The 113,070-nt window shown below is 68.8% G+C and carries 106 protein-coding genes, 2 tRNA genes and 2 pseudogenes (1 of these 110 running past the window's edge); 72 read left to right on the forward strand and 38 right to left on the reverse strand.

Features of this window, described 5'->3' with window-relative positions:
• From FOB47_RS03615 to FOB47_RS03630, 4 genes are all read left to right on the forward strand, one after another.
• On the forward strand, positions 1-533 hold the 3' end of the coding sequence (locus tag FOB47_RS03615) for an FAD-binding oxidoreductase (RefSeq protein ID WP_174779978.1). The gene continues 895 nt to the left of window position 1, outside the view; 533 of the gene's 1,428 nt are visible here — the last part of the coding sequence; its start codon lies off the left edge, out of view; it ends in the stop codon at positions 531-533.
• A 34-nt stretch (positions 534-567) separates the two neighbouring features.
• Complete coding sequence (locus tag FOB47_RS03620; protein WP_390884802.1) at positions 568-1,770, forward strand: aminotransferase-like domain-containing protein; 1,203 nt, start codon at positions 568-570, stop codon at positions 1,768-1,770.
• Between the two features lie 97 nt (positions 1,771-1,867).
• Entirely contained in the window at positions 1,868-2,617 is a 750-nt protein-coding gene (locus FOB47_RS03625; RefSeq protein ID WP_174779980.1) for a sulfite exporter TauE/SafE family protein, read from the forward strand.
• 70 nt (positions 2,618-2,687) lie between these two features.
• Positions 2,688-2,840, forward strand: coding sequence for a hypothetical protein (locus FOB47_RS03630; RefSeq protein ID WP_158507294.1), 153 nt, complete (start codon positions 2,688-2,690; stop codon positions 2,838-2,840).
• 53 nt (positions 2,841-2,893) lie between these two features.
• Here FOB47_RS03630 and sucD read toward each other — a convergent pair whose 3' ends face one another.
• Positions 2,894-3,769 carry a succinate--CoA ligase subunit alpha gene (gene sucD, locus FOB47_RS03635; protein ID WP_174779981.1) on the reverse strand — a complete coding sequence of 292 codons (876 nt, stop codon included), beginning with the start codon at positions 3,767-3,769 and terminating at the stop codon, positions 2,894-2,896.
• Position 3,770: 1 nt separating this feature from the next.
• A complete protein-coding gene (sucC, locus tag FOB47_RS03640; protein WP_053824167.1) occupies positions 3,771-4,979 on the reverse strand; it encodes an ADP-forming succinate--CoA ligase subunit beta in 1,209 nt (402 codons plus the stop codon).
• Between the two features lie 426 nt (positions 4,980-5,405).
• Between sucC and FOB47_RS03645 the strand changes: the two genes are divergently transcribed.
• From FOB47_RS03645 to FOB47_RS03665, 5 genes are all read left to right on the forward strand, one after another.
• Positions 5,406-7,160, forward strand: a complete 1,755-nt coding sequence (locus FOB47_RS03645; protein ID WP_174779982.1) for a thiamine pyrophosphate-binding protein — start codon at positions 5,406-5,408, stop codon at positions 7,158-7,160.
• Positions 7,161-7,340: 180 nt separating this feature from the next.
• A complete protein-coding gene (gene frc / locus FOB47_RS03650; protein WP_174779983.1) occupies positions 7,341-8,570 on the forward strand; it encodes a formyl-CoA transferase in 1,230 nt (409 codons plus the stop codon).
• A gap of 80 nt (positions 8,571-8,650) precedes the next feature.
• Positions 8,651-10,780, forward strand: coding sequence for an acetate--CoA ligase family protein (locus FOB47_RS03655; protein ID WP_151021914.1), 2,130 nt, complete (start codon positions 8,651-8,653; stop codon positions 10,778-10,780).
• Between the two features lie 221 nt (positions 10,781-11,001).
• Positions 11,002-11,775 carry a fumarylacetoacetate hydrolase family protein gene (locus tag FOB47_RS03660; protein WP_053824165.1) on the forward strand — a complete coding sequence of 258 codons (774 nt, stop codon included), beginning with the start codon at positions 11,002-11,004 and terminating at the stop codon, positions 11,773-11,775.
• 63 nt (positions 11,776-11,838) lie between these two features.
• A complete protein-coding gene (locus tag FOB47_RS03665; RefSeq protein WP_053824164.1) occupies positions 11,839-12,105 on the forward strand; it encodes a hypothetical protein in 267 nt (88 codons plus the stop codon).
• Positions 12,106-12,254: 149 nt separating this feature from the next.
• On the opposite strand, the gene FOB47_RS03670 is transcribed toward FOB47_RS03665, so the two are convergent.
• Both FOB47_RS03670 and FOB47_RS03675 read right to left on the reverse strand, forming a co-directional pair.
• Positions 12,255-12,563 carry a hypothetical protein gene (locus tag FOB47_RS03670; RefSeq protein WP_053824163.1) on the reverse strand — a complete coding sequence of 103 codons (309 nt, stop codon included), beginning with the start codon at positions 12,561-12,563 and terminating at the stop codon, positions 12,255-12,257.
• A 137-nt stretch (positions 12,564-12,700) separates the two neighbouring features.
• Positions 12,701-13,660, reverse strand: a complete 960-nt coding sequence (locus FOB47_RS03675; protein ID WP_174779984.1) for a LysR family transcriptional regulator — start codon at positions 13,658-13,660, stop codon at positions 12,701-12,703.
• A 306-nt stretch (positions 13,661-13,966) separates the two neighbouring features.
• On the opposite strand from FOB47_RS03675, the gene FOB47_RS03680 reads away from it, so the two are divergent.
• The 4 genes from FOB47_RS03680 (at position 13,967) to fdhF (ending at position 20,275) form a co-directional block, all read left to right on the forward strand.
• Positions 13,967-14,875, forward strand: coding sequence for a LysR family transcriptional regulator (locus FOB47_RS03680; protein ID WP_174779985.1), 909 nt, complete (start codon positions 13,967-13,969; stop codon positions 14,873-14,875).
• Positions 14,876-15,004: 129 nt separating this feature from the next.
• Entirely contained in the window at positions 15,005-15,217 is a 213-nt protein-coding gene (locus tag FOB47_RS03685) for a hypothetical protein (RefSeq protein WP_053824160.1), read from the forward strand.
• A 457-nt stretch (positions 15,218-15,674) separates the two neighbouring features.
• Positions 15,675-17,384 (forward strand): NADH-ubiquinone oxidoreductase-F iron-sulfur binding region domain-containing protein, encoded by a 1,710-nt coding sequence (locus tag FOB47_RS03690; RefSeq protein ID WP_174779986.1) that lies wholly within the window; start codon positions 15,675-15,677, stop codon positions 17,382-17,384.
• 68 nt (positions 17,385-17,452) lie between these two features.
• Entirely contained in the window at positions 17,453-20,275 is a 2,823-nt protein-coding gene (gene fdhF, locus FOB47_RS03695) for a formate dehydrogenase subunit alpha (protein ID WP_174779987.1), read from the forward strand.
• A 48-nt stretch (positions 20,276-20,323) separates the two neighbouring features.
• On the opposite strand, the gene FOB47_RS03700 is transcribed toward fdhF, so the two are convergent.
• Both FOB47_RS03700 and FOB47_RS03705 read right to left on the reverse strand, forming a co-directional pair.
• The gene (locus FOB47_RS03700) at positions 20,324-21,349 is read right to left on the reverse strand and encodes an alpha/beta fold hydrolase (RefSeq protein WP_390884801.1); all 1,026 of its coding nucleotides are present in this window, start codon (positions 21,347-21,349) and stop codon (positions 20,324-20,326) included.
• A gap of 183 nt (positions 21,350-21,532) precedes the next feature.
• Positions 21,533-22,129: a TetR/AcrR family transcriptional regulator gene (locus FOB47_RS03705; protein ID WP_053824158.1), complete on the reverse strand. Its 597-nt coding sequence runs from the start codon at positions 22,127-22,129 to the stop codon at positions 21,533-21,535.
• A 249-nt stretch (positions 22,130-22,378) separates the two neighbouring features.
• On the opposite strand from FOB47_RS03705, the gene FOB47_RS03710 reads away from it, so the two are divergent.
• From FOB47_RS03710 to fahA, 5 genes are all read left to right on the forward strand, one after another.
• A complete protein-coding gene (locus tag FOB47_RS03710) occupies positions 22,379-22,780 on the forward strand; it encodes a helix-turn-helix domain-containing protein (protein ID WP_023264128.1) in 402 nt (133 codons plus the stop codon).
• A gap of 418 nt (positions 22,781-23,198) precedes the next feature.
• Complete coding sequence (locus FOB47_RS03715) at positions 23,199-24,158, forward strand: MBL fold metallo-hydrolase (protein ID WP_174779988.1); 960 nt, start codon at positions 23,199-23,201, stop codon at positions 24,156-24,158.
• A 64-nt stretch (positions 24,159-24,222) separates the two neighbouring features.
• Positions 24,223-26,235 carry an FAD-dependent monooxygenase gene (locus FOB47_RS03720; protein WP_217488904.1) on the forward strand — a complete coding sequence of 671 codons (2,013 nt, stop codon included), beginning with the start codon at positions 24,223-24,225 and terminating at the stop codon, positions 26,233-26,235.
• Between the two features lie 61 nt (positions 26,236-26,296).
• Positions 26,297-27,625 (forward strand): homogentisate 1,2-dioxygenase, encoded by a 1,329-nt coding sequence (gene hmgA / locus FOB47_RS03730; RefSeq protein ID WP_174779989.1) that lies wholly within the window; start codon positions 26,297-26,299, stop codon positions 27,623-27,625.
• A 112-nt stretch (positions 27,626-27,737) separates the two neighbouring features.
• Entirely contained in the window at positions 27,738-29,018 is a 1,281-nt protein-coding gene (gene fahA, locus FOB47_RS03735) for a fumarylacetoacetase (protein ID WP_174779990.1), read from the forward strand.
• A 163-nt stretch (positions 29,019-29,181) separates the two neighbouring features.
• Here fahA and FOB47_RS03740 read toward each other — a convergent pair whose 3' ends face one another.
• The 9 genes and pseudogenes from FOB47_RS03740 to FOB47_RS03780 form a co-directional block, all read right to left on the reverse strand.
• A complete protein-coding gene (locus FOB47_RS03740; RefSeq protein ID WP_390884800.1) occupies positions 29,182-29,673 on the reverse strand; it encodes a hotdog family protein in 492 nt (163 codons plus the stop codon).
• A complete protein-coding gene (locus FOB47_RS03745; protein WP_174779991.1) occupies positions 29,664-30,467 on the reverse strand; it encodes a beta-ketoacyl synthase chain length factor in 804 nt (267 codons plus the stop codon). Before FOB47_RS03745 ends, FOB47_RS03740 begins: the two co-directional genes overlap by 10 nt.
• The gene (locus tag FOB47_RS03750) at positions 30,464-31,711 is read right to left on the reverse strand and encodes a beta-ketoacyl-[acyl-carrier-protein] synthase family protein (protein WP_174780864.1); all 1,248 of its coding nucleotides are present in this window, start codon (positions 31,709-31,711) and stop codon (positions 30,464-30,466) included. The genes FOB47_RS03745 and FOB47_RS03750 overlap by 4 nt, the downstream gene beginning before the upstream one ends.
• A gap of 125 nt (positions 31,712-31,836) precedes the next feature.
• The gene (locus FOB47_RS03755) at positions 31,837-32,661 is read right to left on the reverse strand and encodes a class I SAM-dependent methyltransferase (protein WP_174779992.1); all 825 of its coding nucleotides are present in this window, start codon (positions 32,659-32,661) and stop codon (positions 31,837-31,839) included.
• Positions 32,658-33,512 (reverse strand): polysaccharide deacetylase family protein, encoded by an 855-nt coding sequence (locus tag FOB47_RS03760; protein WP_174780865.1) that lies wholly within the window; start codon positions 33,510-33,512, stop codon positions 32,658-32,660. The genes FOB47_RS03755 and FOB47_RS03760 overlap by 4 nt, the downstream gene beginning before the upstream one ends.
• 5 nt (positions 33,513-33,517) lie before the next feature.
• The gene (locus FOB47_RS03765; RefSeq protein WP_174779993.1) at positions 33,518-36,313 is read right to left on the reverse strand and encodes an MMPL family transporter; all 2,796 of its coding nucleotides are present in this window, start codon (positions 36,311-36,313) and stop codon (positions 33,518-33,520) included.
• Positions 36,310-36,951, reverse strand: a complete 642-nt coding sequence (locus tag FOB47_RS03770; RefSeq protein WP_315904284.1) for a LolA-related protein — start codon at positions 36,949-36,951, stop codon at positions 36,310-36,312. The genes FOB47_RS03765 and FOB47_RS03770 overlap by 4 nt, the downstream gene beginning before the upstream one ends.
• Before the next feature lie 32 nt (positions 36,952-36,983).
• Positions 36,984-37,937 carry an LpxL/LpxP family acyltransferase gene (locus tag FOB47_RS03775; protein ID WP_174779994.1) on the reverse strand — a complete coding sequence of 318 codons (954 nt, stop codon included), beginning with the start codon at positions 37,935-37,937 and terminating at the stop codon, positions 36,984-36,986.
• Positions 37,934-39,882, reverse strand: a pseudogene (locus FOB47_RS03780) (AMP-binding protein). The gene FOB47_RS03775 and the pseudogene FOB47_RS03780 overlap by 4 nt, the downstream one beginning before the upstream one ends.
• 300 nt (positions 39,883-40,182) lie before the next feature.
• On the opposite strand from FOB47_RS03780, the gene FOB47_RS03785 reads away from it, so the two are divergent.
• From FOB47_RS03785 to FOB47_RS03795, 3 genes are all read left to right on the forward strand, one after another.
• The gene (locus tag FOB47_RS03785) at positions 40,183-40,443 is read left to right on the forward strand and encodes a phosphopantetheine-binding protein (protein ID WP_053824151.1); all 261 of its coding nucleotides are present in this window, start codon (positions 40,183-40,185) and stop codon (positions 40,441-40,443) included.
• 20 nt (positions 40,444-40,463) lie between these two features.
• On the forward strand, positions 40,464-41,204 hold the full coding sequence (gene fabG / locus FOB47_RS03790; protein WP_244959282.1) for a 3-oxoacyl-ACP reductase FabG: 741 nt from the start codon (positions 40,464-40,466) through the stop codon (positions 41,202-41,204).
• A gap of 144 nt (positions 41,205-41,348) precedes the next feature.
• Positions 41,349-42,137, forward strand: a complete 789-nt coding sequence (locus tag FOB47_RS03795; protein ID WP_006577306.1) for a glycosyltransferase family 2 protein — start codon at positions 41,349-41,351, stop codon at positions 42,135-42,137.
• Between the two features lie 217 nt (positions 42,138-42,354).
• On the opposite strand, the gene FOB47_RS03800 is transcribed toward FOB47_RS03795, so the two are convergent.
• The 3 genes from FOB47_RS03800 to FOB47_RS03810 all read right to left on the reverse strand — a co-directional run bounded on the left by FOB47_RS03800 (position 42,355) and on the right by FOB47_RS03810 (position 45,965).
• Positions 42,355-42,513 carry a DUF3309 domain-containing protein gene (locus FOB47_RS03800; RefSeq protein WP_006577307.1) on the reverse strand — a complete coding sequence of 53 codons (159 nt, stop codon included), beginning with the start codon at positions 42,511-42,513 and terminating at the stop codon, positions 42,355-42,357.
• A 236-nt stretch (positions 42,514-42,749) separates the two neighbouring features.
• Positions 42,750-43,613 carry an NAD(P)-dependent oxidoreductase gene (locus FOB47_RS03805; protein ID WP_053824149.1) on the reverse strand — a complete coding sequence of 288 codons (864 nt, stop codon included), beginning with the start codon at positions 43,611-43,613 and terminating at the stop codon, positions 42,750-42,752.
• Positions 43,614-43,763: 150 nt separating this feature from the next.
• On the reverse strand, positions 43,764-45,965 hold the full coding sequence (locus FOB47_RS03810; RefSeq protein ID WP_174779996.1) for a cation:proton antiporter: 2,202 nt from the start codon (positions 45,963-45,965) through the stop codon (positions 43,764-43,766).
• A gap of 267 nt (positions 45,966-46,232) precedes the next feature.
• Here FOB47_RS03810 and FOB47_RS03815 point away from each other — a divergent pair, with 267 nt between their 5' ends.
• A complete protein-coding gene (locus tag FOB47_RS03815) occupies positions 46,233-46,583 on the forward strand; it encodes an H-NS family nucleoid-associated regulatory protein (RefSeq protein ID WP_174779997.1) in 351 nt (116 codons plus the stop codon).
• A gap of 42 nt (positions 46,584-46,625) precedes the next feature.
• Here FOB47_RS03815 and FOB47_RS03820 read toward each other — a convergent pair whose 3' ends face one another.
• Positions 46,626-47,030 carry a hypothetical protein gene (locus tag FOB47_RS03820; RefSeq protein ID WP_174779998.1) on the reverse strand — a complete coding sequence of 135 codons (405 nt, stop codon included), beginning with the start codon at positions 47,028-47,030 and terminating at the stop codon, positions 46,626-46,628.
• Between the two features lie 396 nt (positions 47,031-47,426).
• Here FOB47_RS03820 and FOB47_RS03825 point away from each other — a divergent pair, with 396 nt between their 5' ends.
• On the forward strand, positions 47,427-47,858 hold the full coding sequence (locus FOB47_RS03825) for a VOC family protein (RefSeq protein WP_053824146.1): 432 nt from the start codon (positions 47,427-47,429) through the stop codon (positions 47,856-47,858).
• Positions 47,859-48,016: 158 nt separating this feature from the next.
• Positions 48,017-50,557: a heavy metal translocating P-type ATPase gene (locus FOB47_RS03830; RefSeq protein ID WP_390884799.1), complete on the forward strand. Its 2,541-nt coding sequence runs from the start codon at positions 48,017-48,019 to the stop codon at positions 50,555-50,557.
• A gap of 101 nt (positions 50,558-50,658) precedes the next feature.
• Here the strand turns inward: FOB47_RS03830 and FOB47_RS03835 are convergent, their stop codons facing one another.
• The 9 genes from FOB47_RS03835 to FOB47_RS03875 form a co-directional block, all read right to left on the reverse strand.
• On the reverse strand, positions 50,659-51,549 hold the full coding sequence (locus FOB47_RS03835) for a polysaccharide deacetylase family protein (protein WP_174779999.1): 891 nt from the start codon (positions 51,547-51,549) through the stop codon (positions 50,659-50,661).
• Between the two features lie 20 nt (positions 51,550-51,569).
• On the reverse strand, positions 51,570-52,622 hold the full coding sequence (locus FOB47_RS03840; protein ID WP_174780000.1) for a bifunctional UDP-4-keto-pentose/UDP-xylose synthase: 1,053 nt from the start codon (positions 52,620-52,622) through the stop codon (positions 51,570-51,572).
• Between the two features lie 13 nt (positions 52,623-52,635).
• Entirely contained in the window at positions 52,636-53,580 is a 945-nt protein-coding gene (locus FOB47_RS03845; RefSeq protein ID WP_174780001.1) for a formyltransferase, read from the reverse strand.
• The gene (locus FOB47_RS03850; RefSeq protein WP_244959283.1) at positions 53,568-54,767 is read right to left on the reverse strand and encodes a glycosyltransferase; all 1,200 of its coding nucleotides are present in this window, start codon (positions 54,765-54,767) and stop codon (positions 53,568-53,570) included. The genes FOB47_RS03845 and FOB47_RS03850 overlap by 13 nt, the downstream gene beginning before the upstream one ends.
• Positions 54,746-55,915, reverse strand: a complete 1,170-nt coding sequence (locus tag FOB47_RS03855) for a DegT/DnrJ/EryC1/StrS family aminotransferase (protein ID WP_174780002.1) — start codon at positions 55,913-55,915, stop codon at positions 54,746-54,748. Before FOB47_RS03855 ends, FOB47_RS03850 begins: the two co-directional genes overlap by 22 nt.
• Positions 55,916-55,965: 50 nt before the next feature.
• Complete coding sequence (locus FOB47_RS03860) at positions 55,966-56,337, reverse strand: DMT family transporter (RefSeq protein ID WP_006578534.1); 372 nt, start codon at positions 56,335-56,337, stop codon at positions 55,966-55,968.
• Positions 56,334-58,064, reverse strand: a complete 1,731-nt coding sequence (locus tag FOB47_RS03865) for a glycosyltransferase family 39 protein (protein ID WP_174780003.1) — start codon at positions 58,062-58,064, stop codon at positions 56,334-56,336. The genes FOB47_RS03860 and FOB47_RS03865 overlap by 4 nt, the downstream gene beginning before the upstream one ends.
• A 326-nt stretch (positions 58,065-58,390) precedes the next feature.
• On the reverse strand, positions 58,391-58,684 hold the full coding sequence (locus FOB47_RS03870) for a hypothetical protein (protein WP_053824145.1): 294 nt from the start codon (positions 58,682-58,684) through the stop codon (positions 58,391-58,393).
• A gap of 182 nt (positions 58,685-58,866) precedes the next feature.
• Positions 58,867-59,799, reverse strand: a complete 933-nt coding sequence (locus FOB47_RS03875; protein WP_174780004.1) for an amino acid ABC transporter substrate-binding protein — start codon at positions 59,797-59,799, stop codon at positions 58,867-58,869.
• Positions 59,800-60,047: 248 nt separating this feature from the next.
• Between FOB47_RS03875 and FOB47_RS03880 the strand changes: the two genes are divergently transcribed.
• The 10 genes and pseudogenes from FOB47_RS03880 (at position 60,048) to ampC (ending at position 70,109) form a co-directional block, all read left to right on the forward strand.
• Positions 60,048-61,127, forward strand: a complete 1,080-nt coding sequence (locus tag FOB47_RS03880; protein WP_174780868.1) for an acyltransferase family protein — start codon at positions 60,048-60,050, stop codon at positions 61,125-61,127.
• Between the two features lie 190 nt (positions 61,128-61,317).
• A complete protein-coding gene (locus FOB47_RS03885) occupies positions 61,318-62,556 on the forward strand; it encodes a GTP cyclohydrolase II (RefSeq protein ID WP_174780005.1) in 1,239 nt (412 codons plus the stop codon).
• 23 nt (positions 62,557-62,579) lie between these two features.
• The gene (locus FOB47_RS03890; RefSeq protein WP_174780869.1) at positions 62,580-63,863 is read left to right on the forward strand and encodes a URC4/urg3 family protein; all 1,284 of its coding nucleotides are present in this window, start codon (positions 62,580-62,582) and stop codon (positions 63,861-63,863) included.
• 170 nt (positions 63,864-64,033) lie between these two features.
• Positions 64,034-64,684 carry a uracil phosphoribosyltransferase gene (gene upp / locus FOB47_RS03895; RefSeq protein ID WP_053824665.1) on the forward strand — a complete coding sequence of 217 codons (651 nt, stop codon included), beginning with the start codon at positions 64,034-64,036 and terminating at the stop codon, positions 64,682-64,684.
• A gap of 69 nt (positions 64,685-64,753) precedes the next feature.
• Positions 64,754-65,422, forward strand: a pseudogene (locus tag FOB47_RS03900) (TetR family transcriptional regulator C-terminal domain-containing protein); the annotation flags it as partial.
• Positions 65,423-65,678: 256 nt separating this feature from the next.
• Complete coding sequence (locus FOB47_RS03905; RefSeq protein ID WP_174780007.1) at positions 65,679-66,983, forward strand: amidohydrolase family protein; 1,305 nt, start codon at positions 65,679-65,681, stop codon at positions 66,981-66,983.
• A gap of 104 nt (positions 66,984-67,087) precedes the next feature.
• Positions 67,088-67,174: transfer RNA gene (locus tag FOB47_RS03910), tRNA-Leu, on the forward strand.
• Positions 67,175-67,649: 475 nt separating this feature from the next.
• The gene (locus FOB47_RS03915) at positions 67,650-68,507 is read left to right on the forward strand and encodes a hypothetical protein (protein ID WP_174780008.1); all 858 of its coding nucleotides are present in this window, start codon (positions 67,650-67,652) and stop codon (positions 68,505-68,507) included.
• Positions 68,508-68,581: 74 nt separating this feature from the next.
• Positions 68,582-68,658: transfer RNA gene (locus FOB47_RS03920), tRNA-Arg, on the forward strand.
• Between the two features lie 248 nt (positions 68,659-68,906).
• Complete coding sequence (ampC, locus tag FOB47_RS03925) at positions 68,907-70,109, forward strand: class C beta-lactamase (protein ID WP_174780009.1); 1,203 nt, start codon at positions 68,907-68,909, stop codon at positions 70,107-70,109.
• A gap of 24 nt (positions 70,110-70,133) precedes the next feature.
• Here the strand turns inward: ampC and FOB47_RS03930 are convergent, their stop codons facing one another.
• Together FOB47_RS03930 and FOB47_RS03935 are read right to left on the reverse strand one after the other, a co-directional pair.
• Positions 70,134-71,525, reverse strand: a complete 1,392-nt coding sequence (locus tag FOB47_RS03930) for a sensor histidine kinase (protein WP_174780010.1) — start codon at positions 71,523-71,525, stop codon at positions 70,134-70,136.
• A 38-nt stretch (positions 71,526-71,563) separates the two neighbouring features.
• Positions 71,564-72,346, reverse strand: coding sequence for a response regulator transcription factor (locus tag FOB47_RS03935; RefSeq protein WP_174780011.1), 783 nt, complete (start codon positions 72,344-72,346; stop codon positions 71,564-71,566).
• A gap of 745 nt (positions 72,347-73,091) precedes the next feature.
• Here FOB47_RS03935 and FOB47_RS03940 point away from each other — a divergent pair.
• From FOB47_RS03940 to FOB47_RS04090, 31 genes are all read left to right on the forward strand, one after another.
• Positions 73,092-73,799, forward strand: coding sequence for a helix-turn-helix transcriptional regulator (locus FOB47_RS03940; protein ID WP_174780012.1), 708 nt, complete (start codon positions 73,092-73,094; stop codon positions 73,797-73,799).
• 6 nt (positions 73,800-73,805) lie between these two features.
• A complete protein-coding gene (locus FOB47_RS03945) occupies positions 73,806-74,024 on the forward strand; it encodes an EscF/YscF/HrpA family type III secretion system needle major subunit (RefSeq protein WP_082371780.1) in 219 nt (72 codons plus the stop codon).
• Between the two features lie 2 nt (positions 74,025-74,026).
• Complete coding sequence (locus tag FOB47_RS03950) at positions 74,027-74,335, forward strand: DUF1039 domain-containing protein (protein WP_174780013.1); 309 nt, start codon at positions 74,027-74,029, stop codon at positions 74,333-74,335.
• A gap of 36 nt (positions 74,336-74,371) precedes the next feature.
• Positions 74,372-74,698: a type III secretion system inner rod subunit SctI gene (gene sctI / locus FOB47_RS03955; RefSeq protein WP_174780014.1), complete on the forward strand. Its 327-nt coding sequence runs from the start codon at positions 74,372-74,374 to the stop codon at positions 74,696-74,698.
• Positions 74,695-75,435, forward strand: coding sequence for a type III secretion system inner membrane ring lipoprotein SctJ (sctJ, locus tag FOB47_RS03960; protein ID WP_174780015.1), 741 nt, complete (start codon positions 74,695-74,697; stop codon positions 75,433-75,435). Before sctI ends, sctJ begins: the two co-directional genes overlap by 4 nt.
• On the forward strand, positions 75,428-76,048 hold the full coding sequence (locus FOB47_RS03965; RefSeq protein WP_174780016.1) for a type III secretion system domain-containing protein: 621 nt from the start codon (positions 75,428-75,430) through the stop codon (positions 76,046-76,048). Before sctJ ends, FOB47_RS03965 begins: the two co-directional genes overlap by 8 nt.
• A gap of 44 nt (positions 76,049-76,092) precedes the next feature.
• Positions 76,093-76,878, forward strand: a complete 786-nt coding sequence (locus tag FOB47_RS03970; RefSeq protein WP_174780017.1) for a hypothetical protein — start codon at positions 76,093-76,095, stop codon at positions 76,876-76,878.
• A complete protein-coding gene (locus FOB47_RS03975) occupies positions 76,875-77,966 on the forward strand; it encodes a TyeA family type III secretion system gatekeeper subunit (protein WP_174780018.1) in 1,092 nt (363 codons plus the stop codon). Before FOB47_RS03970 ends, FOB47_RS03975 begins: the two co-directional genes overlap by 4 nt.
• Positions 77,967-78,092: 126 nt before the next feature.
• Positions 78,093-78,461: a hypothetical protein gene (locus tag FOB47_RS03980; RefSeq protein ID WP_174780019.1), complete on the forward strand. Its 369-nt coding sequence runs from the start codon at positions 78,093-78,095 to the stop codon at positions 78,459-78,461.
• A complete protein-coding gene (locus FOB47_RS03985) occupies positions 78,458-78,652 on the forward strand; it encodes a hypothetical protein (RefSeq protein ID WP_053824130.1) in 195 nt (64 codons plus the stop codon). Before FOB47_RS03980 ends, FOB47_RS03985 begins: the two co-directional genes overlap by 4 nt.
• Entirely contained in the window at positions 78,649-80,709 is a 2,061-nt protein-coding gene (locus tag FOB47_RS03990; protein ID WP_276512680.1) for an EscV/YscV/HrcV family type III secretion system export apparatus protein, read from the forward strand. Before FOB47_RS03985 ends, FOB47_RS03990 begins: the two co-directional genes overlap by 4 nt.
• Positions 80,696-82,018 carry a type III secretion system ATPase SctN gene (gene sctN, locus FOB47_RS03995; RefSeq protein ID WP_244959284.1) on the forward strand — a complete coding sequence of 441 codons (1,323 nt, stop codon included), beginning with the start codon at positions 80,696-80,698 and terminating at the stop codon, positions 82,016-82,018. Before FOB47_RS03990 ends, sctN begins: the two co-directional genes overlap by 14 nt.
• Positions 82,018-82,413 carry a hypothetical protein gene (locus tag FOB47_RS04000; RefSeq protein ID WP_174780020.1) on the forward strand — a complete coding sequence of 132 codons (396 nt, stop codon included), beginning with the start codon at positions 82,018-82,020 and terminating at the stop codon, positions 82,411-82,413. Before sctN ends, FOB47_RS04000 begins: the two co-directional genes overlap by 1 nt.
• The gene (locus FOB47_RS04005; RefSeq protein ID WP_174780021.1) at positions 82,410-82,946 is read left to right on the forward strand and encodes a hypothetical protein; all 537 of its coding nucleotides are present in this window, start codon (positions 82,410-82,412) and stop codon (positions 82,944-82,946) included. The genes FOB47_RS04000 and FOB47_RS04005 overlap by 4 nt, the downstream gene beginning before the upstream one ends.
• Positions 82,933-83,868, forward strand: coding sequence for a hypothetical protein (locus FOB47_RS04010; RefSeq protein WP_174780022.1), 936 nt, complete (start codon positions 82,933-82,935; stop codon positions 83,866-83,868). Before FOB47_RS04005 ends, FOB47_RS04010 begins: the two co-directional genes overlap by 14 nt.
• A 33-nt stretch (positions 83,869-83,901) precedes the next feature.
• Positions 83,902-84,150, forward strand: a complete 249-nt coding sequence (locus tag FOB47_RS04015; protein ID WP_174780023.1) for a FliM/FliN family flagellar motor switch protein — start codon at positions 83,902-83,904, stop codon at positions 84,148-84,150.
• An 81-nt stretch (positions 84,151-84,231) separates the two neighbouring features.
• A complete protein-coding gene (gene sctR / locus FOB47_RS04020) occupies positions 84,232-84,882 on the forward strand; it encodes a type III secretion system export apparatus subunit SctR (RefSeq protein WP_053824663.1) in 651 nt (216 codons plus the stop codon).
• Positions 84,879-85,148 (forward strand): type III secretion system export apparatus subunit SctS, encoded by a 270-nt coding sequence (gene sctS / locus FOB47_RS04025; protein WP_006579921.1) that lies wholly within the window; start codon positions 84,879-84,881, stop codon positions 85,146-85,148. Before sctR ends, sctS begins: the two co-directional genes overlap by 4 nt.
• On the forward strand, positions 85,149-85,940 hold the full coding sequence (gene sctT / locus FOB47_RS04030) for a type III secretion system export apparatus subunit SctT (protein ID WP_151021927.1): 792 nt from the start codon (positions 85,149-85,151) through the stop codon (positions 85,938-85,940).
• Positions 85,937-87,190, forward strand: coding sequence for an EscU/YscU/HrcU family type III secretion system export apparatus switch protein (locus tag FOB47_RS04035; protein ID WP_174780024.1), 1,254 nt, complete (start codon positions 85,937-85,939; stop codon positions 87,188-87,190). The genes sctT and FOB47_RS04035 overlap by 4 nt, the downstream gene beginning before the upstream one ends.
• Before the next feature lie 26 nt (positions 87,191-87,216).
• Positions 87,217-88,656, forward strand: coding sequence for a lytic transglycosylase domain-containing protein (locus FOB47_RS26360; protein WP_420839241.1), 1,440 nt, complete (start codon positions 87,217-87,219; stop codon positions 88,654-88,656).
• A gap of 119 nt (positions 88,657-88,775) precedes the next feature.
• Positions 88,776-89,207 carry a hypothetical protein gene (locus FOB47_RS04045; RefSeq protein WP_174780025.1) on the forward strand — a complete coding sequence of 144 codons (432 nt, stop codon included), beginning with the start codon at positions 88,776-88,778 and terminating at the stop codon, positions 89,205-89,207.
• Positions 89,204-90,709, forward strand: a complete 1,506-nt coding sequence (locus tag FOB47_RS04050; RefSeq protein ID WP_174780026.1) for an EscC/YscC/HrcC family type III secretion system outer membrane ring protein — start codon at positions 89,204-89,206, stop codon at positions 90,707-90,709. Before FOB47_RS04045 ends, FOB47_RS04050 begins: the two co-directional genes overlap by 4 nt.
• 7 nt (positions 90,710-90,716) lie before the next feature.
• A complete protein-coding gene (sctD, locus tag FOB47_RS04055) occupies positions 90,717-91,940 on the forward strand; it encodes a type III secretion system inner membrane ring subunit SctD (RefSeq protein WP_174780027.1) in 1,224 nt (407 codons plus the stop codon).
• Positions 91,940-92,197: an EscE/YscE/SsaE family type III secretion system needle protein co-chaperone gene (locus FOB47_RS04060; protein ID WP_174780028.1), complete on the forward strand. Its 258-nt coding sequence runs from the start codon at positions 91,940-91,942 to the stop codon at positions 92,195-92,197. The genes sctD and FOB47_RS04060 overlap by 1 nt, the downstream gene beginning before the upstream one ends.
• Before the next feature lie 218 nt (positions 92,198-92,415).
• On the forward strand, positions 92,416-92,817 hold the full coding sequence (locus tag FOB47_RS04065; RefSeq protein ID WP_174780029.1) for a hypothetical protein: 402 nt from the start codon (positions 92,416-92,418) through the stop codon (positions 92,815-92,817).
• A 47-nt stretch (positions 92,818-92,864) separates the two neighbouring features.
• Complete coding sequence (locus FOB47_RS04070) at positions 92,865-93,488, forward strand: hypothetical protein (protein WP_174780030.1); 624 nt, start codon at positions 92,865-92,867, stop codon at positions 93,486-93,488.
• Positions 93,489-93,512: 24 nt separating this feature from the next.
• Entirely contained in the window at positions 93,513-94,187 is a 675-nt protein-coding gene (locus FOB47_RS04075; RefSeq protein WP_174780031.1) for a SycD/LcrH family type III secretion system chaperone, read from the forward strand.
• A gap of 287 nt (positions 94,188-94,474) precedes the next feature.
• Positions 94,475-95,776: a type III secretion system translocon subunit SseC family protein gene (gene sctE, locus FOB47_RS04080; protein ID WP_174780032.1), complete on the forward strand. Its 1,302-nt coding sequence runs from the start codon at positions 94,475-94,477 to the stop codon at positions 95,774-95,776.
• Positions 95,777-95,885: 109 nt separating this feature from the next.
• Positions 95,886-96,503, forward strand: a complete 618-nt coding sequence (locus tag FOB47_RS04085; RefSeq protein WP_174780033.1) for a hypothetical protein — start codon at positions 95,886-95,888, stop codon at positions 96,501-96,503.
• 57 nt (positions 96,504-96,560) lie between these two features.
• Positions 96,561-97,094, forward strand: coding sequence for a hypothetical protein (locus tag FOB47_RS04090; RefSeq protein ID WP_174780034.1), 534 nt, complete (start codon positions 96,561-96,563; stop codon positions 97,092-97,094).
• A 74-nt stretch (positions 97,095-97,168) separates the two neighbouring features.
• On the opposite strand, the gene FOB47_RS04095 is transcribed toward FOB47_RS04090, so the two are convergent.
• Positions 97,169-97,909 carry a response regulator gene (locus tag FOB47_RS04095; RefSeq protein WP_226994959.1) on the reverse strand — a complete coding sequence of 247 codons (741 nt, stop codon included), beginning with the start codon at positions 97,907-97,909 and terminating at the stop codon, positions 97,169-97,171.
• Positions 97,910-98,133: 224 nt separating this feature from the next.
• Between FOB47_RS04095 and FOB47_RS04100 the strand changes: the two genes are divergently transcribed.
• Together FOB47_RS04100 and FOB47_RS04105 are read left to right on the forward strand one after the other, a co-directional pair.
• Positions 98,134-98,772 carry a type III secretion system chaperone gene (locus FOB47_RS04100; protein WP_174780035.1) on the forward strand — a complete coding sequence of 213 codons (639 nt, stop codon included), beginning with the start codon at positions 98,134-98,136 and terminating at the stop codon, positions 98,770-98,772.
• A gap of 310 nt (positions 98,773-99,082) precedes the next feature.
• Positions 99,083-100,528 (forward strand): DUF1254 domain-containing protein, encoded by a 1,446-nt coding sequence (locus FOB47_RS04105; RefSeq protein ID WP_174780036.1) that lies wholly within the window; start codon positions 99,083-99,085, stop codon positions 100,526-100,528.
• A gap of 160 nt (positions 100,529-100,688) precedes the next feature.
• On the opposite strand, the gene metE is transcribed toward FOB47_RS04105, so the two are convergent.
• Positions 100,689-103,046, reverse strand: a complete 2,358-nt coding sequence (metE, locus tag FOB47_RS04110) for a 5-methyltetrahydropteroyltriglutamate--homocysteine S-methyltransferase (RefSeq protein WP_174780037.1) — start codon at positions 103,044-103,046, stop codon at positions 100,689-100,691.
• Between the two features lie 186 nt (positions 103,047-103,232).
• On the opposite strand from metE, the gene FOB47_RS04115 reads away from it, so the two are divergent.
• Positions 103,233-104,207 carry a LysR family transcriptional regulator gene (locus FOB47_RS04115; protein ID WP_174780038.1) on the forward strand — a complete coding sequence of 325 codons (975 nt, stop codon included), beginning with the start codon at positions 103,233-103,235 and terminating at the stop codon, positions 104,205-104,207.
• Positions 104,208-104,243: 36 nt separating this feature from the next.
• Here FOB47_RS04115 and FOB47_RS04120 read toward each other — a convergent pair whose 3' ends face one another.
• Positions 104,244-106,622 carry a cytochrome P450/oxidoreductase gene (locus FOB47_RS04120; RefSeq protein ID WP_174780039.1) on the reverse strand — a complete coding sequence of 793 codons (2,379 nt, stop codon included), beginning with the start codon at positions 106,620-106,622 and terminating at the stop codon, positions 104,244-104,246.
• A gap of 63 nt (positions 106,623-106,685) precedes the next feature.
• A complete protein-coding gene (locus FOB47_RS04125) occupies positions 106,686-107,666 on the reverse strand; it encodes a Bug family tripartite tricarboxylate transporter substrate binding protein (RefSeq protein WP_174780040.1) in 981 nt (326 codons plus the stop codon).
• Between the two features lie 214 nt (positions 107,667-107,880).
• On the opposite strand from FOB47_RS04125, the gene FOB47_RS04130 reads away from it, so the two are divergent.
• Positions 107,881-108,714, forward strand: a complete 834-nt coding sequence (locus FOB47_RS04130; protein WP_174780041.1) for an IclR family transcriptional regulator — start codon at positions 107,881-107,883, stop codon at positions 108,712-108,714.
• Between the two features lie 34 nt (positions 108,715-108,748).
• Here the strand turns inward: FOB47_RS04130 and FOB47_RS04135 are convergent, their stop codons facing one another.
• On the reverse strand, positions 108,749-109,099 hold the full coding sequence (locus FOB47_RS04135) for a hypothetical protein (RefSeq protein WP_174780042.1): 351 nt from the start codon (positions 109,097-109,099) through the stop codon (positions 108,749-108,751).
• Between the two features lie 169 nt (positions 109,100-109,268).
• Between FOB47_RS04135 and FOB47_RS04140 the strand changes: the two genes are divergently transcribed.
• Positions 109,269-109,790: an Lrp/AsnC family transcriptional regulator gene (locus tag FOB47_RS04140; RefSeq protein WP_174780043.1), complete on the forward strand. Its 522-nt coding sequence runs from the start codon at positions 109,269-109,271 to the stop codon at positions 109,788-109,790.
• 47 nt (positions 109,791-109,837) lie between these two features.
• On the opposite strand, the gene FOB47_RS04145 is transcribed toward FOB47_RS04140, so the two are convergent.
• Positions 109,838-110,110 carry a hypothetical protein gene (locus FOB47_RS04145; RefSeq protein ID WP_053824104.1) on the reverse strand — a complete coding sequence of 91 codons (273 nt, stop codon included), beginning with the start codon at positions 110,108-110,110 and terminating at the stop codon, positions 109,838-109,840.
• 274 nt (positions 110,111-110,384) lie between these two features.
• Positions 110,385-110,828 (reverse strand): hypothetical protein, encoded by a 444-nt coding sequence (locus tag FOB47_RS04150; protein WP_053824103.1) that lies wholly within the window; start codon positions 110,826-110,828, stop codon positions 110,385-110,387.
• A 256-nt stretch (positions 110,829-111,084) separates the two neighbouring features.
• Between FOB47_RS04150 and FOB47_RS04155 the strand changes: the two genes are divergently transcribed.
• Together FOB47_RS04155 and FOB47_RS04160 are read left to right on the forward strand one after the other, a co-directional pair.
• On the forward strand, positions 111,085-111,531 hold the full coding sequence (locus tag FOB47_RS04155; protein WP_053824102.1) for a VOC family protein: 447 nt from the start codon (positions 111,085-111,087) through the stop codon (positions 111,529-111,531).
• A 48-nt stretch (positions 111,532-111,579) separates the two neighbouring features.
• Positions 111,580-111,987, forward strand: a complete 408-nt coding sequence (locus FOB47_RS04160) for a VOC family protein (protein WP_053824101.1) — start codon at positions 111,580-111,582, stop codon at positions 111,985-111,987.
• Positions 111,988-112,038: 51 nt separating this feature from the next.
• Here the strand turns inward: FOB47_RS04160 and FOB47_RS04165 are convergent, their stop codons facing one another.
• Complete coding sequence (locus tag FOB47_RS04165) at positions 112,039-112,995, reverse strand: LysR family transcriptional regulator (RefSeq protein WP_226994957.1); 957 nt, start codon at positions 112,993-112,995, stop codon at positions 112,039-112,041.
• Positions 112,996-113,070 lie beyond the last annotated feature (75 nt).

A 113,070-nucleotide genomic window follows, 5' to 3' on the forward strand; every position in this document is an offset into this window, starting at 1 on the left:
GGCTCGATCTCGAGGCGCTGCTGATGGACTTCCTGGAGCGCCACTACGGCACGCTGATCGGCAACGCGGTGGTCGGCAAGCCCGAGGCGCTCTGGCGCCTGCGCCATTCGATCACCGAGTCGATCCGCCACGAAGGCAAGATCATCGCGCTGGACCTGTCGGTGCCGCGCTCGCGTTTCCCCGCGTTCCGCGCCGAGGCGCGCGCATTGATCGCCGCGCGCTGGCCGTGGCTGCGGATCTACGACTTCGGCCACCTCGGCGACGGCGGCGTGCACCTGAACATGGTCTGGCCGCTGCAGGATGCGCCGGCCTTCGACGAGGCGGTGGCGGCCGAGGTCCGGGCCGAGCTGTACCGGCTGACCGTCGAGCGCTTCGACGGCAGCTTCAGCGCGGAACACGGCATCGGTCCGTACAACGAACGCTTCTATCGCGATTTCACCGCGGACGCCGTGCTCGACCACGTCGGCGCGATGCAGTCGCGGCTCGATCCGCGCCGCACGCTGAGCCGCCTGTGGCTCGGCAACGGCGAATGACGAGCCAGGTCGAATGACAAGCCAGGACACATCCATGTTCCCCTTTGCCTCGGCTTTCCAGCAGCCGGCCGGCTCGCCGATCCGCGAACTGTTCCAGTACCTGTCCCGCCCCGGCATGATTTCGTTCGCCGGCGGCTACCCGGCGGCCTCGACTTTCGATACCGCGGCGATCGGGCAATGCATGGCAGAGGCGCTGGCCGGCCATCCCGCCGAATGCCTGCAATACGGCGCTACCGAGGGCGTGCCGGCACTGCGCGAGGCGCTGAGCCGGCAGATGGGGCAGGCCGGTGCGCCGACGCCCGCCGAACGGATATTGGTGACCTCGGGCTCGCAGCAAGGCTTCGACTTCCTGGTCCGCGCCTTCGTCGAGCCCGGTGTGCCGGTGATCGTCGAGGCGCCGACCTATCCGGCGGCGATCCAGGCGCTGCGCCTCGCCGGTGCGCGGCTGGTGCCGGTGCCGGCCGATGCGGACGGGATCGATACGGACGCGCTGGAGCAATGCCTGCGCGACTGCGCGCCCGCCGAGCGGCCACGGCTGATCTATCTGGTGCCGACCTTCGCCAATCCGACCGGCGCGACCTTGTCGGTGCGGCGGCGCGAGGCGGTGCTGCGGCTGGCGGCGCAATACGAGCTGCTGGTGATCGAGGACGACCCCTACGGCTGTCTCGCGTTCGACGGCGCGCCGCCCGCCACGCTGCTGGCGATGGCCAATGGCGAACCCGCGCTGCGCGATCGCATCGTCTATCTGGGCAGCCTGTCGAAGACGGTGGCGCCGGGCCTGCGGATCGGCTGGATGGCCGCGCATCCCGACGTGGTGCGGCGCGCGGTGCTGGCCAAGCAGGCCTCGGACCTGTGCACGCCGCCATGGATCCAGCGCGCGATGGCGGCCTATCTGGACGCCGGCCATCTGCGCGGACAGGTCGCCCGCATCATCGAGGTCTACCGGGACAAGCGCGATGCCATGGTGTCGGCGCTCGAGCGCGAGCTCGGCGGCCGCATCGACTATATGCGGCCAGGTGGCGGCATGTTCGTCTGGGCCTCGCTGCCGGACGGCACCGACTCCGCCGAACTGCTGCGCGAAGCGATCGAGGAAAACGTGCTGTTCGTTCCTGGCAAGGCCTTCCACGCGGCAACGGGACAGCCGTCGCCCGCGCTGCGGCTGTCGTTCGCGATGCCGTCGGTGGCGGAGATCGGCGAGGGCGTCCGGCGCCTCGCGCGCGCATTGGGGAAGCGCTGATCGACCCGGGCGTCGGCATTCCCCGGTAAGATCGCGGGGCTTCGCGTGGGCCTGAGCGCCTGTCGTCCGTTTCCTTTCCGCCTTCCCGATCCCTTCGATGGAATATCTGACCATTGCCGTTGGTGCCGCCCTCGCCGGCTTCGTGCAGGGCCTGTCCGGGTTTGCCTTCGGCATGGTCGCGATGTCGCTGTGGGCGTGGACGCTGGAGCCGCACATGGCCGCGGCGCTGACGGTGTTCGGCTCGCTGACCGGACAGATCATCGCGGCGGTGCGCGTGCGGCGCGGCTTCGATGTCGCCGCGCTGCTGCCCTTCATCGCCGGCGGGCTGGCCGGCATTCCGCTCGGCATGCTGCTGCTGCCGTATCTCGACATGGCATCGTTCAAGACCGCGATCGGTGCCTTCCTGGTGCTGTGGTGCCCGGCCATGCTGATGGCGCGGCGGCTGCCGCCGCTGCGCTGGGGCGGCAGGAGCGGCGATGCCGGTGCCGGCTTGGTCGGCGGCGTGATGAGCGCGATCGGCGGCTTCAGCGGTACCGTGCCGACGCTGTGGTGCACGTTGCGCGGCTATCAGAAGGATCGGCAGCGCGCCATCATCCAGAACTTCAACCTGACCATCCTGATGGTGACGATGCTGGTCTACCTGATCGCGGGCAACGTCACCGCCGAGATGCTGCCGCGGTTTGCCGTGGTCGCGCCGGCGATGCTGATTCCGACGCTGATCGGCGCGCGCGTCTATCACCGTATCGACGAGGCGCGCTTCCGCGCGATCGTACTGACCTTGCTGACGGCGTCGGGCGTGATGATGCTGTCGTCGGGCCTGCCGACAGTGCTCGGCCGCATCGGCTAGCGGCCGCGACGATCCCGCGGTACGTCTCTCAGGCCGGCTCGCTGCCACGCACGCGCATCATGCCAACCGCATGTTCGCGCTGGTCCGTACGAGCCACGAGGGCCGGCGCCAGCACGGCATCAGCTTGCTGCCCGAGTATCTGAACAGCAGGGCGTACACGATCTTCGGCGGCGCTGCCGAGGTACAGCTGGGCATCATTGCCAGGAGCGTGGTGGGGCTGTAGTGCGCCGCCGCCGCTGCCATCCACAACGGCGGCGGTTCCGCACGAAGATCGCGCTATACGCCCAACGCCTTCGCCATCGTCTGCCCCAGCTCGGCCGGCGAGCGCGACACGTGGATGCCGGCCGCGCGCATTGCCTCGATCTTGGCATCGGCGGTACCGCTGCCGCCCGAGATGATGGCGCCGGCATGGCCCATGCGCCGGCCCGGCGGCGCGGTGGTGCCGGCGATGAAGCCGACCACCGGCTTGTCGCTGCCGGAATCGCGCAGGAACTGCGCGGCTTCCTCTTCGGCCGAGCCGCCGATTTCGCCGATCATGATGATGCCTTCGGTGTCGTCGTCCTCGAGGAACAGCTTCAGGCAATCGATGAAGTTGGTGCCGTTGACCGGATCGCCGCCGATGCCGATGCAGGTCGACTGTCCGAGCCCGGCCGCGCTGGTCTGCGCGACCGCTTCATAGGTCAGCGTGCCGGAGCGCGACACCACGCCGATCCTGCCGGGCCGATGGATATGGCCGGGCATGATGCCGATCTTGCATTGGCCCGGCGTGATCGCGCCCGGGCAATTGGGACCGACCAGCCGGGTGCGCGAGCCGGACAGCGCGCGCTTGACCCGCACCATGTCGAGCACCGGAATGCCCTCGGTGATGCAGACGACCAGCTCGAGGCCGGCGTCGACCGCTTCGAGGATCGCGTCGGCCGCGAACGGCGGCGGCACGTAGATCACGGAGGCCTGGGCGCCGGTGCGCTGGGCCGCCTCGGCGACGGTATCGAACACCGGCAGGCCGAGGTGGGTCTCGCCGCCCTTGCCGGGCGTCACGCCGCCGACCATCTGCGTGCCATACGCCAGCGCCTGTTCGGTGTGGAAGCTGCCCTGCGCGCCGGTCAGGCCCTGGCACAGCACCCTGGTGTGGTTGTCGATCAGCACGGCCATCTCAATGTCCTCCCCGCTTGGTGTTGCGCGTGGCCGCGACGACCTTGGTCGCCGCATCGGCGAGGTCGTCGGCCGACACGATCGGCAATCCGGAATCGCGCAGGATCGCCTTGCCCAGTTCGACGTTGGTGCCTTCGAGCCGCACCACCAGCGGCACGGTCAGATCGACCTCGCGCGCGGCCGCGACCACGCCCTCGGCGATCACGTCGCAGCGCATGATGCCGCCGAAGATATTGACCAGGATGCCTTCGACATTGCGGTCGGCCAGGATCAGCCGGAATGCCGTCGCCACGCGCTCGCGCGTCGCGCCGCCGCCGACATCGAGGAAATTGGCCGGCTTGCCGCCATGCAGCTGGATGATGTCCATCGTGGCCATCGCCAGGCCGGCGCCATTGACCATGCAGCCGATATTGCCGTCGAGCTTGACGTAGTTCAGCGCATGGCGCGCGGCCTCCGTCTCGGCCGGGTCCTCCTCGGCCTCGTCCCGCATCGCCTCGATATCGGGGTGGCGGAACAGCGCGTTGTCGTCGAAGTTGAACTTGGCGTCCAGCGCCATCACGTGGCCGCTGTGCGTGACGACCAGCGGATTGATCTCGACGATCGACGCGTCGAGCTCGGTGAAGGCGCGATAGGCCGCCAGGAACAGCCGCGTGGCCTCGCCGACCTGCTTGCCGCGCAGGCCGAGCCCGAAGGCCAGGCGCCGCGCGTGGAAGGGCTGGATGCCGGTGGCCGGATCGATCGCCAGCTTCAGGATCTTCTCCGGCGTGTGCGCGGCGACTTCCTCGATGTCCATGCCGCCTTCGGTCGATGCCATCAGCGTGATCCGCGATGTCGCGCGGTCGATCAGCATGCCGAAATAGAGTTCGCGCGCGATGTCGCAGCCTTCCTCGATATAGAGGCGCCGCACCTCCCGCCCCGCAGCGCCGGTCTGCTTCGTGACCAGCACCGCGCCGAGCATCTTGCCGGCTTCCTCGCGCACCGCCTCGAGCGAACGCGCCACGCGCACCCCGCCCTTGCCGCCGGGATCGTTCTGGAAGCGCCCGGCGCCGCGGCCCCCGGCATGGATCTGCGATTTGACGACCCACAGCGGGCCCCCGAGCGTGCGCGCCGCGTTGGCTGCCTCGTCCGGCGTGAACGCAACCGCGCCTCGCGGCACGGCGACGTCGTAGCGCCGCAGCAGCTCCTTGGCCTGATATTCGTGAATGTTCACTGTCTCCTCACTGGGTCTGGTACGTCGTTGTGGTGGCTGACAGGATGGGGCGGCATTGCGCCGAGTGCCTGCTTGCATATGGTATGTAATATATCAATGCACAACAAGGCGAATTATCTGCCGTGCGGTACACGGATGCCAACGGAACCGACATTGATGCGGACCGGCACTAAGCGACAGTGTTTATAGAAGTTGGGCGAATTTATCGGCAAGAAAAAGACTGTTTTGCTGCGTTGCGTCGTCGAAATTCGCCGCCTTTCCCACATTTTCTCCTTGCCGACCTTTGATATATCACATACGGTATGTCATCAAGATCGCCCGAAACGATCGATTCGCGTCGCAAGCCGGCAGCCCTGCCGAGAAGAAGGTGAAGCGGTGCGTGCCCACACAACGGGGCCGCCCGGAGTCCAACGAGGAGACCAACACATGTCTGCAGTCGTATCGCTGCGGCCGGAATCGACGACGGCCGATGACACCTTGAAGCAAAAGAGCCGGGATGCCGGCATCGTGTCGGGCGGCCATCTGGTCGCGCGGGCGCTGAAGAACGAAGGGGTCGACACCATCTTCACGCTGTGCGGCGGCCACATCATCGATATCTACGATGGCTGCGTCGACGAAGGGATCCGCATCATCGACGTGCGTCACGAACAGGTCGCGGCGCACGCGGCCGACGGCTATGCGCGCCAGACCGGCAAGCTCGGCTGCGTGGTGACGACGGCCGGCCCGGGCTCCACCAACGCGGTCACCGGCATCGCCACGGCCTTCCGCTCGGAAAGCCCGGTGCTGCATATCGGCGGGCAGGGCGCGCTGACGCAGCACAAGATGGGCTCTCTGCAGGACCTGCCGCACGTCGACATGATGGCGCCGATCACCAAGTTCGCCGCGACCATCCCGAGCACCGAGCGCGTTGCCGACATGATCTCGATGGCCGCGCGCGAATGCTTCAACGGCGCGCCAGGGCCCGCCTATCTGGAGATTCCGCGCGACGTGCTCGACCGCGAAGTCGACGTCGCGCGCGCCGTGGTACCGCGCCCCGGCCACTATCGCGCCTCGACCAGGTCGATCGGCGATCCGCGCGACATCGAGAAGCTCGCCGACATCCTGGTCAATGCCGAGCGTCCGGCCATCCTGTTCGGCCAGCAGGTCTGGACCGCGCGCGGCCACGAGGAAGCGATCGCGCTGCTGCGCGGCCTCGATATCCCGGGTTACTTCAATGGCGCCAGCCGCGGGCTGCTGCCGCCGGGCGATCCGCATCATTTCGACCGTACCCGCTCGCAGGCCTTCGCCAACGCCGACGTGCTGGTGATCGTCGGCACGCCGTTCGACTTCCGCATGGGCTACGGCAAGCGCATCAGCAAGGAGCTGACGCTGGTGCAGATCGACATGGATTACCGCACCGTCGGCAAGAACCGCGAGATCGACCTGGGCCTGGTCGGCGATCCGGGCGCGATCCTGGGCGCGGTGCTGCAGGCCGCCAGCGGCCGCATCAAGCAGGACAAGCGCCAGGCGCGCCAGAAGTGGATGGGCCAGCTGACCGAGGCCGAAGGCGTCGCCACCGAGAAGCTGATGCCGCTGTTCCTGTCGGAGAACACGCCGATCCATCCGTACCGCGTCGCCTACGAGCTGAACAATTTCCTCGGCGAGGACACGATCTATATCGGCGACGGCGGCGATGTGGTGACGATCTCCGCGCAGGCGGTGCGGCCGCGCAAGCCCGGCCAGTGGATGGACCCGGGCGCGCTGGGCTCGCTCGGCGTCGGCACCGGCTTTGCGATCGCGGCGGGCCTGGCCAATCCGGGCAAGGAGGTGCTGTGCTACTACGGCGACGGCTCCTTCGGCATGACGGCCTTCGACATGGAGACCGCCAACCGCTTCGGCGTGCCGTATCTGGCCGTGATCGGCAACAACTCGGCGATGAACCAGATCCGCTACGGGCAGCTGGCCAAGTACGGCGAGTCGCGCGGCAACGTCGGCAACCTGCTGTCGGACGTGCCGTTCAGCCAGTTCGCGCAGATGCTGGGCGGCTATGGCGAGGAGGTGCGTGACCCGGCCCAGATCGCCGGCGCGCTGCAGCGCGGACGCGAGTCGATCGCGCGCACCGGCAAGTCCGCGGTGATCAATATCTGGGTCGATCCGCGCGAATACGCCCCGGGTACCAAGAACCAGACCATGTACAAGTAGCCGGCCGCCGGCCCCCGGGCCGACAGCGCGATCGCGGCGAGCGACACCGGATGCGCGGGTTTGCACAAGGCCCACGCATCCGGCGGGCGGCGCACGCCCTTGCAAGCCCTCGCGCGCGGGCCGTGCCGACCCGCTGCCGTGCAACCCACGATCCCACCATAGAGGCGAGGAGACGACGCCATGAGCAAGGCATTGGAAGGAGTACGCATCCTGGACATGACGCACGTGCAGGCGGGGCCGTCGGCCACGCAGCTGATGGCATGGCTGGGGGCGGATGTGATCAAGGTCGAGCTGCCCGGCCGGGGCGACATCACGCGCAGCCAGCTGCGCGATGTGCCGAACGCCGACAGCCTCTATTTCACGATGCTGAACTCCAACAAGCGCAGCCTGACGCTGAACATGAAGACGCCGGAGGGCAAGGCGCTGCTGGAGGACCTGGTCGAGCGCTGCGACGTGCTGGTCGAGAACTTCGGCCCCGGCGTGCTCGACCGCGCGGGCTTCGACTGGGACCGGCTGCGCGCGCTCAATCCGCGGCTGATCTACGCGTCGATCAAGGGCTTCGGCCCCGGGCCGTACGCCGACTGCAAGGCCTACGAGAACGTCGCGCAATGCATGGGCGGCTCCGCCTCGACCACTGGCTTCGAGGAAGGGCCGCCGACGGTGACCGGCGCGCAGATCGGCGATTCGGGTACCGGCGTGCATTGCGTGATCGGCATCCTGGCCGCGCTGCTGCAACGCGAGCAGACCGGCAAGGGCCAGCGCGTCGAGGTCGCGATGCAGGATGCGGTGCTGAACCTGTGCCGCGTCAAGCTGCGCGACCAGCAGCGCCTGGCGGCCGGCGCGCTGCGCGAATACCCGAACAAGGAGTTCGGCGATTACGTCCCGCGCGCCGGCAATGCCTCGGGCGGCGGACAGCCGGGCGCGGCGCTGCGCTGCGCGCCGGGCGGGGCCAACGACTATGTCTACGTGATCGTGCAACCGCAGGGGTGGGAACCGCTGATGCGGCTGTGCGGACGCGAGGACCTGATCGCGCATCCGCAGTTCGCCACGCCGGAAGCGCGCCTCAAATGCCTGCCCGAATGCTTCTCGATCATCGAGAAGTGGACGCGCACGCGCACCAAGTTCGAGGTCATGCAGGCGCTCAACGAGGTCGACGTGCCGTGCGGCCCGATCCTGTCGATGAAGGACCTGATCGAGGACCGCTCGCTGTACGAGCGCGGCTATCTGGTAGAGGTCGATCATCCGCAGCGCGGCCGCTACGTGCAGCTGGGCTGCCCGATCAACCTGTCGGAATCGCCGGTCCAGGTCGAACGCTCGCCGCTGCTGGGCGAGCACACCACCGAGATCCTCGAATGGCTGGGCCGCACGCCCGCGCAGATCGAGGCGCTGCGCGCGGCCGGCGCGGTTTGACGCCGCCTTGCCCCGGGGCGGCCCGGCGCCGCCCTTCGTTCGCAAACTCCGCTGCAACCATGACCCGATGGAGGTCTGACATGGCGTATGACAAGGACGCGGTGCGCAATATTCTCGCCACCGCCAAGGAACAGGGACGCACCGCGCTGACCGCGCCCGAAGGCAAGCTGGTCTGCGATGCCTATGGCATTGCGGTGCCGGGCGAAGGGCTGGCGACGTCGCCGGCCGAAGCCGTTGAACTGGCCGGCCGCATCGGCTTTCCGGTGGTGATGAAGATCGTGTCGCCCGACATCCTGCACAAGACCGAGGCCGGCGGCGTGCTGGTCGGCCTGGAGGACGCGCAGAAGGTCGAGCAGGGCTATCAGACCATCCTGGACAACGCGAAGCGCTACAACGCCAAGGCGGAGATCGTCGGCGTGCAGGTGCAGAAGATGATCGGCGGCGGCCAGGAGGTCATCATCGGCGCGGTCACCGATCCGTCGTTCGGCAAGCTGGTGGCCTTCGGCCTCGGCGGCGTGCTGGTCGAGGTGCTCAAGGACATCACGTTCCGCATGGCGCCCGCGAGCGAGCAGGACGCGCTCGGCATGCTCGACGGCATTGCGGCCGCGCAGGTGCTCAAGGGCGTGCGCGGCGCCGAGCCGGTCGACCGCGCGGCGCTCGCCAGCATGATCCAGCGCGTGTCGCAGCTGGTGACCGACTTCCCCGAGATCGCCGAGCTGGACCTGAACCCGGTGTTCGCGAGCCCGAGCGGCGCGATCGCGGCCGACGTGCGCATCGTGCTGGACCACGCGCCGCAGCCGCAGCGCTATCGCCCGACGCAGGAACAGATCGTCGCGCAGATGAACCGCATCATGCGGCCCGACACCGTGGCGGTGATCGGTGCGTCGTCCGAGGACGGCAAGATCGGCAACTCGGTGATGAAGAACCTGATCAACGGCGGCTACCAGGGCAAGATCTATCCGATCCACCCGAAGGCCGAAGAGATCATGGGCATGACCGCTTACAAGAGCGTGCTCGACGTGCCCGGCGAGATCGACGTGGCGGTGTTCGCGATCCCCGCCAAGCTGGTGGCGCAGGCGCTGGAGGAGGTCGGCAGGAAGGGCATTCCCGGCGCCGTGCTGATTCCGTCCGGCTTTGCCGAGACCGGCAATGTCGAGGGACAGGAGGAGATCGTCGCGATCGCCCGCAAGCACAACATCCGGCTGATGGGGCCGAACATCTACGGCTTCTACTACACGCCGAAGAATCTGTGCGCGACGTTTTGCACGCCTTATGACGTCAAGGGCAAGGCCGCGCTGTCGTCTCAGTCGGGCGGCATCGGCATGGCCATCATCGGCTTCTCGCGGTCGGCCAGGATGGGCGTATCGGCCATCGTTGGCCTGGGCAACAAGTCCGACATCGACGAAGACGATCTGCTGACGTTCTTCGAGCAGGACGACGAGACCGAGATCATCGCGCAGCATTGCGAGGACCTGAAGGATGGCCGCGCGTTCGCGGAGGCGGCGCGCCGCGTGTCGAAGGTCAAGCCGGTGGTGGTGCTCAAGGCCGGCCGCACCAGCCTGGGGGCGCGCGCCGCCAGCTCGCACACCGGCGCGCTGGCCGGCGACGACCGCATCTACGAGGACGTCTTCAAGCAATGCGGCGTGATCCGCGCCCGCTCGCTGCGCGACCTGCTCGAGTTCGCGCGCGGCATTCCGAAGCTGCCGACGCCGAAGGGCGAGAACGTGGTGATCATCACCGGCGCCGGCGGCTCGGGCGTGCTGCTGTCCGATGCCTGCGTCGACAACGGGCTGTCGCTGATGACGATGCCGGAGGACCTGGACGCGGCCTTCCGCAAGTTCATCCCGCCGTTCGGCGCGGCCGGCAATCCGGTCGACATCACCGGTGGCGAGCCGCCGAGCACCTATCGCAACACGATCAAGCTGGGGCTGGAGGATCCGCGCATCCACGCGATCATCCTGGGCTACTGGCACACGATCATCACGCCGCCGATGGTGTTCGCCAAGCTGGTGGTCGAGGTCAAGGAGGAGATGGCGGCCAGGGGCATCGAGAAGCCGATCGTCGCCTCGCTGGCCGGCGACGTGCAGGTCGAGGAAGCCGCCGAATACCTGTATCAGCATGGCGTGCCGGCCTACGCGTACTCGACCGAGATCCCGGTCGCGGTGCTCGGCGCGAAGTACAAGTGGGCGCGCGGCGCGGGCAAGATCTGACTCTGCGGCGAAGGGGAGATCGGCGGCGTTGGGAGGCGCCGCTTGCCCTCTCCCCCGGCCCCTCTCCCGCATTGGCGGGAGAGGGGAGAGCGTCAGGCGAGCGCCGACGGCATTTCCCAATCCCCTCGGTTTTCTCCCCTCTCTCGCGCGGGAGAGGGGCGGGGGAGAGGGTAGCGCCCCGACACCGCCCATGAAAAAACCACCCGCCACAGGAGACCCCCATGCAAACCTGGATTCGCTTCGACGCCGGCGATGGCCGGCCACGGATGGGCCGGCTCGATGGCGAGCGGGTGTTCGAATACGACGGCCCCGGCTACGCATCGCCGAATCCCACCGGCGTGTCGTTCCCGCGCAACGAGGTGAGCCTGCTCGCGCCATGCGAGCCGTCCAAGATCGTCGCGCTGTGGAACAACTTCCGCGCGCTGGCGCAGAAACTGGGCAAGCCCGAGCCCGCGCATCCGCTGTTCCTGATCAAGCCGGCGACCTCGTTGGCCGGTCCGGGCGACACCATCGCGCGGCCGGTCGGCTATGCCGGCAAGATCGTGTTCGAGGGCGAGCTCGGCATCGTGATCGGACGCGTGTGCCGCGATGTGCCGGCCGCCGATGCCGCCTCGCATATCTTCGGCTATACGGTCGTCAACGATGTCACCGCGGCGGACCTGATCGCCGAGGATCCGAATTTCGCGCAATGGTGCCGCGCCAAGGGCTTCGATACCTTCGGCTGCCTGGGCCCGGCCATCGTCACGGGCTTCGACTGGCGCGACGCCAGCGTGGTCACGCGGCTCGACGGCGCCGAGCGCCAGCGCTATCCGCTGTCGGACATGATCTTCACGCCCGAGCAGATCGTCAGCCGTCTGTCGCGCGACATGACGTTGATGCCGGGCGACGTGATCGCCTGCGGTACCTCGCTCGGCGTGGGCTCGATGAAGGCCGGCGCGGTCGTCGAAGTGCGCATCGACGGCATCGGTGCGCTGATCAATCCGGTCGGCGGCTAGCCCGCGCGGCAACGCGCCGCTGGCTGTTTCCGATGGTCGCGCCGGTCGCGATGGAGGCCTGCCATGACGGATCCCGAAGAACTGGCTTATCTGCTCGCCTGCGCGTCGATGGTGGCCGGCCTGGCCGGCTACCGTCACGCCGGGGCCGCCGCGCTGCATGCAGGTTGCCTCGGCGGCATCGTGCTGGCCATCTCGGCCGCCTGGTTGTCCGGCGGCAATGGCCCGATGGTGGTGGTGGCGGGATTGGCGCTGGCCACGGTCGCGGCAGCGGCGATTGCGATCGGCGCGCGAGCTGGCGTGCGCGGCGCGCGGTCTTCCGAAGCGAAGTAGTTCGACGAAGTCGATCGATCGAAGTCGTTCGTCGAAGTCGTTCGATACAAGCACGTCGTCCCCGCGCAGGCGGGGACCCGTGGCATTCATTCAACGACGCTCGGTCCCTGCGTGCGCGGGAACGAGGCGGTAGTTCGAGAAGCGGCGATTCAGCTGACGCGCCGGCCCATCGCCTCCAGATACCCGTTCTTCTTCTCGAGGATCAGCTGACTCAGAAACGGCGCCTCATAGGCCGTCAGCAGATGCGCGTGATAGGTCTCGATATAGTGCGCGATCTGGGTGCGCTCGCAATCGACCACGCCGCACAGCCAGCGATACATCGCCTCGTCCCAATGGAAGGGCAGTTCCAGTTCGACAAAGGCCGAGTTGTAGGCGGCAAGTTGCGCCTGTACCGGAATCTGGGGGTCCGCGGCCGCGGTAGTGACGTCGTTCTGCCGTTCGATCTGCGCTTGTTCCATGTCGCTCTCCTTGTGCCGGTGCGGTGGGACATGCAGGCAGCATAGGGCGCGCGAACGATTAACAACAATTGAAGTTGATCGGCAAAACCATAAGCCATCGTTTATGGATGGAAGGCGGGCGAGACCAGGCCAATGCGCTACGAGCGCGCTGCGACGGCGCCCTTGCCGCGGATCAGGCCTGCCACCGCGGTGATCCGGTCGATCTGCGCCGCGCCTTCGCTGAGCAGGAAATGCTTGAAGGCCAGCGCGACCGGCGGCAGCCGCTTGTTCTTGCGATGGACCACGTACCAGTTCAGCATCACCGGGAAGCCTTCGACGTCCAGCACCGCCAGATGGCCGGTGCGCAGTTCCAGCGCAACCGTGTGGGCCGACAGGAACGCGATGCCCATATTGGCGATCACGGCCTGCTTGATCGTCTCGGTGCTCTTGATCTCCATCGTGATGCGCAGGTTCTGCAGCCGCGCGGCGAACCCTTCCTGCATCGAGTTCCAGGTGTCCGAACCCTTCTCGCGGCAGATGAAGGCTTCGTCGGCCAGCGCGGACAGCGGCACGTTGCGCTTGCCCACCAGCGGATGGTCCGGCGCGGCGACGATCACGTAAGGGTGGGGCGCGAATGATTCGTTGACGGTGTCCATGCCGGCCGGCGGCCGCACCATCACGGCCAGATCGGTCAGGTTGCCGGCCAGCTGATGCAGCAGTTCCTCGCGGTTGTGCACCGCCAGGTTCAGCGTGACGCCGGGGTGTCGCCGCATGAATTCGGCGATCACGCGCGGGAAGAAGTAATCGCCGGCGCTGATCACCGCGATGTTGAGCCGGCCGCCCGCGATGCCGCTGAGCTGCGCCATCGCATCCTCGGCCTCGCGGAACTGCTGGATGATGCTGCGGCTGTAGTGCAGCATCTCGGTGCCCGCGGGCGTCAGATAGATCTTCTTGCCCAGCTGCTCGAACAGCCGCAGGCCGACATGGTTCTCCAGCTGCCGCACCTGCGTCGACACCGCGGGCTGCGTCAGATGCAGCTCCTCGGCCGCGCGCGAAAAGCTCAAATGACGGGCCACCGTTTCGAAGACCTTGAGCTGGCGCAGCGTGGCGTTTTTCATGGCGGCCTCTTCGGTCGACGCGGCGCTTGCTGCGGCGCGTGATCGGGATCGTTTCGCTGCGGTGCACGCTTCGTGCATTGCGACAGCGCCGCCGATCCATAGACGGTCGTCAATGATCTTAATAAAAAAGTTAAGGCGTCGTGGATAGTCGTTTGCACTAGCATCGAAGGACCCATCGGCGCCCGCGCACCCCTGCCGGATGACCGTGGCGACATAAGAAAGAACAGCGCTGCCCCGCCGGCCCACGCCGGCGGCAACCGCAGCGGCCGCGCGCCCACGAGGCAGGCGGTGCCAGAGGAGACCACGATGAATGTCTCGCTTCCGCAGTTGAAGGCGTTCGCCGCCGTCGCGCGGCATCGCAGTTTCACCCGTGCCGCCGCCGAACTGGGACTGACGCAGTCCGCCGTCAGCCGCAGCGTGCGCGAGCTGGAAGAGGAAATCGACCTGCGCCTGTTCGACCGCACCACGCGCCAGGTCGAGCTGACCGAGGCCGGCACGCTGCTGTCCGAACGCATCTGCCATCTGATCGACGAGGTCGAACAGACGCTGCACGAAACGCACTCGAGCGCGCGGCCAGCGCACGGGCGCGTGCAGCTGGCGGTGGCCCCGATGCTGTCGTCGATGCTGGCGCCGGCCTGGCTGCATGCCTGCCAGAGCGCCTGGCCGGACATCGATATCGTGCTGCGCGATGTCGGGCCGGAGGCGGCGCTGCATGCGGTGCGCGGCGGCGAGGTCGATTTCGCGGTGGTCAGCGACCCGGAGCCTTGCGCCGAACTGCAGTTCGACCCGCTATACGAGGAGACCTTCCACGCGGTGCTGCCGACCGGCCATCCGCTGGCGTCGCGCGAGGCGCTGGGCTGGGGAGATCTGAACGATGCGCAGCTGTTCGGGCTGGACCGCCAGTCGGGCATGCTGGCCGCGATCGAGCGCGCCATGGCCGCTTACCACGTGCGGCCGCGCGTCTATCGGCCCCTGAGCCATTTCTGCGCGGTGCTCGGCATGGTGGCGCGGCGGCAGGGGCTCGGCGTGGTGCCATCGCGCGCCCGCGCGGCCGGCGTTCCGCCTGGCGTGGTGCTGTTGCCGTTGCGGCCGCATGCCGCCATGCAGGTCGTGCTGGTGCGCCGCAAGGGACGGTCGCTGAAGCCGAATGCCGCCGCCATCTGGCGCGTGATTACCGAGCAGGAGGGCCCGGATGTGGCGTTGAAGACAGGTTGAACGCCGGCCTGTGGCACGGGAACGACAGAACAGGCCTTTCGTTGATATATCACATACAGAATATTTACTTCTGGTGCGTTGCACCATATACTGGGCATTCCTTGATCGTTGTCTTATCGGAGTGTCCTGATGCAAACCACCCTGTTGACCCTGCTGTCGCTTGGCCTGTTCTCGCTTGGCGTGTCGGCCACCGTGCTGCTCGCGACCTCGCTGCCTGCCCCGGCGCCGCTTCGCGCCCTGGCGCACGGCCGCCTCGCGGGATTCGGTAGCGCGCCCCGCGAGGACGACGCCGCCGAGGATTCGCACAAGGCCGCCGGCCAGTTCGTGCTGACCCATGCCTGACCGCAAGTCCGCTGGCCGCGCCGCCGGTCATCTGTCGCGGCCATAGCGACGGACGAACTGCCCGTGGCCAGCGGCTTCGCAGTCGTGCATTCCCTCGTCGTTCCCCTTCCGTTCCTCTGTTTTCCCCTCCCTTTCTCTCCGCCGCAGGGCGTCATTGCGCGGCAGTCCGCCGCCTTCTCAGTCCACAGCCATGGGTGGACAAGCGAAAACGCCTTGACCATTTTGATATATCACATACCGTATAACACTAGCGGACGTTGACGACGCATCCGGCGGCCGGATGCGTGGAGACCGTGAAACGTCCGCGAGTCGATTTGACGCAAGGCAGTGACCAGGGCAGTGCTGGCGGAGAAGCGGGAGTGTCGTGCGCAAGTTGCGACGGCCGATGGCGCTATCATCGACCCGCGGCGCCCCCCGCGCGCGCTCCAGGCATCCACGATAACGAACAGAGATGGCCATGAACCATGTCGTAATCCCCATTCCGGTCGAGAGCATCGGCCGCCAGCGCAAGCGCCGCCAGCCCAAAGGGCGGCAGGTCGACCCCGCCGCGCTCGCCGAAGTTCGCGCCTTGCTCGGCGATGCGCCGCGCCGGCGCGATCTGCTGATCGAACATCTGCACGCGATCAACGACCGCTATGGACAACTGGCCGCGCCGCATCTGGCCGCGCTGGCCGCCGAGATGAAGATGTCGCAGGCCGAGGTCTACGAGGTCGCGACCTTCTATCACCACTTCGACGTCGTACGCGAGGATGCCGACGGTGCGATCGCACCGCCGCCCGCGCTGACCGTGCGCGTCTGCGAGGGCATCGCCTGCGAGATGGCCGGCGCGCAATCGCTGCTCGCCAAGCTGCCGGCGCTGCTCGGCACCGACGTGCGCGTGGTCGCCGCGCCCTGCATCGGCCGCTGCGAGCGTGCGCCGGCGGCGTTGGTCGGACAGAATCCGGTCGACGTGGCGAGCGCCGAGGCGATCGCCGAACGCGTCGGCGCGGGCGCGGTGCGCCACGAGCCCGAGCCGTACGTCGACTACCTGGCGTATCGCGAACAGGGCGGCTACCGGACCTTGCGCGCGGTGGCCGAAGGCGCGCTGTCGGCCGACGATGCGATTGCGACGATGGAGCATGCGGGATTGCGCGGGCTGGGGGGCGCCGGCTTTCCGGCCGGCCGCAAATGGCGCATCGTGCGGGCCGAGGCGGGACCGCGGATGATGGCCGTCAATATCGACGAAGGCGAGCCCGGCACCTTCAAGGACCGTTTCTACCTGGAGCGCGATCCGCATCGCTTCATCGAAGGCATGCTCATCGCCGCCAAGGTGGTGCAGGTTGAGGCCATCTATATCTACCTGCGCGACGAGTACGCCGGCTGCCGTGCGCTGCTGACCGAAGAGCTGCGGCGGCTGCGCGAGGACCCGCCGTGCGCGGATCTGCCGCCGATCGAATTGCGGCGCGGCGCCGGCGCCTATATCTGCGGCGAAGAGTCCGCGATGATCGAGTCGATCGAAGGCAAGCGCGGCTGGCCGCGCTTGCGCCCGCCCTATGTGGCACAGGTCGGCCTGTTCGGGCGGCCGACGCTGGAGCACAACTTCGAGACGCTGTACTGGGTGCGCGACATCCTCGAGCGCGGCGCGGAGTGGTTCGCGGGGCAAGGCCGGCATGGACGCAAGGGGCTGCGCTCGTTCTCGGTGTCGGGCCGCGTCAACAAGCCGGGCGTGCATCTGGCACCGGCCGGCATCACGATCACCGAGCTGATCGACGAATACTGCGGCGGCATGCTCGATGGCCACCGCTTCTACGGCTATCTGCCGGGCGGCGCGTCGGGCGGCATCCTGCCCGCGTCGATGGGCGATATCCCGCTGGACTTCGACACGCTGCAGCCGCATGGCTGCTTCATCGGCTCGGCGGCGGTGGTGGTGCTGTCGGACCATGACCGCGCCGTCGACGTGGCGCGCAACCTGATGCACTTCTTCGCGCACGAGTCCTGCGGCCAATGCACGCCCTGCCGCGTCGGCACGGCGAAGGCCGTGCAGCTGATCGCGCAGCCTCGGTGGGACCGCGAGGCGCTGGCCGACCTGTCCGCGGTGATGCGCGATGCGTCGATCTGCGGCCTGGGCCAGGCCGCGCCCAATCCGATCGACTGCGTGATCCGCTATTTCCCGCACGAGCTGGCCTGAGCCCCCGCAACGACGATAAACGCCGAAAGACGCCGAAAGACGCCGCACGACAGAACCACGAGACCGCCATGAATGCACTGACCCGCGCCGAACGCGCCCTCGTCCAGGCCTCCGATCCGGCCTCGGTTGCCTTCCAGCTGAACGGCCGGGAGGTGATGGCCGCGCCCGGCGAAACGCTGCTGCAGGTAGCGAAGCGCGAGGGCGTCGAGATTCCGCACCTGTGCTACAAGGATGGCCTCGAGCCGGCCGGCAACTGCCGCGCCTGCATGGTCGAGATCGACGGCGAGCGCGTGCTGGCGCCATCGTGCTGCCGGCAGCCGGCCAAGGGCATGAAGGTGCAGACCGATTCGCCGCGCGCGCGCAAGGCGCAGGGCATGGTGCTCGAGCTGCTGCAGTCTGACATGCCCGAGACCGCGTACACGCGCGACAGCGAGCTGGACCGGTGGTCCGCGCGCCTGGAGATCGGCAAGCCGCGCTTTGCGCCGCGCGATCCGGTGGCCGCCGATCTGTCGCATCCGGCCATCGCAGTCAATCTCGATGCCTGCATCCAGTGCACGCGCTGCGTGCGCGCCTGCCGCGACGAGCAGGCCAACGACGTGATCGGCATCGCGTTGCGCGGCGCCGACGCGAAGATCGTGTTCGACATGGACGACCCCATGGGCGCGTCGACCTGCGTGGCCTGCGGCGAATGCGTGCAGGCCTGCCCGACCGGCGCGCTGATGCCGGCCCGCGCCGCCGCGCTGGCGGTGCCCGACAAGCAGGTGCAATCGGTCTGCCCGTACTGCGGCGTCGGCTGCCAGCTGACCTATCACGTCAAGGACAACCGCATCCAGTACGTGGAAGGGCGCGATGGTCCGGCCAATCATGCGCGGCTCTGCGTCAAGGGTCGCTACGGCTTCGACTATGCCGCGCATCCGCATCGGCTGACGGTGCCGCTGGTGCGGCGCGAGGGCGTGCCCAAGCGCGGCGATGCGGTGATGGACCCCGAGCGCGTGATGGAGGTGTTCCGCGAGGCGACGTGGGAAGAGGCGCTGGCGCTGGCCGGCGGCGGCCTCGCGCGCATTCGCGATACCCACGGCAAGCGCGCGCTGGCCGGCTTCGGCTCGGCCAAGGGGAGCAACGAGGAGGCCTATCTGTTCCAGAAGCTGGTGCGGACCGGCTTCGGCAGCAACAACGTCGACCACTGCACGCGGCTGTGCCATGCCTCGTCGGTGGCGGCGCTGCTCGAAGGGATCGGCTCGGGCGCGGTGTCCAACCCGGTGATCGACGTCGGCAAGGCCGAGGTCGTGATCCTGATCGGCGCCAACCCGACCGTCAATCACCCGGTCGCGGCGAGCTGGATCAAGAACGCGGTGCGCAACGGCACCAAGCTGATCGTCGCCGACCCGCGCCGCTCGGACCTGGCCCGCTTCGCCTATCGCTTCCTGCAGTTCCAGCCGGATACCGACGTCGCGCTGCTCAACGCGATGATGCATGTGATCGTCACCGAGGGGCTGGTCGATCGCGGCTTCATCGACAGCCGCACAGTCGGGTACGACGAACTCGAACGCAATGTCGCCGCCTACAGCCCCGGGGCGATGGCGCCGATCTGCGGCATCGACGCGGAGACGATCCGCCATGTCGCGCGGCTCTACGCGACCGCCGGCAGCGCGATGATCCTGTGGGGCATGGGCGTGTCGCAGCACGTGCACGGCACCGACAACGCGCGCTGCCTGATCGCGCTGGCGCTGATGACCGGCCAGATCGGCCGGCCCGGCACCGGCCTGCATCCGCTGCGCGGCCAGAACAATGTGCAGGGCGCCTCGGACGCCGGGCTGATCCCGATGATGTATCCGGACTACCGCCGCGTCGACGATGCCGACGCCGCGGCGCGCTTCGAGGCGCTGTGGGGGACGCCGCTCGATCGCCAGCCGGGTTTGACGGTGGTCGAGGTGATGCAGGCGATCGAGCGCGGCGAGGTGCGCGGCATGTACATCATGGGCGAGAACCCCGCGATGTCGGACCCCGACGCGCAACATGCGCGCGAGGCGCTGGCCGCGCTCGATCATCTGGTGGTGCAGGACATCTTCCTGACCGAGACCGCCTACCTCGCCGACGTGGTGCTGCCGGCCTCGGCCTTCCCCGAGAAGACCGGCACCTTCACCAATACCGACCGCATCGTGCAGCTGGGCCGGCAGGCGGTCGATCCGCCGGGACAGGCGCGCCAGGATCTTTGGATCATCCAGCAGATGGCCGCGCGGCTCGGCCTGGACTGGCACTACGACGGCGTGGCCGACGTGTTCGACGAAATGCGGCTGGCGATGCCGAGCATCGCGGGAATCAGCTGGGAGCGGCTGCAGCGCGAGCATGCGGTGACCTACCCGTGCCGCGCCGAAGGCGATGCCGGCGAGCCGGTGATCTTCACCGACAGCTTCCCGACGCCGAGTGGGCGCGCCCGCTTCGTGCCGGCCGATATCGTGCCGGCGGCGGAACGGCCCGACCACGACTATCCGTTCGTGCTGATCACCGGACGCCAGCTCGAACACTGGCATACGGGGAGCATGACGCGAAGGGCAGGGGTGCTCGATGCGCTCGAGCCCGATCCGACCGCGCTGGTCCATCCGCTGGACCTGGCGCAGTGGGGCGGCAAGCCGGGCGACATCATCACGCTGGCGTCACGCCGCGGCGAGGTCGCGCTGTACGCGCGCGCCGACGAGGGTACGCCGCGCGGCGCGGTGTTCGTGCCGTTCTGCTACTACGAGGCGGCGATCAACAAGCTGACCAATTCGGCGCTCGATCCGTTCGGCAAGATCCCCGAGTTCAAGTACTGCGCGATCCGCGTGACGCTCGGCGGCACGCCGCCGGTGCAGTCGAGCTATGGGGGCGGGCAGATCCTGGCGCGGGCCGGCTGAGGCGATCCGCTCCCGGCAGGGCACGGCCGGCAGTCGGGCCTGCAAGAATTACCGGAACATGCCCAGATCGCCTGCCTGCAACGCCGCGCGCAGCGCCGGCCCGGCATGCAGCGGCGGCACCGCGGCAGCGGGGGCGGTGCGCGACGACAGGCGCTGCGCAAGGAACCTCACGACCTGGTCGATCACGCCGGCATCGCGCAGGATGCGCCGATGGCCCAGGCCCTCGGTGGTCAGCAGCGTCGCGCCCGGCCACGCGCCGGCTATTGCCGCGCCATCCTCCCAGCGCACCTCCTTGTCGTGGCGATCATGGACGACCAGCGTCGGCGGCACTGGCCGGCAGCGGCCGATGTCTGGCACGTTGAAGTCGCCCCACGGCATGCCGAGCCACTGTTCGCTGTTGTGCTGCACGCGCGCCAGGACCGCCGGCGCCACGCCCAACTGCCAGGCCAGCGTGGCCGAGGCGTGGCGCATGTCGGCCGGCGCGCCGATCAGCACCGCGGCACTGGCCGGCAAGCCTTCCCGCAGTGCCAGCGCCGCCGCGGCGGAGCCCAGCGAATGCGCGACCACCGCATGGATCGGCCCGGCGTGCCAGGCGGCCGCCAGCAGCGCGCGCGACATCTCGATCAGCGAGCTTTGGCCCGGGCCCAGCGCACCGGCATCGGAGGCGCCATGGGACAGCGCGTCGAAGGCCACCACGCGATGACCGGCGGCAAGCAGCGCGGGCCCCAGCGTCTGCCAATGCGCGGCATTGCCGCCCCAGCCATGCGCCAGCAGCACCGCCGGGCCTTCGCCGTGCCAGCGGTAGACGCGCACGCGCCGCGTCGCGCCGCCGCCGGTCACCAGCGCCCAGTCGGCGCGCGCACCGGCGAGGAAGGCCTGACCGGCGGCATCGATATTCGCTTCCGGCACGCCGAACCACGCGCGCTCGAAGGCGCGCGCCGTCTGCTCGGGAAACAGTGCCGACGCGGTCTGCCAGCGCAGGCGCCGCCATGCCAGGCCGGCCTGCGCGAGCCGCGCGGCAAGCTGGCCCGGGGCGGCTTGGCCGGGGCGGCGGGAAGACAGGGCCTGTATCACGATATTCACTCCGTTTGCGGTTCCATCCCTGGCCCGTCGACCTCGCTGCGCGGCCCCTCCTGCATCTCTCTCGGGCCCCGATAAGACCGACCGGTCGTGCTATTTATCGGCGAACAATCTGCCGATCGAAAACGTGCCTCGGGGGGCTGGCGCAAAACGTGGTGCGCCGGCGGCCCAGGCGAGCTAGGCGGTACGTTTGCCGCGCGTAACCAGCGACTGGAAGGCGCGGCGCGCCATCGCCTGCGCGTCGGCCCGCCCGAGCATCTTCAGCGATTGCTGGAAGGCCATCACGATGCCCGCCATCTCGAAGGCAATCTGGCGCGGTTCTTCATCCGCCCCCAGGCTGCCGTCCTGGATCGCGTCGGCCGCCACGCGGACCACGATGCCGTTCCAGTCCTTCAGCGCGCGGACCAGCATGTCGCGGATCACGCCGGGCCGGTCCCGATATTCCTGGCCCAGCGCCATGAACAGGCAGCGGCCGCCGGAGTCGGTGCTGCCGATCCATTCGAGCTGTCCTTCGAACAGCGCGCGCAAGCGGGGCACGCCGCGCGGCTGGCGTAGCGCCGGCTGCACCACCATCGCCGTGAAGCGCTCGATCGCCAGTTCCAGCACTGCCTGCTGCAGCGCCTCCTTCGACTTGAAGTGCGCGTACAGGCCGCTCTTGGACATGTCCGTGCTGGCGGCCAGTTCGGCAAGCGACAGCTGCTCGAATCCGATCCGCGTGGCGGTGTCGAATGCCTGAGCGATGATTGCGCTGCGCGTCAGCTGGCCTTTTTGCATGCTCGGAAGAATAGCACGACCGGTCGGTCTGTCAAACCGAACTTGGCGCTAACGAGGTCGATTCGCTATTGTGGAAGCACGGGCACTTCAAAGGGCCCGATATCGAGACGGCAGGGGCTGGAGGAAAGCCAACCGGCACAAATCGTGAAATCTGTAAAAGTGTTTCCCTGATTACATACGGAACGCGACGTGTGCTCTATACTCGAATGCACGTCCGCGCACTTTCTTTTTTGGTGACTGGAGACCGATATGAACAGTACAGCCGTGCCACGAGGCGCTAGCGAACCGTTCCGGCAACTGCGGGCGTTGCGCCGAGCGCGCAAGCTCAAGCAGGAGGACGTCGCCCGCAAGGCCGGGATTTCCCGGGAGGCGTATCTGCGTGCGGAGTCGGGCCAGGCCGATCCGCGTATGAGCACCTTCCTGGCCGCCTGCGAGGCGCTCGGTCTGGAGGTGGTTCTTGCCCCCCAGCATCTGGCGCAGGACGTCAATGCCTTCATCGCCAGCCGCAACGGCGGCGTGACCGCCGCCTCGATGGCCGGTCCGGCCGGCGGCGCGTCGGCGTCCTCGGCTTCGTCCGCCTCCTCGGGCGGCGGCACGTCCGGCGCGGGTGGCATGGGCTCCCCGCAGGGCGAAGGCCAGAAGCCCGTCTGATCCTGTCATTGTTTCCTCGGCGGCCGGCGTTTGTCCGGCCGCTGGTTTTGGCACCGCGCGGCCTCAGACCGCGTCCGGCGTGACCCGGCTCGTTCGTCCGGACGACGCCCGCCTTCCTCTCCCTCCGTTTTCCGCACCTTCCCTGCCTGACGGCCGACCTCGGCGCACCTCGCCGTGTTGCCACGGGCCGATGTCTTCTTCCCATTCCCGTTCACCGTTCGGCTCAAGGCCGGTTCGGATTGACACGCTGCGTGCCGCTGATTACGATTCGGTAAATTCATTTCTCAATACGTAATTCCAGGCGGCGGTGTACCAGCCGGAACGCCGGGCGGCCTATGCTGGAAAAGGCCCGCCGGAGGCGCGCCGCGGCGGAACCCAGGCAGCACAACGAGCAGACCAGCAGAACGGAGACGAGCCCATGTCCAAAGCCTTTGCGTCGCAAGCCGACCTCGAAGCAAAGCAGGTCACCTTCACCAGGCTGTCCGACAACGCCTACGCCTATACCGCCGAGGGCGATCCGAATTCCGGTGTGGTGATCGGCGACGACAGCGTGCTGATCGTCGATACCACCGCCACGCCGGCGATGGCGCAGGATCTGATCGCGCGCATCCGCACCGTGACAGACAAGCCGATCAAGCACGTGGTGCTGTCGCACTACCACGCGGTGCGCGTGCTGGGTGCGTCGGCCTATTTCAGCGAAGGCGCGCAGAACGTGATCGCGAGCCGCGGCACCTACGAGATGATCGTCGAGCGCGGCGAGGCGGACATGAAGTCCGAGATCGAGCGTTTTCCGCGGCTGTTCGCCGGCGTGGAGACCGTGCCGGGCCTGACGTGGCCGAACCTGGTGTTCGAGCGCGAGCTGACGCTGTTCCTCGGCAAGCTCGAGGTCAGGATCCTGCATCTCGGTCCCGGCCATACCAAGGGCGATACCGTCGTGTGGATCCCGTCGCAGAAGATCCTGTTCTCCGGCGACCTGGTCGAGTACGACGCGGCCTGCTATTGCGGCGACGCGCAGCTCGAGGAGTGGCCGGCGACGCTCGATGCGCTGCGCGCGCTGCAGCCGCAGGCGCTGGTGCCGGGGCGCGGTCCCGCGCTGACCACGCCGGAACAGGTCGACAAGGGCCTGGCCTACACGCGCGATTTCGTCAGCACGCTGCTGCAGCGCGGCCGCGAGGCGGTGGCGCGGAAGCTGGACCTGAAGGGCGCGATGGCGCATACGCGCGCGGCGATGGATCCGAAGTTCGGCCATGTCTTCATCTACGAGCACTGCCTGCCGTTCGACGTGGCGCGCGCCTATGACGAGGCCAGCGGCATCAAGCATCCGCGCATCTGGACCGCCGAGCGCGACAAGGAAATGTGGGCCGCGCTGCAGGACTGACGCGGCGTCGTGCTGGCCGCCGCAGTCCGCGGGACAGCGGGCGCGGCGGCGGGATGGAGACGAGATGGAAACCACAGCTCAGCCAGGCGAGAACTACCAGGCCCGCACCTTCGCCTACCGGCGCTGCGCCGAGCAGCAGCCGGGCGCGCGGCCTGCGGTACGGCCGGTGGTCGTGATCGGCGCCGGTCCGGTCGGCCTCGCCACGGCGATCGACCTGGCGCAGCAGCAGGTGCCGGTGGTGCTGCTCGACGACGACTGCACGCTGGCCAGCGGTTCGCGTGCGATCTGCTTCGCCAAGCGCACGCTCGATATTTTCGATCGCCTCGGCTGCGGCGAGCGGCTGGTCGACAAGGGCGTGCGCTGGCACGTCGGCCGCGTGTTCCTCGACCAGCAGCAGGTCTACAGCTTCGATCTACTGCCCGAGAGCGGCCATCATCGTCCCGCCTTCATCAACCTGCAGCAGTACTACGTCGAGGGCTACCTGGTCGATCGCGCCGGCGAGCTGCCCGGGCTCGAGCTGCGCTGGCGTCATCGCGTCAGTGGCCTGCGACAGCAGGACGACCGGGTCGTGCTGAAGGTGTCGACGCCCGATGGCGACTACACGCTGCCAGCGCGCTACGTGGTGGTGGCGGACGGCGCGCGCAGTCCCGTGCGCCAGCTGATGGGGCTGCAAAGCCAGGGCCGGACCTTCCGCGACCGTTTCCTGATCGCCGATGTGCGGATGGCCGCCGGCTTCCCGGCCGAGCGCTGGTTCTGGTTCGATCCGCCGTTCAACCGCAACCAGTCGGTGCTGCTGCATCGCCAGCCCGACAATATCTGGCGCATCGATTTCCAGCTGGGCTGGGACGCCGATCCCGAGCAGGAGCGCCAGCCAGAGCGGGTGCTGCCGCGCCTGCGCGCGCTGCTCGGCCCGGACGCGCAGTTCGAGCTCGAATGGGTCAGTGTCTACACCTTCTCGTGCCAGCGCATGGAGCGCTTCCGCCACGGCCGTGTGCTGTTCGCCGGCGACGCCGCGCATCGCGTGTCGCCGTTCGGCGCGCGCGGCGCCAACAGCGGCGTGCAGGACGCCGAGAACCTGGCGTGGAAGCTGCGGCTGGTGCTGGCCGGGCTGGCGCCCGACGCGCTGCTCGACACCTATGCCAGCGAGCGCGAATACGCGGCGGACGAGAACATCCTGCATTCGACGCGCTCGACCGATTTCATCACGCCGAAAAGCGCCGTCAGCCGCGTGTTTCGCGACAGCGTGCTGCGGCTCGCGCGCCAGCATCCGTTCGCGCGGCAGCTGGTCAACAGCGGCCGCTTGTCGACGCCGACCGTGCTGACGCCTTCGCCGCTGAATACACCGGACAGCGCACCGTTCGCCGGCGCGATGGTGCCCGGCGCGGTCTGCGCCGATGCGCCGGTGCGCGTCGCCAGTGAAGCGCAGCGCGACGGCTGGCTGCTGCCGCATCTGGGCAACGGCTTTACCGCGCTGGTGTTTGCCGCCGCCGACGGCCTGCCGCCGGCGGCGTGCGCCGCGCTGGAGCAACTGGAGCAGGGCGGGGCGCCCGTGCCGGTCCAGCTTGTCTGCCTGATGCCGCCCGCATCTTCGACGCAGGCCGCACCGACGCTGCCGCGCGGCGCGGTGGTGCTCGAGGACGTCGACGGATTGGCCGCGCACCGCTACGACGGCCGGCCCGGCACCTGCTATCTGCTGCGCCCGGACCAGCATGTCTGCGCCCGCAGGCGCGAGGTCGACCACGGCGCGCTGCTGGCCGCGCTGCGCCGCGCGCTCGGCATGATCGACGTGCAGTGGCGCGCGGCCGCTGCCGAGCCCCGGCCGCAGGCCGCGCAGCTCGTCACCGAAGCCAATCTCGCGCAGCCGGACGACGTCTACGAGTCGCTGCTCGAGATGCATCGCGATCTGAGCGATGCGCAAAGTCAGGCCGCCAATGCGCAGCTGATCCTGCTGCTGGCCAACCATATCGGCGACATCGCGGTACTGCGCCAGGCGATGGCGCTGGCGCGCGCCGCCGTGCCGCCCCCGGTGCCGGATCCGCAAGCGGACGCCGCCGTGCCGATCTCGATGCCGGCGTAAGCCGATCCATCAAGCCGATCCTTTTTCCGAGAACCCTTCCCGAACCTCTGTCAGGACGACCATGACCCAAGCACTACGCCAAGACACCGGCACCGGCACGCTGCGCTACCAGTCCGGCTTCGCCAACGAGTTCGCCACCGAAGCGCTGCCCGGCGCGCTGCCGGTCGGACAGAATTCGCCGCAGCGCGCGCCGTACGGGCTGTATGCCGAGCAGCTGTCGGGCACGGCCTTCACCGCGCCGCGCGCGCACAACCGCCGCTCGTGGCTGTATCGGATCCGCCCGGCGGCGATGCACGAGTCCTTCGTCAAGATCGAGCAATCGCGGATCGTCAGCCGCTTCGACGAGGTGGCGCCGTCGCCGAACCAGATGCGCTGGAGCCCGCTGCCGATGCCGGATGCGCCGACCGATTTCATCGACGGCATCGTCACGATGGGCGGCAACGGCGGCCCCGACGCGATGGTCGGCTGCGGCATCCACCTGTACCTGGCCAACCGCTCGATGCAGGGCCGCTTCTTCTACAACGCCGACGGCGAGATGCTGATCGTGCCGCAGCAGGGCCGGCTGCGCCTGGCCACCGAACTGGGCGTGCTCGAGGTCGAGCCGCAGGAGATCGCGGTGGTGCCGCGCGGCGTGCGCTTCCGCGTCGAGCTGCTCGACGGCGAGGCGCGCGGCTATATCTGCGAGAACTACGGCGCGCTGCTGAAGCTGCCCGACCTCGGCGTGATCGGCTCGAATGGCCTGGCCAATCCGCGCGATTTCCAGACCCCGGTGGCCTGGTACGAGGACGTCGAGGGCGACTTCGAGCTGGTGGCCAAGTTCCAGGGCAATCTGTGGCGCGCGAAGATCGATCATTCGCCGCTGGACGTGGTGGCCTGGCATGGCAACTACGCGCCGTACAAATACGATCTGCGCCGCTTCAACACGATCGGCTCGATCAGCTTCGACCATCCGGACCCGTCGATCTTCCTGGTGCTGCACAGCCCGTCCGATACCGAGGGCGTCGACAACATCGACTTCGTGATCTTCGGCCCGCGCTGGCTGGCGATGGAGCACTCGTTCCGCCCGCCCTGGTTCCACCGCAATATCGCCAGCGAGTTCATGGGGCTGATCGAAGGCGTCTACGACGCCAAGGCCGAAGGCTTCGCTCCGGGTGGCGCCAGCCTGCACAACTGCATGAGCGGCCACGGCCCCGATGCCGAGACCTTCGCGCGCGCCAGCGAGGCGGACACCACCAGGCCGCACCGCATCTCCGACACGATGGCGTTCATGTTCGAGACGCCGACGGTGATCCGGCCCACGCGCTTCGCCGCCGAATCGGCCGCGCTGCAGTCCGACTACCAGCACTGCTGGCAAGGGCTGAAGAAGCATTTCAACCCGAACGTGCGCTGATGGCGCGCACCGACGACATACGCCGACGATAACCAACGTACCGCCAGGCAGCGCACGTAGCCAAGGTAGCCAAGGTAGCGCTCCCGGGCGGACAGCCCAACACATAGCATCCATGACCCAAGCCCAATCCTCCCGCAGCTGGATCGAATCGGCCAACGACGCCGCCACCCATTTCCCGTTGCAGAACCTGCCCTATGGCGTGTTCTCGCACGGCGCGCAGGCGCCGCGCGTCGGTGTCGCGATCGGCGACCGCATCGTCGACCTGTCGGTGCTGGACGAGGCCGGCCTGCTGCCGGCTGCCGCGCGCGGTACCTTCGCCGCGCCGGTGCTCAACCGCTTCATCGCGCTGGGCCGTCCGGTCTGGCGCGAGACGCGCCAGCGCATCGCCGAACTGCTGGCGGCCGACACGCCGACGCTGCGCGACGATGCCGCGCTGCGCGAGCGCGCAGTAGTGCCGATGGCCGGCGCCACGCTGCACCTGCCGGTGCAGATTCCCGGCTACACCGATTTCTATTCGTCGAAGGAGCACGCGACCAACGTGGGCCGCATGTTCCGCGATCCGGACAACGCGCTGCTGCCGAACTGGCTCGAAATCCCGATCGGCTACAACGGCCGCGCCAGCTCGGTGGTGGTCAGCGGCACGCCGATCCACCGTCCCAACGGCCAGATCAAGCTGCCGAACGAGGCGCGCCCGATCTTCGGCGCCTGCCGCAAGCTCGACTACGAGCTGGAGATGGGCTTCATCGTCGGCAAGGACTCGGCGCTGGGCGAGCCGGTGCGCGTCGATCAGGCCGACGACTATCTGTTCGGCATGGTGCTGCTCAACGACTGGAGCGCGCGCGATATCCAGCAGTGGGAATACGTGCCGCTGGGCCCGTTCAACTCGAAGAGCTTCGGCACCTCGATCTCGCCGTGGGTCGTTACGATGGACGCGCTCGAGCCGTTCCGCCGCGACAACCCGGAGCAGTCGCCGGAGCCGCTGCCGTATCTGCGCCAGTCGGCGCGCAATGCCTACGACATCGAGCTCGAGGTCGCGCTGCGGCCGCAGGGCGCCGAGCGTGCCGAGCGGATCAGCCGCACCAACTTCCGCGCGATGTACTGGACGATGGCGCAGCAACTGGCCCACCACACGGTGTCGGGCTGCAATGTGTGCGTCGGCGATCTGATGGGCTCGGGCACGATCAGCGGCACCACGCCGGACTCGTACGGCAGCCTGCTGGAACTGACCCGCAACGGCAACGAGCCGCTGAAGCTGGCCGGCGGCGTGGAGCGCGGTTTCCTGCAGGATGGCGACGAAGTGGTGATGCGCGGCTGGTGCCAGGGCGATGGCTATCGGATCGGCTTCGGCGAGGTCAGCGGCGAGGTGCTGCCTGCACCGAAGGCCGAGGGCTGAGCGCGCGCGCCTGAAGCGGTTGGCTTGAAAGCCGCGTGGTCCCCGCATTCGCGTTCGCGGGGAGCACGGGCAGGTTGGCGGATGTCTGCGGTCGCCCCCGCGCTGGCGGGGCTCAGCGACTTTCACCAGCCGCCGGGAAGGCGCCGCGCGGTTCGAGCCGGACTCAGCCGCCCGGCGTGGCGTCCAGCACCACCGCCGCGCGGCCCGTCAGCAGCACGGCGCCGCCGCCATGCAGCGCGAATTCATAGAGCACCTGGCGCTCGTCGCCGCCGATCCGCTCGGCCTCGATCGTCAGCGGTCCCGCAACGGTATCGAGCCGCTCGGCGTGGACCTCGACCTTGCGCACGCTGGCCAGATAGCCGACGCGCGGCGTGGCCGCGGTGCCGGCCGTCAGCAGCGCGCCGTGCACGGCCATTGCCTGGGCGGCATATTCGATACCGCACAGCGCGGCGAGCCGTCCTTCGGCACGCAGCGGATGATCGGGCGACGCATGGTCGTTCGCCTCGCAGCGGATGCGCATCGCATTCCAGTCGACCACCCGGTCGAGCAGGCACATCGCGCCGCGATGCGGGATATGGGCGGCGATCCAGTCGCGGCCCGCCGGCGTGCCGGGCGGCATGCCGGTTGCCGAGGCGGCGACGTCGTTCACCGCCATGGCGCGACCTCGACGCGCAACCGCAGCGGTTCCAGATAATCGAGCACCGGGGCAGCATCGTCGCCCCGCGCCAGCGCTTGCAGCAAGGGCAGGGCGCGTGCGGCCGGGATCGCGGCGCGCAGGCCTTCCAGCGCGCCATCGGCCATCGCCGTCGGCGCATCGCCGTCGATCGCCAGCGAGGGCCGCAGGCTGGCCAGCGTCGCCGGACCCGGCTCGGCCGTCAGCACCAGCGCGAGCCCGAATGCATCGGGAATCGGCCGCGCACTGCGCAGCGGCTCGGGATAGTCGGTGTCGTAGGCGATCAGCACGCAGGGCGCGCCGGTCGCCAGCACCTGGCTGCAGGCATCGAGCAGGCCCGCGGCGAAGCTGCCGTCGTGCGCGCACATCGCGTTGGACGGCGCCATCGCGCCGGTGGCGATGCTCCAGTAGCCGGCCGGCGCGTTGTGCACCGAGTTGTGGAAGCGGGTCGGCGAGATCAGCGGGTCCTCGCCCGCCAGCGATTCGCAGATCGCGTGGTAGTTGTGGCCGTCGGCCCCCGAGGCGCTGAACACGGTCGCCAGCGTGGCGGCATCGCGTCCGCTGGCGGCGATGGCCTGCCCGCCGACCGCCAGCGCCAGCTTGACCGCCGGGCCGGTGCGCCGGCGCTCGGCCGGCGGCAGCCCTGCCGGCGCGGGCAATGCTGTCGCGGCATGCAAATAGGGGACCTCCCCGCGCAGCACCGCGGCGCCTTGCTGCCAGTCCGACAGTCCCGGGCCGAGCAGGCCGATTCCTTCGATGAACACCGGCGCCGTCATGACCGTTCGCCTCGCAGATGCGCGTCGGCGCGGCCGAACAGCAGGCTGCAATTGGAGCCACCGAAGCCGAATGCGTTGCTCAGCGCGTAGCGGGGACGATGGCCGGCATCCGGCGTGTCCGTATGCAGCAGATAGCGGACCGGCAGCGCCGGGTCCAGTTCGGTACCGGCAATGCCGGCCGGCAGCCAGCCCTCGCGCAGCGCCAGCGCGCTGATCACCGCCTCGATCGCGCCGGCCGCGCCCAGCGTATGGCCGGTCGCGCCCTTGGTCGAGCTGCAGGGCGTCGTGCCGAACAGCGCCAGCACGGCCTTGCCCTCGGCGGCGTCGTTGCTCGGCGTGGCGGTGCCGTGCAGGTTGATGTAGTCGATGTCGGCTGGCGTCAGCCCGGCATCGGCCAGTGCCTGCTCCATCGCCAGCCGTGCGCCCAGTCCTTCCGGATGCGGGCTCGACATGTGGTGCGCGTCGCTGGATTCGCCGACGCCGCACAGCAGCACCGCATCGTCCGGCAGCGCCGCCCCGGAATCGGGCACGGGCTCGGGCAACCGTTCGAGCAGCCCGAATGCGCCGCCTTCGCCGATCGAGATGCCGTTGCGCCGCGCATCGTAGGGCCGGCAAGGTTCGGCCGACACCAGTTCCAGCGAGTGGAAGCCATACAGCGTGGTATGGCACAGCGAATCGACGCCGCCCACCAGCGCCGCGTCGATCAGCCCCGTCTCGATCATCCGGCGCGCCGAGGCGAACACCTTGGCGCCCGACGAGCACGCCGACGAAATCGCCGCCGCGGGACCGGTCAGGCCAAGGTAGGCGCGCACGAAGGCCGGCAGCGAGAACGGGCTGTGCCGGTGCGCATAGTCGAAGTCGGGCGGCAGCGCGCCCGTCGCCGGATCGCGCCGCCGGTAGGCCTGTTCGGTTTCGAGAATCCCGCCGGTGCTGGTGCCGAGGAATACGCCGATCCGGTGCGCGCCATAACGCGCGATGGCCTCGCGCACGCGTCCGGCGAAACCGTCCTGTTCGAGCGCCAGCCGCGCGAGCCGGTTGTTGCGGCAGTCGAAGTTGGCGAATTCGGACGGCAGCGGGGCGTCGTCGACGCCGGCGACCTCGCCGACATGGGTGCGCAGCCTGACCTCGCCGAAGCGGCAGGGCGCGAGCCCGCTGCGCTGCGCGCGCAAGGCCGCGGATGTCGCCGCGAGGCCATGGCCCAGGCAACTGGTGGCGGTGAAATGGGAGAGGTGCAGCGCGGACACGGGTGGGGACAGCGGACGATCGGGATGCGAGGCGGCGCCGTGCGGTGCGGTGCCGACATTGCCAGGGCCGCCGGGGCGGCCGGCGTTGTGGTCGGTGGCCGGCACCGGCGGGCGGCGCGATTGTATCAAAGCGGCTCCAGCTCGCCGGCGGAAGCCACGGTGCCGTGCCGGACCTGTGCCGTCTGCACGGACTTGTCCTCCCGCACGTCCATCGTGCCGACCATCAGCACATTGGCGCCATGCGCATCGCGCGGCAGCGGCACCTCTCGCAGCGTCATGCCCATGCCGCGCAGCAGCGCGCGCCATTCGTCGGCGGGCCGGCAGGTCAGCGGGCTGGTGCGGCCGGCGCGCAGCCACTGCACCACGCGGTCGACCGCGCGGCTGTAGCGGGCGCGCCAGCCCGCGCTGGCGTCGCCGACCCGCATCAGCAGCCGGCCGCCCGGCGCCAGGCAGCGCAGCGCGTCGCGCAGCAGCGCTTCCTGCGCGGGGCGGTCGATGTAATGCAGCACATCGAGCAGCACCACCAGGTCGCAGGCCGCGGCGACCTCGGCCACCGCGGCGCGGGCATCGGCCTGGCGGATTTCCGCCGGCCACGGGCCCGGCTCGGCCAGCGCGGCGCGGGCGCGGTTGGCGTCGGCCGGCGTCAGTTCGATGCCCAGATAGGAGCGCGGCACCGGCGGCGCCGGCCAGCCCGGCGGCCAGCTGTCGGGATGGCACTGCTGCGCCGCCAGCAGCCAGCTGGCCAGCAGGCCCTGGCCGCAGCCGATATCGAGAATGCGGGCGCCGTCGGGGATCAGCCCCTGCGCCAGCGCGATCGCGAAGACCGGATCGTTGCGCAGCTTGAAGCGGGCGAAATGCACGGCAAAGGGATCGGCCGCCCGGTAGCGTGTGCTGGCCCGCGCGATCAACGCCTCGCCGGCCGGGCCGGCGGCATCGGTCCAGCGCGTCATGCCGGCACCGCCTCGCGCAGCGTCACGTAGCGCAAGCCCGCCCGGTCGATGGCGCGCAGCACGCGCGGCAGCACTACCAGGATCATCGGCGTGCCGGCACGGTCGGTGCCCGGGTTGCCGTCATGCATCAGCAGGATGTCGCGCGCGGCCAGGTCCTTCAGCAGCCGCGCCTCGACCTTGTCCGGATCGCCGCCGCGGAAGGTATCAAAGCCGCGCCGCGTCCAGCTGGCGAGCCGCAGTCCATGCCGGCACAGCGCCGGCTCCAGCAGCGGATTGCGCAGGCCCGCGGGCGCGCGGAAGAAGCGCGGCACCTGCCCGGTCAGTTCGGTCAGCAAACGCTGCGCTTCGCCGACCTCTTTCGTGATGCGGCCGGGCCCGAACGTCGAGAAGTGCAGCCAGTGGTGCTGGGTATGGTTTTCGATCGCATGGCCGCGGCGCACGATGTCGGCCACCAGGTCGGGATGGCGCAGCGCGCGCTCGCCGATGCAGAAGAAGGTGGCGCGGGCACCGTGCGCGTCGAGCAGGTCGAGCACGGCGGGCGTGACCTCGGGATTGGGGCCGTCGTCGAACGTCAGCGCGATGCTGTGGCCGGCGCTGGGCGGCAGCCGCAGCAGGTTCGGCCCCAGCAGCGTGCTGCGCGGCCACAGCCCGGCGCCGGCCAGCAGCAGATTGGCCGCCACCACCGTGCCGGCCGCCCACGGCAGCGTCGCCGGTTGCGCCAGCACCGCGGCCACCGCGCCCAGGTGGACGGCGGCCGCGCCGCCGATCAGCGCCGATGGCCGCCAGCTGCGGATCGTGCCCGGCGCGGCGGTCGAGGCGGTCGACTGTGGCCCGGGACAGGAATTGCGCATGCGCGTCATGGTTTTGCCTCCTGATCGTGACCGGCCGCGGTCGGACGGGGCGAGGCACCCAGCATGGCCGCCGGCGCGAACACCGCGGAGAACAGCAGCGCCAGCACCGCGCCCGGACCGACCGTCTGGCCGAAGGCCTGCAACAGCGGCAGATGTGATAAGCCTAGCAGACCGAAGGCCGCCACCGTGGTCAGGTTGGCCAGCAGCAGCGACACCAGCGTGCGCGGTGCGATCGCCGCGGGCTGGTTTGCCCTGGGCTCGTGCGCTCCGGATTCGTTCGCTCCGCGCTCGCTCGCATCCGGCGTCCGTGCCGCGCCGTTGAAGAACAGGGCGTAGTTCGAGCCCACCGCGACCAGCAGCAGCATGCCGACCAGATGCAGCAGCGACAGTGTCTTGCCGGCCAGCGCCAGCCCGGCGATCACGACCAGCGCGGCGGCGGCCAGCGGCAGCAGCGTGGCCAGCACGCGGCGCGGCGAACGCAGCGCCACCAGCAGCAGCATCGCGATGGCGGCGGCCCCGCCCAGCGACAGCCGCAGCGCTTCGCGCAGATAGCTCGCGTAGAGCCGGTCCGATTCGCCCTTCAGGTCGACGAACAGCGCATCGGCAACGCCCGCCCGGGCGATCGCGGCGCGGATCGCCTTGGGCACCGGTACTGTGGCCGGTGCCCGGCTCGCCGCTGACTGTGCGTGGGCACTGGCGTCGGCCTTGGCGCCGGCTTTGGCCTGGCCGCCTGCCGGGGCATCTGCGTCGGCATTGGGGGCGGCATCGGCTGCTGCATCGGGGTCGGCCCCGGGGGCGGCAATGGCCTGAGCCGGGGCGCGCAGCGGCAGCGTCGCGGTCCAGCGGCCGCCGTGCTCGGTCAGCAGCGCATCGACCGCCAGCGCCATCGACGTGCCGCGCAGATCGGCCCGCGTCAGCGGCGGCATCTCCCGCACGCGCGCAACCTCGTCAAGGAAGGGCACGAACAGCGCCGGCTTGACAGGCAGTTCCGCCACCGCGGCCTCCAGCCGTCCGGCCAGTTCGTCGCGCGAGGGCAGGGCGGCCTGCCGCGCGCGTTGCGTGGCCTCGCTCGGCAGGAAGCGCGCCGGGCTGTCGAAGCCCCCGATCACGCCCTGCGCGACCAGCGGCGCCAGTTGTGCGCCGACCTGCTCGGCGCCTTGCAGCGCGCCCTGTTCGGTGGCCGCCGACACGGTGACCAGATAGCGCACGTCCGGGGCGCCGAGATCGGCCCGCAAGCCGGTATCGAGTGCCTGGGTGTCGGCCGGCACCGGGCTCAGCGACGTCAGCTCCTGGCTCCACAACGGCGTGCGCTGTACGGCGACCAGCCACACCAGCACGAGCACGGCGGCAAGCACCACGGCGAGCGCCGGCCAACGCAGCCGCGGCGCATGGGCCGCGATGCGGGCCAGCCGGTTGCCGAGCGGGCGCAGATCGCGCATGCGCCAGCGCGCCGGAATCAGCTGCGGCAGCACGAAGCGCGTGACCAGTGCGGCGGTGGCCAGCCCGGCGATGGAGAACAGCCCGAGCTGCGCCAGCCCCGGAAAGCCCGACAGCAGCAGCGAGGCGAAGCCGCAGATCGAGGTCAGCACGCCGAGCCGCACCGTGGGCCAGAAGGCGCGTGTCCAGCGTTCGCGCGCGGCCGCGGCGGTCGTGGAAGCACTGGAGCCAACGCCAACCCCAAGCCCGGCTGTACTGATAGCCGCAGCGCCTGCCCCAGCGCCGGCGGCCGCGGCAGCGGTGCCGGATTCAGCCGGCGCATCGTCATCCCGATCCTGCGCGGTCTGCGCGAACAGATAGATCGCATAGTCGACCGACTCGCCGATCAGCGTGGTGCCGAAGCCGAGCGTCAGGCCGTGGACCATGCCGAAGCCGAGGCTGACCGCGGCGACGCCCGCCAGCACGCCGGACAGCACCGGCACCAGCCCGAGTGCCAGCGCGGTCGGCGAGCGGTAGACGAACCACAGCAGCGCCACGATCACGGCCACGCCGATCGTCGACAGCCGCTCGACCTCGGCGCGGATGGTGTCGCGCGTCTGCACGCCGATCGCGCCGGGCCCGGACATCACCAGGCGGAATTCGCCCGCCTTGGCGCCGGACTCCGACACCGCGGCGGCAAAGGCCGAACGGATCGCCGCCATCGCCTGCGCCTGCGCGTCCAGGTCCGAGCCGGGCGCCGCGGTCTGCGCCAGCAGCACCGCGCGGCGGCCGTCGCGCGAGGCCCACACCCCGTCCCGCGTCGCCGCGCCGTGGCCCGGATCGAGATCGGCCAGCAGCGTCGCCACCTCGCCGGTCGGATCGCGCGGCAACAGCGGCTTGATCATCAGCCCGGCGGACGAGCCGAGCAGATCGATGGTGTCGCCGACGGCCGCGCGCAGGCCCGCCTCGGTGAAGCGCTCGGGCGTGACGGCGGGACTGAGCAGATAGCGATTGGCGAACAGATAGCGCTGGTCGCGCTCGCGGTTGACCGGCTCGCCGTTGTCGATCGCGGCGAAGCGCGGATCGCCGCGCAGCTTGCCGGCCAGCGCCTTCGACAGCGCCGCACGCCGGGCGCCGTCCTGATCCTGTCCGGCGCCGCCCTCGATGCCGATCAGCAGCAGCCGCGAGACCAGCCCATCGCGCAGCTGATCGACCAGCAGCTGCTGCTCGGCGGTCGGCGCGCGCGGCAGGAAGGCCGACAGGTCCGCGGTGAAGGTGGTGCGCGCCGCGACGACGGCGCAGGCCAGCACGAAGGCCAGCCAGATCGCGACCGCCACCCGCGCCGGCAGCGTCCTTCGGTACCAACGCTGGCGCGCCGCGCTCATTGGCCGCCGGTCGGCACGATGGTCATCACCGAACGGTCGCCGTCGGACTGGCGGATCTCGACGCGCTCGAGCCGCTCGCCGGCGCCATCGATGCGGATGGTGGCGATGGCCGCGGCCATGCGGCTGTCGGACGGCGTCAGCGTCAGCGTCCACCGCCTGGCGCTGCCCTCCAGCGCGAGCCGGTAGTACTGCTCCAGCGCCTGCCGGTTGCCGGCCAGCGTGCCGCGCAGGCTCTCGATGAAGCCGGCCAGTTCGGGGTGGTTGCCGAGCGGAATGGTGGTGCTGCGGCCGGCCCGCTCGACCGTCAGCATGTCGCCCTGCACCAGCAGCGTCTCGGGCTTGGGCGCCAGCGTGCGCTTTTCCAGCCGGTCGGGCGCGACGAAGCGCAGTTCGCCGCTCGATTCCAGCGGGCGCTCGAGCATCGCCATGTACTTCTTCTCGACGAAGCGCGCGTTGCCTGAAGGCTGCCGCGCCAGCGTCGCCATCAGGCGGTCCACGCTCCAGGCGGCATCGGCGCTGGCCCGGGCCGTCGCGGTCGATGTCACCGCCGGGGCGGCCGCGCCGGCCGCGGGCAGCAGGCAGGCCAGCGCCAGCCAGCACGCCGCGCCCAGACGAAGGGCAACACCGAGGACAGGCAAGCGAGGGCTTTCGAATTGGCTGGTGATCGGCATCATCCGTTTGCAGTCGTGCGCGTCGGCGCCTGCCAGAAATCGTAGAAGTTGAACCAGTTGTAGGGCGCCGCGCGGCAATGCCGCTCGAGCAGCGCGACATAGCGTCGCAGCGCGGCCTCGATCGCGGCCTCGCGCTCGGCGGCCGGCGTCGCCGAGAAGTCGGCGATCGTGTCGAAGTGGATGTCGTAGCGGTTGCCGCCGCGGTACAGGCCGGTCATGAACAGCACCGGCCGGCGCAGCATCGCGGCCATCCGCAGCGGCCCGGTGGCGAAGGGCGCCGGCGTGCCGAGGAATTCGCAGTGCCGCGGCGGATCGGTGGCGAGCCGGGTCAGCGTGCGGTCGGCCAGCAGGCCGAGCAGGTAGCCGCGCTCGAGGTAGTCGCGCGCCTGCAGCATCGCGTCGAGCCGGCCCAGCGCAATCACGTCCTGCCGCACCGCGGGATTGATCGCCGCCAGCACGTCGTTGAGGCGGCTGGCATTGTCCTGGTACATCATCACCGCCAGCCGCAGCGCCGGATAACGCAGGCCGACCGCGCGCACCGCCTCGAAGCTGCCCAGATGGGCGCCGAACAGGAAGGCGCCGTCGCCGCGCGCGATCGCCTGCTGGATGACCGGCTCGCCATGGATCCGGATATCGAACAAGTCCAGGCGGCCGTTCAGCAGATAGACACGGTCATGGATCGTCGACGCGAAGGCGAAGCCCTGGCGGAGCAGGTCGATCAGGCCGGCCGGGCGTCCGAGCGCGCGCGACAGGTACAGGCGCGAGGTGCGGCGCGCGCCCGGCGAGATCAGCAGGTAGACCGCCACCACGGGCCACAGCAGCGTGCGGCTGGCGCGGCGGCCCAGCCGCAGCGACAGCCAGCGCATCACGCGCAGCAGCCGCAGATGGCTGCGCTCGGGCTGGCTGCTCCAGTCGTCGGCAGGCGCCGCGTGGCTATTGTCCGGTGCCGTCATACCGCCGCGTCGGTCGGCCCGGCCAGGCCCGGCAGCGTCAGCGTGCCGCTGGCGACGGTACGGCCCGGGCCTTCGAGCTCGAAGCGGACCGTGCGCTCGGTCTGGTGGCCGGCCTGATGGTCGGGTTGGTCATCATCGACGCTGGCATAGCGGACCATCACCGGCTCGTTCGGCGCCACCGTGGCCAGGAACTTGACCGAGGCAAGGCGGCAGGGCTGGGGCGCACACCCCAGTGCGGCGGCGATGCGCAGCACCGCGTGGTCCAGCAGCACCACGCCGGGCACGATCGGCCGGCCGGGAAAGTGTCCCGGCAACGCCGGGTGGCCGGCTTCGATGGTGAAGACGCCGGCGCTGTTCATGCCGGCCCGAGCACGGTGGTGGGCGCGCGATCGTCGCGGCGCGCCGCCTGGCCGCCTTGCAGCCGCGCTACCAGCGGCTCCAGCAGGTCGCGCGGCAGCTTGCCGGTGGCATTGCGCGGCAGGCTGTCGACGAAGAACACGCGCCGCGGCAGGAACACCGGATCGATGCGCGCGCGCAGCGCCTGCACGATATCGGCGGCGTTCAGGCCCGGCGCGACGACCAGCGCCGTCAGGCGTGCCTCCTTGCCCAGTCCGCCCGGCGGTTCGCTGCGCGGCAGATGGAAGACGCCGTCGACCACGCCCGGAATCGCGTTCAGATGATGGTTCAGATAGGCCAGCGAGGTGCGCTTGCCGGCGATCTTGATCAGGTCGGCCTTGCGGCCGTGCAGCAGGAAGCGGTGGGCGTCGAGCGGCTCGATCGCGTCGTTCAGCGCCACCGGCTGGGCCAGATGGGCACCGCCGGCCAGCCAGACCGGGCCGTCGTCGGCATCGTCACTGTCGGCCGCGGCTTGCGCGCCGCGTGCGCGCTCCAGGCGCAGCGCCACGCCCGGCAGCAGCTGCCAGGCGGCATCGTGCGCGGTGCGGCGCGTGGCGATGTGGCCGGTCTCGGTGCTGCCGTAGATTTCCAGCAGCGGCGCGCCGGTACGCGCCTCGATGTCGCGGGCCAGCCGCGGCGCCAGCGGCGCGGTCGCCGACAGCAGCCGCGCCAGCGCCGGCAACTGGACCGGCGACAGCTGCAGCGTGCGCAGATGCACCGGCGAGGCCACCAGCACGCGCGGCGCCGGCACCGCGGCCAGCGCGGCGGCGACATCGTAGGGATAGAAGGGATGGGCCGCGCTCAAGGCGACGCCGCCGTGCAGCGCCAGCATCACCGTGCATTCGAGCCCGTACATGTGCTGCGCCGGCACCGTGCCGACCAGCGTCGCGCCGGCCAGCGCATCGATGCCGAGCCGCGTCGCCGCGGCGCGCGCATTGCGCACCATCGCCCCCCAGCTCTTGCGATGCGGCATCGGCAGTCCGGTCGAGCCCGAGGTGAACAGATAGGCGAGGGTGCGATCGGCGGGGATCCGCGGGATCGTCACGGCGACCGTGTCGTCGCCTGGCGCCTCGTACCCGGCGGGCAGCGTCACGCGCATGCTGGGCAGTCCCGCACCGCTGGCGCCGCCCGCAACGTCCTCGGCATGGCAGCCGGCGTTGCAATGGCAGCCGGCGCCGTCGTACAGGCAGAAGGTGTCGGGCGCGAACGTGGCCAGTTCGCGGACCATCTCGGGGGTATGCGCCGGCGGCAGCAGGCTGATCTTGTCCGCGAGCAGGCTGGCGCACAGGCCGACGGTGAACAGGTAGCGGTCCGCGCACATATTGAAGACGTGGCGGCCGGCAGGCAGACGCGATGCCAGGTAGCGGACGTCGGCCAGAAAGCGCGCCACGGTGACCGGGGCGCCCTCCCGGTAGGCGACGATCTGGTCGCCACGGGTATGCGCGATCAGCGGCAGGGTCCCGGCGGACGGGTTCGCCGCGGCCGCGCCGGCGGCACGGGCGGCGAAATTCTGTTGGCGCGATCGGCGCGGGATGCGGGACACTGGCATGGCGGCGCGGTCGGGGCTTCGGCCGGCATCGGGGAGGGCGGTCTTGCGCTCCCGCGCCGGCGGCGAAGCGGTCCGGTCATCGATCTTTCAGGGGACTATGGCTGGAAGACCCGAAGTGTGGGGGTTCCGTTTCTCGTCGTGGCGGCGAGGTTGTTACCAAATTTCACCCATATGGAGTGAACCCGGAGGGCTTGGTAGCATTGCGCCCGAAGGCGGTGCCGCAGTATACCCCACGGCTTTGCGCGGCCCCGGGCCGGACTCCGGCCGCCGCCGCGACGACATAACTTACATTTAGCGACAATGACCGATCTCGAAATCGAACTGGCCCGGATGATTCTCGGCGAACTGGACATCACCGAGCTGACGCTGGACCAGGTGACGGCCGATACGCCGCTGTATGGCGAGGGCTTCGGCCTCGATTCGATCGACGTGCTGGAAATTGCACTCCTGATCTCCAGGAAGTACGGATTCGAGCTTCGCTCCGACAATCCGGACAACAAGACGATCTTCGCCACGCTGGGCAGCCTGGCGGCCTACACCGCCGCCAACCGTACCCGTTGATGCCCCGCACGCCCCGGGTTGTGCCCGCGCCCGTCCGCAAGCTGGCTGTCGTCACCGGCGGCAGCGGCGCGCTCGGACAGGCGATCTGCCAGACCCTGGCCGCCGATGGCTGCCGCGTCTGGGTCCATGCCAACCGGCGCCTGGACGAGGCGCAGCAGGTCGCCGAGCGCATCCGTGCCGCCGGCGGCGAGGCCGAGGCGATCGCCTTCGACGTGACCGATGCCGATGCCACCGAGCAGGCGCTGCAGCGCATCCTCGCCGAGGGCCCGGTGCAGGTGCTGGTCAACAACGCCGGCATCCACGACGACGCGCCGATGGTCGGCATGACGCGCGAGCAATGGCGCCGGGTCATCGACGTTTCGCTGCACGGCTTCTTCAACGTGACGCAACCCCTGCTGATGCCGATGATGCGGACCCGCTGGGGGCGCATCGTCAATATCGCCTCGGTGGCAGGCCTGATCGGCAATCGCGGTCAGGTGAACTATGCTGCAGCCAAGGCGGGCGTGATTGCGGCTACGCGTTCGCTGGCGATCGAGATGGCTTCGCGCGGCGTCACGGTCAACGCGGTGGCGCCCGGGATCGTCGATTCGCCGATGGCGCAGCAGGCCTTTCCGCCCGAGCGGATCCGCGAGCTGGTGCCGATGGGCCGCGCCGGCCAGCCGGAAGAGGTCGCGGCAATGGTCGCCTATCTGGTGTCCGACGCCGCCGCCTATGTCACCGGGCAGGTGCTGTCGATCAACGGCGGCATGGCGGCCGGCTAGGCCAAAGGGACGAAGCGGAACGAAACGAGGAACCAACGGTACGGCACAAACGTCGAGGAGAAAGGAGCAGTGCGCAGGCAGGGGCCGGCGGACGCGCAGCGCGCCACGCCGGCCAGGGACAACACATTGATGGAGCACGGCCGCATGACCGAACGTTCGACCACGCATCTGGTGATCATCCCGAGCTACAACCCCGGCCCCAAGGTGCGCGAGGTCGTGCGCGAGGCGCGAGCCCAATGGAACCCGGTCTGGGTCGTCGTCGACGGCAGTACCGACGGCAGCACCGAATGGCTGCAGCAGCAGGCCGAGGCCGATCCCGGCCTGCGCGTGCTGGTGCTGCCGAAGAACCGCGGCAAGGGCGCCGCGGTGCTGCACGGGCTGGAACAGGCCGCTGCCGAGGGCTTTACGCACGCGCTGACGATGGATTCCGATGGGCAGCATCCTGCCGCGATGATCGGCAAGATGCTGGAGCTGTCGCGCCGCAACCCGGACGCGATGGTGCTCGGCAAGCCGGTGTTCGACGACAGCGCCCCGCGCGCACGGGTCTACGGACGGCGCCTGAGCAATGTGTTCGCCGACCTGGAGACGCTGTGGGCCGGCATCGGCGATTCGCTGTACGGCTTCCGCGTCTATCCGATCGCGCCGCTGTGCGCGGTGATGCGGGGCAACCGCTGGATGCGGCGCATGGACTTCGACCCCGAGGTCGCGATCCGCTTGTGCTGGCGCGGCGTGCGGCCGATCAACATCGATACCCCGGTGCGCTATTTCCGCGAGGACGAGGGCGGCGTGTCGCACTTCCACTATGTGCGCGACAACATCCTGCTGACCTCGATGCATGTCCGGCTGGTGTTCGGCTTCCTGCTGCGGCTGCCGATGCTGGCGCTGCGCCGGCTCGGTGAGCGCGGCAGCGCAGGAACGAAGCCCGCGGCCTGATCCATCCCATTCGGGGTGGTCGCCTCCCTTCTCGCGCCGAGCGGGAGAGGGGCCGGGGGAGAGGGACAACGGCACTCGCGGTCCATCGCGGCAATTCCGGCACACCAAAAAGAAAAGGCGGTCTCTCGACCGCCTTTTCACCTGCCCGTCGCCCCCTGTCCCCAAACAAGGCGGCGGGCAGGCCTACCGGTACCGCTGCGGCTGGCGCCGCAACGCGCTACAACCTGCCCATGACGACCAGCGCAATCACGATCAGCAGGATGAGGCCGAGCCCGCCGCTGGGCCAGTAGCCCCAGCCGCTGCTGTAGGGCCACGAAGGCAGCGCGCCGATCAGCAGGATGATCAGCACGATCAGAAGAATGGTGCCTAGAGTCATGGGAGGCTCCTTTGCCGAGGGCTAGCCTGGCGGGTTTGTTCGTTGGTCTTCAGTACCGTGCCACCCTTTGGCGCCGTTCGGCCGCCTCGGGGTCCGCTCCCGGTTGCTTCAACGATAGACCCGCGCCCACGGGCTCCCACCCGGTCCGGCGCTGAAAGCCATGTAGGAATCGGACGACGCGGGCGACGCGTGCGCGCCTGGCAATCCCGTTGCGCGTGCCGATTCCGTGCCGAGGCTTATCGGCGCAGGCGCCGGATCAGCGACGAGGTATCGTCGCGGCCGCCGCCGTCGCGCTGCAGTTCGGCGTAGAACTGGTCGACCAGCGCGGTGACCGGCAGCGTGGCGCCGTTGCGGCGCGCCTCGTCCAGGCACAGGCCCAGGTCCTTGCGCATCCAGTCGACCGCGAAACCGAAGTCGAACTTGCCTTCGACCATGGTCGGGCCGCGGTTCTCGAGCTGCCATGAACCGGCGGCGCCCTTGCTGATCACCGACAGCACCAGCGGCATGTCGAGCCCGGCGCGCTGGCCGAAGGCGATCGCCTCGGACAGCCCTTCGAGCAGGCCAGCGATCGCGATCTGGTTGACCATCTTGGCCAGCTGCCCGGCGCCGGGACCACCGATGCGCGTGACCGCGCGGGCGAAGGCCGAGATCACCGGCTCGGCGCGCGCGAACACCGCCTCGTCGCCGCCGCACATCACGGTCAGCACGCCGTTCTGCGCGCCGGACTCGCCGCCGGACACCGGCGCATCGACGAAATGCAGGCCGCGCGCGTTGGCCTGCTCGTACAGTTCGCGCGCGACGTTGGCGCTGGCCGTCGTGTGGTCGACGAAGATGCAGCCGGCCGGCGCGGCGTCGAAGGCGCCGTCGGGGCCGGTCAGCACCGCGCGCAGGTCGTCGTCGTTGCCGACGCAGCTGCAGACCAGCTCGGCATCGCGCGCCGCCAGCGCCGGCGTGGCCGCCGACTGCCCGCCGAAGCGCTCGACCCATGCCTGGGCCTTGCTGGCGGTGCGGTTATAGACCGTGACCTGATGCCCCTTGGCGGCCAGATGACCGGCCATATGAAAGCCCATGACGCCGAGGCCGAGGAATGCGACACGCATGACTGCTGCTCCGTGTTGTTGTCGAATGTGGAAGGGAAAGATCGGTGACACGCGCTGTGCCGCGCGTTGGGGTGGGGCGCCGTACCAGGGATGCGCGGCGCGCCAGGGGCATCAGTATACGGGCGCTGTTTGTCCTCCTGCCCAGCATGACTACCGTCCATCGATTCCCGCATCGCCCCCATCGAGGTTGGCCGGCGCGATCTCGCCCGGCGCGCGCGGTGTCGGCACCTTGGCGGGCGGCGGACGCGTGCGTGCGCCGTCGCCGAAGCTGCCGCGCAGCGGCGGCCGCGCCAGATTCGCCTCCCACGCCTGCCGGATCGCGCGCGCGATCTGGTTGTAGGCCTCGCGCGAGATCACGTTCTCCTCGCGCATCGCCTGCAGCTCGTGCTGGCCCTTGCGCAGCGCGAACAGCATCAGCATCCGCTTCTCCAGCGCGACGGTATAGCTGCCGAATTGCTCGCGCATTTCCTGCAGCGCCTGTTCGGCGGCGTGGAAGCGGTCCTCGAGCACGCCGTCGAGCACGGTGGCCATGCGTGCGCCGAACACCGGCGACAGCATCGCGCGGTTGTATTGCCGCAGCCGCTGCAGCACGGTCTGGCGCACGATCATCAGCTCGAAGCGGTCGGCCAGCACGCGCGCCAGCGGCCGGTCGATCGACAGCCGCCGGTGCAGGAACAGCGCGATGCGAAAGCTCTTCTGGTAGTCGAGGATGTGGCGCGCCGCGCGGTTGTAGCCGATGCGGCCCTGTTCGCGCGCGGCGTCGATCATCTGCGCGGTGTTGCGCATCATCGCGTCCAGATTGGCGACCGACACCACGCCGTTGCCGTACTCGGGAATCAGCTCGCTCTCGCGTGTGGCCAGCGTGACCAGCCCGATCGACAGCCGCGCGCGCTCGGACAGCGCGCTGTCGAAATCGAAGTCGGCCGAGCCCAGTTCGATGTCGCGCCGGTAATGCGCGGCAACCTCGCGCGCCGCTGACGGCGGCAGACCGAAGCTGTCGGCCAGCCGGTCCAGCGCGCTTTCGACCTCTTCGGTCGACAGCCGGATCGCCTGGCGCTGCAGCGCCAGTTCCTGCGGCGACAGCGTGTCCAGTTCGAGCCGGCGGATCAGCCAGCGCAGCGTGGTGCCATTGACCAGCAGACTGACCAGCACGAAGCCCGTCGCCAGGATCGCGACGAAATGGCGCGTCTCCTGCGGCAGCGCACGGTTCTCTGCGATGCCCAGCGCGAGTACCAGCGTGACCGCGCCGCGCAGTCCGCCCCAGGCGATCGCCAGCTTGTACGCCGAATCGATCGGCGCGGACAGCCGCAGCCAGGTCAGCAGGGGCAGCAGGCCGAACAGCGTCGCCAGACGCGCCAGCAACGCCGCGGCGACCAGCGCCAGCAACAGCCAACCGTGATGCGGGGTGACGCCCTGCAGCAGCGCAGGCACCCGCACCGCGGCCAGCAGGAACACCACCGCGCCCGCGATGCCGGCGAACTGCTCCCAGATCATCCGCAGGTGCCGCCAATTGGGCGGGTTCAGCCGCGTCGGACCGAGCGCGCCGAGGGTCAGGCCGGCGCAGACCACGGCGACCACGCCGGACACATGCAGCAGCTGCTCGGCCAGCAGATAGAGCGGATAGGGCAGCGCCAGCGTCAGCGCCGCTTCGGCGACCGCAAGGCCGGCCAGCGCCGGCAGCAGCTCGGCCAGCAGGCGGCCGGCGATCAGGCCGCACACCATGCCGCCGCCAAAGGCCCAGGCCAGTTCGGTCAGGCCCGCGGCGAGCGTCGCTTCGGCGCCGTGGCCGGTCAGCATCGCGATCAGCACGCCGACCAGCGCGATCGCGGCGGCGTCATTGAGCAGGCTCTCGCCCTCGACCAGCCGAATCAGCCGGGCCGGCGCGCCGACATCGCGAAAGATCGCGATCACCGCGGCCGGGTCGGTGGTCGCCACCACCGCGCCGAGCAGCAGGCAGACCACCAGGTTCATGCCGCTGGCCGCGGCGGTGACGACGCCGATCACGCCGGTGGCAACGACCACCGCCACCACCGCCAGCAGCAGGATCGGCGCGGCGTCCGGCAACATGCTGCGCACATCGGCGGTCAGCGCCGCATGGAACAGCAGCGGCGGCAGGAAGATCCACAGATAGGCTTCGGGCGGCAGCGACGGATCGATCAGCGGATGCAGGAAGTGCTCGGCGAACTCGGGCAGCGTGGCGTCGATCGCCACATAGCCGGCGCCGATGGCGATGCCGATCGCCGACAGCAGCGTCGATTCCGGAAACCGCAGCCTGGCCGCGGCGACCTGCACTACCGCCACGATCGCCAGCAGCGCGCCGAGCAGGATCAGTACGTCGACGATGATGTTCACGGGCGCGCGCTCCTGGCGCGCGTGGCATGGCATCGGCGCAGAGGCGGGAAGGGGAACGGCGAAAACACGGAAGGGGTCCTGGCTTGCGGCGGAAGAGAGGCTCGACCTTAGCGCGAAGGCGTGGCGCAATTCAAGGTTTTGCCGCGCCGGCACGGCGTATCGGCGCCGAGCCTGTAGAATCGCGATGTTCGACCGGCACCGCCGGGTCCTTCTGTTGTCCTCCTAGCCTGTCGGCCGCCTCGGGTCGGCAGCGTGCACGAAAACGCCATGTCCGAGTTCGATGAAGCCCGACTAGCCGCGGCCGCCTGGGTGCGCGCGCAGATGGATCGTTATGGCCTGTCGCTGGACGATCTGGTGGCGGCCGGATGTTTCCCCGGCAGCGCCCGGACCGAACGCGGCCGCGCCGCCGATACGCCAACATCGGCAACCCCCGCCCCATCATCGGCGGCTCCTTCGGCGGCCACCCCAGCCGCGAACGAATCCGCACCGCCCGAGCCCGCCGGCGTGCTCTATCGCAATGCATTGGGCCAATGCTGGGATGGCACCGGCGAAATGCCGGACTGGCTGCAGCGGGCCGTCAATGCGGGCCAGACGCCCGAGTTCTATCGCGTCAGCTGAATCGATGCCGCGGCCGCCCGGGCCGCGCGCTCGGGCTTGCGCTCAGCAGCGTGCCGGACTGGACGGAAACAGCGAGTCGGGCGTCGCGCCCGCCAGCGTGCCCAGCGGCGAACGCGGCGGCATATGGCGATACTGGCTCAGTTCCAGCCCCGGCAACCCGGCCGCGATGGGGCACATGGCCGCGCCGGGGTGCCGGGCGTGGCGCTCTTCGCCCTCGGCGGCATCGTCGTCGGCGTCCCGTTCCTTGTCCGCACCGGTGCAACCGGCCGGCTCGCGCCCTAGCAATTCCGCCTCGGCCTGCAGCTTCAGCGCCGCATGCCGGCTCATCATCGGCGTGGCCGCGGTGGTCTGCGCCGCGCCGCAAGCGGGCTTTGCCGTGCCGGCAAGCCCCGGCAGGGGCAGGGCCAGCATGGCCAGGGCGACAGACAGCAGGAGACGGTACGGCATACGGTTCACGGGCGGATCGAGCGGAGGAAAGGTCCGTGCCAAAGGCGCGTTGCGGGCGGTTGCCGCGGCCTTGTCACGGTCAGGCGGCATTGTAACTGCAGGCCCGCCGACACGGCCCTGACACGAAGATGACAATGCTGCAAGGCTGGCAGAGCCATGGCGCCGTCCCCGCGAAAGCGGGACCCGGCAGCCCCGCGGCGCCCGCTTCGAGCAACGTCGCCCGATCCTCGACTGCGCGGGAACGGCGGCGGTTTGCGCGACCGCAGGGCGCGCTCCGCGGCGCATAATGACGGCGCCCTTGCGGTACCGCCGCAAGGCCCGCGGCGTCGGCGCGACGGCCACGGCGCCGCCATCCATGGATCGACACGATCGGCACGATCGACGCAGGAGACGGACATGCAGATACAGCCTTATCTCTATTTCGGCGGGCGCTGCGAGGAGGCGCTGGCGTTCTACGGCAAGGCGCTCGGCGCCAGGGTCAACATGATGATGCGGTTCAGCGAAATGCCGGCCGAGGAAGGCGGCGACGGCGACGCCCAGCCGCCGCTGCCAGCAGGCTGGGACGACAAGATCATGCATGCGAGCGTGACGGTCGGACAGAGCGAGATCCTCGCGTCCGACGGCATGCCGGGCGCGCCGCCCGAGGCCTTCGCGGGCTTCAGCCTGTCGATCGTCGCGCCGTCGCTGGACCAGGCGCGCCAGTGGTTCGACGCGCTGTCCGAGGGCGGCCGCGTGATGATGCCGATGCAGAAGACCTTCTGGTCCGAGGGCTTCGGCATGCTGCAGGACCGCTTCGGGCTGAACTGGATGGTCAATGTGACGCACTGAGGGGCGAGAGGCGGCGAGAGGCAGCGACAGGGGCGAGAGGCGGCAAGAGGCGGCGGGAGGCCGGAACGCGCGGCATCGCGCTCGAACTTGAGAAATTGACCGTGCCGCGGACAGGGTGGCTTGACCCTGTAGCGGCTACAGGCTGTTCAATGGCACCGATGCCACAGCCCACGGAACCTTCGATGGCCAGACTCTCGCCGGAAGACCCATCCTCCACCAGTTCCCCCTCCAGCCCCGCCACCGGTCCCGCCTCCAGGCCGGCCTCGTGCTGCGACGCGAAAGCAGGCCCCTGCGGCGGGCCCGGGCAGCCCGACGGGCACGCCCACGATCACGCCCACGGTCACGAGCATCGCCACGGCCACGATCATGACCACGGCGATCACGGACACCAGCATCGCGGCGGCGGCGATCCTCGCCACGCCGCCCCTGCCGCCCCTGCCGCCTCTTCCTCGCTGACTTCCTCCTGCTGCGGCAGCGCCTGCGGCGCCGTCGCGATGTCATCGCCGGCAACCGAAGCCGAGGCGCCGGCCGGCACGCGGACCGCGCGCTTTCGCATCGAGGCGATGGACTGCCCGACCGAGGAGGCGCTGCTGCGCGGCAAGCTGGGCGGCATGGCGGGTGTGGCGGGACTGCAGTTCAATCTGATGCAGCGGATTCTCACCGTGCATCACACGCTCGATTCGGAGCAGCCGCTGATGGCGGCGATCGCCAGCGTCGGCATGCAGGCCGAAACGCTGGCGGCCGAAGGCGGCATGTCGCCGTCGAGCGCACAGGCCGCCCCGGCACCGGCCACGCCGTGGTGGCCGCTGGCGCTGGGCGGCGTCGCGGCGCTGGGCGCCGAGCTGGCCGAATGGTTCTCGGTGGCCACGCCATGGCTGCCGGCGGCGTTGGCGCTGGTGGCGATCGCCGTGGCCGGCCTGGGCACCTATCGCAAGGGCTGGATCGCGCTGCGCAACCGCAACCTGAATATCAACGCGCTGATGAGCATTGCCGTGACCGGCGCGCTGCTGATCGGCCATTGGCCCGAAGCGGCGATGGTGATGGTGCTGTTCGCGCTGGCCGAGCGGATCGAGGCTGCCTCGCTGGACCGCGCCCGCAACGCCATCCGGGGTCTGATGGCGATGGCGCCGGAGCAGGCCACCGTGCTGCAGCCCGACGGCGCCTGGCTGGCGGTGCCCGCGGGCAGCGTGCCGCCCGGCGCCGTCGCAAGGCTGCGGCCCGGCGAACGGGTCGCGCTCGATGGCCGGGTGCTGCGCGGCCAGTCGGCGCTGGACCAGGCGCCGATCACCGGCGAGAGCGTGCCGGTCGACAAGCAGGCCGGCGATCTGCTGTTCGCCGGCTCGATCAACCAGACCGGCGAGCTCGAATACGAAGTGACCGCGCCGGCCTCCGATTCGACGCTGGCGCGCATCATCCATGCGGTCGAGGCGGCGCAGGCCAGCCGCGCGCCGACGCAGCGCTTCGTCGACCGCTTCGCGCGCGTCTACACGCCGACGATCTTCGTCATCGCGCTGCTGGTCGCCGTGCTGCCGCCGTTGCTGACCGGTGGCGCCTGGCTCGACTGGATCTACAAGGCGCTGGTGCTGCTGGTGATCGCCTGCCCCTGTGCGCTGGTCATTTCGACGCCGGTCACCATCGTCAGCGCGCTGGCCGCGGCAGCGCGTCACGGCATCCTGATCAAGGGCGGCGTCTATCTGGAGCAGGGCAAATCGCTGCGCTGGCTGGCGCTGGACAAGACCGGCACCATCACGCACGGCCGGCCGCAGCAGATCGACTACGCGCTGCTGCCCGGCGCGCCGGCGCGCGCCCGCGCGATCGCGGCGAGCCTGGCGGCGCGTTCGGACCATCCGGTGTCGGGCGCGGTCGCCGCGGCGGCGCGGCGCGATGGCGTCGAGACGCTGGAGGTCCAGCACTTCGAGGCACTGCCCGGACGCGGCGTCGCGGGCAAGGTCGACGGCCATTCGTATTGGCTCGGCAACCATCGGCTGATCCACGAGATGGGGCTGTGCTCGGAGGCGCTGGAGGCGCGGCTGGAGGCGATCGAGCGCCAGGGCCGGACGGTGGTGCTGCTGGCGGGCGGCGAGAAGCGAGCGGGTGGTCCGGGCGTGCATGCGTTGTTCTCCGTCGCCGATACCGTCAAGCAGACGAGCCGCGACGCCGTCGCCGAGCTGCACGCGCTGGGGGTCGGCACGATGATGCTGTCCGGCGACAACCCGCATACGGCGCAGGCGATCGCGGCGGAGGTGGGCATCGACGAGGCGCGCGGCAACCAGCTGCCGCAGGACAAGGCCGAGGCCGTCGCGGCGCTGACGGCGCAGGTTTCGCAGGGCCCGAAGACGAAGGGACAAAAGCATGGCCGCGTCGGCATGGTCGGCGACGGCATCAACGATGCGCCGGCGCTGGCGCGCGCGGACATCGGCTTTGCGATGGGGGTGGCCGGCACCGACACCGCAATCGAGACCGCCGACGTCGCGCTGATGGACGACGACCTGCGCAAGATCCCGGCCTTTATCCGGCTGTCGCGCCGCACCGGCACGGTGCTGACGCAGAACATCGCACTGGCGCTCGGCATCAAGGCGGTATTCCTCGCGCTGACCGTGGCGGGGCTGGGCACGATGTGGATGGCGGTGTTCGCCGACATGGGCGCGAGCCTGCTGGTCGTGTTCAACGGGCTGCGGCTGGCAGGGCGGCTGCGCTGATGGTCCGCACCGGCCGATGCTGCCAGCCGAGAAGCCGCCGCCTCAGCGCGTCCGGCCAGAGAACCCGCGTCTCGGCGCGTCGGCCGCGAAAAACCCGCGCCTCAGCGCTGCACGATCAGTTCGCCGCTGCGCCCGGGCACCGTGCCCCAGGCCAGCGGCAAATGCGGCAGGCGGGCGCGGTCGAGCTGTTCGTATAGCGCCGCCAGCGGCGCAAGCCGATGCCCCTGCCGGCGCCATCCCTGCAGCAGGCGCTCGAACACCGGCGCCAGCTTGCCGCCCTCGAGCTCCGCGTGCAGCGTGAAGACATGGTCGCGGCCGTCCTCGGTGCGCGACAGCAGCGCCTCGTGGACGTTGCCCTCGTCGATGCCGTCGGCGCCGATCAGTTCGTCCAGCGTCGGCAGTGTGGTAGGCAGCTGTACGTGGCGGCACGGCGTGCCGTCGAGCACCGGCACATAGGGTTCCGCGCCGCGGCCATCCGAGGCATAGCGCAGGCCCCAATCGTCGAGCTGCCGGAACGCTTCCGCATTCATCTGCCAGCCGGCGGCGCCGTGCGTCGACGGTGGCGCGCCGAACACCGCCTCGAAACGTTGCCACGCACGCCGCATCTGCGCGCGCGTCCACGCGGCATCGCGCATGCGCACGTGGTCCTGCCAGTAGACGTGGTCCCAGGTATGGATGCCGCATTCATGGCCGGCATCGCGCGCCGCGCGCATCGCGTCGGCCGCGCGCAGGCCGATGTCCGGGCCCGGCAGCAGCACGCCATACATCAGCGTGCGCAGGCCGTAGTGCGAGACCACCGACGTGCGCGACACCTTGCGCAGAAAACCCGGGCGGAACACGCGCCGCAGCGCCCAGCCGGTATGGTCCGGGCCGAGGCTGAACAGGACGGTCGCGCGGGCATCGTGTCCGCGCAGCAGCGCGATCAGCTTCGGCACGCCCTCGCGCGTGCCGCGCAGCGTGTCGACGTCGACCTTCAGGGCGATCGTGGCCATCGAAGTCCTGCCTCGTTCGCCTAGTTGCCCGAATCGACCAGTGTGCGCGCCTCGATCACCTTCTCGCGATAGGCCTCGAAGATCCGCCGCAGCGATTCGGCCATCGTCACCGTGGGCTGCCAGCCGAGCTCGTGCATCGTGTTGTCGATCTTCGGCACGCGATGCTGCACGTCCTGGTAGCCGTTGCCGTAGAACTCGCCCGACGACGTCTCGAGGATGCGGCTGTGGCGCGCGCTTTCCGCGTACTCGGGATAGTCGGCCGCCATCCGCAGCATCATCTCGGCGAGCTCGCGCACCGAGTGGACGTTGCCCGGATTGCCGATGTTGAAGATCTTGCCGCTGGCGATGCCGCCGGGATTCTCGATGATCCGCATCAGCGCGCTGATGCCGTCGGAGATATCGGCGAACGCGCGTTGCTGCGCGCCGCCGTCGACCAGCCGGATCGGTTCGCCGCGCACGATATGGCCGAGAAACTGCGTGACCACGCGCGAGCTGCCTTCCTTCGATTCGAAGATCGAGTCCAGTCCCGGCCCGATCCAGTTGAACGGCCGGAACAGCGTGTAGTTCAGGCCCTGCTCGATGCCATAGGCGTGGATCACCCGGTCCATCAGCTGCTTGGAGCAGGCGTAGATCCAGCGCGGCTTGTTGATCGGTCCGTAGACCAGCGGCGACGACTCGGGATCGAACGCGTCGTCGCCGCACATGCCATAGACCTCCGAGGTCGACGGGAATACCAGGTGCTTGCGGTACTTGACCGCGGCGCGGACGATCGGCAGGTTGGCCTCGAAGTCCAGCTCGAACACCCGCAGCGGCTGCCGCACGTAGGTCGCCGGCGTGGCGATCGCGACCAGCGGCAGCACGACATCGCATTTGCGGATGTTGTACTCGATCCATTCCTTGTTGATCGTGATGTCGCCCTCGAAGAAGTGCATGCGCGGATGGTTGACCAGCTCGCCGAGGCGGGCCGTCGACATGTCCATGCCATAGACTTCCCACGACGTGGTTTCGAGGATGCGTCGCGTCAGATGGTGGCCGATGAAACCGTTGACGCCGAGGATCAGGACTTTCTTCATGGACTTCCGGACTTCAGGCTTGAGGAGAAGACTGCAGCAGCGCGGCAAGCGCGGCCGGGGACAGGGGCGCACTGGGGCCGGACAGCGCGTCGGACAGCGCATCGATCAGCACCAGGCCGCCGTCGCCGCACAGGCCGACGATGCGGCCGTCGACCACGTGCAGGCCGGGCTCGAGGGCGGCAAGCACCTGCAAGCGCGGCATCTCGGCCGGCAGCGGGCGACGCGCGCGTTCGACCACCAGCCGGTGACCTTTCAAATCGGTGAACGCACCGGGATAGGGCGGCGCGACCGCGCGGATCAGGTTGTAGACCGCCGCGGCCGGCTGCCGCCAGTCGATGCGGCCATCCTCCGGACGGCGCCCCGAGAAGTAGCAGCCTTCGGCCAGCACGTTGGGACGGCGCGGCGTATTGCCGGCCAGCATGGCCGGCAATACGCCCCACAGCGTCTGCTCGGCCGCCACGGTGACCTTGTCGAAGACCTGCTGCGCGGTGTCGTCGGGCAGGATCGGCACCGCGGTCTGCGCGACGATATCGCCGGCGTCGGGCTTCGACTCCATCGCGTGCAGCGTCGCGCCGGTTTCGGTCTCGCCATGCAGCACGGCCCAGTTGACCGGCACCCGGCCGCGGTATTTCGGCAGCAACGACCCATGCATGTTGAAGGCGCCGTGCGGTGCCAGCGCCAGCACGGCCGGCGGAATCAGCGCGCGGTAGTAGAACGAGAACAGCAGGTCGGGCCGCGCGGCCCTGACGGCCTCGGCCAGCGCCGGATCGTTCGGATCGTCGCCATACAGCACCGGCAGGCCCAGTTCCGCGGCAGTGTCGGCCACGCGGCGGAACCAGATCGTTTCATCGGGACGGTCGCGATGCGTGACCACCAGCGCCACCTCGACGCCGCGCGCGTGCAGCACGCGCAGGCAGCGGTCGCCGACGTTGTGGTAGGCGAAGACTACGGCGCGCATGGCGGCTTCCGGTCATGACGCGGATCGAGACGAGCGGGCTCGCCACCTTCGCCGAACTCGTCGAGCCCGCTCCAATCGTCCTGCGCCGCGCGGCGCCCGCCTTCGCCGCGCACCCCATCGCCCTGCGACGCATCCAGAATCGCCTTGATCCGATAGCGCGGCCGGTCGCGTACCTGCTGATAGATGCGGCCCACGTACTCGCCCAGCAGGCCGATGCCGAACAGCATGATGCCGACCAGGAAGAAGTTGAACGCGAACAGCGTGAACAGCCCCTGCACCTCGGAGCCCAGCAGGAAACGCCGCACCAGCAGCACCACGAACAGGCCGCCGGACAGCAGCGACAGGATCGTGCCGATCATCGAGAACCACTGCAGCGGCACGATCGAAAAGCCGGTGACGAGGTCGAAGTTCAGGCGCACCAGCTGGTACAGCGAATACTTCGATTCGCCCGCGTGCCGCTCTTCATGGCCGACCTCGATCTCCACCGGATTCGACGAGAACGTGTAGGCCAGCGCGGGGATGAAGGTATTGACCTCGCGGCAGGCGTTGATGGTATCGACCACGCTGCGGTCGTAGGCGCGCAGCATGCAGCCCTGGTCCGTCATCCGGATATGGGTGATCCGCTCGCGCAGCCGGTTCATCGCGAACGAGGCGACGCGGCGAAACGCGCTGTCATGGCGCTGGCGGCGGATCGTGCCGACATAGTCGTGGCCGGCGCGGATCGCTTCGACCAGCCGCGGGATCTCCTCGGGCGGATTCTGCAGGTCCGCGTCGAGCGTGATCACCATGCGGCCGCGCGCATGCTCGAAGCCGGCCAGGATCGCCATGTGCTGGCCGAAATTGCCGTTGAACATCACCACGCGCGTGACCTCGGGCCGCTGGCGGAATTGCCGCGCCAGGATCTGGGCCGAGCGGTCGGTGCTGCCGTCGTTGACGAAGACGACCTCGTAGCTGGTGCCCAGGCCGTCGAGCGCGGGATAGAGCCGGTCGAACAGCGCCTGCAGACCGGCCTCCTCGTTGTAGACGGGGATCACCACCGACACCTCGATCGGCCGGGCGCGCGGCGGCGAGGACTGGCCGGGCAACGACGCGGTCTCGTCGTCGCGAATGCGGGAGGGCTGGCCCGGCAGCGGATGCGGCATCGCGCAGGACACCAGCTCGGAAGTTACGGAAGCAGACGTTTGCATGTGTCGTTCAGCGTGGCGCAGACGCGCTCGACATCGGCCTCTTGCATGGCCGGGAAGAGCGGCAGCGTGAGAATGCCCCGCCCGATGCGCTCGGCGTGCGGCAGCATGCCGTCGCGCCAGCCCAGCGAGCGGTAGTACGTAAACAGATGCAGCGCGGGGTAGTGCACACCGGTACCGATGCCGGCCTCGCGCAGGGCCTGCATCACCGCGGCCCGTCCGCCCCGCAGGCGCTCGGCGGGCAGTACCACTTGAAACATATGCCAGTTCGGCAGGGCTGTCGCGGGTTCGCCGGCGACCGGCAGCTCGATGCCGAGCTCGGCAAGGCCATGGCGCGCGGCGGCGTCCATGTAGGCGCGGGCCAGCGCCGTGCGGCGCGCGGTGATCGCGTCGAGCCGCGGCAGCTGGGCCAGCCCGATCGCGGCGTTGACGTCCGTCAGGTTGAACTTGCCGCCCGGCACCTCGACGTCCATGCCGTCGACGCCGCAGCGGATCACGCCCTGCAGGCGCAGCCGCTCGGCGCGCAGCGCCTCGTCCTCGTCGTTCATCACCAGGCAGCCGCCTTCGACCGTGGTGATGTTCTTGTTGGCCTGGAAGCTGAAGCTGACCAGGTCGCCGAAGCTGCCGATGCGCCGGCCGCGCCAGCGCGAATCGATCGCCTGCGCGGCGTCCTCGATCACGCGCAGGCCGTTCTTTCGGGCGATGGCGTAGAGACGATCCATGTCGACGGGCAAGCCGGCCAGATAGACCGGCAGGATCGCGCGGGTGCGCGGCGTGATCGCGGCCTCGACCGCGTCGAGATCAAGATTGCGCGTGCGCGGATCGATGTCGACGAAGACCGGCCGCGCGCCGACCGCAACGATCACGTTGGCGGTGGCGACCCAGGTGATCGCGGTGGTGATCACCTCGTCGCCGGGGCCGATGCCGGCGATCCGCAGCGCGATCTCCATCGTCGCCGAGCCATTGGCGAAGGTGCGCACCGGCCGTCCGTCGAACAGCGCCGACAGCGCCGCTTCGAACGCCTGCATCTTCGGGCCGGAGGTGATCCAGCCCGAGGCCAGCACCTCGCCGACCGCGGCGATCGCGTCGGCGTCGATGTCGGGCCTGACGAAGGGGAGGAAAGGTACGGCGGATGGCGTGGAAGCGGGCATCGGGCGAATCGGCAAGGGCGTCGGCGTCAATGGAGATGAGGAACGGCAGGTCAGGAACGCGCGATCAGGAACACGCCGGCCAGGATCAGCAGGATGCCGGCCATCCGCAATGGTCCGATCATCTCACCGAACAGCCACCATGCGGCCACCGCGTTGACCACATAGCCGAGCGACAGCATCGGGTAGGCCATCGATACATCGACGCGTGACAGACCGACGATCCACACCGCGACACTGGCGACATAGAGGGTCAGTCCGGCCAGCACCGGCCATTGGGCCAGCACGCGCAGCGCGGTATCGAACAGCGTGGCGCGGTCCAGCGCGATCGCGCCGACCGCATTGACGCCGGCCTTGAGCAGCAGTTGCGCGCAGGCGTTCAGCAGCACGCCGGTCAGGATGAATGCGAAGGTCGTGATCGTCATCGGTTGGAAGGAGAGGCGGGCGTGGCGGCCGCCGGCGGCGGGGCGAAATTGGTGACCACGACGCGGCGCACGTCTTCGGCGACCCGATACATGGGCAACGCCTGAGCCTGCAATCTGGTGTACATCTCCGGCGACATGATGGCGACCGCGGGCCGGCCGCTGCGCCAGGCCTGGGCGAAGCCCTCCAGCGTCGGAATCCACTTGTCCGGTTCCTGCTGCAGGCCGAACTGCAGTTCGTCGGGATGCCAGACCAGCGTCAGCGGATGGCGCAGGTAGAACGGCAGCGTGTGGTCGAGCATGCCGACGCCATAGAACGGCATGTCGTCCTTCAGTACCTGCCGAATCGCGGGCACCAGATCGATGCCGGAGGTGCGCCGGCCCATCACCTCATGGCCGAGCAGTGCGACCGTGAAGCTGGTGTACATCGCCAGGCCATAGCAGACGATGCTGGCCAGCCTGCCGTTGCGGCGTGCCAGCCAATGGGCGAGCAGCACGCCGGCGAACATGACGGCGAAGGCGGCGCCGATCCACAGTGCGAAGACCCGGTAATAGGCGTTCGGCGTGTTGTCGGAATCGAGCGTGGCGACCACCGGCGTGGCGGCCAGCCCGAGCACCGAGACCCCAAGCATCAGCAGCACCAGGCGCCGCCAGCCGGTGTCGCCGATGCGGTCCAGCGCGACCCCGGCCAGCATGCCCAGCGCCGGGAAGATCGGCACGATATAGCCGGGCAGCTTGGAGTTCGACAGGCTGAAGAACACGAAGATGGCGCCGGCCCAGACCAGCATCAGCAGCGCGGGACGCAGCGGGACGGCGCTTGCCGCCTGCGCGGCCTCGGCCCGCTCGCGGCGCACCGCGCGCCAGATGCCCGGCGCCAGCGCGAGCCATGGCAGGAAGCCGGCCAGCAGCAGGGGCACGAAGTACCACAGCGGACCCTGCCGATGGTGGACGCTGGTGGTATAGCGCTGCCAGTGCTCGTGGATGAAGAAGAAGCGCAGGAATTCCGGATTGCGCTCGGCGATCAGCCAGAACCACGGCACGGTGATCGCCAGCAGCAGCGCGAAGCCCGAGAACAGATGCAGCCGCCGCCACAGCGCTAAGTCGCGCGCGATCGCGGTGTAGACGACCAGCACCAGCCCGGGCAAGGCGAGTCCGATCAGGCCCTTGGTCAGGATGGCGACGCCCATCGCGGCCCAGCAGCCCAGCATCCAGCCGCGCCGTGCGGCCGGCGTGGTGTCGGGATGCTGGGCCAGCAGCATGCAGGCCAGCACGCAGGCGAGGGCGCCGGCCAACGTCATGTCCAGCGAATTGAAGTGGGCGGCGACGCTCCACATCGGCGCGGCCGCCAGCGCCAGCCCGGTCAGCCAGCCGGCGCGGGTGCCGAACCAGCGGCCGGCCGCCCACATCGACGCGAGCAGGCCGACGAAGCCCGACAGCGCCACGCACAGCCGCGCCTGCCATTCGCCGAGCCCGAAGGCGGTATAGGTCAGCGCCGTGACCCACAGGTGAAAGGGCGGCTTCTCGAAATACTTGACGCCGTTGTAGCGAATCGTGACCCAGTCGCCGCTGGCGAACATCTCGCGCGCGATCTCGGCATAGCGGCCTTCGTCGGAGCGCAACAGATGGCGGGCGTCCAGCGTCCCGAACCAGAGCAGGACGACATAGAGGACGACCAGGGCGATCACCGCCGCGGACAAGCCGCTGGCGTGCGTGGTCGGGGAACGGCGCATGAAACTCCTGAAACGGTGCGGCGCGGCCTCGGCCGCTTGCTGACAACCCGCGACGGAGCGCTGCGCTCCGTGTGGTGCATACGTCGCCTATGTCAACGGCGAAGTTCGCATTTTGTGCGAAAGCTATGACGCCTGATACCGAAAAATGTCCTACACGGGTCCGGCAGGCGCGCGGCGGGCGGCCCGGGACATATGTCCTGTGCTTTCTATGTCACTTATTGACGTGCCAGAGGCGTGTCAAAACGCGGACGCAAAAAAACCCGCGCGCAGCGGGTTCTGGATTCGCATCGGATCGGGCCGCCCCCGGGCTGGCCCGTGATCCGGTGTCAGTTGGCCGGCTTGGCGGGCTTGGCCTTCTTCGCCTTGTTGTGGCCGTTCTTCTTGCCTTCGTCCTGGCCCGGCGCGAGGTCGGCGCGGGTGCTCTGGTTGGCGCCCTGGCTGTAGGGATCGAACTTGTCGCCGGCTTTCGCCCCCTGGCTGTACGGGTCGAATTTCTCGCCCGCCTTGGCGCCTTGCGAGTACGGGTCGAACTGCTTCTTGCCGCCGGTGTTCTGGGCGTGCACCGCCAGCGAGGCGGTGCCGATGCACAGCGCGATGGCCGTCGCGACGAACTTGCTCATGGTGTCTCCTCGAAAGTTGCCGTCCATCGGATGGGCGGCTGACGATGGGCGGGCGTCGACACGCCGCCCGCGCCAGTGTCTCCAACCTGTCTCGCGGCTGTCAAGCGCGTCACATCGGCTGTCGGCAGCGCCGGCGCTCATGGAAAGCGAGCATTGCCGGCGGTCGCCGCTTCGGCATGAGGCTATTCGGTCACCGCGTCGGACGGATGCTTCCACGCCTCGCGAACCTCGGCCGACGGGGTCAGCGCCAGATTGATCTGGCGTGCCCCGATCGGCTTCTGGAACCAGCGCTGCTGCAGCGTCTCGATCTGCGGACTGCCATAGATGCCGGCCAGCGTCTGGTCGACCAGGCGCTTCCATGCCGGGTCAGCCTTCGACAGCATCAGCGCGTTCTGCTCGACCGACAGCGCGGGGCCGACGATCACATATTGCGATGGATCCTTGGCGCGGGCACGCAGGCCGGCCAGCAGCACGTCGTCCATCACGAAGGCCTGGGCGCGGCCGGACTCGAGCAGCAGGAACGATTCGCCATGATCCTTGGCGTAGATGTCGCGGTAGCCGTACTGGCCCTTGAGCCGGCGCACATGGCGGTCGCCGGTCGAACCCGCGCTGGTCACCACGGTCTTGCCGCGCAGATCGTCGAGCGAATCGATGCCGGAATCGGCGCGCACCAGCATCCGCACCGTCGACACATAGTGCGAGACGCTGAACGCGACCTGCTTCTGGCGCTCCAGCGTATTGGTGTTCGGTGCGCAGTCGAGGTCGACCAGGCCATTGACGATGCCCGGGATGCGGTTCTGCGGGGTCAGCGGCATCCAGCGGACCTTCAGGTCCTTCAGGCCCAGCGCCTGGCGCGCGCCCTCGGCCGCGCGCAGGCACAGATCGACCGCGTAGCCGGCCGGCTGGCCCTTGTCGTCGGCGAACGAGAACGGCAGCGCCGACTCGCGGTAGCCGAGCACGATGGTGCCGCTGGAGCGGATCTTGTCGAGGACCGGGCCGTTCAGCGTCTCGGTGCCGGCGGCATGGGCCGCGGCGGTGCCGAGCAGGGCCGCGGCGAGCAGGACAGGGCGGAACGAACGAAAGGAGCGACGGAAAGCACGCAGGGAAGACAACATGGGGACGCGATAGAAAACAGCAAAGACCCAAGGGTATCGATAGGTTTGTCCCGGGGGAACGACAACTTCGTCATAAGTAAATACCCTAGGTCGGTGTGGCGACCCGGACGCAACGGCATGGCGTGACATGCCGATGCCTGCACGTGGCCCCGGGTACAATCGCGGGCCACGCGGTCCGGTGCCGCGCCGCGCACGGGCGCGTCGGGGCCGGGCGGCGATTTCCCTGCCCGGTTTCCGTCTTGTCCTCCATCTCTTCGCAACCCGCGCGCCTGGCCGGCATCGATGCGCTCAAGGCCGTCGGCTCGCAACTGATCGTGCTGCACCACCTGGCCTTCTACGGGCCGATGTCCGATGCGGCCCATTCCCTCGCGCCGGTCCTGATCGATTGGCTCGCCGACTACGCACGCATCGCGGTCCAGCTGTTCCTGGTGATCGGCGGCTTCCTGGCGGCACGCAGCCTGGCGCCGGACGGCCTGCTGCGCACGCCGCGGCCGCCGGCGGCGCTGCTGCGGCGCTATCGCAAGCTGGCGGTGCCGTTCGCCGCCGCGATCGGTCTGGCCATCGTCGCGGCAGCGCTCGCGCGGCAAGGCATGGACCATCCGTCGATTCCGGCGCCGCCGCAGTGGGGGCAGCTGCTGGCGCATCTGCTGCTGCTGCACGACGTGCTCGATATCGACGCGCTGTCGGCGGGCGTCTGGTATGTCGCGATCGACTTCCAGCTGTTCGCGCTGCTGTTGCTGACGCTATGGCTGGCGCGGCGTTCGCCCGCCGGCTGGCAGGTCGGCGTGGGCACGGCACTGGTGGTGACGCTGGCGCTGGCTTCGCTGTTCTGGTTCAACCGGGACGCGGACTGGGACATGTGGGCGATCTATTTCTTCGGCGCCTACAGCCTGGGCGTGCTCGGCTACTGGGCGTCGAATCCGGGACGATCGGGGTGGTGGCTGGCAGCGCTTGCCGCGGCAGGCATCGCTGCGCTGACGGTCGACATGCGTTCGCGCATCGCGCTCGCGCTGGCCGTCGCGCTGCTGCTGACGCTGGCACGGCGCGGCGGCTGGCTGGCGGCATGGCCGCGCGGCCGTGTCTTCGCCACGTTCGGGACCATCTCGTACTCGGTGTTCCTGGTGCACTTTCCGATCTGCCTGCTGGTCAATAGCCTGTTGTCCCGGCTCGCGCCCGGCATGCCCTGGCTGAACGCCCTCGGCATGGTGCTGGCGTGGCTGGCGAGCAACGCGGCCGGTGCGCTTTTTTACCGATATGTCGAATCGCGCGACCCGTTCGCATCGCTCGGCAAGTTGTTGTTGCGCAACCGCGAGGGGCTCGCCCGCTAGCCAGCGTTGTCCGTTGGCAACATCCAGCGGCGCCGCACGATACGTGGGCGCCGCATGAACCGTTGTTGTGCCGTCTTTGGTGAGGGGGCGTACCGAAAAGGGGAAAACGCCCATACGCGCTTGGCATGGCGATTGCCTACCATCAAGGTAAACCTGACCGTTTGGTCAGGATTCACGCCTCGAGGCTGCCATGTCCGATCACATCGTCCTGACCTCGCACGCACGCCGCGACAAGCCGGCCGAGCCGATCCACTGGGGCGCGCCGACCGCGGCCGAGCGCGGGCCCGTGATCGCGACGCTGACCAATCCGGCGCACCGCAACGTGATCGGGACGCATGCCGGTGCCTACGCGGTCTATCGCGCGCTGGCAGTGGCTTCGGGCAAGCTGCAGCGCGACCATCGCCCCGACCTGACCGACACGGCGCCGGCCGAGCCGATCGGTCCGCATCCGCAATGGGGTGATCCGGACAAGATCGTGTCGCTGGACCCGTGGGGCCATCTGGTGTCGACGGTCTTCGCCGACCGCATCGCCGCCGGCGTCGATATCCGGCCCACCATCGCCATCACGCGTGCCCATATCAACATGCCGGAACTGGTGGCGGCGATCGCCGCCGGGCGGCTGATCCCCGATGGGCGGATCCTGTTCGCCAACGGCGATGTGCGGGTCACCAAGGCGGCCGTCGATCCGGTCTGGTATCTGCCCGGCATGGCGCGCCGCTTCGGCATCAAGGAAAGCGCGCTGCGCCGCGGCCTGTTCGAGCAGACCAGCGGCATGTTCCCCGAGCTGGTGACGCGGCCCGATCTGAAGGTCTTCCTGCCGCCGATCGGCGGCATGACGCTGTATTTCTTCGGCGACGTCAGCCTGCTGGGCAAGCCGCAGACGCCGGTCGCCTGCCGCGTGCACGACGAATGCAACGGCTCGGACGTATTCGGGTCTGACATCTGTACGTGCCGTCCGTATCTGGCGCACGGTATCGAGGTGTGCATCGAGATGGCCCAGCAGGGCGGCGTCGGCCTGGTGGTCTACAACCGCAAGGAAGGCCGCGCGCTGGGCGAGGTCACCAAATTCCTGGTCTACAACGCGCGCAAGCGGCAGGTCGGCGGCGACCGCGCCGAAACCTATTTCGCGCGGACCGAATGCGTGGCCGGCGTGCAGGACATGCGCTTCCAGGAACTGATGCCCGATGTCTTCCATTGGCTGGGCATCCGTCGCATCGACCGCTGGGCCTCGATGAGCAATATGAAACACGGTGCGCTGGTCGCGCAGGGAATCGAAGTGGTCGAGCAGGTGCCGATCCCCGATGCGCTGATTCCGGCCGACGCGAGGGTGGAGATCGACGCCAAGGTGGCGGCGGGCTACTTCACCCGTTACACGCCTCCGGACGCCGCCGACCTGACGGTGGCCAAGGGCAGGGGACTGGACGAATGACAGAACGAGACGATGCAGCATCGATGGGCGCGGCCGGGCAAGCCCGTGCTTCGCGCGAAGGTTGGCAAAGCTGGGTCGAACCCGATCATCCGGCTTCGGCGTTGTTGACCGCGCAGGCGGTGCGGGCGCGCTGCGCCGCGGTGACGGCCGCGGTGGCGGCCGGCGATTCGCAGTGGTTCAGCTGGCATCCCGAGCGGGTCGCTGCGATCGCCGACTATGTGGCGACCACCATCCGCTCGCGCTACCGCGATCTGCAGGTGCCTTACCACAGCCGCTGGCGCCATTTCGAAAGCGGCGGTCCGGGCGAGCTGCGCGACCGCTGGGGCATCCTGTGCGAACGCGCGGCGCTGACCGGCGACGATCATCGCGAAGAGCGCGCGCGCATCGGCATCGACCTGGTGATTCCGAGCGTGCTGCTCGACGCGGGCGCGGGCCCGGACTGGCGCTACCGCGATCCGGCCAGCGACCTGAGCCTGAGCCGCTCCGAGGGGCTTGGCGTGGCCAGCTTCGACCTGTTCGCGCGCGGCGGCTTTTCGGCGACGCCGGACGAGCCGCTGCGCTCGGATGCCGAGCGGCTGGCGCAGATCGATCCGTCGACGCTGGCCACCGCCTTCCAGGTCGCCCAGCACAACCCGCTGGTCGGCCTCGAAGGCCGCGCCGGCCTGGTGCGCCGGCTCGGCAAGGTTGCGCAGGCGACGCCGGCCGTGTTCGGCGAACCGGCCAGGCTCGGCAATCTGTTCGACTATCTGAAGGCGCATGCCAGCGAAGGGCGCATCGACGCGGCGTTCGTGCTGCGCACGCTGCTGGTCGCGCTCGGGCCCGTCTGGCCGGGACGGCTGCAGCTGGAGGGCGTCTCGCTCGGCGACTGCTGGCGCCATCCGGCCAGCCCGGACGGCCTGGTGCCGTTCCACAAGCTGACGCAGTGGCTGACCTACTCGCTGCTCGAGCCGCTCGAGGACGGCGGCCTGACGGTGACCGGGCTCGATGCGCTGACCGGCCTGCCCGAATACCGCAACGGCGGCCTGCTGTACGACTTCGAGCTGATGGTGCCGCGCGATGCGAGCTTTGCAGAGGCGGTGCACCGGGTCGACGAGCCGGCCATCGTCGAATGGCGCGCGCTGACGGTGACCGGCCTGGACCTGGTCGCCGAGGCAACGCGGCAGGCGCTGGGCCTGTCGGCCGACGCCTTCCCGTTGGCGCGCGTGCTGGAGGGCGGTACCTGGGCGGCGGGACGGCGCATCGCCGCCAAGCGCCGGCCGGGCGGCCCGCCGCCGTTCGCGATCGACAGCGACGGCACGGTGTTCTGAGTTCCAGTCCGTGCGGGGCGCGGCCGCCAGATGCCGCGCGCCTGCACGCCGTCGTTTCGCCCTGGCCGCATGCCGCCACGGCCGCATCGAGGAGTGCCAACATGACCGCCCTGTCTGCCGATCTGTCCGTCGATCCGTCCGTGGCGCTGTCCACCGGACTCCCCGCCGGCATGCCGCCCATCGCGCCGGCCGCCGCGCCGGTGATGGTGGTCGACCACCCGCTGGTCCAGCACAAGGTCACGCTGGTGCGCAGCGAGGACACCACCACCGACAACTTCCGCCGCCTGGTGCGCGAGATCGCGCAGCTGCTGACCTATGAGGCGACGCGGGATCTCGCGATGGAGACCGTGGCGATCAAGACGCCGATCGCGCCGATGCAGTCGCCGATGCTGTCCGGCAAGAAGCTGTGCCTGGTGTCGATCCTGCGCGCGGGCAACGGCTTCCTCGATGGCATGCTCGACCTGCTGCCGGCCGCGCGGGTCGGCCACATCGGCCTGTACCGCGACCCCGAAACGCTGGAGCCGATCGAGTACTACTTCAAGATGCCCGACGATATCCAGGAGCGGCTGGTGATCGTGGTCGACCCGATGCTGGCGACCGGCAATTCCGCGATCGCCGCGCTGAACCGGCTCAAGGAGGCCGGCGTCACCGCGCTCAAGTACGTGTGCCTGATCGCCTCGCGCCCGGGATTGCGGGCCTTGCAGGCGGCGCATCCCGACGTGGCCATCGTCACCGCCGCGATCGACGAACAGTTGAACGAGCACGGCTATATCGTGCCCGGACTCGGCGATGCGGGCGACCGGCTGTACGGCACGCGCTGACGCCGCGATGCCCATCCCGGCCCCGCCTGTGAAGGCGCTGCCGTTGCCACCGCCACGCCGGACCGCGCCATGGACGCACTAGCTCCCGCCGCCCGCCTGCAGGCGCTGGCCGGCCGCGACGGCAACGCCGGCCGCATCCGCCAGCGCAACGAGGCGCGCATCTTGCGCGCGGCCGAAGGCGTGTTCGCGCGGGCCGGATTCGCCGGCGCGACCATGGCGGAAATCGCCGCGCGCGCCGGCGTGCCCAAGTCCAATCTGCACTACTACTTCCGCACCAAGCAGGCGCTCTACCGCGCGGTGCTGGCCAACACGCTGCGGCTGTGGCTGTCGCAGGCGGACATCATCAGCGCCGAGCGCTCGCCCGAGGCCGCGCTCGAGCAATATATCCGTGCCAAGATGCGGCTCTCGGCACGCTATCCCGACGCTTCGCGCGTGTTTGCCAACGAGCTGCTGCATGGCGCGCCGGAAATCGGCGACGTGTTGCGCGACGCGCTGCGCAGCCTGGTGGGCCGCAAGTCCGTGGTGATACACGGCTGGATCGCCGCGGGCCGGATGGCGCAGATCGATCCGAGCCATCTGTTCTTCACGATCTGGGCCGCGACGCAGACCTATGCCGACTTCGAGGCTCAGATCTGCGCCGTGCTCGGCGTGCAGCGGCTGGAGCGGCGCGATTACGAACGGGCGACCGAGCATCTGGTCGCCCTGGTGCTGCGCGGCTGCGGGCTGACGCCGCCCGCGCCGGCCGCACCGTCGCGTCGGAGCAGTCGGGAGCGCGCGGCCGCTGCCGGTGCGTCGGCCGCTGCGCCGTCCGTCTCGCCTGTCTCGCCTGTCTCGCCGTCTGTGGCCCCGTCTGCGTCCCCGCCTGTGCCCCAGTCTGTCAGGCCGACGGCGGCCCGCGAACGAGGCGCGCGGCGGCGCGGCGCCTTCCAGGGCGATGCCGATCCCTTGCCTTGAGCGCGCATGCCAACTCCCGAATGCTCCTGGAGCCCCCAACATGCTCGATCTGATCGTTCGCGACTGCAATCTGCCCGACGGCCGCACTGGCATCGACATCGGCATCGCCGACGGCCGCATCGTCGCCGTCGAGCCGGCGCTGCCGGCGCCGGCGGCCGAGCAGATCGACGCGGCGGGCCAGCTGGTGTCGCCGCCATTCGTCGACGCGCATTTCCATCTGGACTCGACGCTGTCGCACGGACTGCCGCGCGTGAACCAGTCGGGCACCTTGCTCGAGGGCATCGCGCTGTGGGGCGAGTTCAAGCCGCAGCTGACGCAGCAGGCGCTGGTCGAGCGCGCGCTGGCGTATTGCGATTGGGCGGTGGCGCGCGGCCTGCTGGCGATCCGCTCGCATGTCGACGTCTGCGATCCGCGGCTGCTGGCGGTCGAGGCGCTGCTGCACGTGCGCGAGCAAGTGCGGCCTTACCTCGAGCTGCAGCTGGTGGCCTTTCCGCAGGACGGCGTGCTGCGCAGCCCCGGTGCGCTGGACAACCTGAAGCGCGCGCTCGACATGGGCGTGCAGGTGGTCGGCGGTATTCCGCATTTCGAGCGCACCATGGCGGACGGCGCGGCGTCGGTGCGGCTGCTGTGCGAGCTGGCGGCCGAGCGCGGCCTGCCCGTCGACATGCACTGCGACGAGACCGACGATCCGATGTCGCGCCACGTCGAGACGCTGGCCGCGGAAACGGTGCGGCTCGGCCTGCAGGGCAGGGTGGCCGGCTCGCACCTGACCTCGATGCACTCGATGGACAACTACTACGTGTCCAAGCTGCTGCCGCTGATGCGCGAGGCGGGCATGGCGGCGATCGCCAACCCGCTGATCAACATCACGCTGCAGGGCCGGCACGACAGCTATCCGAAGCGGCGCGGCATGACGCGCGTGCCCGAACTGATGGCCGCCGGCGTACCGGTGGCATTCGGCCATGATTGCGTGATGGACCCCTGGTATGGGCTCGGCTCGGCCGACATGCTCGAGGTCGCGCACATGGGCCTGCATGTCGCGCAGATGACCGGGCAGCAGGCGATGCGCGCCTGCTTCGATGCGGTCACGCAGACCCCGGCGAGAATCCTGGGTTTGCCGGACTACGGCATCGCGCCCGGTTGCCGCGCCGACCTGGTGCTGCTGCAGGCCGCCGATCCGGTCGAGGCGCTGCGGCTGCGCGCCACCCGGCTGCTGGTGATGCGCGCGGGCAAGGTCGTCGCCACCACGCCGCCGGCCACGGCCTCGCTGCGTCTGCCCGGCAGGCCGGAGCGGGTCGATTTCCGCGTCGCCGGTGCGGCAGCGCAGCGCTTGGCAGCGAAGTAAATATTTTTTGCGAAAGGGTGTTGACGACCTTCGGTTCGATCTGCATAATTGCGGTCTTCGCATCGCAGCAAACGTGACGCAAGACACGGAAGCGGCGAATCGAAGCCCAGGTGGCGGAATTGGTAGACGCACTAGGTTCAGGTCCTAGCGGTGGCAACACTGTGGAGGTTCGAGTCCTCTCCTGGGCACCAAAATCCTGAAGAGAAGGCCGTTGCAAATCGCAACGGCCTTCTTTTTTTCGTCCGCGATTTTCCTTCGCGACCTCTTCCCTCCGTCGCTCTATCCTTCGCGCGCTGTCGCGCGGTCCACGCGTTCTCTCGGCCGTTCTCCGCGGCCATTCCGCGTCGCCACTCCTCGCCGCCATTCCTCGCTCCTCATCCCGCCGGTTCCGTATCGCGGCGCGCCGTTTCAGCAGGTGCGCATGGCCGCAGCCGCAGCGCGCGCGCCGGCATGCATCGGGTTGACGACCCTAACGGTTGCGTTGCCTTTGACCTATGCTCAGAACAAATCGGGCGCGACGACATCAGCCCGAAGGTGGTCGCCATGGACATGGTCTTGTTGTCGAGAGAGAGGAAGACCGGCGTTGCCGCTGGCCGGGCTTGCGTGGGCCCCAACCATCGAAGAAGCTGCCGCTGTCGCCGATGGCGCTACGGCTCCTGCGTCGCCGTGCTGCTGAGCGCGATCGCTCAGGCCGAAAGCGGGCCCACCGGCAGCGAGGCCGTGCCCGGCTGGCAGCCGCTGGGCGAGGAAGACGCCGCCGCGTTGCTGGCAGCGCTGGATCCGGCTCCGATGCTGCGACCCGCTCCAACCTTGTCGTCGCCTGACTCCTTCGAGTCCGCCTCCTCCGCCGCGGACCCATTCGTTCCCCAGCCATCCGCTGCCGAGCCGCCAGCGCCATCGTCGCCGCCGGTATTGCTGGCCTCGTTGCCGTCCACTCCTGCCTCCGCATCGCCTTCTTCCGCCGCGTCACGATCCGCGCTGGCGCAGATGGCGGCGGAGTCGGACAGCGCGATTCGCGCCGCCCTGGCCGCCGATCCCCGCGATGGCGGGCGTCGGCCCAGCTGGCTGCTGCACGCCGACGATGCCGCCTCCGGCAGCGGTTTCGTCGATACGCGCGTACGCACGCTGTCGCTGGCGCTCGACGCGGTGCTGCCGCGCAGCGGGGTCACGATCCAGCCGCGCGTGCAGCTTGCCTACCAGCCGCGCGACGATGGCCTGCCCAACCCCGCGCTGGCCGCGATGCCGGCCGACGACCGCGCGACCGGACTGGCGGTGCGGCTCTACGGCGCGCAGCCGACACGGCTGGCTGGCGTCTATCCCTTTGTCGAGGCCGACCTGTGGCAGGACAGCAGCCGCAAGACCATCAACATCAACGGCACTCGCATCGACACCGATCTGCTGCGCGGCCTGTTCTCGTTCAATATCGGCGCGCACGGCAGCACGCGCGGCGGCGTCAAGATCTGGGTCAAGGTCAAGACCGGGCGCAATGCGGGCGGCATCATCGGGGCCCGCTACCGCTGGTGAGGGAGGGGCGCAGCATCGGCGCGCAAAAAACGCTTGCGTTCCCACGCCACTGCGATACAATTGCGCCCTCGCGTGCGGCTGTAGCTCAGTTGGATAGAGTACTTGGCTACGAACCAAGGGGTCGTGGGTTCGAATCCTGCCAGCCGCGCCACCTATACGAAGGGCTTCCAGTGATGGAAGCCCTTTTTCTTTGCGCGCCGGTTTGCGTGCTTCTACGCGCCCGGTCCACGTGCCTGCGGCGCAGGCATCGACGCGCCGCGCTGTCGATCCGGTGCGGTGGCAACGCCATCGCGCGGCGCGTGACACCCGTTACAGCGCGGCTCGACACGGTGCTGCCGGCAATCCCTACACTGCCGCCATCCCGATTCCCGCGATGCCGCTCGGCCGGCATTCCCCGCCATGAAGCCATCGAAGCTGTCGTTCTCCGGACCGTTGTCGCCGCGGGCCTGGCTGCGCTTCTGCGTCTGCGTCTGCGTCTGCAGCGCCAGCGTAAGCGCCAACACGTACGCTGCCGATGACGGCGAAGCGGCCAGGATCGCCGCGATCGTCGACGCCGCCGTCAAGCCCGTGATCGCGCAACATCGTCTTCGAGGCATGGCGGTCGGCGTGACCGTCGGCGGCAAGCGCTACTTCTACAACTACGGGCAGACCGCAATGCGGGGCGGCCGGCCGGTGACCAAGGAAACGCTGTTCGAGATCGGCTCGGTCAGCAAGACCTTTGCGGCCACGCTGGCCGCCTACGCCGAAGCGAGCGGCAAGCTGTCGTTGCAGGATCCGGTCAGCCGCCATATGCCCGCGCTGCGCGGTGGCACCTTCGACAAGGTCACGCTGCTCCAGCTTGGCACGCATACCTCCGGCCTGCCGCTTGCGGTGCCGGAGCGAATCCGGAGCGAGCGCGACATGGTCGAATACCTGTCGGCATGGCGGCCGCCATATCCGGTGGGCACACACCGCGTCTACTCGAACAACGGCATCGGCCTGCTCGGTGCGATTGCGGCCAACTGCCTTGGCGGCGCGTACAGCGAGCTGGTACGCACGATCGTGTTCGAGCCGCTCGGCATGAAGCACAGCTATTTCAAGGTGCCCATCGAACGGCAGGCCGACCACGCGCAGGGATATACCGCCGGCGATACGCCGATCCGGATGAAGGAGGGCTATCTATGGGAGCCGGCCTATGGCATCCGCTCATCGTCGGGCGATCTGGTCGCCTTTGTCGAAGCCAACATGCCCGGCGCCCGTATCGACGATACGCTGCGGCAGGCCATCGCGCGCACCCAGGTGCCGCGCTTTCGGGCGGGACCGATCACGCAGGATCTGGTCTGGGAGCAGTATCGCTACCCGGCGCCCCTGCAGCAGCTCCTGGCCGGCAATGCGGCGATCCTTCGCGCCGAGGCCGCGACTGCGGTCGACGCCGCGCCATCGGGGCAGCCGGCGTATCTGCACAAGACGGGCTCGACCAACGGCTACTCGGCCTATGTCGCCTTTGTGCCGGACAAGCGGATCGGCATCGTGCTGTTGGCCAACAAGGCGTATCCGGTCGATCAGCGGGTGACGATCGGCTACGAGGTGCTGTCCCGCCTGGCCGGGCCCGTCAAGCCGTAGCGTGCCGGCTTCACGCTGGCACCGTCATCGGGGCACCAACGGAAACCGCACCCGCGCCACCACACCCGATGGCACATCGCGGCGGTTGGCGATGCTGGCATCGCCGCCGTATCGTTCGGCGATCGCCTTGACGATCGCCAGTCCGAGACCGCTGCCCTCGGTGCCCTGGACGTCGGCACGGAAAAAGCGGTCGAACACGCGGGGCAGCGCCTCGGGCGCGACGCCGTTGCCGGTGTCGCGCACTTCGATGCAAGCGAGCCACTCGTCGCGATAGGCGCGCAGGTCGATGGTGCCGCCGTCGGGCGTGTACTTGATGGCGTTGTCGACCAGATTGCTCAGCGCCGTGCGCACGTCCGCCAGGTTGGCGCGCACCTCCAGGTCGTCCAGCTGCTCGACGCCCAGGTCGATGCCGTGCGCCGCCGCACGCGGCAGATGCATCTCGATGACATCGGGCACCACATCGCGAATCGCCACCGGCTGCGACGAGGCCCGCTCGGGCGGAGCGTCGGCCCGCGCCAGCCGCAGCAGCTGCGAGACCATGCGCGTGCTGCGCGCGATCACATGCTGCAGCGCGTGGTATTCGCGCAGGCTGTCCGGCTCCGCCAACGTGCGCCCGAGGTTGTCGGCCTGGATCTGCAGCGAAGTCAGCGGGCTGCGCAGTTCGTGGGCCGCATCGGCGATGAACTTCTTCTCGACCCGCAGCGATTGCGACAGCCGCGTGATCATCAGATTGATCGACTGCACCAGCGGCAGCAATTCGCGCGGCACCTTGTCGGTCGGCAGCGGCTCCAGATGGCCGATGTCGAGCCGCGCCGCGCGCTCGCCCAAGGCCCCGACGCGCCGCAGCGCGCGCTTGACCGTCACGAAGATCGCCAGCCATGCCAGCGGAATCATTGCCAGCGCGGGCGTGGCGCTGGCGATCGCGGCGTCTTCGGCAATGCGCTTGCGGGAGGCCTCGCGCTGCGCGACGTTGATGGTCCACTTCGGCCCGTGTTCGGAATATACGCGCCACCGTTCCTCGTCGACCGTCTGTGTCGAGAAGCCCGGCGGCGCCTCGCGGCCGATCGTGATCCGGTCGCTGTCCGGATGCAGCGTCGGTTCCGGCGCGCCAAGCCAGATCTGGATCACGATGCCGTCGGATGCGTCGCGATAGAGGTAGAGCGGCGTTGTCGCCCGCGTCATGTCGTCGCTGACGCGAGCCGCCACCTCCTGCAGGCGGCGGTCCAGCAATTCATGGATCTCGGAGGTGGCCAGCACATAGGTCCACGCCGTATGCAGCAAGGCGAAGATCGCGATCACGGTGCTGAGCGTCACGCTGAGCATCAGGCTCAACGAGCGGTTGCGCGATGGCGCGGCATGCGTCGCGGTCTGCGGCGCAAGGTGCGATGCCTGGTGCGGTTCGGAGCGGGCGGGCATGGGGATCTGGCCTGGTGCGCGCCGGACGGCCGCGACGTTCAGTTCGGAAGATCGTTGGGTGGGACGCTCGAGGGATCGTCGGGAAGGTTGCCTGGTGTGCTGCCATCCTGCTTGCCCGATTCGGGCATCGTGGCCGGCGTATCGCGCCTGGGCTTGTCGCCGCCCAGCAGAACGGTCCAGCCGAGGCCGCGCACATTGCGGATGGCCGACGCACCGAATTTCTTGCGCACCGAGTAGATCAGCACGTCGACGGCATTGCTTTCGACTTCCTGTCCCCAGCCATAGATCTTCTGTTCGAGTTGATTGCGCGACAGGATCGTGCCCGGCCGTTCGAGCAGCGCCAGCATCAACGCGAATTCGCGCGCGGACAGCGTTTCGGTATGGCCATCGACCGTCAGGCTGCGCGTATCGAGGTTGAGCCGGATGGTGTCGTCGCCCAGGCTCGAGGTCGCATAGCCGGCCTTGCGCCGGAGCACCGCGCGCATGCGCGCCAGCAGCTCCGGAACCTCGAAGGGCTTCAGCACGAAATCGTCGGCGCCGGCGTCGAGCCCCTGCACCCGTGTGTCGAGGTCATCATGGGCGGTCAGGATCAGCAGCGGCGTCTGATTGCCTTGTACCCGCAGCCGCCGCAGCAGATCGAGGCCGCCGATGCGCGGCAGGCCCAGGTCCAGCAGGATGATCGTGTAGGACCCGTGCTCGACCGCCTGCTGGCCGGCGACGCCGTCGCGCACCCAGTCGACGCTGCACTGCAGGTTTTCCTTCAGCGCGCGCATCAGGCTGGTGCCGATCTGCAGATCGTCCTCAATCAGAAGGATGCGCATGATTTCCGCTCGATATGCCGCCGAAAGATAAGCGGGAGAGACTTCGGCACGGTGCCGCTCCGTGAACGCGCGGACGGCCTGGCGCGCGCTGCGGCCTCACTTATACCGCCGCCGAATTCGGCAGGGAAGTGGCGCTTGTCCCCATCGGTGCGTCCTCGATGCTGTCGGCCGTGGAGTGACCGGATCTCGACGTGGCGGTCGCTGTCCTGAATCGGAAATCACGTGCGATTTTCTGATGTGCCGGCAGCGATGGAAGACGACACTTCGCGCCGGTCGGACCCGTTTCCGGCCTCCCCGCCTCTGCTTTGTCCGCCTGTCACAGGCGGATTTTTTTTGGCTGTGTCGTTGCCGACGGGAAGTCGCAACGCAAAGCGCGTGATCGCAAGATTCAACCATCCGCACGCGCGATCGCGACATCTTGAACCGTGCGTTCCCGCACGCAAACCGCCGTAGGCGTCGCACACGTCGGGTTGCGAGAAAGAAGTTATAAGAAATCGATCAAGACTTTCTCTAAACGATTCGAGTAGACCCTCAAATTCTCAAAGTTCATTCGATAAATGGTTTGATATCGATGCGCTGTCCGGCGCCGCTCAACGCATCGAATCGAAGGCATCGAAACGACGCGAAACGACGCCGGACAGCGACGTCTTTCAGGTCATCACCGGATCGGTCTCCAGGTTCGGCGATGGAATGATGCAGCCACTGAGCACGAGTGTTCGAGGGAAAGATGGGGGCAGTCAAGCTAATGATCTTCAGCCGGTCCGGCCGAATCGAGTGCAACGGCGAGACGCACGAAGTGCCGGCATGCAGCCTGGTTTTCACCAACGGCAATGCGACGGCGATTCCGGCGCGCGATGGCATCGATACCTACGTCTTCCATTCAGGGGACTTCCAGGACATCTACCGCGAGCTGCATGAACTGGCGAGCCGCTACCGACGAGGCACGCAGTTCTGGCGAGAACCGGTCAAACGGATCACGGTGCCCGAGGAAACGATCAACGTGATCCGGCATCTCGGTGCCGTCGAGCCGCGCGCGATGCTGCGCTTCGCCTATGTCTACTGCATGGGAACGGAGCCGGAATACTTCTCCCGGCTTCTGCACCATCTGATCGACAGCAGCCGCGACTTCTTCGAGTTCATCGAGGAGAACAGCAGGAGCGCGTGGCCAGTCACCCAGTACGCCAAGGCGCTCGGCATCCCGGTACGCAAGCTGAACGTGATGTTCTACGAGAAGTTCGGCGTATCGGCCAAGAACTGGCTGCTGGAGCGCCGGCTGCAGCGGGCGAGGGAGCTGCTGTTGCTGACGTCGATGAAGGTCACCGATATCGCGCAGGAGTGCGGCTTCAACAGCCATGCGCATTTCAGCGTCAGCTTCCGCCGCCGCTACGAGGCCAGCCCTCGTCTGCTGCGGCAACACCACCAGAGTATCAACGACGCGGCAAACGAGGAATAGAAGGCGATGAGTCTGAACACAATGATCGATGGCATGGACGGTCCGGTCGCGTCCGCCGGTTTCAACATGGCCGAAGCGGTGCAGCGCGCGGTGAGCACCGGCGAGACCACCGACTTCATCCTGGCCCAGAAGATGACGGCCGCCTTTACCAACATGACCGCGCTGCAAAGCTCGATCATCAAGGCGATGCACGACACCATCGCCGGCATCATCCAGAAGATCTAGCCATGCAGCGCTTGCCAGCCGAGGTCAGGCGCCTGCTGGTCGAGCTGGCGTTCGCCGCCGGCAACCAGCGCCTGCACGGCGAGATCGACGTCTTTCTCGATACGTTGCACCTGCTGGTCGACGACGAGCAGGATCGCGCGATCTGCCGCGCGCATCTCTACATGCACAGCGGCCGGCTCGTCGAGGCGCGTGCCTGCCTGGGCGACCGCGGCGATCCGCCGGCGCTGCTGCTGGCGATGCTGATCGCGGCCCGGCGCGATGACGCCACCGCGCCCCGTGTCATCGCGCCGTCGCCCCGCACGAGGCACTGAGCGGGCGCGCTCACCGAGTATCGAAGGCTTTCACTCATGAATATGGACCCCATCACCATCGCCGGCCAGATGCTGGCCAGCACGGCCGGCAAGGAACCGGCGGCGGCCGACATCCAGGCGTTCATGGAGGCGATGTCGGCCCGCGTGCCAAAGCCCGAGGCCATCGTCGCCGACGCGATGCGCAAGGCCGATGCCGCGGTTTCCGCCAAGGTCGAGGCGATCGGCGCCGGCACCGCGCTCGATCCTGCCGCGATGAAGCGGGCGCAGCAGGCGCTGCTCGAGATGCGCAACGGCGTCGACCTGATCGCGAAGATCGCGGGAACGCTGTCGCAATCGATCAACAAGCTGACGACGATGCAATGAAGCGCTTCCGCACGATCGCCCTGGCCGTGCTCGCCACCATCAGCATGGCCGGCTGCAAGATGACGCTGTACTCGAACGTCGGCGAGGCCGAGGCCAACCAGATGCTGGCCCTGCTGATGCTGCGCCATATCCCGGCGGACAAGGTGGTCGAGAAAGGCGGCACGGTGACGCTGCGCGTCGACAAGGGCGAATTCATCAATGCCGTCGAGGTGCTGCGGCAAAACGGTTATCCGCATCACAAGCGGCTTGGCATGGAAGACCTGTTTCCGTCGAACCAGCTGGTGACATCGCCCGCGCAGGAGCGCGCCAAGATGCAGTTGCTCAAGGAGCAGCAGCTCGAGAGCATGATCTCGGCGATGGACGGCGTGATCGGCGCGAAGGTGTCGATCGCGCAGAAAGTCGATGAAAACGGCAAGCCGACCGGCACGCCGTCGGCGGCGGTCTTCATCAAGTATTCGCCGCAGTTCAACCTCGGCAACTATGAGGTGCAGATCCGCAGTCTGATCCGCGATGGCATCCCCGATATCGCGTCCGATCAGATCAGCGTGGTGATGCAGGCCGCCGACTACCGCTATCAACCGCCCGCGGTCGAGGCGCCCGCGCCGCGCTGGCGCCAGTGGCTGCAGGCGCAGCCGGCGCAGGCAGCGGCCGCGGTGGCCGGCGGCGTGCTGGCCCTGTGCGGCATGGCGGGACTGTCGCTGTGGATCGCCCGTCGGAAGAGGAGTGCCGATGTCTGATGCCGCCAACGCCGAGGCACGCGTGCAACACGGCCTGTGCCCCGCGGTGCAGCGGCTGCATGCTCTCGCGTGGCGGCCCGGCGCGGTGATGCACCGGGGATGGTGGGGCTATCTCGGGCTGGACGCCTGGCAAGACGACTATCGGCGCCATCCAGGCAGCCGGCGGGCGCTCGATGCGCTGATCGTGCAGCGCCGCGGTTTCCCCTCGGCGCCGCTGCCCGCCACCTTGTCGGACGAGCAGCGCCGCCTGCTGGCCACGGAGCCGCGTTTGCCGATGCTGCTTGTCGCGCTCGGAGCGGTGGCCGCGCGGGCCCCCGAACTGTTGCTGCTGGGCGATTACCGCCGGCAATTGCTGGCGGTACTGGGCGACGACGGCTGCGACCAGCTGGCTGCGCTGGTGCCCGACGGCAAGGGTGAGGCCCTGAGCCGGCCGCCCGAGCAGATCGTCGAATGGCTGCGCGAACTCGGCAGGTTGTGGCTGGACCAGACATTGCCCGGCAGCACCGTCTGGCAGGCCTTGTCGATCTGCCTGCCACCGCCGGGCCCATTGCTGGCGACATCCCCGGCCGGTCTTGCCTTGCCGATGCTGTTTCGTCTGGAACGTCTGCTATGAATCCCTTTGGACTGACGATCGCCGCGGTGCGCGGCGAGTTGCCCGTGAGCGGCATCGTGCCGGCGGCAATGCTCGCGCAATACATCGACGCGGCCGCGGTGCTGCGCCGCAACCGGTCGCGGGCCGCCGCGGTGCTGCTGGCCAGCCGGCGCCATCGAGCGCGGGCTCGCCTTCAGGCCGAGCAGATCCTGGCCGAAGCCATGGACGAGGGCGAGCGACGCGCGGAGGCGGCGGCGCGGGCGGCCCACGACGCGATCTGCGAGGACGTGCTGCGCTGGCTGGTGCGCGAAGACGAACTGGAGGCGGTCATCGCGCAGCGGCTCGAGTCGCGATGCCGGAGGGTAATCGCCGATGCGGTCGCCAGCTTCGCCGGCGAGGCCGAGCGCGCGGCGTTGATCGCATGGCGCGTGGCGGCACGCTGGCGGGAACTGTCCTCGCACGGCGCCTTTACCTTGCGGCTGTGTCCCGACGACGTCGCCACGGTGGCGGCGCGACTGCCGGCGGAGCCGGGATTCACCATCAGCGCCGAGCCAGCGCTGGCCTCCGGCCAGGCACTGATCGACAGCCCCTACGTCCAGCTGCGCATCGATCTGGACCGCCATCTGTCCGTCCTGTTGGCGGCGATTGGCGTCGAGCCAAGCCCAGCGAGCCCGAGTGAAAGCGAGCCTGACGGGGTCAGCGAGAGCCACGACGAAAACGATCCGGATGCCCTCGCGAACCATCTCGACGGCCTCGTGGACGATCTGAACCAGATGGCAAGACGCCGGCTGCCGCCACCGCAACGCGACCCCGGCGTGCCGGATGCCGATTCGACGGGATGGCTCGCATGAACCCGAAGGTACAGGGCGCCAAGCCCGCCATTCCAACCGGCCCCGCGCCGGCGATTCTTCCAGGACAGGGCGGCGGTACGGCGAGCCGCGGGCCGCAGCAGGTCAGTCCGGCCCGTTCCGCGATGGATCTCGCGGCGCGCGCGCTCAATGCTTCCCGCCGTCTGCACGAAGCCGGTCTCAACAACGTGCACTCGTCCAAGCTGCATGCAGTGCTGCGCGGCGACCGCCGCAACGATGCGCTGTTGGCGCGGGCCTTCGTCGGCAAGCTGGCCAAGTCGCTGCTGGCCAACAAGGACCCCCGCATCGAGCAGCTGCTGCAGCAGTTCGGCGACATCGACGACGTCGACAGCCTGTTCGCCGCGATCGAACGCAGCGAGCTGCATCCCGCGGCGATGGCATTGCTGCTCGCCGCAATGGCGCAGCAGCACCGGCCGGGACGCAAGCGCAGCCGGCTGGAGGAGGCGCTGGAGCGGCGGCTCGGCGCCAGCGGCGATTGGGAACTGGCCATGCTTGGCTGGCTCGAGTTCGGCGCGATGACGCCGGAACTGATGTCGCAGCTGAAGTCGCTGTATCAGCGCGCCGGTGTGGTGCAGCAGGGCATGGCGGCGTTCCTGGACCAGCTGGCCGGCATCGGCGAGCGTCGGCGCAAGGTCAAGGTGCTGATCCGCGCGCTGGGCGCCGAACTGAGCGGGATCGAGGACGATGCGGCCGAGGGCATCAAGCTCGCCGCGGTAGTGCGCGACCTGAAACGCCTGCTGGTCTTCCTCGGATGCGAGGAGCAATGCGGCCGGATCGCGCGTGCCCTTGGCGAACCGCCGGTCGAGCCCGATACGGTGTTGCGGCTGCTGATTCGCATGGTCGACCAGCCGTGGCTTTACCACGACTGGATCCGCGGCGAGATCGAGGGCATGCAGCTGGGCCGCGAGCGCGGCTTCAAGCTGGCGCGGGACATCACCCGCCTGGCCAAGCTGCTGCCCGAGCCGTGCTTCCGCGACGACGATCACCGGCAGCAGGTGCTGACCGCACTGAACGAGTTCAACGACCGCGCCGAGAACGCGGACCCTGCCGAGGGCGACGCCACGGGCTGACGCGCCTTCAGGTATCCGCCCGATGCCGCGTGCCGCGCCTGCCGCGCACGATGGCGACACAGCAAGCAATGAGGACAGCAAGCGCGTACGGTGGCTCGCGCCGCCGGGGTCGTGCCTGGATCACCGATGGATATTGGAACGCTGCGCAATCTGGAGAATTTGTTTCGGCTGATGGACGTCAAGCCCGTCACGATCGAGCCGCGGGTCGAAATACGCGACGGCGAGATCCAGGTGTTCATGGAAGTACGCGACCGCCGCGTGCTGCTGTCGACGATGCGGACGGTCGATCCCTATGTGGCCGACGCCGCGCTGCGCTCGCTGCTGACGCGTTGGTCGCCGGCCTGCATGGCGGGCGTGCCGCTGCGGGTGTTCCGCGTCGACGACTGCCTGTTCGTGTCGGGTGCGATGCCGGCTGGCAGCGGCGCGGAGCTGTGGTACCGGACCGTCCGGGCACAACGCAGGCTGCTGGAAGCCTGCACGAAGGAGGAAGCATGAGGTTCGTCTTCGCGGCGTTGTTGTTGCCGCTGGCGCTGCTCTGGAGCACCGCGATCGTCGCGCTGGCACTGGCGCTGGTGCTCGGCGCGGTGGGCTTCGGCCTCGGCTGCCGGGCCGCCGCTGTGCTGGGCGACGTATTCCGTCGCGTCGCGCGGGCACGACGCGTGGCACGAGGCGGGGAACGGCCGTGATCAAGCGCCTCAGTACCTGGCTCGCCACCGTCGGCGGCCGGCAGGACGTGGTGCTGGCCGTGATGCTGATGGTGGCGGTCTTCATGATGATCCTGCCGCTGCCGACCATCCTGGTCGACCTGCTGATCGCCATCAACCTGGGACTCGCGCTGCTGTTGCTGATGACGGCGATCTATGTGCGCGATCCCCTGGACCTGTCCGCGCTGCCGTCGCTGCTGCTGATCACGACGCTGTTCCGCCTCGCGCTGACCGTCAGCACCAGCCGTCTGATCCTGCTGCAGCACGACGCGGGCGAAATCGTCACCGCTTTCGGCAATTTCGTCGTCGGCGGCAATCTCGCGGTCGGCATCATCGTGTTCTCGATCATCACGGTGGTGCAGTTCATCGTGATCACCAAGGGTGCGGAGCGCGTGGCGGAAGTGGGGGCGCGCTTCTCGCTCGACGCGATGCCCGGCAAGCAGATGAGCATCGATGGCGATCTGCGTGCCGGCACGATCGACGCCAGCGAAGCCAAGCGCCAGCGGCAGCTGGTGCAGAAGGAGAGCCAGCTGTATGGCGCGATGGATGGCTCGATGAAGTTCGTCAAGGGGGACGCGATCGCCGGCATCATCGTGATCCTCGTCAACATCGTCGGCGGCATCGCGGTCGGCACGATGCAGCACGATATGGGCGTCGGCAAGGCGCTCGAGGTCTATTCGGTGCTGTCGATCGGCGACGGCCTGATCGCGCAGATCCCGGCGCTGATCATCTCGATTGCCGCCGGTATCGTCGTGACGCGCGTGCCTGGCGAGAAGCGCGAAAACCTGGCGCAGGACCTGGTCAACCAGTTCTCGCGCCAGCCCAACGCGCTGATGATCGCCGCCGGCGTGCTGCTGCTGTTCGCGCTGGTGCCGGGCTTTCCCGCGGCGATCTTCATGCCGCTGGGCGTGCTGCTGGGGCTGATCGCGTTCCATGCGCGCCGCCGCGCTCGGGTCGCCGCCGCCAACAGCGCCGACCAGGGCGGGGCGGCCACCGACGGAGACGGCGATGCCCGCATGACCCCCGGTGCGGAGCCGCTGTCGCTGAAGCTGGCCAAGGATGTGGCGGCGCTGCCGGGCCTGGCCGACGCGTTGGAGGCGCTGCGCTGGCAGAAGTTCGAGCGGCTCGGTGTCGCGCTGCCGAAGGTCGACATGGCCGTCGACGCAGGCTTGCCCTCAGGCAGCTTCAGCGTGCTGCTGTACAGCGAGCCGGTGCTGAAGGTCGCCATGCCGGCAGGCCGGCTGCTGCTGGCTCGCCAGTCCAGCGCCATGCCGATCGCCGAGCGCGTCGACAACCTGCCGTTCGGCGGACTGACGCTGCAATGGATCGCCCCCGAGCACCATGCCTCGCTGGCGCAGTCAGGATTGTCGCTGCTTGCCGGCGCGCAGGCCGTGTCGTACGCCGCCGCGCTCGCCGTCGACCGCTTTGCCGACGAATTCATCGGCGTGCAAGAAACCCGCTATCTGATGGACGCGATGGAGGCCCGCTACGGCGAGCTGGTCAAGGAGCTGCAGCGCCAGCTGCCGATCAGCAAGGTCTCCGAGGTGCTGCAGCGGCTGGTGGCGGAAGGCATCTCGATCCGCGACCTGCGCACCATCTTCGAGGCCTTGATCGAGTGGTCGCCGAAGGAGAAGGAGACCGTGATGCTGACCGAGTACGTCCGCGTCGCGCTGCGACGCCAGATCGTCGGGCGCCATGCGCGCGGCGAAGGGCGCATCAACGTCTGGCTGATCGGCGACGGCATCGAGAACGTGATCCGCGACTCGGTGCGCCAGACCGCCGCCGGCGCCTATTCGACGTTGCAGGGCGACCAGATCGAAGCGATCGTCGCGCGCATCAAGGCCGGCATTGCCGGCCGCGAGGACATGGAGGGCGCGCTGGTCACCGCGATCGATGTGCGCCGCTTCCTGCGCAAGTTCCTCGAGCGGGAGCTGTTCAGCGTGCCGGTGTTGTCGTACCAGGAATTGGGCGACGACGTGCAGCTGCACGTGCTCGGCAATATCGACATGATCGGAGAGTACGACGATGCGTATGCCTGACGTCGATGCGATCGTCTCCCTGGTGGCCGGCCGCCTGACGCTGCCGGCGCTGGACGATGGCGTGGAGCGTTTCGGCCGGGTGGTCGAAGTCGGACCCACGCTGATCAAGGCCAGCCTGCCCGACGCGGCGCTGGCCGAGCTTTGCCTGATCGGCGCCGACGTGCAGGCGGAGGTGGTCGGCCTGCAGCGGGAGATCGCGCTGCTGTCGCCATTCTCAGAGCCGATCGGCATGAGCTGCGGCGCGCTGGTGCGTCCGCTCGGCACCGAGCATCGCATTCCGGTCGGGCCGCACCTGATCGGCTCGGTGGTCGACGGACTGGGCCGCCGGATGAGTGGTCCGCCGGTGCCGCCCGCATGCGAGACGCGCGCGCTGGAGGCCGCGGTGCCCGATCCGCTGACGCGCACGCTGATCGACCAGGTGCTGCCGCTGGGCGTGCGCGCGATCGACGGCATGCTGACCTGCGGCCGCGGCCAGCGGATCGGCATCTTTGCCGCCGCGGGCGGGGGCAAGAGCACGCTGCTGGGCATGATCTGCGACGGCAGCCTGGCCGATGTGGTGGTACTCGGACTGGTGGGCGAGCGCGGCAGGGAGGTGCGGGAGTTTCTCGACCAGACGCTGACCGCCGAGGCCAGGGAGCGGTCGGTGGTTGTGGTCTCCACTTCGGACCGTCCGGCGCTGGAACGCCTGAAGGCGGTCTATACCGCGACCACCATCGCCGAGTACTTCCGCGATCAGGGCCTGAACGTGCTGCTGATGGTCGATTCGCTGACGCGCTTTGCCCGCGCCGGCCGCGAGATCGGCCTGGCCGCCGGCGAGCTGCCGGCCGCCGGCAGCTTCCCGCCCAGCGTGTTCGCGCGCCTGCCGCGCCTGCTGGAGCGGGCCGGCTGCGCGGCCCACGGCAGCATCACCGGCATCTATACCGTACTGGTCGAAGGCGACGACATGACCGAGCCGATCGCCGACGAGGTCCGTTCGATCCTGGACGGCCATATCGTGCTGTCGCGCGAGCTCGCGGAGAAGAACCACTATCCGGCCATCGATATCCCGGCCAGCATCAGCCGCGTGATGCACCAGGTCACCAGCGAACCGCATCGGCAGTGGGCGGGAAAGGCACGCCGGCTGCTGGCCCAGTACAAGGAAATCGAACTGCTGGTGCGGGTCGGCGAATACGAACGCGGACACGACGCCGAGGCGGACGACGCGCTGGACCGTCGCGCCGGCCTCGACGCCTTCCTTTGCCAGGCGACCGGCGAGCGCGCCGACTACCAGGACACGTTGCGCCAGCTGCGGCAGGTCGTGGAGGGATGATGGCCAGGCCCAGCACCGCGCAGATGCTCGAGCAGTTGCGCACCATCAAGACGTGCCGCGAAGGCGTGCTGCGTCATCGCGCCCGCCGTATCGAGGCGGACATGCGCGAATGCCGGCAGCAGTCCGATACCCGCAAGGCCGAGCAGGCCGAACTGCGCGCGCAGTGGCGCGCCGCCAACCAGACCGAGCAGGCGGTCGGCCCGCGCGACTTCCACAAGCTCAAGCAACGGTTCGCCGATTTCTATCAGCGCGAACAGCAGCTGCAGTCTGCGCTGCGCAAGCTCGCCGATCAGCTCGCCGATTGCCAGGCGCAGGCGGCACGTCTTGCCCAGGCGCTGAAGGAAAACCTGCGCGGCCAGGAGAAGCTGGCCGCGCTGATCGAGGAGCAGCGATGAGTGTGGCTTCCGTAGGTACCGCGCCGCCCAAGGGCGGCCGCGATCGCGACGAGCGACGCAACGTGGAACCCCAGCAGACGGCGCAGTTCGATGCGGCGATGCGCCGGCGCAGGCGAGCCCGGGGACGGGGCGCGGAAGCGGACGAGGCCGCTGTGCCCCCGTCCGTGCCACCGGCATGGTGGCAGATGCTCGGCGCTGCGCGTGCCGAGCCGGCAGCGACGGCGGCCTGCGGTGGACCGGGCGATGGCCGCACCGCGACGGCGGCGTCCGGCGAGCTCGAGGCCGATCGCCTTGCACCGGGCGCGCAGGCCCGGCTGAGCGGCAACGCGTTGCATGTCCGCTTCACGCGGGGCGCCTGGGCCGGCATGGAACTGCAGGCATCGCTGCACGCGGGGCAGGTCGTCGTCACGCTGCGGCCGCTGAACCGCCAGCAGCACAAGCGCCTGGTCGAAGCGAAGGCGTCGCTGAGCGACGAGGTGGCCAGGCAGACCGGTGAAGTGATCCGATTGGAGGTAGCCGATGCTGCTCGATGAATGGAGCGACCAGGACCTGGAACTGGCGCGGGCGATCGGCCCGGGCCGGTCCGACGCCGCGGCCGGAGGCCGGCGCGCCGGTGCCGGCGGCAGTGCCGACGGCGATGGACCTGGCGCGCTGCAGGCGCTTCGGCGGCTCGATGCCCCCGACCCGCTCGCTGATTCGATGACGGATCCGCTGATGGATCCACGGCGGGGTCCGATCCGTGGGCTCGATCCGTTCGACGACGGATTCGACGCTGACCCCCTGCCTGACCCTCATGCCGATCGCTGCGACGGCGCGCGGGACCATGGCATCGGCGGTATTGGCGGCATCGACGACGCCGACGCGCACACCGAAGGCGCCGCGATCGTGCTGGACCTGAAGTCCAGCGGTGGCGACGGCGTGGTGCTGTCGATATCGATCGACGGGCAGCGTGCCCGCGCCTGGGTCGACGCCGAAGCCTGGTGCGAATGGCTGGCGCCGCGCCTGGCGGTCCAGCGTTTCCCGCAGATCCCGCCGGATCTGCTGGGATTGCTCGGCGATTGGACGCTGTTGCCGCTTCAGCACCGTGCCAGGCGGGCCGGTCTGGGCTTGCCGCGCTTTTGCTCTGCCGAGCCAGGCAGCTGCGTGCGCGCGATTGCGCCGACGCTGACGCTGTGCCGCGCCGATGCCGAACTGGACCTGCGCCTGCTCGACTGGCCCGAGACCTGGATCGCCGCGCTGGCGCAAACCATGGAGGACCGCCGGCCGCCGCTGACGATCCCGCCGATCCCCGTCGCGCTGGCCGCGGGGTGGGTGCGCCTGACCCGCGCACAGCTCGCGAGGCTGAGTCCGGGCGACGGCGTCGTGCTGGAGCGGCCCGCCGCGATCGAGCACGGCCACGCCTGGCTGGTCGCGGAACGCCCGCTGGCGCTGGCGTACCTTGCGCACGGCGCCTAGCATATCGAACACGCATGCAACGAGGAAATCAGCATGGAACAAGGGATCGAGGCCACGCTGCGCGGCAGCCAGCTCGACGACGGCAACATCGTTCTGACAGCGGTGGCGGAAGTGGGGCGCCTGTCGTTGTCGCTCGATACGCTGCGGGAGCTGCAGACCGGGCAGACGCTGGAGCTCGCCCATGCCAGCCACGGCCGGGTCACGCTGACGGTCTCGGGGCACGCGGTCGCCAGCGGCACGCTGCTGCGCGTCGGCGACAAGCTGGTGATGCGGATCGAGTGAAGGCCGGTGATTTCAGGCATGGGCCCGATGCCGGCGTTCGCCGGGCATGCCGAGAATGATCGCTCACCCACGGACCAGATCATGTCGCTTGCCGATCATCCTCTGCAGCTGATCCTGCTGCTGTTCGCGCTGTCGCTGCTGCCGCTGTTCATCGTGATGGGCACGGCCTTCCTGAAGATCTCGATCGTGCTGGCCACCCTGCGCAATGCGCTGGGCATCCAGCAGATTCCGCCGAACATGGCGATCTACGGGCTGTCTCTGGTGCTGACGCTGTTCATCATGGCGCCGGTGGGCATCGCGATCGGCGACAACCTGAAGGCCAATCCGCTCAGGATGGAAGCGCCGGACCTGTTCGGCCAGGTCGAAACCCGTGTGCTCGAACCCTACCGCGAGTTCATCAAGGGCAAGGCGAGCCCGCAGCAGGTCCGTTTCTTCATGGACATCGGCGAAAAGATGTGGCCCGAGCCCTATCGCAACCGGATCCCGGACGACTCGCTGGTGGTGCTGATTCCGGCGTTCACCGTCAGCGAACTGGTCGAGGCCTTCAAGATCGGCCTGCTGCTGTACCTGCCCTTCGTCGCCATCGACCTGATCGTCTCCAACGTGCTGCTGGCGATGGGGATGATGATGGTGTCCCCCGTGACGATCTCGCTGCCGATCAAGCTGCTGGTCTTCGTGCTGATCGGCGGTTGGGAAAAGTTGCTTGGCCAGCTGATCCAGTCCTATCTATGAGCAACGAAATCATTGCGCAGCTGGCATCCAACCTGCTGTGGCTGGTGCTGATGCTGTCGCTGCCGGTGGTCGTCGTGGCCTCGGTGGTCGGCGTGCTGGTCAGCCTCGTGCAGGCGCTGACCCAGGTCCAGGACCAGACCATCCAGTTCCTGCTGAAGCTGATCGCGGTCTGCGTCACGCTGGTGATGACCTATCACTGGATGGGTGCGACGCTGATCGGCTATACGAACATGGCGTTCGAGCAGATTTCCGTGATGGGGAAATAGGTGGACGGCTGGCAGCATATCGTTCCGACGCTCGCCCTGACGATGCTGCGTCCGCTCGGCATGTTGGCGCTGATGCCGATGTTCTCGGCACGCGCGCTTGGCGGCGGCCTGATCCGCAATGCGCTGGTGCTGGTGATGGCGCTGCCCGCGCTGCCGATGCAGCTGGGGCATGCCGCCGAACTCGCGGGCCGCCTCGGCGAGCTGTCGGTGTCGTCCCTCGCCGTGCTGGTGATGCAGGAGTTCGTGATCGGACTGGTGATGGGCTTCTGCGCGACCATTCCGTTCTGGGCGATCGACATGGCCAGCACCGTGATCGATACCGTGCGGGGGACCTCGATGGCGTCGGTGCTGAACCCGATGCTGGAAGAACAGTCGTCGGTGTTCGGCGTGCTGTTTACGCAAGTCCTTGCCGTGCTGTTCCTGGTAGGCGGCGGCTTCAACGCGATGCTGACCGCGCTGTACGCGTCGTATCAGAGCATGCCGATGCTCGGCGGCTGGCATCTGTCGGCGAGCTTCCCCGGCTTTATCGCGCACCAGTGGCAGATGATGATGGAGCTGTGCATCGGCTTCGCGCTGCCCGCGCTGGTGGTGATGGTGCTGATCGACGCCGCGCTGGGCCTGGTCAACCGCTCGGCGCAGCAATTGAACGTGTTCTTTGTCGCGATGCCGATCAAGAGCGCGCTGGCGCTGTTCGTGCTGGCGATCGGCATGAGCTACGCGCTCGGCGCCTTCCAGCAGCGCTTCGATGCCTTCGGCGGCGTGGTCGCCAATCTGCTCGGGACCATGCGATGAGCGAGAAGACCGAACAGCCGACGCCGAAGAAGATCCGCGACGCGCGCCAGGAAGGCCAGATCGCCAAGAGCGTGGAGATTGCCACCGGCATCCAGCTGGCGGTGCTGCTCGGCTATTTCTGGGTGCGCGGCGAGGACATCGTCGACGCCTTCCAGAACATCATCGAGGTGGCGATTGCCAGCATCGGCGAGCCGCTGCGCGTCGCCATGGGGCGCGTGGCGACGGTTACCGGCATGCTGATGCTGCATCTGCTGGCGCCGGTCGGCATCGTGCTCGTTCTGGCCACCGTCGGCGTGGTGATGGCGCAGATCGGTCCGCTGTTCGCGCCGAAGTTCATCAAGCCAAAGGGGAAGCGCGTCAGCCCGCTGAAGAACGCGAAGCAGCTGTTCTCGCTGCGCTCGCTGTTCGAGTTCGGCAAGTCGCTGCTCAAGGTGTCGATCCTCGGCATTGCCTTCTATCTGCTGATCAAGCGCTACCTCCACTCCTTCCAGTTCCTGCCGCTGTGCGGTACCGAATGCGGGCTGCGGGTCACCGGCGTGCTGATCGGCTGGCTGTGGGCCATCCTGGTGCTGTTCTACGTGGTGTTCGCCATCGCCGATCTGGCGTTCCAGAAGCGCAGCCTGACCAGGCAGCTGATGATGAGCCGCGACGAGATCCAGAAGGAATTCAAGAACACCGAGGGCGACCCGCACATCAAGCACAAGCGCAAGGAGATCCATCGCGATATCCAGAGCGGCAGCATGGCGGCCAATGTCAAGCGGTCGACCGCGGTGGTGCGCAACCCCACCCATGTCGCGGTCTGCCTGTATTTCGTGCCCGGCGAGACGCCGCTGCCGCAGGTCATCGAGAAGGGCGCGGATGCGCGCGCGAGACGAATGATCGCGATCGCCGAAGAGGCAGGCGTCCCGATGGTCGAGCAGGTCCATGTCGCGCGCCGGCTGTATGCGCGGACCGACATCGGCGACTACATCCCCGCCGAGCTGTTCGAGCCGGTGGCCGAGATCCTGAGCCTGGTCAGCGAGATGAGGCAGGCGGAGGAGGCGCTGGACGGCGATCTGGATGGCGATCCGGACGACGAACCGGACGCGGAACCGGACGCCGATTCGGAATGCGGCGCCGAAGCCGGCACCGAAGCCGATTCCGACACCGACGCCGCCAGCCCGAAGCCGGGCCCGGACGGTGGCGCCGATCCTCGCGGCGATGGCGGCCGCGGCCCACGTTCCGATCCCGGTCGCCCTGCCGATCGCTAGGCCGGCACCGGGGACGGTTTCCCAAATTGGAGAGCGCATTCGTGATGAGGACGATAACGGCGGTCCCGGTGATCGCCTTGCTCGGCGGCCTGATGGCAGGCGTTGCTCACGCCGACGATCCGGCGCCGTCGGCGGCGTGGAACGCAATCGAGCCGCGAGCGGAGCCGGGCGACGACCAGGGCGGTGGCCGGCGCGCCGGCGCGTTCGGCAATGTCTGGGCCGTGCAGAGCGCCGCGGAGCGGGAGGCGAGGGCCATCGCCGATAGCGAGCGCGATGCATCGCCTGCCGCGACATCGCCAATGCCGACGGCACCTGCCGCGCCTGCGCCTGCGCTCCGCCAACCTCGTGGCGGGGGGGGCGTCGATGTCGGCCGGCTGGCGCTCGGCACGTTGGCACGGCACGCCGCGCGCGCCATGGGGCAGGACAACGCGCGCGTGCTCGGTCTCGATGCCATCGCGCCGACCGTCGAAGCGCCGATGGCCCGCGCCGATGCGCCACCGCCGGCGCCCGCGGCGCCGCACGCGCGCACCGTCGCCTTCCAGCGAGATTTGGCTGTAGAGGGCAGCGTATCGAGCCGGGACCTGCCCGGCGCGCGCGCCTCGATGCGGCCGCGCCACGGGCAACTGGCGCTGGCGCCGCCGAATACGCGGCTGGCATCGGCCTACGACGAGCTGATCGACGAAGTCGCGCGCCGGCACGATGTCGCGCCGCATCTGGTCCGGGCGGTGATCAAGGTCGAATCGAATTTCCAGCCGAACGCGCGCTCGCCAAAGGGCGCGGTCGGCCTGATGCAGGTGATGCCCGCGACCGGGCGACGCTTCGGCGCCGCCGATCTGCGCGATCCGCGCAGCAATCTGAGCGCCGGCACGCAGTATCTGCGCTGGCTGCTGAACCGCTTCGACGAGGACCTGACCCTCGCGCTGGCGGCCTACAACGCCGGCGAGGGCGCGGTCGAAAAGTACGGCCGCCGCATTCCGCCGTTTGCCGAAACGCAGGGCTACGTCAGCAAGGTGCTGGCGCATCTCGGCCTGGCGGCGGGGACCGAGGCAGCGTCGTTGCGAGCCATCCCGGCGGCCGGCGGCGAGGCCCGTGGCAACGGTGGTATTGCCGACGCGCGAGCCGCCGGCACGATCGCGAGCCGTGCCGACGATGGCGGCGGGGCAAAGGCGGCCCGCACGGCAAGGGCCGGAACCAACGGCACCGTGGCACGCCAGCAGGCCGATGCGGCGCTGCGCTCCGTGTCGAACTGGCTCGGCGCGGTGCTGACGTCGAGCGCGCGGCCGCCGAGCCGCGCGGCGACGGAGGAGGCGGCGACCGACAGGACGGCGACCGACAGGACGGCGACGGACAGGACGGCGACCGACAGGGCGGCCACGGTACCGGCCATGGCGGCGGATGCGTCCGTCGACGGGGCGACCTGGACGCGCTTGCCGCTTCCGGAGCCAGTACGCAGGGGACCGGCCTGATGTCGCTGCTGCAAACCATGCCGCCACCACCGCCATCGCAACCATCGCGCTGCGCCGGCGCGCGGCTTTCAGGTCATGACCGGATCACGCCGTCGCGGCCGCTACCCGATGATGCATCGATGAACCCGCCGTCCCTTCCCGGCCAGCGCGGCGCCACCGGCTGGCTGCGCAAGCTGATGGATTGTCCCAGTGTCGCGGTGATCGCCGCCAATGGGCCCACCGCGCAGATCGAGGTCGGCGGTGTGCCGGCCCGCGCGTGGTGGCTCGAGGCGGGACTGTGCGTCGGCCTGCGGCTCGAGCTCGGCGCCGCACCTGCCGAGGGCTGGCTCGATGACGCGACGCTGTCGCTGGCGGCGACACCGGCCGCAATTGATGACGCGCTGGCGATCGATGGCCAGGCGTGGCTGCTGTGGCATCGCTACGACCACGACATCGAAGCCAGGCAACTGGAAGAACGGCTTGCGCTGCAACTGGCGCTGGCGCGCCGGCTTTCGGAGAGCGCGCAGTCCGCAGCGGCCGGACCGGGTTCGGAGATTGGAAGATTGATATGAACGCAATGCAGCTTGGCAGGCTGTCGCTTGTTGCCGCGGCCCTGGTCCTCGCGCTGAAGGCGCAGGCGGCATCGGGCCCGCTGGGGCTGTCTGGCCCGGAATTCTCGGTGTCTTCGCGCGGCATGAAGGTCGCCGCGCTGTTGCGCGATCTCGGCGCCAACTATGGCGTGCCGGTGATCGTCAGCCCGGACGTCAACGATACCTTCGTCGGCACGCTCGAAGGCCGCCAGCCGGAGCGGCTGCTCGACCAGCTGGCGCAGCTGTACAACCTCGCCTGGTATTTCGACGGCCGCGTGCTCTATGCCTACAAGGCCGGCGAGGTTCGAACCGAAGTCGTCACGCCGTCCTATCTCGATGCGAACGAGCTGGCGCAGTATCTGCGCGAGGCCGGCGTGTTCAAGGGCGGTACCTGCTCGGTGCGGCCGGTCAGCAATTTCAATGCGGTCGAGGTGTTCGGCGTGCCGGTCTGCGTGCAGCGGATCGGCAAGCTGGCCAAGGACCTCGACGAGAAGACGCTGAATCAGACGCAGAACAAGGAGGTCGTGCAGGTCTTTCCGCTGCGCTATGCCTCGGCCGTCGACGGCGCCTACACCTACCGCGACCAGCAGGTCGTGATTCCGGGCGTGGTCACCGAGCTGCGCGAAATGGTCCGCAGCCGTGCGATCCCGGCACCGACCGAAAGTGGGCAGGTGGTGCCGCCGGCCGGCACGCAGCCGACCTTCTCGGCCGACGCGCGCAACAACGCGGTGATCGTGCGCGACCGCAAGGCCAATATCCCGCTGTACGCCGAGCTGATCCGGCAGCTCGATCAGCGGCCGCGGCAGATCGAGATTTCGGTGGCGATCATCGACGTGGACGCGGCGGACATGCGGGAGCTGGGCCTCGATATCGGCGGCAGCGTCGGCCTGGGCAAGTCGCGCATCAGCTTCAATGCCGGCAATGCCGCGGCCGCCGATGGCACCTTCTCGACGGTGCTGAGCAACACCGCCGACTTCTTCGTCCGCATCAATGCGCTGGAGCAGAACTCCAAGGCCAAGGTGCTGTCGCGCCCGTCGGTGGTCACGCTGAACAACGTGCAGGCGGTGCTCGACCGCAACATCACCTTCTACACCAAGCTGCAGGGCAACAAGGTCGCCGAGCTGGCCTCGGTCGCGGCCGGCTCGCTGCTGCGCGTGACCCCGCGTCTGATCGACATGCAAGGCGAGCAGGAGGTAATGCTGACGCTCGATATCCAGGACGGCCGGCAGGAGCCGCCGGCCAACAACATCGAGCAGCTGCCGCAGGTGCGCAATTCCGGCATTGCCACGCAGGCGATCCTGCGGCCGGGCCAGAGCCTGCTGCTGGGCGGTTTCGTCGAGGAGAAGCAGCGCCAGGGCCAACGCAAGATTCCGCTGCTGGGCGACCTGCCGCTGGTCGGCGGCCTGTTCCGCAACGAGACCCGGGAGAACCTGAGCGTCGTGCGGCTGTTCCTGATCAAGGCGGAACCGCACGCCCTCAACTGAAGTGGTCATGAAATACCGATACCAGATCAAGATCCTCAGCGGACCGCTGGCCGGACGGCGGCTGCGCTTGCCCGAGGGCGAATTCACGATCGGCGGCGCCGACCCCGACCTCGACGCGATGCTCGAGGGCGGTGGCCGTGCGGTGCTCGACTGCACCGAACAGGGCGTGCTGCTGCGCACCGAGGTACCCGTATGGATAGAAGGCGTGCCCACCCGGCCGGAAGAGTCGCCGTTGCCGCTGGAAAAGGTCGTCGACATCGGTGGCCTTGCGCTGCTGGTCGGCGATGCCGGGCGGACGCTGCCCGAGCGCAAGGTGCCGCCACGGCGCGACGGTCGCCGCGGCATGGCGGCGACCGTGCTGGCCTACGCCGGCCTGGTGCTGCTGATGTCCGGCAGCGCGGGCGCGGCGATCTGGGCCTACGGGATGCTGCAGCCGGACAGCGCCGTGGTCGATCGCGACGAATGGCTGGCCGAATGGCGCAAGCGCGCGCGGCAGCAGGGCATCGACGTCGCCACCCAGCAGGACGGGCTGACGGTGCTCGGCGGCAGTTGCCTGGATTCGAGTGCGCGCAACGCGCTGGTCGACAAGCTGCGCGAGCACGGCAAGCCGTATCGCGACAACACCTTGTGCCAGGACGAACTGGTGCGCAACGTGCAGGCGGTGCTGAACCTGCATGGCTTTGGCGAGGCCCGCGCGCGGCCCGGCCCGGCGGGCGGCACGGTGGTCATCCAGGGCACGATCCACGCCGACGCGCGCTGGCGCCGGGCGGTGTCGATGCTGTCGTCGATGCAGGGCCTGCAGCGGTGGTCGGTCGAAGACCCGGTCGGCGCCAGCGTCAAGACGCTGATCGGCATGCTGCGCGATGCGGGGCTGATCGGCCGGCTCAGCGTCGCGCGCGAGAGGGACATGATTCTGATCACCGGCGTGCTCGACGAGGGCGGGCAGCGCAGCCTGTCCGCGGTCACGCACGCGTTCGCCGGCTCCCATCCCGACGCACCCAAGGTCATTTTCCAGAACATCCCGACCCGGCCGATCCAGACAGGCATCTTTCCCGCGCCGGTGGTCAGCTTCGGCGGCAGCGGCGAGCTGGCCTTTCTCGATCTGGCCAACGGCACGCGGCTGAAGACCGGCAGCCGGCTGCCGGCCGGCCACGTGATCGTGCATCTGGACCGCAACGGCATCGATCTCGAGCGCGAGGGCGAGCTGATGCATCTACCGCTGGAGCTTTGATGGAACCGACCCCGACCGCTACTTCCCCCCTGTATGGCACCAGCATCGAAGGGCGTCTTGCCGAGGACCGCGACGGCGCGCTGCGCAAGCAGCTGCGCGCCGAACTGGCGCGCGCACGCCGGGCCATCGACGCGCAGCTGCTTGAGCCGCAGACGCCGGAGGCCTTCGCCAGGCTGACCGCGCTGCGCGAGGTATGTGCGGCGGGGACACGCACGATCGACAAGATCTGGCGCCGCCTCGCGGAAACGCAAGCGTAGGCGGCGCGCCGGGTCGGCGCGCTTGGCGGCCAATTTCGCGGCCAATTCGGCGGCCAATTCGGCGGCCAATTCGGCGGCCAATTCGGCAACGCAGTCGGCGGCGATTTGGCGCAATACCCGAACGCAAACCAAATGCTTTAGCACCCCGGATTTTTCAATAGATTCATGAAGCCTTGATCCGTAGAGTCACCACAACGGGCTTCGAATGGAGAAGCAAGATGGAAGAAGAGCAATTGTGGAAGCAGGCCGTGGAAACCCTCGAACGTCTGCGCGCGACGCTGCAAAAGGAAATGAACGACTGGGCCGAAATCGAACGGCGCATCGACGATCTGCAGCTGCGGGCGACCAGGGACCCCAAGGCCGCGCAAGAGCTGGCCGCGCTGGCCGCCTTCCTGGAAGCGAGCCGCAACAACGGCGATGACATCCAGGGCCGGATGGAGCAGCTGCAGGCCATGATCAAGGAAATGAACCTGCGCGCCGCGCAGGACCGCCGCGAGATCGAACGCTACAAGCAAAAGGTGTTCGGTGCGGGGGGTGATGAACAACAAACCGCTCCGGTGCCGCCTCGCGCCGAGGGCACGGCGGAAAAGCCCAAGAAACGCGTGCGCCGTTTTGCATGACGAGGCCGTCCTGTCTTGAATCTTGAATATTGAATTGGAGTAGAAGAATGCCTGGACAAATACAAACGCGGCCCAATCCGGAGCTGCTGCTGCAAACCGATGCGCCTGCCAAGGAGGTGCCTCTGATGAACGCCGATCCCGCGCCGTTTGCCGGCGGGCTGCTGGTGCCGCGCAACTACGACACCAAGCCGGTCACCGATTCCGCCTGCTTCGCGATGATGTTCCAGGCGATCGAGAACCAGCGACTCGAAGTCGGCTCGCGCATGGACGAGTACAAGTGGAACAACGAAATGGCGCGCGCGATCGAGAGGCTGAAGAACGCGACCCAGATCGCGATCGACAAGGACATCGGTTCCGATCCGAACAAGACCACCACGCTGCCGAGCGATGTCGCCCGCTACATGTGGGACAACAACCTGCAGATCGACGGCGTCTTTCCCCGCAAATACGCAAGCTTCGAGGAATTCGCGGGTCAGAAATACTCGGCCGCCCAGTTGCGCACTGCCATCGGCAGCCTGGATATCAAGAAGACCGAGTACACCGACATGAACAGCCAGTACATGCAGCAGACCAATATTGCGCTGAGCCTGCTGCAGGTGGTCCAGCAACTGCTGACGTCGCTGATCGACATGGTCAAGCGCATCAAGGAACAGATCACGTCGAAGGTCTGATCGCGCAAGCCAGGGGAGAGCACCGTGCAAAGCGTGCTGAAGCAGGCAAGCCCATCCGCAGCGGCGTCGGTTGCCAAGACCGGCCTCGTCGACGGCGATCGCGATCCGGCGCCTGACGAGCCGATCGCAGCGAACGAGCCGAACGAGCCGGACGAACCGAACGAGCCGAACGAGCCGGACGAGCCGGACGACCAGAACGCGGCCCGGCAGGACGTCGAGCGCTATTTCGCCGAAGGCGGAAGCCTGCGCGAATTGTTCGGGCTCGATGCGGCCGCGCTCGAGGTCCTGTACACGTACGCCTGCCAGCGGTACGAGACGAACGATCACGAGGGCGCGCGGCAGCTCTTCCTTGCGCTGGCGGCGATCGACCCGCACGGCTACGACTACTGGCTGTCGCTGGGGCTGAGCCTGCAGAAGCTGCATCGGCACGACGAGGCGATCTACTGCTTCACGCGCTGCGCACAACTGCGCATGTGGGAGCCGAAGCCGCCCTATCTGGCCGGCATCAGCCTGCAGCTATGCGGCGAGTACCAAAGAGCGGCGCAAGCCTATTCGGCCGCGATCGGTTGGTGCGGGGAACAAAAGCCATACCAGGAACTGCGCGGTCTCGCCGAACAATCGTTGCGGTCGCTGCAGGCATTGCAGCCTGCAACGGCCCTGACGGCCGAGGACGCACGCATGGAGGGAGGAAAGCAATGATCGGTGCCAATGCACTACAGCCCATCGGGCTGGTTCCCGGCGGGGAGAGGCGGGAACGCCTCGATACGCAGTGGGAGGCGAGCGGACCCGGCCGGACCGGCCCGGTCGGCGGCAGTACGGCCACGCGCGTCACCATGCCGGTGGCTTCGGGGCCGGCGGTCGGGGAGGCCGATCAGGCCGACGAGGTCGCTCGAGCCGCGGCCCTTGCCGCTTCGCTGTTGAAGCCACCGCCGCCGGCGCTGCGGGAGGTTGACCGGCGAACCGCCGAGCGCGCCTGGGACAGCGTCATGGATGTGTTGTCCGGCGCGTTCCGTGCCGCGAAGGCGGCTTCGAAGCAGGACGAACAGGGAGTGCAACTGGCGCTGAACGAGCTCGGTAGCGCGACCGAATCGATGCACGCGTTCTATCGGCGCGCGCTGAATCCCGAGGCGGTGCTGATGGAACTGCAGGTCGAGAGCGGCATCTTCACGGCCGAAATGATGAAGGCCAACCTCGACCACACGCTGGCGCTGCGCAAGGAAGAAATGGCGGCGATCGAAGAGAAGCAACGCAAGGAGCAGGAGGCCGCCGAGAAGCAGAAGCAGATGCAGCAGAAGGCGGGCAAGGGGCAGGTCCTCGGCCTGGTGCTGAACTGGGCCATGGCCGCCGCGCAGGTCGTGACCGGCGCGTTGAAGATCGCCACCGGGCAGCCCCAGGGCGCCATCGACCTCGCGGCCGGCCTGGTGGGATTGGCGAAATGCACGCTGCAGACCATCGAGATGGCTCACCCCGAACTCGCCGGCAAGCTTCGCCACCATATCGACGAACTGGCGAAATGGGAAATGGGCTTGAGCGTGGTGGCCGGCCTCGCCAGCGTGGTCTCGGTGGCGAGGATCGCCAAGGCGGCCAACGCGATCCTCGGCACGGCAGCCGGCGAGCTGCTGACCACCGGCGTGGAGCAGGGTGGCAAGCGAATCAGTTCGGTCGGCGTGACGCTGGTCAATGCGATGGAGAAGGGCGGTGACGCCGCCGAGGCCGCTTCGCAGCTGCTCAAGAACATCGCCCAGACCCTGGTCGACGATGTCGCCGTGCAGCTGCGCAGTTCGCTGCGGGTTGCCGGCGGCAGCCAGAAGCTGGCGGAGGCGTTCGCCAGGTCGTTCACCAACGAGGCGGTGCAGAAATTGGTCGAGCAGTCGCTGTGGCAGGCTGCCCGGCAGATGCGCGGACTGACCACCGAGGTCATCCAGTCGACCTTCATCGACCAGGTCAAGAAGCAGCTGACGCTGGCGTCGATGCGTGCGGCGGTCAATTTCACGGCCGCGCTGGAGGCGGCGTCGACGACGGCGCGGGTGGTCGCACCGGCGGCGCAGCAGATCACCGTCAATGCGCTGCGCATCGAGGGCGCCAACAACAAGGAAGAGATCGAACGCGTGATGATCCACGCGATGATGCTGCAGTTCCTGATCGACTTGATCGGCCGGCAGATCAAGGAGAACAAGAACGCGCTCGAACGGGTCACCCAGGACCATATCGACAATACCGAGAACATCACCAACGCAATCGGTGAGGTTCGCGACGTGGCACTGCAGGCGGTGACCGCCGGCGTTTGATTGCCGACAGTCGTTCCCTTTTCAAGAAGCGGGCGGTGGCGCCGCATCGGCCGGTCGCCGCCGCCGGCATCGCGCAAGCGATTTCACTGATTTCACAGGAGCAGCAACGATGAACACCATCACCAATCCGGCTGGCGTCGCGACGCAGCAGCCGATCACCGTGCCGGGCGCCTCGGCGCCCGACAGCGAGACAAAGTCGGCCCAGGCCATGATCCTCGAATTCCAGGCATTGATGAGGAAGCTGTACAACACCTATGTGGAGTGCCATGCCGCGCTCGAGAAGAACGTGGCGGAGCTGCAGAAGCTCGCCTACCAACGGGCCATCGAGGCGAAGGACCAGCGCAAGAACGCCGAGGTGGGCAGCGGCATCACCGGGATCGTCACCGGCGGGTTCAGCCTGCTGTGCGGCATCGGCGGCGGCGTGTACGGCATCAAGAATCCGCAGATGGGTTTCGGCATGGGCGCGGACATGGGCTCCCATCTGGGGACTCCGGCCGGCAATATCGGCAATATGGTCGGGCAGATCGTCACCGCCGGCACGCGCGGCAAGGCGGAGGAGGCGCAGATTCATGCCGATCTGGCCCGCAACGTCTCGGACTCGGCGGCACGCGACGCAGGCAAGGCACGCGACAACGCCGACCAGCATCACGATCAGTATCTGCGTGAAGCTGGCCAGCTGACGCAGGAAATGATCGCGGCCATCAAGGCCACGGTCGCTCCGCGGTAATCGGTCGTGGCGGCGCCGAACCATTCCGGCTGTGAATCGCGGCACGCTGCGGCCGTCGTGCCGGCGGATCCGGTCACCGGCTTTCTGCTGTCCCGCGGCCTGCAGACGGACATTGCCTATCTCGGCGAATCGGCCTTCGAGCTGGGGCGCCGCGTCTGCTTTGCCGGGCTGGATCTGATCTACCGCTTCGAGCAGGGCACCCTGCTGATCTGCGATATCGCGGCGTACGAGGAGTCCGGCGCATCTCCGCCGGGTTCGCCGGATTCACGGGCTCGGCCGCGCGCTCCAGGCGACGTCGGCGGCGCGATGCGCACGCTGGTATCGCTGATCCATGCGATCGAGCGATCGGTGCCCGAGGTCGAAACAGTCGAAGGGCGGGTACCGTTGATGGGCGGCAAGGCGGCCAAAGCGGCCAATGCAGTTGACGAGGGCGACGGGGGCGAAGTCGACGAGCGGCAGCTTGGCCGGCGCTTGCTGTCGCTCTATTGCAAGCTCGGCGCGCAATGCGGACCGGATGACGATGCGGGCATGGTTCGGGTTCGATATCGGATGCGAGGCGGCACACGGCAGGGGCGGCCGGCACCGCCGTGATGCCGGATGACGCTACGACCCCGAACGGTGCGGGCCGCATCGCCCGGAGCGGAGATGGGATCGTGCCAGCGCCATCAGATGTCGATCAGTCCCAGCCGCCGCGCCCATGTGGACAGGTCCGCGACGTTGTGGGCGTCGAGCTTGCGCATCAGGTTCATCCGATGCGTCTCGACGGTCTTCAGGCTGATCGACAGTCGCTCGGCGACACGGCGGTTGGTGTGTCCCTCGGCGACCAGCTTCAGTATCTGCCGCTCGCGCGGCGTCAGGCCCGCGGCGGCCACGTGGCTGCCGTCGCTTCCCTCGGCGCGGCGCATCGCGTCGACCTGTTCGAGGTCGATGTCGGGGTCCAGATAGGCCATGTCCTGCCGAACCGCGTGCAGTGCCGCCATCAGCTTTTCCAGGCTGCTGCGTTTGAGCACGTAGGCGTGCGCGCCGGCGCGCAGCGCGGCCGCCGCGCGGTTCTCGGAATGCATGCCGGCCAGTACCACGACCCGGATGCCTGGCCATCTGCGGCGAATCGTCGCAATGGCATCGACGCCGTCGAGCGAGCGCAACTGGAGGTCCATCAGGATCAGATCGGGATGGAGCTGCAGGCAGGCATGGACGGCGCCGTGGCCGTCCGAGGCTTCGCCGACGATGTCGACGGTCGGATCGGCCTTGGTCAGCAGGGACTTCAGGCCCTCGCGCATCACGGCGTGATCGTCGACGAGGACCACCCGCGTGGCGGGGAGATGCGGGGCAATGGGGCGGCGCGCCGACTGCACCAGGCGAGGCAGTACGGCGAGGCCGTTCAACGTTTGCGTTTGGATAGTCATGTGTTGCTCCGAAGACTATGCCGGAAGCCGAGTTGCGTCCGATGCCAGGTGTTGGCTCGATGGCCCTCGGTTCAGGATGGCGCCAGTCTAGGTAGCGACAATGAGCAATAAATGATGGAACGATGAGATGGAAATGAGGGCCGCCGATCGGCAGCATCGACACCCGGTATCGAGTTCGATCGATGCCATCGATCGGCGTGTGAACGACGCCACTGGAGCGCGACATGAACAGACTGGATGGATTTGACCGCCTGCTGGCGGAGTTCGGCGAATCGATCGGGATTCCCGAAATGGCGTTCGACGAGGATGGCTTGTGCCATATCCGCGTCGACGAGGAGTACCCGATCACCTTCCGCCGCGATGACGACAACCATAATCTGGTGCTGGTCGGACTGATCGCCGAGGAACTGCCGCAGCGGCTCGGCCGCGAACTGGTCGGCGAGATGCTGGCCACCGGGGTCGAGCCGCTGCGCGACCACGGCGCGGCGCTGGGGCTGGAGCCGCAGTCCGGCACGCTGATCCTGCATCAGACCATGCCGCTGGCGAAGATCGACCGCACGGTCCTGGAGACGTTGCTGGGCAACTTCATCCTGATGCAGAAGGACTGGTCGGCGCGGATCGCCGGTGCGGATGCCGAGGGCCCCGACGCGGACCCGGCCGGACAGGCCGGAACCCGAGCAGGCCATGCACTGCCACCCGGCCCGTCGGCAGGCCGGCCGCCCGCACCCGGCGGTGCCGCGGGCGCGCCCGGTGCGCCTGGCGCGAAGTCCGGCGCGCCGGGCGCCGGCCAGTCCGGCCCCAAGGCCCCGGCCAAGCCGGCCGCGACGGAGCCGCGCTATCACCCGCATCTGCATCACCGCTGATCGCTGGGCCAGTGGGGCCAGTGGGGCCATTGGGGTCAGTGGGTCAGTGGGTCAGTGGGTTACTGGGTTACTGGGTTACTGGGTTACTGGGTTACTGGGTTACTGGGGGCTGACCGTTGGTCCGCCGCCGCGTTCGCGCCGCCGGGCGGCCGCCGTGGTCCCACGGTGCGAAGATCGACCGGGCGCGGCGTCCGGACGCCACACTGTCGTTGACAACCCCGGCCCAGGCTATCCATCATTCTGGTCGGAAAAGAAGGCGCTCCGGATCGGCATTTGCCGCCGTGGGCAGCCGCACAAGAAGGAACGGGAAATGATGCAGTGGATACGCCTGGTGGCGGGCGCGGCGGGAGTCGCCGCGCTGTTGGCGGGGTGCGCGGCGGTGCCGCCCGACGAGTCGCCGATGCGGGTGGCAGTACAACCGACGCGGGACGACGCCCGCGCTCTGGCCGTCGAAGTCTATACCTACGCCTACCCCCTCGTGCTGACCGATGTCACGCGCGAGGTCATGGCGGCGCGGGCCTCGGCCGGCGCCGCCGGTCAGCCAGCCGTCAACACCTTTGTCCACCAGCGCGGCGCGCTGCGCCCCGGAGCCTCCGACATCGCCAGCCCGGACGCCGACACGCTGACCTCGATCGCCTGGCTGGACCTGTCGCGCGGGCCGGTGGTGCTGAGCGTGCCGGACACCCAGGGCCGCTACTACACGATGCAGTTGCTGGACGCCTGGTCCAACGTCTTCTCGGCGCTGGGCAAGCGGACCACCGGCACCCAGCGCGGCAACTATGCGATCGTCGGCCCGGACTGGACCGGCGCCTTGCCGGCCGGCGTGCGCGAGATCCGCTCCCCGACCGCGATGGCATGGGCGGCGCTCCATATCCAGGTCGACGGCAGGCACGATCTGGCGGCCGCGCAGCGGCTGCAGAACGGCTACCGGCTGACGCCGCTTGCCGCCTGGCCGAACGGCCGCCGCGCCTTGCCCGCGGTGCCGACGATCCCGCCGGCGGCGGTCGACCTGGAGACGCCCCCGGTCGAGCAGGTCGCGGCGATGGACGCGCAGGCGTTCTTCAACCGCTTTGCCTCGCTGCTGCCGGCCAACCCGCCGACGGCGGCGGACGAGGCGATGATGCAGAAGGTGCGAGGACTGGGCATCGTACCGGGCGCCCCGTATTCGACCACCGTGCTGGAACCGGAAACAGCGCGCGCGCTGCAGGACGGCGCGACGCGGGCGCTGGCCCGCATCGTCGCGCTGGCGCGCGGCGGAGAGGGCGCGGCCTCGGGGGCCTGGCTGTCGCGCAAGGACGCGGGGCGCTATGGCACCGACTACGACCGCCGCGCCGCCACGGCCTGGTTGGCACTGGGGACCAGCCTCGGCGAGGACACCCTGGTGTTGCGCGCCAATGCGGACGCCACCGGCCAGCCGCTGCACGGCGCCCATCGCTACGTGATCCGCTTCGACAGGAACGCGCTGCCGCCGGCCAGGGCGTTCTGGTCGCTGTCGCTGTACGACCAGGCGCAGGACATCGTCGCCAACCCGTTGAACCGCCATGCGATCGGCAGCCGCGACCGGCTGCGGCGCAATCGCGACGGCTCGGTCGAGATCGTGGTCCAGCACAAGCGGCCGCCGCGGGCACAGGCGGCCAACTGGCTGCCGGCTCCCGACGGTCCGTTCAACCTGATGTTGCGGCTCTACTGGCCGCAGCCGACGGCACTGGACGGCAGCTGGAGCGCGCCGCCGGTGCGGAAGATCGGCGCGGACTGAGCGCCACAGCGGGCGCCGACTCCCGGCGCCAACGCGAAAAAAGGGGCGGCCTGGAACCGCCCCTTTGTCATTGCCCGCGCCGCAGCGTGGATGGATGCGGCCACTGATGCGCCATCGATGCGCTCATCAATGTGCCCATCAGTGCGCCATCAATGCGCTATCAATGCGCCGCGCAATCGCATTGGCCCGCCGGATGGCCGGCACGCTCGAGCGCCACCGCCTGTCCGCGCAGACCCGCTGGACCCTCCGCCGCCAGCCGCTCGCGCAACTGTCGAGCCGCGGCCACCATATTGCGCAGCGCCGCCTCGGTCTCCGGCCAGCCGCGCGTCTTCAGCCCGCAATCGGGATTGACCCACAGCCGCTCGGGCGGAATCACCTGACAGGCGCGCGTCAGCAACTGGCCGATCGCCTCGACGCTGGGCACGCGCGGCGAGTGGATGTCGTAGACGCCCGGGCCGATCTCGTTCGGATAGTCGAACGCGGCAAAGCCGTCGAGCAGCTCCATCGCCGAGCGCGAGGTTTCGATCGTGATGACGTCGGCATCGAGCGCGGCGATCGCCGGCAGGATGTCGTTGAACTCCGCGTAGCACATATGGGTATGGATCTGCGTATCGTCGCGGACCACGGCCGCGGCGATGCGGAAGGCGCGCACCGCCCACTGCAGATAGTTGTCCCAATCGGCGCGCCGCAGCGGCAGGCCCTCGCGCAGCGCCGGCTCGTCGATCTGGATCACGCGGATGCCGGCCTGTTCGAGATCGGCGACCTCGTCGCGGATCGCCAGCGCAAGCTGCAGTGCCGTATCGGCGCGCGGCTGATCGTCGCGCACGAACGACCATTGCAGCATCGTGATCGGGCCGGTCAGCATGCCCTTCATCGGCCGGTCGGTCAGCGACTGCGCATAGCGGGCCGTATCGACGGTGATCGGCTCGGGCCGGTAGACGTCGCCATAGATCAGCGGCGGCTTGACGCAACGCGAGCCGTAGCTCTGCACCCAGCCGAACTCGGTAAAGGCATAGCCGCACAGCTGCTCGCCGAAGTATTCGACCATGTCGTTGCGCTCGGCCTCGCCGTGCACCAGCACGTCGAGCCCCAGCGCCTCCTGCCGGCGCACGGCGTCCTCGATCTCGGCGCGGATCCGCTGCAGGTAGGCCAGCGCGCCCAGTTCGCCGCGCTTGAAGGCCGCGCGGGTCTGGCGGATCTCGGCGGTCTGCGGGAACGAGCCGATGGTGGTGGTCGGCAGCGGCGGCAGCTGCAGCGCGGCGCGCTGATCGGCGATGCGTTGCGCGAAGGGGCTGCGGCGATCGGCCATGTCGGGCGTCACCGCGGCGACGCGCTGGCGCACCTGGGCGTTGACCACGCGGCGGGACGCACGGCGGCCGGTCTGGGCGGCATCGGAGGCGGTCAGCGCGTCGGCCACCGCGGCCTCGCCGTCGTTCAACGCGGTCGCCAGTACCTTCAGTTCGTCCAGTTTCTCGGTGGCGAATGCCAGCCAGCCGCGGATTTCGGGATCGAGGCGCGTTTCCGGCGCCAGCGACACCGGCACATGCAGCAGCGAGCAGGACGGCGCCAGCCACAGGCGATCGCCGAGCTCGGCGTGCAGCGGCGCCAGCCGCTCGAGGATCGCGCGCAGGTCGGCGCGCCAGATATTGCGGCCGTCGATGACGCCGGCCGACAGCACGGCATCGGCCGGCAGCACCTCGCGCCAGGCCTGCAACTGCTGCGGCGCGCGCACCAGGTCCAGGTGGAAACCGTGTACCGGCAGCGCGGCGGCGCGGGCCGCGTGGTCGCCCGCGGAGTCGAAGTAGGTCGCCAGCAGCAGCTTGACGCCGCAGTCCGCGAGGGCGGCGTAGGCGGTGTCATACGCGTCTAGCCAGACACCGTCCAGCTCGAGGCACAGCGCCGGCTCGTCGAGCTGCACCCATTCGATGCCGCGCGCGTGCAGCCGCTGCAGGATGTCGCGATAGGCGGCGGCCAGCCGCGGCAGCAGCGTCAGTCGATCGAACCCCGCGACATGGGTCTTCGACAGCCACAGCCAGGTGACGGGTCCGACCAGCACCGGCTTGACGCGATGGCCCAGGGCCAGCGCTTCGTCGATCTCGTCGAACAGCCAGTCGACTCCGCCGTCGAAGCGCGTGTCGGGGCCGAGCTCCGGCACGAGATAGTGGTAGTTGGTATCGAACCACTTGGTCATTTCCATCGCAGGCTGCGCCGCATTGCCGCGGGCCAGCTCGAAGTACTGCGCCAGCGTCAGCGTGCGAGGATCGAAGCCGAAGCGCGCGGGCAGCGCGCCAAGCAGGGCGCTGGTGCCCAGCATCTGGTCGTAGTAGGCGAAGTCCCCGGCCGCGACCAGGTCGAGGCCGGCGTCGGCCTGCAGGCGCCAGTGCGTCTTGCGCAGGCCGGCGGCGCATTCGCGCAGCGCCGCCTCGCTCGACTCGCCGCGCCAGAACGCCTCCTGGGCAAACTTCAGTTCGCGTTTCGCGCCGATGCGCGGGAACCCCGGAATATGGGTGCGTGCCATTTCTTCGCTCCAATCTCGCTTCAAACAAGTTGGCGCAGAGTGTCCGGTCCCGGTTAGAATGAATCAAGTGATATGTTTTAAACAAAATATGAATTCATTTCATATCAGGGGCTGGTATGCGGCTCCCCGCCGCAACGGCCTGCCGACGATTTTCCTGACCTGCCCCTTTCGGCTTCGGACGACACCATGATCGAGGTCCGCCATTTCCGCTCGCTGGTCGCCATCGCCGAGTCCGGCAAGCTCGCCACGGCGGCCGAGCGCGTCCATGTCAGCCAGTCGGCGCTGTCGCACCAGATCAAGGCGATCGAATCGCACTATGGGCTGTCGCTGTTCGACCGCACCCGCGGCGGGCTGCGCTTTACCCCGGCCGGGGAGCGGCTGCTGGCGCTGTCGCGCGAGGTGCTGGCGTCGGTCAGCGCGGCCGAGCGCGATCTGGAGCGCCTGAAGGGCGATACGCGCGGCGAGCTGCGCATCGTGCTGGAGTGCCACACCTGCTTCGATTGGCTGATGCCGGTGATGGACGAATTCCGCACGCGCTGGCCCGAGGTCGAGGTCGACCTGGTGGCGGGTTTTCATGCGGACCCGCTGGCGCTGCTGGCCGAGGGCCGGGCCGACATGGTGATCGGCTCGCTGCCGCCGACGCGGCGGGGGCTGGCCGTGGTGCCGCTGTTCCGCTTCGAGATCCTGGCCGTGATCGCCAACGAGCATCGGCTGCGCAACCGGCGGCGGCTCGAGGCGGCCGACCTCGAGGGCGAGACGCTGATCACCTATCCGGTGCCGGAGGCGCGCATCGATCTGATCCGCGAGGTGCTGGAGCCGGCCGGCATCCGGCTGCAGCGCCGCACCGCCGAGCTGACGGTGGCGATCCTGCAGCTGGTCGCCAGCCGGCGCGGCGTCGCGGCGCTGCCGAACTGGGGCGTCAAGAACTACGTCGACCACGACTACGTGCTGGCCAAGCGTATCGGCGCGCGCGGGCTGTGGAGCGAGCTGTATGCGGCGATGCCGGCCGCGCTGGCGGAGCGGCCGTTCGCGCGGGACTTTGTCGCGATCGTGCGCGAGACTTGCGCGCGCGATCTCGACGGCATCGAGCTGCTGCCCGACGACGCGGCGCAGCGGGCAGGGGGCAGGGAAGGCGCGAAGGAAGTCAAGCGAGGCGACTGAACCGGGAACTGAACGCGGCCGCCCCGCCGCGAAACCTCACAGCTCGAGCACGATCCGCCCGCATCTGGCGCGCGAACAGCAGCTCATCATCTTGCCGTTCGCCTCGCGCTCGGCGCGCGTCAGCACCACGTCGCGATGGTCGATCTCGCCGGCCAGCACGCGCACTTCGCAGGAGCCGCACAGTCCTTCCTCGCAATCGCTCTGCACGTCGATATTGGCGGCGCGCAGCGCGGCCAGCAGCGTCTGGTCGGCGCGCACCGTGACGACGATGCCCGAGTCCTTGAGCTCCGCCTCGAACGCCTGTTCCTTGCTCGGATCGAGCGCGCCGAGGGTCGAGGTGAAATGCTCGACGCGCAACGCGTCCTGGGGCCAGCTTGCGCAGCAGGCGGCCAGCGCGTCGAGCATCCGTGCCGGGCCGCAGGCATAGATCTGCGTCTCGGCATCGGGCTGGCCGAGCAGCGCGCCCAGGTCGGCGCGCGCACCTTCGTCCTTGGCGTAGACGTGCAGCCTGTCGCCATGCAGCGCCGCGAGCTCGTCGAGCAGCGCCATCGAGGCGCGGCCGCGGCCGCAGTAGTGCAGCTGGTAGTCGATGCCGAGCTCCTTCGCGCGCCGCGCCATCGCGCTGATCGGCGTGATGCCGATGCCGCCGGCGATCAGGATCAGCCGGCGCGCGCTTTCGTCGAGCCGGAAGTGGTTGCGCGGCCCGCGGATGCGCAGCCGGTCGCCGGCCTTCAGTTCGCGATGGATCCACGCGGAGCCGCCGCGGCTGTCGGCCTCGCGCAGCACCGCGATCTCGAACGCGCGGCTGTCGGCCGGATCGCCGCACAGCGAATACTGGCGCGACATCCCGGTATCGCCGCATTCGACATCGATATGCGAGCCGGGCGACCAGCGCGGCAGCGGCTTGCCATCGGGCGACACCAGCCGCAGCCGCACGATGTCGTCGGCCACGCGCGTCACGCTCTCTACCACCACGGTGCGGTTGATCGCATGGCTGGACGGCTCGCCGATCCGCACCGGCGTGCGCACCTGCAGCAGCGCGGGGTTGCGCCGTTCGGGGTTCTGGCTCGGGTCCCACTCGACCCACAGATGCTCGGGACCGCGGAACGAGGTGTTCGGCACGTAGGTGAACTTCTGTTCCGACAGCCTCATATGCGGCAGCCGGCGCGTGAATTCCTCCAGGAAGATCTGCATCTCCATCCGCGCCAGGTTCTTGCCCATGCATTGATGCGCGCCGTAGCCGAACGTCAGCTGGTCGCTGGCATTGGCGCGGCGGATGTCGAACAGGTCGGCGTCGGCGAAGTGGCGCTCGTCGTGGTTGGCCGACGACGTGACGATCAGCAGCTTGGCGCCGGCCGGGATGTCGACGCCGCCGATCTGCACGTCGCGCGTGGCCAGGCGCCGCCATGCCGCGACCGAGCCGTTGTGGCGCAGGCATTCCTCGACCGCGTTGGGGATCAGGCTTGGGTCCTCGCACAGTTCGCGCCAGGCGTCGGGATGCTGCAGCAGCAGCTTGATCGCATTGGCGCTGGCGTTGGCGGTGGTCTCGTGCGCGGCGACGATGCCGGCCATCATCATCGAATGCAGATAGGAATCGGTGACGACGTCCGGATATTCCTTCTGCTTGCGGATGCCGTACTGCATCCAGCCGGGTCCCGACGGATCCTGCCGCATCTTGTCGAGGATCCGTCCGGCGAGCTGCCAGAAGTTGCCGACCGCGTGCGCGACCTCGACCTGCTCCTCCGGTTTCGGGCGGCCCCAGGTGTTGACCGTATGGGCGATCGAATACTTGCGCAGCAGGTCCATGTCCTCCTCGGGCACGCCGAGGAAATGCAACGCGACGGTCAGCGGGACTTCCCAGAGGATCTGGTCGACCAGGTCGGCCTTGCCGTCGTCGATGAAGCGATCGACGTATTCGCGCGTCAGCCGGCGCACCATCGGCTCGTGATGCTGCAGCTGTTCTGGCGTGAACGGCTCCATCAGCACGCGCCGGCGCGGCATGTGCGCGGGCTCGTCCTCGTTGACCAGCGTGCGGTTCATCGCGTAGCCGTAGGAGGCCAGCACCGCGTTGGCCTCGTCGCCGGTCGGCGTGATCTTCTCCAGCGCGATCGACGGGCTGAAGGTCAGGTTGTCGCGGAAGATCGCCTTGATGTCGTCGTAGCGCGTGACGACCCAATAGCCGAGCCTGGGGCTGTAGAACACCGGCTCCTGCTCGCGCGCCCAGCGCACGTAATCGGGCGGGTCCTGCTGGTAGCCGTCCTCGAACGGGTCGAAGTCCGCGGCGCGCGCGCTGACGGGGCAGCCGGTCGGGCTCAAGGGCGTTGCAACGGCATCCGCGCTGGCGTTCGCCTGGCCGTGCGGCTGGACATGAAAAGGGCATCCCTGCGCACGGGCAGGTTCGGTGCGTTCGCTCATGGTCGATCCTCTACAACAGGTAGGCGCAGCGGGCAGGGCCGACGATGACCCCGCCCGCCGGGCTCATTCGAGCGTGATATTCAGGTCGCGGATCAGCTTGTGCCACAGCGCGGTCTCGCTGCGCAGCAGCGCGGCGAATTGCTCCGGCGTGCTGCCGACGGGCTCGACGCCGAAGTCGACCAGCTTGCGGTTGACCTCGGGCTGCTTGATCGCCGCGGCGACGCTGGTCTGCAGCTTGGCGATCACGTCGGGCGGCGTGCCGGCCGGCGCCACCATGCCGACCAGTGCGGCCGCCTCGACCCCCTGCAGGCCGACCTCGGCAAAGGTCGGCACATTGGGCAACTGCGGCAGCCGGGTGGCGTTGGCCACCGCCAGCGGACGCAGCTTGCCGGCCTTCAGGAAGGCGGCGCCCGCGGCCAGGTCGGTCATCATCGCGGGCACCTGGCCGCCGACCACGTCGAGCAGCGCGGGCGCCGCGCCGCGATAACCGATATGCACCATGCGCAGGCCGGCGCGTTCCTTCAGCAGCTCCATTGCCAGATGGTGCGGGCTGCCGGCGCCGGCCGAGGCGTAGCTGACCTTGCCCGGGGCGGCCTTGACCCTGGCGAGGAAGTCGCGCGCGTCCTTGAATTCGGCATTGGCGCCGACCACCAGGATCATCGGAAACTTGCCGAGCAGCGAGACCGGCGCCAGGTCACGCGTCGGGTTGTAGCTCAGCGTCTTGTACAGCGCGGGGTTGAACACCAGCGTGCCGTTGTCGGCCGACATCACCGTATAGCCGTCGTGCGGCGAGCGCGCGGTCTCGGCTGCGGCGATCGCGGTGTTGGCGCCGGGTTTGTTCTCGACCACGATCGGCTGGCCGATATTGGCGGACAGCTGCTGGCCGATGGTGCGGGCCAGGAAGTCCGAGCCGCCGCCGGCGGCATAGGGCACGATCCAGCGGATCGGCTTGCTCGGGAAGCTCTGCGCGGCGGCGTGCGGCGCCAGCGCCAACGCGGTCAGCATCGTGCCGGCGAGCGCCAGCATCGACGAGATCTTTCTCATTGTTGGTCTCCTCTCGGGTGGGTGGCAGGACGGTGGTCCGTCTTCTTGTTGCCGCGTTCGCCGACATGATCGATGGAATTACGTCAAGCGTAATGCGGTTATGCCAAAAGTAATGGGCGGTCCGTCCGCTGTCAAGGGAAAATTACGCTGTGCGTGCTAGCATTACGCCATACGTAATGACAGACATGCGAGACGTTCAGGCGGAGCACGGGAAATGGCCAATCAGCGAAGCGAATCGGAGACAGGCGACGGCAGCGGCGAGCGGGGCGGCGCCGGCGTGCAGGCGGTCGAAACCGGACTGTCGGTGCTGGACGCGCTGCTGGGCTCGCTCCATCCGATGCCGCTGAAAGCGGTGGCGCTGGCGGCCGGCATGCACCCGGCCAAGGCGCACCGCTACCTGGCCAGCTTCGTCAAGTGCGGCTATGTCGAGCAGGACGACGCGGGCCGCTACAGCCTGGGCCGCAATGCGCTGCGAATGGGGCTGGCGTGCCTGGCCCAGCTCGATCCGCTGCGGCTGGTGACGCCGGTGCTCGACGATCTGTGCGCGTCGACCGGCGAAACGGTGCTGGCGGCCGTATGGGGCAACCATGGGCCGACCGTGGTCCAGTGGCGCGATTCGCTGCGGCCGGTCACGGTCAATGTGCGCCCGGGTTCCGTAATGCCGCTGCTGTCGTCGGCGACCGGCCGCGTGTTCACCGCTTTTCTCGATCCTGCGGTGACCGCGCCGCTGATCGAGGCCGAACTGAAGGCGCGCGCCGCGCAGCAGCCGCCGCGCTTTCCCCATGACGCCGCCGAGCTCGCGCAGCTGCGCGAACAGGTGCGGGCAAGCGGCATCGGCAGCGTCCATGGCGACCTGCTGGCCGGCGTCGATTCGGTCAGCACACCGGTATTCGACCGGGACGGCCGCATCGTGCTGGCGATCACGGCGCTCGGCAACGCGGCGACCTTCGATGGCGGTGTCGGTGGTCCCGTTGCGGCGGCCATCAAGGCGGCCGCGGCCGAACTGTCGCAGCGGCTCGGCCACGGCCTGTTGGCCGAGCCGGCCTGATCGCCTGGGGCGGAAGGCGGGGGCTGTGAGCCGATCAGTGGACCGGCGCGGCGGCCGGCGCAGCCGCGGTTGCGGTATCGCGGCGCCGGGCGGTCGTGGCTTCGGGCTGCACGGCGGGTTCTTCGACGACTGCGACTTCGCGCACGTCGACACCATTTTCCAGGCGCTTGACCAGCAGCGAGAACAGCGCCGGTTCCTCCGCCGTCACCGTCACCCGCAGCCACTGACCGGTGCCGGGCAACGTGCCTGGCACCAGCGTCATCGCGGCCAGTCCCAGTCCGGTGCGGCGCGCCGTCGCCAGCGTCCACTCGATCGTGCCGATCAGGTCGTGCTGGTCGAGCAGCAGCGCAAGTTGCAGGGCGGGGGTGGAGGCTTGGGCGGACATGACGGCAACCGGTGGTAGTGACGATGTAGTGAATCTACCAGCCGACCGGCAGAATGTGCTTCTTAATATTCTGATTTCTCATGCTGGATCAGAATGAATCGTCTAGTATTTCGCTCCACTGGAGAGAAATCTTCTTTCCTGGCGAATTAACCGACGCAAACCGATTCCCATGGCCGATCCCACCAGCACCGCCACGACTCCTCCCACCGCCCGTCCGCCGGGCAAGCCCGCGCCCAGGCTCGATGAAACGGACCGCCGCATCCTGCGCGCGCTGCGCCGGGACGGCCGTCTGTCCAATCTGAAGCTGGCCGAACAGGTGGGGCTATCCCCGACGCCATGCTGGAACCGCGTGCGCGCGCTCGAAGAGGCCGGCGTGATCCAGGGCTATACCGCGTTGCTGAACCAGAAGGCGCTCGGCCTGCCCGACACCGTGCTGATCGAGGTCACGCTGGAGCGGCACGACGACGACATGCTTGACCGCTTCGGCCGCGCACTGGCGCAACTGCCCGAGGTCATGGAGGCGTACCTGCTGACCGGCGAGTATGACTATCTGATCAAGGTGGCGGTGGCGGGCACCGAAGGCTACGAGGAATTCCTGCGCCACAAGCTGTACAAGCTGCCCGGGCTGCGGCACAGCCGCTCGACCTTCGTGCTGCGCTGCATGAAGCGCGAGCCGTCGGTCGAACCGTGACGCGGTGGGCGGCGCGGCGCCGTTGCCTGTCGCCGTCCGCCCCGTGCTTATTCGACCACTTCGACCTGGAATTCCCCGGTCGGGCCGTCGTAGCCGATTCGCAGGCGCGCGCCGTTATGGCGGCACGATTTCGCAACGCTGCGCAGTTCCGCCTGGCGTTCGCCGCGCCGCAGATGCGAGCGGGCCTTGGTGCTGATTTCGGTGGGGCCGCAATCGTCATTGCGGCATTGATAGCGCATCCATTGCCCATAGGACCGCGGGCGTGCCGATGCTTCGGTCATGGTTGTGCACAGCGGACAACGTTGCAAGGCTTCCTTCATTGCCATTCCCATTCGGTGTCGTTTGCGCGTCGGGCCAGCGGACAAAAGCGCCGCCAAGGCTCACTGCAATGAGCGCAAGCGATTTACGCAAAGTGATTTAACGCAAGAAAGTGATGCCGGGGGAAAGCAGATTATCGGCACAGAGTGCAGGGCTTGGCTACCCCCAAATCGGTAGCCCCACTGCGGGAGGGGCGGCACCGCGCGATCGGACGATCGCCGCGGTGCCGTGATTGCCGCCCTCGAACGAGGGCCTGGCGGCAGGGGCGGGCAGCGCTCAGGCAGCCTTGGCGACGACGGCGCCGGCGGCCGGCTTGGCCTTTGCGGCTGCCTTCGGTGCAGCCTTCTTCGGCGCCTTGACGACCTTGGCGGCCGGCTTCGCTGCCTTCGGTGCAGCCTTCTTCGGCGCGGCGGCCTTGGCACCGGCCGGCTTCTTCGCCGACTTGGCGGCCTTCGCTGCCTTGGCCTTTTCCTTCTGCGCGGCCAGCTTGTCCTTGGCGGCCTGCTTCTCGGCCTGCAGTGCCAGCTTGGCGGCGGCGACCGCCTGGGCCACTTCGCGCTTGGCGGCGTCGATCGCCTTCTTGGTGTCGGCGCGCAGCTTCAGCAGGCGCTTCTTGGCGGCTTCCGCTTCGCGTGCCAGCACGCTGGCCTTCTTGGTCGGCGCCGCCGGCTTGGCGGACTTCACTGCGCGCGGTGCGCTTTTCTTGTTGGCAACGGCCATTGTTCGATATACCCGAAATGTGGTTTATGGAGCGCGGAGTATAACCGGTCACCCGTGTTGGAAGAAACGTTCTCGTCGCATCGTGGGCGGTCTTTGCACGGGAAAACCATCGTCTATGCTGCCTACTGGATTTGCCGCGCGCGACAGGCAGTCCTCCGGCGAGTCTTGCAGTGGATTTATTCCCGGCCGCGAATCGAATTCCGATTCGATTCCGGACCGACAACGCGGCCACCACGCCGCGCAAGGAGCGACAGACATGACCGATTTGAATTCCGGCGCTTCCACCAGCCAGGGCAGTACGGCGATCCCCTGTCTGCGCTATCGCGATGCGCCGTCGGCAATCGCATGGTTATGCGACACCTTTGGTTTTACCCGGCATCTGGTCGTGGAAAACGATGACGGCACCATTGCCCACGCGCAATTGCATTACGGCAAGGGCATGGTGATGCTGGGCTCGGTACTGGATTCCCCATATGGCAAGCTGATGCGCCAGCCCGATGAAGTCGGCGGCGGGCAGACCCAGAGCATTTATCTGGTCGTGCCGGATCCCGATGCGGTATTCGCGCGTGCCAAGGCCGCCGGTGCGCAGATCGTGCTCGATCTGAAGGATCAGGATTATGGCGGCCGCGATTTCAGCTGCTTCGATCTGGAAGGCCATCTGTGGACCATCGGCAGCTATGATCCGTGGGTCAGCACGTCGTAACGGCCAATCCGATTCCGAAAACCGTTTCGAAAAACAGGAGACACCTCGATGGCAAGCCAGATCTTCGTCAACCTGCCCGTCAAGGACCTCGACCGCTCGGTCGATTTTTTTACGCGGCTCGGCTATCGCTTCGATCCGAAATTCACGGACCGCAATGCCACCTGCATGATCGTATCGGACCAGATCTACGTGATGCTGCTGGTCGAGGCGTTCTTCAAGACCTTCACCGGCAAGGCGATCTGCGATACCGGCAGCAGCAACGAAGTGATACTCGCGTTGTCGATGGACAGCCGTGCCGCGGTCGACGACATGGTGTCGAAGGCGGTCGCGGCCGGCGCGCGCACGCCGAACGAGCCGAAGGACTATGGCTTCATGTATCAGCACGGCTACGAAGACCTCGACGGCCATCTGTGGGAGGTGTTCTACATGCAGCCGGACGCCGCGCAGCAGTCCTGACGGCTGGGTGCGCCGCCTGTCGAGGGCGCTGGCCCCTCCGTCGTCACCGCCTCAGCCGCTGGCGCGCTGCAGCGCTGTCACCAGCGCCATCAGCGGCCCGCTGTGCTGCGCGCGGCGCAGCCACATCGCCTCGACCGGCGGCAGGTCCCAGCGCAATGCATGGGGCAGCAGCGCGGCGCCGCCGCCATGGGCCAGCTCCACCGCGACCGCGCGCGGCACGATCGTGATTGTGCGGGGCTGCGTCCGCAATAGCGTGGCGATCGTCTTGATCGAATAGGTCTCGACCAGCGGCAGCGGCGGCGCCACGCCCGCGGTCGCGAACATCGTGTTGATCGTGCGGCGTGTCGGCGTCTGCGGCGGCGGCATGATCCAGTCGAGCGTCGCCAGCCTGGCCCAGTCGAGCGGGCCGCGCGACAGCCGCGCCGCCGCGCGCGACGGCACCACCAGCGTCGGCTCCTCGCGGTACAGCGGCATCTGCACGATGTCCTCGCCGGCGGCATAGAAGGAGCGCGCGATCACGCAATCGACCTCATGCGCGCGCAACGCGCCGACCAGCTCATCGGTGGTGCCCTCGCGCACCAGCACCGCAATGCGCGGCTGCTGGCTCAGCGCATGCGAGCATGCCGCGTCCAGGATCGCCGGCGCGATAAATGGGATCACGCCGATGCGCAGCCGCCCGCCGAGCCCTGCATCGAGCACCGCCAGCTCATCGCCGAGCGCCCGCGCGTCGGCCAATGCGAGCCTCGCATACGCCAGCACCGAGGCACCGGTCTCGGTGGCCTCCAGTCCCGCGCGCGATCGGTGAAACAGCGGCGTCAGGAAGATCTCCTCGATCTCGCGCAGCGCCTTGGTGACCGCCGGCTGGCTCAGGTTCAGTTCGGCCGCCGCGCGCGACAGCGAGCGATGCCGCTCCAATACCAGCAGCAGCGACAGTTGCTTCAGGCGCAGGCGGGAGATCAGGTTGTGCTGCAGGCGGTCGGCGAAGGCGGGCATGGCGACGGAAGTCATCAAGGGGGCGAAAGGGCGGATCCGGAGGGGGTATCAGCGGGTCGTATAACCATTCAGGAATGGAAGAATAATGCA

It is taken from the genome of Cupriavidus gilardii (assembly GCF_013347325.1).
Classification (GTDB): domain Bacteria; phylum Pseudomonadota; class Gammaproteobacteria; order Burkholderiales; family Burkholderiaceae; genus Cupriavidus; species Cupriavidus gilardii.

Excerpts from the sequence above, each read along its gene's own strand:
- sctD (WP_174780027.1), top strand. The coding sequence starts at position 90,717 with ATGAAATACCGATACCAGATCAAGATCCTCAGCGGACCGCTGGCCGGA.
- FOB47_RS04005 (WP_174780021.1), top strand. The coding sequence starts at position 82,410 with ATGAGTGTGGCTTCCGTAGGTACCGCGCCGCCCAAGGGCGGCCGCGAT.
- upp (WP_053824665.1), top strand. The coding sequence starts at position 64,034 with ATGCCGCCCATCGCGCCGGCCGCCGCGCCGGTGATGGTGGTCGACCAC.
- FOB47_RS03655 (WP_151021914.1), top strand. The coding sequence starts at position 8,651 with ATGGCGTATGACAAGGACGCGGTGCGCAATATTCTCGCCACCGCCAAG.
- FOB47_RS03835 (WP_174779999.1), bottom strand. The coding sequence starts at position 51,549 with ATGGCCACGATCGCCCTGAAGGTCGACGTCGACACGCTGCGCGGCACG.
- FOB47_RS03860 (WP_006578534.1), bottom strand. The coding sequence starts at position 56,337 with ATGACGATCACGACCTTCGCATTCATCCTGACCGGCGTGCTGCTGAAC.
- sucD (WP_174779981.1), bottom strand. The coding sequence starts at position 3,769 with ATGGCCGTGCTGATCGACAACCACACCAGGGTGCTGTGCCAGGGCCTG.
- FOB47_RS03985 (WP_053824130.1), top strand. The coding sequence starts at position 78,458 with ATGAGGTTCGTCTTCGCGGCGTTGTTGTTGCCGCTGGCGCTGCTCTGG.
- sctI (WP_174780014.1), top strand. The coding sequence starts at position 74,372 with ATGAATATGGACCCCATCACCATCGCCGGCCAGATGCTGGCCAGCACG.
- FOB47_RS03705 (WP_053824158.1), bottom strand. The coding sequence starts at position 22,129 with ATGCAAAAAGGCCAGCTGACGCGCAGCGCAATCATCGCTCAGGCATTC.
- FOB47_RS03975 (WP_174780018.1), top strand. The coding sequence starts at position 76,875 with ATGAACCCGAAGGTACAGGGCGCCAAGCCCGCCATTCCAACCGGCCCC.
- FOB47_RS04135 (WP_174780042.1), bottom strand. The coding sequence starts at position 109,099 with ATGTCCGCCCAAGCCTCCACCCCCGCCCTGCAACTTGCGCTGCTGCTC.
- FOB47_RS03830 (WP_390884799.1), top strand. The coding sequence starts at position 48,017 with ATGCCACAGCCCACGGAACCTTCGATGGCCAGACTCTCGCCGGAAGAC.
- FOB47_RS03940 (WP_174780012.1), top strand. The coding sequence starts at position 73,092 with ATGATCTTCAGCCGGTCCGGCCGAATCGAGTGCAACGGCGAGACGCAC.
- FOB47_RS03805 (WP_053824149.1), bottom strand. The coding sequence starts at position 43,613 with ATGCGTGTCGCATTCCTCGGCCTCGGCGTCATGGGCTTTCATATGGCC.
- FOB47_RS04100 (WP_174780035.1), top strand. The coding sequence starts at position 98,134 with ATGAACAGACTGGATGGATTTGACCGCCTGCTGGCGGAGTTCGGCGAA.
- FOB47_RS03825 (WP_053824146.1), top strand. The coding sequence starts at position 47,427 with ATGCAGATACAGCCTTATCTCTATTTCGGCGGGCGCTGCGAGGAGGCG.
- FOB47_RS03715 (WP_174779988.1), top strand. The coding sequence starts at position 23,199 with ATGTCCAAAGCCTTTGCGTCGCAAGCCGACCTCGAAGCAAAGCAGGTC.
- sctR (WP_053824663.1), top strand. The coding sequence starts at position 84,232 with ATGTCGCTTGCCGATCATCCTCTGCAGCTGATCCTGCTGCTGTTCGCG.
- FOB47_RS03785 (WP_053824151.1), top strand. The coding sequence starts at position 40,183 with ATGACCGATCTCGAAATCGAACTGGCCCGGATGATTCTCGGCGAACTG.
- FOB47_RS04120 (WP_174780039.1), bottom strand. The coding sequence starts at position 106,622 with ATGAGCGAACGCACCGAACCTGCCCGTGCGCAGGGATGCCCTTTTCAT.
- FOB47_RS03760 (WP_174780865.1), bottom strand. The coding sequence starts at position 33,512 with ATGCGCAATTCCTGTCCCGGGCCACAGTCGACCGCCTCGACCGCCGCG.
- FOB47_RS03820 (WP_174779998.1), bottom strand. The coding sequence starts at position 47,030 with ATGCCGTACCGTCTCCTGCTGTCTGTCGCCCTGGCCATGCTGGCCCTG.
- FOB47_RS03965 (WP_174780016.1), top strand. The coding sequence starts at position 75,428 with ATGTCTGATGCCGCCAACGCCGAGGCACGCGTGCAACACGGCCTGTGC.
- FOB47_RS03865 (WP_174780003.1), bottom strand. The coding sequence starts at position 58,064 with ATGCGCCGTTCCCCGACCACGCACGCCAGCGGCTTGTCCGCGGCGGTG.
- FOB47_RS04165 (WP_226994957.1), bottom strand. The coding sequence starts at position 112,995 with ATGACTTCCGTCGCCATGCCCGCCTTCGCCGACCGCCTGCAGCACAAC.
- FOB47_RS04065 (WP_174780029.1), top strand. The coding sequence starts at position 92,416 with ATGGAAGAAGAGCAATTGTGGAAGCAGGCCGTGGAAACCCTCGAACGT.
- FOB47_RS03885 (WP_174780005.1), top strand. The coding sequence starts at position 61,318 with ATGTCCGATCACATCGTCCTGACCTCGCACGCACGCCGCGACAAGCCG.
- FOB47_RS04140 (WP_174780043.1), top strand. The coding sequence starts at position 109,269 with ATGGCCGATCCCACCAGCACCGCCACGACTCCTCCCACCGCCCGTCCG.
- FOB47_RS03850 (WP_244959283.1), bottom strand. The coding sequence starts at position 54,767 with ATGCAAACGTCTGCTTCCGTAACTTCCGAGCTGGTGTCCTGCGCGATG.
- FOB47_RS04105 (WP_174780036.1), top strand. The coding sequence starts at position 99,083 with ATGATGCAGTGGATACGCCTGGTGGCGGGCGCGGCGGGAGTCGCCGCG.
- FOB47_RS03795 (WP_006577306.1), top strand. The coding sequence starts at position 41,349 with ATGACCGAACGTTCGACCACGCATCTGGTGATCATCCCGAGCTACAAC.
- FOB47_RS03815 (WP_174779997.1), top strand. The coding sequence starts at position 46,233 with ATGTCCGAGTTCGATGAAGCCCGACTAGCCGCGGCCGCCTGGGTGCGC.
- sctN (WP_244959284.1), top strand. The coding sequence starts at position 80,696 with ATGCGTATGCCTGACGTCGATGCGATCGTCTCCCTGGTGGCCGGCCGC.
- FOB47_RS03800 (WP_006577307.1), bottom strand. The coding sequence starts at position 42,513 with ATGACTCTAGGCACCATTCTTCTGATCGTGCTGATCATCCTGCTGATC.
- FOB47_RS03740 (WP_390884800.1), bottom strand. The coding sequence starts at position 29,673 with ATGGCGGTGAACGACGTCGCCGCCTCGGCAACCGGCATGCCGCCCGGC.
- FOB47_RS03775 (WP_174779994.1), bottom strand. The coding sequence starts at position 37,937 with ATGACGGCACCGGACAATAGCCACGCGGCGCCTGCCGACGACTGGAGC.
- FOB47_RS04015 (WP_174780023.1), top strand. The coding sequence starts at position 83,902 with ATGGAACAAGGGATCGAGGCCACGCTGCGCGGCAGCCAGCTCGACGAC.
- hmgA (WP_174779989.1), top strand. The coding sequence starts at position 26,297 with ATGACCCAAGCACTACGCCAAGACACCGGCACCGGCACGCTGCGCTAC.
- fahA (WP_174779990.1), top strand. The coding sequence starts at position 27,738 with ATGACCCAAGCCCAATCCTCCCGCAGCTGGATCGAATCGGCCAACGAC.
- sctE (WP_174780032.1), top strand. The coding sequence starts at position 94,475 with ATGGATGTGTTGTCCGGCGCGTTCCGTGCCGCGAAGGCGGCTTCGAAG.
- FOB47_RS03625 (WP_174779980.1), top strand. The coding sequence starts at position 1,868 with ATGGAATATCTGACCATTGCCGTTGGTGCCGCCCTCGCCGGCTTCGTG.
- FOB47_RS03945 (WP_082371780.1), top strand. The coding sequence starts at position 73,806 with ATGAGTCTGAACACAATGATCGATGGCATGGACGGTCCGGTCGCGTCC.
- FOB47_RS03720 (WP_217488904.1), top strand. The coding sequence starts at position 24,223 with ATGGAAACCACAGCTCAGCCAGGCGAGAACTACCAGGCCCGCACCTTC.
- FOB47_RS03855 (WP_174780002.1), bottom strand. The coding sequence starts at position 55,915 with ATGCCCGCTTCCACGCCATCCGCCGTACCTTTCCTCCCCTTCGTCAGG.
- FOB47_RS04045 (WP_174780025.1), top strand. The coding sequence starts at position 88,776 with ATGAACCCGCCGTCCCTTCCCGGCCAGCGCGGCGCCACCGGCTGGCTG.
- FOB47_RS03935 (WP_174780011.1), bottom strand. The coding sequence starts at position 72,346 with ATGCGCATCCTTCTGATTGAGGACGATCTGCAGATCGGCACCAGCCTG.
- FOB47_RS03930 (WP_174780010.1), bottom strand. The coding sequence starts at position 71,525 with ATGCCCGCCCGCTCCGAACCGCACCAGGCATCGCACCTTGCGCCGCAG.
- sctS (WP_006579921.1), top strand. The coding sequence starts at position 84,879 with ATGAGCAACGAAATCATTGCGCAGCTGGCATCCAACCTGCTGTGGCTG.
- FOB47_RS04125 (WP_174780040.1), bottom strand. The coding sequence starts at position 107,666 with ATGAGAAAGATCTCGTCGATGCTGGCGCTCGCCGGCACGATGCTGACC.
- FOB47_RS03620 (WP_390884802.1), top strand. The coding sequence starts at position 568 with ATGTTCCCCTTTGCCTCGGCTTTCCAGCAGCCGGCCGGCTCGCCGATC.
- FOB47_RS04150 (WP_053824103.1), bottom strand. The coding sequence starts at position 110,828 with ATGGCCGTTGCCAACAAGAAAAGCGCACCGCGCGCAGTGAAGTCCGCC.
- FOB47_RS03950 (WP_174780013.1), top strand. The coding sequence starts at position 74,027 with ATGCAGCGCTTGCCAGCCGAGGTCAGGCGCCTGCTGGTCGAGCTGGCG.
- FOB47_RS03845 (WP_174780001.1), bottom strand. The coding sequence starts at position 53,580 with ATGCGCGCCGTAGTCTTCGCCTACCACAACGTCGGCGACCGCTGCCTG.
- FOB47_RS03755 (WP_174779992.1), bottom strand. The coding sequence starts at position 32,661 with ATGACGCGCTGGACCGATGCCGCCGGCCCGGCCGGCGAGGCGTTGATC.
- FOB47_RS03660 (WP_053824165.1), top strand. The coding sequence starts at position 11,002 with ATGCAAACCTGGATTCGCTTCGACGCCGGCGATGGCCGGCCACGGATG.
- frc (WP_174779983.1), top strand. The coding sequence starts at position 7,341 with ATGAGCAAGGCATTGGAAGGAGTACGCATCCTGGACATGACGCACGTG.
- FOB47_RS03840 (WP_174780000.1), bottom strand. The coding sequence starts at position 52,622 with ATGAAGAAAGTCCTGATCCTCGGCGTCAACGGTTTCATCGGCCACCAT.
- metE (WP_174780037.1), bottom strand. The coding sequence starts at position 103,046 with ATGGCACGCACCCATATTCCGGGGTTCCCGCGCATCGGCGCGAAACGC.
- FOB47_RS03745 (WP_174779991.1), bottom strand. The coding sequence starts at position 30,467 with ATGACGGCGCCGGTGTTCATCGAAGGAATCGGCCTGCTCGGCCCGGGA.
- FOB47_RS04010 (WP_174780022.1), top strand. The coding sequence starts at position 82,933 with ATGCTGCTCGATGAATGGAGCGACCAGGACCTGGAACTGGCGCGGGCG.
- FOB47_RS04085 (WP_174780033.1), top strand. The coding sequence starts at position 95,886 with ATGAACACCATCACCAATCCGGCTGGCGTCGCGACGCAGCAGCCGATC.
- FOB47_RS03980 (WP_174780019.1), top strand. The coding sequence starts at position 78,093 with ATGGATATTGGAACGCTGCGCAATCTGGAGAATTTGTTTCGGCTGATG.
- FOB47_RS04130 (WP_174780041.1), top strand. The coding sequence starts at position 107,881 with ATGGCCAATCAGCGAAGCGAATCGGAGACAGGCGACGGCAGCGGCGAG.
- FOB47_RS03670 (WP_053824163.1), bottom strand. The coding sequence starts at position 12,563 with ATGGAACAAGCGCAGATCGAACGGCAGAACGACGTCACTACCGCGGCC.
- FOB47_RS03685 (WP_053824160.1), top strand. The coding sequence starts at position 15,005 with ATGCAAACCACCCTGTTGACCCTGCTGTCGCTTGGCCTGTTCTCGCTT.
- FOB47_RS03870 (WP_053824145.1), bottom strand. The coding sequence starts at position 58,684 with ATGAGCAAGTTCGTCGCGACGGCCATCGCGCTGTGCATCGGCACCGCC.
- FOB47_RS03675 (WP_174779984.1), bottom strand. The coding sequence starts at position 13,660 with ATGAAAAACGCCACGCTGCGCCAGCTCAAGGTCTTCGAAACGGTGGCC.
- FOB47_RS03765 (WP_174779993.1), bottom strand. The coding sequence starts at position 36,313 with ATGAGCGCGGCGCGCCAGCGTTGGTACCGAAGGACGCTGCCGGCGCGG.
- FOB47_RS04095 (WP_226994959.1), bottom strand. The coding sequence starts at position 97,909 with ATGACTATCCAAACGCAAACGTTGAACGGCCTCGCCGTACTGCCTCGC.
- FOB47_RS04115 (WP_174780038.1), top strand. The coding sequence starts at position 103,233 with ATGATCGAGGTCCGCCATTTCCGCTCGCTGGTCGCCATCGCCGAGTCC.
- FOB47_RS04035 (WP_174780024.1), top strand. The coding sequence starts at position 85,937 with ATGAGCGAGAAGACCGAACAGCCGACGCCGAAGAAGATCCGCGACGCG.
- FOB47_RS04145 (WP_053824104.1), bottom strand. The coding sequence starts at position 110,110 with ATGAAGGAAGCCTTGCAACGTTGTCCGCTGTGCACAACCATGACCGAA.
- FOB47_RS03875 (WP_174780004.1), bottom strand. The coding sequence starts at position 59,799 with ATGTTGTCTTCCCTGCGTGCTTTCCGTCGCTCCTTTCGTTCGTTCCGC.
- FOB47_RS04060 (WP_174780028.1), top strand. The coding sequence starts at position 91,940 with ATGGAACCGACCCCGACCGCTACTTCCCCCCTGTATGGCACCAGCATC.
- FOB47_RS04160 (WP_053824101.1), top strand. The coding sequence starts at position 111,580 with ATGGCAAGCCAGATCTTCGTCAACCTGCCCGTCAAGGACCTCGACCGC.
- FOB47_RS04050 (WP_174780026.1), top strand. The coding sequence starts at position 89,204 with ATGAACGCAATGCAGCTTGGCAGGCTGTCGCTTGTTGCCGCGGCCCTG.
- FOB47_RS03690 (WP_174779986.1), top strand. The coding sequence starts at position 15,675 with ATGAACCATGTCGTAATCCCCATTCCGGTCGAGAGCATCGGCCGCCAG.
- fdhF (WP_174779987.1), top strand. The coding sequence starts at position 17,453 with ATGAATGCACTGACCCGCGCCGAACGCGCCCTCGTCCAGGCCTCCGAT.
- FOB47_RS03665 (WP_053824164.1), top strand. The coding sequence starts at position 11,839 with ATGACGGATCCCGAAGAACTGGCTTATCTGCTCGCCTGCGCGTCGATG.
- FOB47_RS03645 (WP_174779982.1), top strand. The coding sequence starts at position 5,406 with ATGTCTGCAGTCGTATCGCTGCGGCCGGAATCGACGACGGCCGATGAC.
- FOB47_RS03710 (WP_023264128.1), top strand. The coding sequence starts at position 22,379 with ATGAACAGTACAGCCGTGCCACGAGGCGCTAGCGAACCGTTCCGGCAA.
- ampC (WP_174780009.1), top strand. The coding sequence starts at position 68,907 with ATGAAGCCATCGAAGCTGTCGTTCTCCGGACCGTTGTCGCCGCGGGCC.
- sctJ (WP_174780015.1), top strand. The coding sequence starts at position 74,695 with ATGAAGCGCTTCCGCACGATCGCCCTGGCCGTGCTCGCCACCATCAGC.
- FOB47_RS03890 (WP_174780869.1), top strand. The coding sequence starts at position 62,580 with ATGGGCGCGGCCGGGCAAGCCCGTGCTTCGCGCGAAGGTTGGCAAAGC.
- FOB47_RS04155 (WP_053824102.1), top strand. The coding sequence starts at position 111,085 with ATGACCGATTTGAATTCCGGCGCTTCCACCAGCCAGGGCAGTACGGCG.
- FOB47_RS04000 (WP_174780020.1), top strand. The coding sequence starts at position 82,018 with ATGGCCAGGCCCAGCACCGCGCAGATGCTCGAGCAGTTGCGCACCATC.
- FOB47_RS03630 (WP_158507294.1), top strand. The coding sequence starts at position 2,688 with ATGTTCGCGCTGGTCCGTACGAGCCACGAGGGCCGGCGCCAGCACGGC.
- FOB47_RS04070 (WP_174780030.1), top strand. The coding sequence starts at position 92,865 with ATGCCTGGACAAATACAAACGCGGCCCAATCCGGAGCTGCTGCTGCAA.
- FOB47_RS03905 (WP_174780007.1), top strand. The coding sequence starts at position 65,679 with ATGCTCGATCTGATCGTTCGCGACTGCAATCTGCCCGACGGCCGCACT.
- FOB47_RS03680 (WP_174779985.1), top strand. The coding sequence starts at position 13,967 with ATGAATGTCTCGCTTCCGCAGTTGAAGGCGTTCGCCGCCGTCGCGCGG.